We start from the raw sequence: 111,027 nt of genomic DNA on the forward strand, positions 1-111,027 counted from the left end.
TGAACCAGCTCGGCGGCTTGGGGGCGGTGAGGGCCGCGGTCATCGTCTCGAGCCACTGCGGGAAGGACTCGAAGTCCGGCATGGCATCCTCGGGGTTGTGCCACGCACCGGTCGCGAGCACGCGGGCGCGCGGCTGGTCCTGGTGGTGGTAGTAGATGGGGTACTCACCATTCGGACCCGGCTTGCTCACGTCGAAGCACCACACGGCCTCGCCGCCCGCCTCCGCGAAGCCGACCAGGTGGTTGGTGGAGAGGTCCACGCCCTCCTCGATGGAGACGCCCTCCGGCAGGTGGACCAGGTCCTCGTTCGCGCTGGCGATGTCCTCCGCGTCGTAGAGCCAGAAGCCCACGTCCAGGCCGTCCGCCTGGAGGTTGCGCTCCGCGATGCACAGTCCCAGTGCGAGCGCCTCGCGATAGCTGGGGGGCGGCGTCCAGCGCAGGGTCCCGAAGTGCGGCTTCACGACCTTCACCAGCTCGTCGGCCGAGATGGGCTCGGAGAGGGTCAGCTCCAGCAGCTTCGACTGCTTCAACGCCTCGATGGACTGGGAGACCTGTTTCATGCGCGCGGACGCTAGCCCGCGACCCGCGCGAAACCAACGACGTCCGGCCTGGGCGCCGCGTGACGTCGGGCGCGGGACATCACGGCTCCAGGCGCGCGTGAATCATCGCTTCGCCGGCTGTGCGAGCCACGTGTCGATGCGTTCACGCAAGGGCTGTGGGGCGCCATCCAAGATGGCCAGCTGCTTCGCCTCGGTGGCGAGCCGCGCCGCGCGAGCGCGGTCCCTGCCCGACTCCCAGAGGGCCCGCGCGAGCATGAAGCGCGCATCCGTGCGCTGACCCGGCAGAGGGCGCGCATGCTCCCAGCCCGCGACGGCGCGCTCCAGGGGCGCGATGGCCTCCGCGGGGCGATGGAGCAACAGGTAGACGCTCCCCAGGTCCAGGAGGGACGCGGTCCACCGCTCGTCGGCGTCGTCCGGCAACGCCAGCTGGAGGTCGACGGCCCGTTGGAAGAAGGGCAGCACCTCCTCATGGCGCTGCTGTCGCATGAGCGCGCGCCCGAGCAGCCGCAGGGTGGAGATGAGGATGGGGTGCTGGGGCCCGAAGAGCTCCTCGCGGATGGCGAGCAGCTGGCGGAAGTGCTCCTCGGACAGCCGGTAGTCGCCTTGCTGGAGGCGGAGCACCCCGAGGTTGCCGTGGATGACGGCCGCGCCGTGGCTCTTGGGGCCGTCCGTCTTCTCGGCGATGGCCAGGGCGCGCGCGTAGATGGGGAGCGCGTCCCGGAAGCGCTCCCGCACCACGAGCGTCGAGCCCAGGTCGTTGAGCGCGTCGTAGACGCGGGGGTGCTCCGGGCCCAGCGTGCGCTCCAGGATGGCCAGGGCCTCGCGGACCGTCTGCTCCGCCAGGTCCAAGTCGCGCGCGTCCTGCTCCGCGTTCGCGCGCTGGGGCACGAAGGCGCCGTCCCGCAGCACGGGGACGAGCGCCAGCCGCACGCGAGCCACCTCGGGGTGCTCGTCGCCGAGGGTCCGTCGGGTGATGTCCACCGCGCGCTCCAGTGTCACCCGGGCCTGGGCCAGCCGGGCGTCGCGCCACTGGCTGACGCCGAGCTCCAGGAGGACGTCCGCCACCTCGAGGCCGTTGGCGCCGAAGGCCTGCTCCGCCAGCAGCAGGGCCTGCTCCTGTTGGGCCGCGGCCTCGGGGTAGTGCCGCTGCATGCGCAGCAGGGTCCCCGAGTAGGTGAGGAGCTGGATGCGCGCCAGGAGGTGTCCGTCCCCCAGGCGCTCCAGCGCCGCGGCGGCGCGGTCCTTCCATCGCGCGGCCAGCTCGTACTCGTCCAGGCCGATGCAGGACACACGGACCAGGAGTATCCATGCGCGGGTCGCCACGGCGTCCTGGCGCGTGGCCTCCGCGGCGTCCAGGGCCTCGAAGAGCGCGCGCTCGGCGCCTCGCCAGTGGCCGGCGCCCTCGCGCAGCTCGCCGAGGAGCAGCGAGAGCTCCGCGAGCGCGGGTCGATGCCCGGCCTCCTTCGCGACGCGCGCCGCCGGCTCCACGAGCGTGAGGCCCTCCTCGTAGCGACCGGTGGCGAGGAGCGCTCGGCCCCGGGCCAGGGCCGACCGGTGCGCCGGGGCTCCCTCGTCCGCCGTCTCGTGGGGTGCGCCTGGGGCGTGTTGTCCGGCGCAGGCCGTGACAGGCGCCAGTCCCGTCGCCGCGCGGTGGGCCTCGTCCACCGTCCTCGCGTTCGCCTGGGACAGGAGCGTGGTGAGCGCGGAGACCTCCGCGAGCCGGTTGTCGAGGCAGCGCATGCGCCACCCCAGCACCGCCTCGGTCGGCGCCTCGCGGACCTGGGAGGCCCGACAGGTGTCGGTGCGCATCCGCTCCCAGGCGGAGGTATAGGCGTCCAGCTCGCGGCGGACGCGCTCCCAGGCCACCTGGGCGTAGGGCCTGCCGGTGGCCGTGAAGGCGGCCTGGATGCTGGCCTGCTGCGCCGGGCCCCAGACGTGGGTGAGCTCCTCCTTCGCGCCGTCGCAGGCCCGGCGGGAGTGGAGGACATGGGTGAGGCCCACGGCCAGGGCCAGCAGCGCCCCGCCCCCCGCGACCCACAGTCCGCGTCGTCGACGCGCGGTGGGGTCCTGCCCCAGGGCGTCCAGCAGCGCGGTGAGGGTGGGGAAGCGCTCCGAGGGCGTGTCGGCGAGCCCGCGCGACAGCACGCGGCGCGGCCATGTGGGGACGCGCGAGCCCGAAGGGAGGGGCGCGAGCTGTCTGGCGCCGGGCGGCGCTCCGCCCGTGAAGGGCTGGACGCCGTAGAGGGCCTCGTGGAGCGCGACGCAGAAGGAGAACTGGTCGGCCGCCGGACTCGTGAGTGAGGCGTCCTGGAGCACCTCCGGCGCGGCGTACGAGCACCGGAGCGGCGCCTTGCGCTTCGACAGGCCGAAGCCGGTCACGTGGACGCGTCCCTCCGCGCTGACGCGCAGTTGGTCGGGTCCGAAGCCTCCGTGCGCGATGCCCACCGCGTGCGCCGCCGCGAGCCCTCGCCCCGCGTCGATGAAGACGTCGAGCACCTGTCGCGACGTGCGCGGCGAAGCCGACAGCCAGCCGGCGAGGGTCTGGGGCTCCACCCGCTCCATGGCGAGGAAGACATGGGGCCCGAACGTGCCCACGTCGTAGATGGCCACGACATTGGGATGGGAGACGCGGGCCCGCGCCTGGGCCTCACGCAGCAGGAGGGCGCGCTCCTCGTGCTCGGCGTCGGTGCCTGGCGCGCTGCTGGTGCGCAAGAGCTCCAGCGCGACGCGGCGCTCCAGCTCCGGGTCGTAGGCGTCGTACACGACGCTCACGGCGCTGGCGGACAACACCTCGACCAGCAGATAGCGGCCGACCGTGGCGCCCTTCGCGGGAGCCCAATCCTCGGAAGGCGCGAGGGCGGAGTCGGGATGCCTCTCACCGAGAGGTGGAGGCGATGCAATCCAGTACAGCGGGTCACCATCGTGTGACATCACCAGGGCATGCCGTCCCAGCTTCAGCGTCTCTTCGAGCCCCGTGACAGGCGCGTAGAAGACGCGCTCGCTCCGGGGGGGCGCGAGGACACCCTCGGCGCTCAGCACGTATTCAGGGAACACGTCCTTCATCTCCACTGGGGCGTGGAGGAGGAGCACCACGTACGCGTCGCGCCGGAGGCCGGCCAGGATGTCGGAAGGCTGGAGGTCATCGCTTGTCGCGACGACGGGAGCCCGGGTCTGTTGATAGGTGCCCGTGCGCGGGTCGAAGTCGAAGATGGCGAGCGCCGCGGGCCGCAACGAGGGCAGGGTGCTCGTCAAGAACCGCTCGACGGCGGTCCATCCAGGATGCCGCGAGTCGGCGGACAGGGCCCATTCCTGGTACGTCCGCTCGCCGTCCACTGGCCGCATGTGTTCCTTATGGGGCATGGGGCGAGGACCTCGCAAGCCGTGGTGAAGACAGCCCCGCGGGTTTCACCACGAGATATCGCCTGGACATGATTCCAATCGCTTGGCGAGACCTCCCACCAGAGGAAGACCTGGATTATGTCTCGCGTCAGGTCAAACCCGGAGCGCACCCGTCGCTCCCGCCCGAGCTGAAGAGCCCGGACTCCTCGAAGGATTCGCCATGAAGCTCGCCTCCTTGTTCCCTGCTCCCCTGCCGACGGCGCCCAGCGTCGGGCTGCTGCTGCTTCGCCTCGTCGCCGGCATCGCGTTCATGTTCCACGGCTGGTCGAAGATCCAGAACCCCTTCGCCTGGATGGGTGCCGAGGCCCCCGTGCCGGGCATCCTCCAGGCGCTCGCCGCGCTCTCCGAGTTCGGCGGCGGGCTCGCCTGGGTGCTGGGCCTGCTCGTCCCCCTGGCGTCCCTGGGCCTCTTCTTCACCATGGCCGTCGCGACTCACGTGCACGCCGTGGTGAAGGGTGACCCGTTCGTCGGCCACGCCGGCAGCTATGAGCTGCCCCTGCTCTACCTGGTCATCGCGGTGGTGCTGATGACCGTGGGTCCCGGTCGCTTCGCCCTGGACACCTGGCTGCGCAAGAAGCTCGGCTGAGTCCGGGCAAGGCTCGGGGCGCTCGCATGCCAGGCGCCCCTCAACCGCCCCCCGCGCCGCTTCGCAGGAGCAGGGCGGCGCGCTTGATGGCGGCGCGGATGCGGACATAGGTGCCGCACCGGCAGACGTTGTCGCTCATCGCCGCGTCGATGTCCGCGTCGGACGGGTGGGCGTTCTTCTTCAGCAGCGCGACGGCGGCCATGATCTGCCCCGGCTGACAGAAGCCGCACTGGGCCACGTCCTCCGTCATCCAGGCCTGCTGCACCGGATGCAGCCCCTGTGCGCCCAGCCCCTCGATGGTCATCACCTCGCGGCCCTGCAGCGTGCCCACCGGATGGATGCACGGCCGGAACGCCTCGCCGTCCAGGTGGCTGGTGCACGCGCCGCACACGCCCACGCCGCAGCCATACTTCGGCCCCGTCACGCCCAGCACGTCGCGCAGGACCCACAGGAGCGACAGGTCCTCGGGCGCCTCCACCGACACCGTCTGACCATTGAGGATGAACTGATGGGCCGGCATGCTCAGACTCCCTCGTCGAGGATGGGGAAGCGGGTGGGCATGGTGCCCCGGGCCCGCGCAATCGCGTTCGTCAGCGCGGCCGCGGCGCTGGGGTAGCCCAGCTCACCCACGCCGCCCACGCGGTCATCCGAGCGCACCAGGTGCACCTGGATGTCGGCCGGGACGTGCTTCATGCGCATCCAGCGGTAGTCCGCATAGCTGCTCTCGCGCACCGCGCCCGCGTCGATGTGGATGCCCGCGCTCAGCGTGGTGGACATCGCGTCCACCGCCGCGCCCTGGAGCTGGGCCTCGATTCCCTTGGGGTTGATGGGCAGGCCCACGTCCGCGGCGATGACGATGCGCAGCACCCGCGGCGTCCCTCCGGTGACGTCCACCTCGATGAGGTGCGCGATGGCGCTCCCCCACTCTTCCAGCACGGCGACCCCCTGCGCCACCCCGGGCGGCAGCGCGCGCCCCCACTGCCCCTCCGCCACCACCTTGTTCAGCACCGCCTTGAGCCGGTTCGAGTCGAGCCGCTCGCGACGCAGCGTCACCGGGTCCACCTGGAGCTCTCGCGCCAGCTGGTCGACGAAGACCTCGTTCGACACGCCGACCTGGCTGGTGAACACCGAGCGGAAGGACGCGGTGGGAATCGGGATGGAGATGTCGCGCAGCTCGTGGCTCACCTGTCCGAACGAATAGGGGAGCTTCTGCGACAGCGCGAAGAACACCGCGCCGGTGACCTCCGGGAGCACTTCTCCGACCAGCGCGGTGACGACGTCGCCGAAGCCGTGCGGCACCTCCAGGGTGGGGATGGCGGCGCGGTGGTGCCAGCCCAGGATGCGCCCGCCCAGACCCAGGTGGGCGAGGATGCGGTGGTGGCTCGCGGGACGGAAGCGCCCGTGGCGCATGTCATCGTCCCGGCTCCACATCAGCTTCACAGGCTTGCCGATGGCCTTCGACACGAGCGCGGCCTCCACCGCCGCCTCGTTGAAGAACCTGCGGCCGAAGCCACCGCCCGCGCGCACGGTGTGCACCGTCACCTTCCACGGCGTCAAAGCCCAGCCGAGCGCCCGCGCCACCTCGCGCTGGGCATGCTTCGGGTCCTGCGTCCCCACCCAGACCTCCGCCAGTCCGCCCTGCACGCGCGCCACGCAGCTCTGCGTCTCCATGGGGGCGTGCGCCAGGTAGGGGAAGTCGAATCTCCCCTCCAGCGTGCGCGTCGTGAACAACGGCGGCAGGGGCCGCGCGCCGATGCCGTCGCGCAAGCGCGTGCGGATGTCCGCGTCGGACAGCGCGCTGGCGGGGCCGGGCGTCCAGGTGATGCGCAGCGCCGCGCGGGCCGCGAGCGCCTGTCCGAAGGTCCGGGCCACCACCGCCACGCCGGTGCCCAGCGAGACCACGTCCACCACGCCGCCCATGGCCCGCGCCGCCGCGTCGTCGACGGTGCGGACGGTGCCGCGCAGCGTGGGAGGTCTCGCCACCACCGTGGGGAGCGCCTCGGGGAGGTCGAGGTCCAGGGCGTGCCGGGTCGCCCCCGTGACGATGTCCCGCGCGTCGATGCGCCCGGTGGGCTGGCCCACCAGCGTGTACTGGCTCACCGGCTTGGGCTGCGTGGAGACCAGCGGCAGCACCACGCGAGCGGCATCCTGCGCCAGCTCGCCATAGCCGGCGCGTCGACCATCGGGCGCGCTCACCACGCCCCGCGCGGTGGTGAGCGTGGGCGCCAGGACCCGCCAGCGCAGCGCCGCCGCCGTGACGAGCCGGGCCCGCGCGTCCGCCGCCGCGGCGCGAAGCGGCCCGGACAGGAGGCGCATCGTGGTGGACATGCCCGTGAGCTGGGTGAACCAGCGCGAGTCCGCGTCCTCGTGGAGGATGGAGACCGCGTCGAGCGCGACGTCGAGCTCCTCCGCGACGAGCATGGCCACGGCGGTGGTGATGCCCTGGCCCATCTCCGTGCGTGGAAGGGTGGTGGTGACGCGTCCGTCCTCCTGGAGCGTCAGGTAGAGGTTCATCGTCGCCGCCGCCGTCTCCTCGGGCTGCGCGGCCTGGGCCGTGGGCACATCGAGCCCCAGCCGGGCCGCAATCATCAACGTGGGAGAAGCGACGACCCACGTCAGGAAGCGACGGCGGTCCAATCCTTCGGAAACGGGAGCGTCTGACCCGAGCGTGTCCGCCATGGCCAAAGCATGGCACACCGAGCATGTGAGCCCAATGGCCTGCCAGGTCGCTCCATCAGCCGTTGGACACGTGTGTCGTTCAATGAGGACAGAGCATTCTCCTGTCCACGGCGTGGCTTGTTGGCAGATGCCTTATTGGCGAATCACGTCCTGGATGAAGCGGCTCAGCGCATCGGCCATCTTCGCGTGTGTGGCGGCGGACGGATGCCAGTCCTCGGCGACTCCGTCCACGGACGGATTCTGCACGGCCATGACATGGCGGTGGACGCGCGTGTCGCCCTGTTGATGGCGCTCCGCGACCAGCTCGGTGAGCCAGTCGCCCACGTGGACGGAGGTCACCTGGCCGCCCTGCTCGTGCTGCTTGTAGCCATCCGTCATGCTGCCCAGCGTACACACGAGGTGTGCTCGCGGATGCAGCGTGCGCAGGCGCGTGAGGAACGTCCGATAGGCGGACTTGAAGGCCGCTTCATCCGGGAGGAACACGTCGGTGCCGTGACCGGCGAGGGTGTCGTTGCTCCCGGCGTTGATGACAATCACGTGCGGTGATTCACCGGAGGAATCCCAGGGCGCGCTGTGGCCGGGGACCGCGAGCTCGTAGAGGGCGGGGACCAGTCCCGTCGTCGACAGGTCCAGGTTGCGGTACACGCCGTGCCCCGAGTGGCAGATGAGCGAGGCCTCCGCGCCCAGCTTCCGGGCCGTGAGCCATGCGTAGGCTCGCGTGGGGTTCTCGTTCTTGGAGGTGAAGGTCGGCGCCCGCCAGGAAGGGGAGGGCGGGATGATGGCAACCTCGGAGCCGTAGCCGCAGGTGATGGAGTCTCCGACGAACTCCATCCGCAGCGCCGCGCGGGGCGGCGGCTCCCGGAGCTCTCCGTGGACCTCGAGCGCCTCGAGCGTGGTGACGCCCACGGAGGTCTCGGTGCGCTTGAGGACCTCCACCGTGTGGAGCCCCAGCGGGAGCCCGGTGGCGAGCGGATAGGTGGCCGCGCCGCTCTTCACCTCCAGCTTCTGGGGCGCGCCCCCGTCGACGATGACGTCGAAGTAGTTGGTCTTCGTGTCGCCGCCTGGCCCTGCGTCGTCGAGGCGCATGCGCAGGGCATCGCCCCAGAACCGCACGCGAATCGTCACGCCGGGATGGGAGAAGACCACGCGAGTCCCGGAGCGGTACGCGCGTCCGATGACCTGCACCCGCGAGTCGGAGGCGGGGATACCGAGCCATGAGGGCGTCTGGGCAGGGGCTTCCACGAAGGGCGCGGACTCCGATGAGACGAGGTGCGCGGCGTTGTCGTTCGGAGTCTGCGAGGACGACCGGCACGCGGTCATCGACATCGTGAGTCCGAGCCCGAGGGCCGGCAGGCCGCGTGAGTGTCCTCGGGGCTTCGGGGGGCGGGTGGGGGGCTTCATGGCTTCCTCCGAGAGTCCATCTTGCGCCGTGGGGCCGTGGAGGGTCGGGAGGTCTTGAACAACAGTGTCCAGCGCTCGCCATCGAAGAGGGAGGCGCCTCGGTGGCTCGCGCTCAGCATCCTCGTGCCATCCGGGCTGAGTCCGATGCGACCGGAGCACCTCGCCACGTCCGCCTTCATCCTCGGGTCCACCTCGCGCACGGGTCGCAGCCGTCCTTGCTGGGTCTTCACCCAAAGGCCCTCATGGGTCCCGCAGTAGAGCGCACCCGCGAACCACGCGCTGTCGCTGAACTCCGACAGGGGCAGCCCTCCCTCCTGGAGTCGCTTCCACTGCTTCCCCCGGCCGACCCAGAGAGCGCCCCGGTGGCCGGTGAGGTAGACGTTCCCATCACCGGCGCAGCACACCGTGTGCACCAGCGTGTCCTTGGCAAAGGGCAACTTCGTCCAGTCCTTCCCGTCGAAGTGCCAGACATCACCGAAGCCGCCCACGGCGTACAGGTCGTCGGAGGCGAAGCCATCCAGGTCGTTGAAGCCCGTGCTCCATCCCGCCTGCTTGTCCGTCGCGCGAGGGAAGGGCGCGCCCTTCGCGCTCGCCGCGAGCGGCACCCAGCGTTGCGCGCCCTGGCGGCGGAGGATTTCGCGGGCATCGGTGAGCGCGTAGACGTGGCGGCCCACGCGCTTGAGGTTCCTGACGTGGCCCTCGTGGTGCTTCAGGCGAGGTTTCCATGGCAGCGGGGGCGCATCCTGGGTGGGCGTGCCCCGGCCTGGACACCGGTAGAGCCGCCCGGCGGGGTCGACCGCGAGCAGCTCGAGTGAGGGAGAGATGGCCACCGCGCTGCGCACCGGACCGAGATTGAGCGCGTCCACATGGGAGAACCGCCGCGCGGCGGGCGCGTCCAGGTCGCAGCAGAGAAAGCGCGTGTCGGGGTCGAGGCTGAAGCCCGCCTCGCCTTCATCCAGGACGAGGGTGAAGTGGAGTCGCCCCGCATGGGAGATGGCGCAGTCATGGATGACGTAGCCGCGCAGGTGCCGGCTCCACGTCCTCGCGTCGAAGAGCATGTGCCGGCCGATTCTGCCTCGCCGCCCCTCCCGGGACGAGGCCGGGTCCATGGGGACGCGCCACCGGTCGACACGGTCCGCCCTGGGGGAGGGGGCGCGCTTCGTGCGCGGGCGCATTGAATAGCGCTCGCTCCCCGCCGTATAGGCGGATGCCCGTTTCATTCCTGGGCCTGGAAGGAACCGATACATCATGGGTGTGCGCTGGATGCTGGGCTGGACTCTTCCGTTGGTTGCCCTCGGCTACGCCGAGGCGTCGTCCCAAGCCGTGGTGACCCCGAGCACCCAGGGGGCCCCCGCGCCGGCGGCCCCCAAGCGCGTGGAGCTCTCCTATCAGGACCCGAGCTGCAACCCGGCGGAGGCGCAGCAGTGCCTGTGCGTGGGCAGCGTGGGCTCGGCGGAGTCCGCGCTGCGCGAGCTCGGGCTGGATGCGCAGGTGCTCCGCACGACGGGCGTGCCCTGCATCCGGGGCGACTTCGACCAGGACGGCGCGCCGGACTACGCGTTCCCGGGCAAGGGCTTCTCGTGCAATGGCTCGGTGCCCGTGCGCGTCCTCTTCACGAGCAAGGGGCTCGTGCGTGAGGTCCAGTCACTGCCCCGCGAGGTGAGCTGCCTCCAGCTCTACCTCCCGAACAAGAAGCCCGGCCGCCATGGCGTGCCCGCGACGAGCCGGGATGCGCTCGTGGACTGGGGCGAGGGCAACGCCACCTGGTTCTATCGCTATGATGGCAAGCGCTGGGACGCCACCCGCCACCTGTCCGAGTCGCACTGACCCGGGGTCCTCGCCTGCCTCAGGGCGGCACGCAGACGTTCAGCACCATCGTCGCCGCCTGGGCGTCCACGCTGCTGAAGGCGAGGTCGGGCAGGCCGTCCGCGTTCCAGTCCGCGATGAGCCCGTCGCGGGCGGTGCGTCCCCAGCCGGGCAGGGGACCCAGGGCGAAGGTGTTGGGCGTGGTCTGCATCACCACGCGTGCGCCGAACGGCTCGAAGGAGAAGGTGTCCGTGAGGCCGTCGGCGTTGAAGTCCGCCGTGAGGATGCCATTGCCCGCGCGGATGCCCAGGCTGTGCTTGGGCGTCAGCGTGGGCTGACGGGCCGAATCATAGGTGAGCAGTCCCACCTCGCCCCGGTCGATGAGCAGGCCGACGGTGCCCTGGCCTTCCAGGTCCGCGCGACCCATGGCGCGGTGCGTGTACTCGCCGGTGAAGGTCGTCTGTCCGGTGAACGTGCCGTCGCCATTGCCCCAGACGACGTACACCTCGCCCTTGTCGATGTTGGGGTTGCCCGGACGCAGGAGCGCCAGGTCCATGTGGCCATCCCGGTCCAGGTCGGCGGAGACCAGGGTGTGCACCTCGTAGTTGGCCGTCACGTCCACGGTGAGGCGGGGCGCGAACTTCCCGCTGCCCTGGTTGAGCCACACGCCGAGCTGGATTTTCGAGGGGGTGAACCGCTCCGTCGTCACCAGGTCGAAGCGGCCATCCTCGTTGAGGTCCACCGCGATGAGCTCCGCCTGCGTCCAGTCCTCGTCGTAGCGCTCCGCGGGCGCGAAGCCTCCGCCCGGCAGGCGCTTGAAGACGACGAGCTGGGGCAGCACGCCCGTGGACGGCGTCAGCGACGTGGTGAGGGCGGCCAGGTCCTCGCGCCCGTCACCGTCCAGGTCCACGGAGACCAGGTCCTGCACCCCGGCGGTGACCTTCTTTCCCGCGGGAGGCACGAACACGGGTGACAGCACGGCGGTGCTCCGCTCCGGGCTGCCCGACAGCGACATGAAGATGGCGTTCTTCTCGTTGCTCCCGGCGGCCAGGTCGGCGAAGCCGTCCGCGTTGAAGTCGCCGCTGGCGAGCCCGCCCGGGGCGCCCTCGAGCTGGAGGCTCTCCATCAGGGAGCTCGTGCCCCAGAGCATCTGGACGGACATGTAGCCGGTGAGCGCCACGTCCGTGAAGCCATCGCCGTCGAAGTCACCCGCGGCGGGCGCGTAGTGCTCGCCGTTGTAGCCGAGGCTGCGCGGCGTGGAGAAGGGCATGGGACCGGCGCTGCCCGGCAGGAGGTTGAGCTGCCCGCCCGGGGCGCTGGTCCAGAACAGGTCCTGGCGGCCATCCCCGTTCATGTCGGCCAGCAGGGGCGACCGGACCGTCGAGCCGAACGGACGGGCGAAGGGCATCTCGGACGCGAGCGCCAGCGTCCCACCCGAGGGGCTGAAGACGCGGACCTTCTCGGGGTGGAGCAGGGCCAGGTCGTCCACGGCGCCGTCGTGGTCGAAGTCACCCGCCACCAGGTTTCCGTAGCAACTGGTGCACGGAGCGTAGACGGGGACCCGGAACGAGCCGGTGCCCGTGCCGTTGACCTGCACGATGCGGTTGTTGGCGCTGTCGAGCCGGGCGTAGTCCAGGTTCCCGTCCCCGTTGAAGTCGGCCACCACGGGGCAGTCGTACGTGTCGGAGGAGATGACGGTGGTGGGGGCGAAGAAGGTGCCGTCCCCCTTGCCGCGATAGAGCAGCGTCCGTCCCAGGTGGACATGGGCGAAGAGGTCCAGCTTCCCGTCGCGGTCGAAGTCCCGGGCGGTGAGGCAGTTGAAGCTGGTGGTGACGTTGGTGCCCAGCGGCGTCGACAGGGGCGCCTGGAAGGTGCCCGTGCCCTGGCCGAGGTAGACGGTGAAGCCGCCCGTCCTGTCATCGCTGTCGGTGCCCAGGATGGCGGCGACATCCAGCTTCCCGTCACCATTGAAGTCCGCCACCACGGGGGGCTCCGAGCTGAGGACGTTGCCGGCGCTGGCGGAGTTGGCCAGCCGCGTGAAGCCGCGCCCGGGCCCGCTGGCGAGCACGGTGATGTCGAACAGGTTGCCCACCAGGACGTCCTGGCGTGAGTCCCCGTTGAAGTCGCCGGCGCCCATGAAGTCTCCCCCGGTGGGGTAGGCGAACTGGGACACGGGCGCGAAGGACGGCGTCGCGCACGCCAGGGGCACGACGTGGCGGTGGAATGCCGGCGCGGAGGGGCGTCCGTCACCCGCGCTGTTCCGGGCCTTCACCTGGAACAGGTAGGTGGTGCCGGTGGTCAGCCCGGGCACCGTGGCCACGCGGGCGCTCGCCGGGACGGTGACGGAGCCGCCGCCGGGTGTGGCGGTGACGACGTACCCGGTGACGGGGTCCGTGGCGGGCGCGGAGGCCGGGTTCCAGCGCACGACGGCGCCCGCGGAGGTGGAGTGCACGCGCACGTCGGTGGGCGCGCGCGGCTGGGCGCGCAGCTGGATGGGCGCGGAGGTGGTGGCCGGGCCAGCGCCCACGCTGTTCGAAGCGGTCAGCGTGAAGGTGTAGGTGGCGCCGGGCGTGAGCGTGGAGAGGCGGGCCACGGTGGGCGAGGCTGGGAAGCTCTGGTCCACGCCCGCGGGGGTGGAGACGAGCCGGTAGCTGGTGACGGGTCGGCCACCGTCGTTGGCGGGCGGCTGCCAGTCCAGCTCGAGCTGCCCCGCGTGGTAGACGCCGGTGAGCTGGACGGGAGCCGATGGCGGCGAGGGGAGCGTCACGGAGGGGGTGGTGGCGGTGGCGCCCGTGCCCGACGAGTTCTGCGCGGCCACGCTGAAGCTGTACGTGGCGCCGTCGGCGAGGCCCGTCAGGTAGAGGCTGGTCGCCGTCGAGGACGCCTGCTGGGACACGCCCGTGGGGTGCGTGGTGACGACGTAGCCCGAAATCGCGGCGCCACCGTTGTTCGTGGGCGCGGTCCACCGCACCTCCGCCGCGCGGATGTAGGGCGTCACCGTGACGTTCTGGGGCGCGCTCGGCAGGGCGGCGACGCGGACCGACGAGCTGGTGTTGGGCGTGGAGGTCCCCACCGCGGTGGTGACCACCAGCGTGAAGGTGTAGCTCTGGCCGTTGGTGAGGCCGGTGACGAGCGCGGACCGCTCGGTCGTGTGGATGACCTGCCCACCCGGCGCGACGGTGACGGTGTAGCCCTGGATGGGCTGGCCGCCGTCCGACGGCAGGCTCCACTCCAGCTCCACCTTCTGGTCCGCGCCCTTCAAGCGGGTCCAGGTCGGCGTGGCCGGCAAGGAGAAGGTGCGCACGGCGGCGGACTGGGTGGAGGTCTGCCGGGTGCCATCCGCGTAGATGGCGGTGACGGTGAAGCGGTACTGCGTGCCATTGGCCAGGCCGGTGACGACCGCCGTTCGGGCGGCGGCGCCCGCGCTGACCTTGAGGCTGGAGGGCGTGGCGGCGACCTCGAACGAGGACAGCGCGCTGCCCGTGGTCGACGGGGTGTAGCTCCAGGCGACGGTCATCTCGCGGATGCCCGGCGTCGCCGTCACCCCGGTGGGCGCGGTCAGTGTCTCGGTGCCCGCGTCACTCCGGCCCGCGTCGGGCGTGCCGGCATCCTCGCGGCCCGCGTCCGGATTCCCAGCGTCCGGAGTCCCAGCGTCCGGAGCTCCCGCATCCGGAGTGCCTGCATCCGGAGTCCCGGAGTCCGCCTCACCCGCGTCGGTCTCGTCGGGCTTGCCCGCGTCGGCGGTGCCCGCGTCGGTCAGGAGGGAGTCGCCGGGGGCCTCGGAGGAGGACTTTCCTCCACAGCCCACGGCTCCGAAGCCGACGAAAATCGTCGTGGTCAGCAGGAGGATGAATGCTCGCATGATGCCTGACTCTCCAGGGCGGGGGCGCCCAAGGGCGTTGTCCTCCTCAACGTCTCGTCCGGGAGAATGTCGCGACGAATCGGGTGCACGGGCGGCGAGCACCCACCGTCACGGTGACGGTCGGCTCCACGGGCCACGCGCGCGCCCCTCGTCCCGATTCCGCGCCACGTGGAGGGGGGCGCACCGTGGGTCGGGCCACTGTGCGCACCCGCTGCACATCCCGGTGGATGACGCGGTGGGCCGAAGTGCCGCGAACGACACGACGGTGTCCCCTCCAGGGAGGAGTCCTTGTGGGGGGTGGGATGTCCGCTCGTCTGGTTCTTGAAAAAAGCAAGCGTGCTTGCTTTTTTAGAAGGGCGGGATGCAGACTCGGGTCTCATCGGTAGGAGGGTGTGCTGGACGCCCGTTGGGTGCGCGCGCCGCGCCGGGGTGGCGCCCTCCCTTCGTCGACCCTTCTCTGGCTTTCGAGCCACCGAGGCAGCGCATGCACGAGACCCAGGAACACCGCGCCATCCGTCAGACGGTCCGCAAGTTCGTCGAGCAGGAGCTCAACCCCCACGTGGACGCGTGGGAGGACGCGGAGCTGTTCCCGGCGCGGGAGGTGTTCAAGAAGCTGGGGGAATTGGGGCTGCTGGGCATCACCAAGCCCACGGAGTTCGGCGGGCTGGGGCTGGACGCCTCGTTCTCGGTCGCCTTCGCGGAGGAGCTGGGGCACTGCACCTGCGGCGCGCTGCCCATGGCCATCGGCGTCGTCACGGACATGGCCACGCCCGCGCTCGCCCGCTTCGGAAGTGACGAGCTGCGACGGGAGTTCCTCGCGCCCACGCTCGCCGGGGAGCGCGTGTGCTCCATCGCGGTGAGCGAGGCCGGCGCCGGCTCCGACGTGGCGAGCGTGACGACCACCGCGCGCCGTGACGGCGACGACTACGTCATCACGGGCGGCAAGATGTGGATCACGAATGGCATGCAGGCGGACTGGGTCTGCCTGCTCGCCAACACGGGGGACGGCCCGGCGCACGCGAACAAGTCGCTCATCATCGTCCCCATGGACCGGCCCGGCATCACCCGCGCGAAGATTCGCAAGCTCGGCATGTGGGCGTCCGACACCGCGCAGCTCTTCTTCGACGGCGTGCGCGTCCCGGTGCGAAACCGCATCGGCGACGAGGGGCGCGGCTTCGCCATGCAGATGCAGCAGTTCCAGGAGGAGCGCCTCTTCGTGGCGGCGAGCACCCTGGTGACGTTCGACCGGCTCATCGCGCAGACGGCCGAGTACGCGCGGGAGCGCAAGGCCTTCGGCCAGTCGATTCTCGACAACCAGTCCGTGCACTTCCGGCTCGCGGAGCTGCAGACGGAGGTGGAGGCGCTCCGCGCGCTCATCTACCGCACCGTCGCCCTCTACATCGAGAACAAGGACGACCCGCAGGTGGTGAAGCTCGCCTCCATGTGCAAGCTCAAGTCGGGGCGGCTCGCCCGGGAGCTGGTCGACGGCTGCCTCCAATACTGGGGCGGCATGGGCTTCACCTGGGACAACCCGCTGGCGCGCGCGCACCGTGACTTGCGCCTGGGGTCCATCGGCGGCGGCGCCGACGAGGTGATGCTCGGCATCATCAGCAAGGCCATGGGCACCCTGCCTCGCAAGTCGCGAGGCTGAGGTGCATGACGGGGGGGACCACTCGCGCGCCCGAGTCGGGCGGGAAGGAGCACACGATGGGACAGACCCCGGAAGCCGTCTACAAGCACATCAGCCGCGTCTCGCTGGGAGACATCCTCCGCCGCTCGGCGCTCCGGTGGCCGGAGCGCACGGCGCTCATCGACGGTGAGCTGGAGCTTTCCTACGCGGAGCTGGACCGGCGGGCCAACGCGTTCGCCCACCACCTGCTCGGCGAAGGACTCTCCCCGGGCGCGCGGGTGGCCATGCTCTGCGGCAACTCCGCGCAGATGGTCACCGCCTTCTTCGGAATCTACAAGGCGGGCCTGGTCTGGGTGCCCATCAACACGGGCCTCTCCGTGGAGGCCATCGGCTACATCCTCGAGCACGCCGAGGTGTCGCGGGTGGTCATCGACCTGGAGCTGCTCGCGAAGCCGGAGCTGCGCGCGATGCTCGACGCGCGGGGCCTGGGCCTCATCGTCTGTGTCCCCGAGGGACAGGCCGCGCCCGGAGGCGGCACCGTCGCCTTCCTCGACACGCTGAAGGGCCAGCACGGCACGCCGCCGGCGGTGGACATCGAGAGCACGCAGCTGGCGCAGATCATGTACACCAGCGGCACCACCGGTCAGCAGAAGGGCGTGATGCACTCGCACGCGTCCATCCACTCGGCGCTCAGCGGGAACCTGTTCGAGCTGGAGCTGCGTCCCAGCGACGTGACGGTGTGCGTGCTGCCGATGTTCCACTGCGCGCAGCACGCCGTCTCCGTGTCGTTCCTCATGGCGGGCGCCACCGTCATCGTGCGGCGGGTGTTCGAGCCCGGCGCCATGCTCGCCACCATCGAGCGGCGCGGCGTCACCTTCCTGTTGGGCCTGCCCATCATGTACGGCGCCATGCTGGCGCACCCGGCGCGTCCGACGACGAAGCTGTCCAGCCTGCGCATGTGTCTGTACGTCATGGCGCCCATGGCGCGCACGCTGCTCGTGGAGCTCCTGGAGAAGTTCTGTCCGGGCGGGTTCGCGCTCGCGTCGGGGCAGACGGAGATGTACCCGGCCACCACCATGTTCAAGCCCGAGCAGCAGCTCAAGCGGTTCGGCTCGTACTGGGGGGACTCGGTGGTGACGAACGAGACGGCCATCATGGATGACGAGGGCCGGCTGCTCGGCCGCGGCGAGGTGGGCGAAATCGTCCACCGCGGGCCGAACGTGATGCTCGGCTACTACAAGGACCCGGAGGCCACCGAGCGCGCGCGGGCGTTCGGCTGGCACCACACCGGCGACCTCGGCATGTTCGACGCCGACGGCCAGCTGCTCTTCGTGGACCGCAAGAAGGACATGATCAAGACCGGTGGAGAGAACGTCCCGTCCATCAAGGTCGAGGAGGTCCTCCTGCGCCACCCCGCCGTCCTGCAGGTGGCGGTGGTGGGCCTGCCGCACCCGCGCTGGGCGGAGGCCGTCACCGGCTTCGTCGTGCTCAAGCCCGGCGCCTCGGCCACGGCGCCGGACCTCATCACCCACTGCAAGCAGCACCTCGGCGGCTTCGAGGTGCCCAAGTCCGTCGTCCTGCTGGAGGCCATGCCGCAGACGTCCACCGGCAAGGCCCAGAAGTTCGTGCTCCGTCAGCAGCACGAGCGGCACTACCAGGACGACGCGGCGTAGCGGCACCCAGGCCTCGGACAGGGGCCTCCTCTCCCCGCTGTCTCCCCACGCAAACGTCGCCGCGGCGCACTCCGGGCCGCGGCGACGAAGGGAGTCACATGGACGGCCGGATGTGGCCCGGAGAGGAGACACACGTGCAGACGCGGACGCAGGACCCGACGGGGTGGGTGGAGCTTCTGGACCAGGAGGCGAGGGCGCTGGTGGCGGCGCTGGACGCGCACCCGGACGCGCGGCGGCTCTTCGACGGCACGCTCGACGAGGCGGGCTACATCCACTACCTCGTCCAGACGTACCACTACGCGCGCTGGAGCACGCCGATGCTGGGCGACGCCGGGCGCAGGCTGCGGCGGCTGGGCACGCACCCCTGGCTGGCGGAGCTGCTGCTGCGCAAGGCGGACGAGGAGCGCGGCCACGAGAAGTGGCTCCTGTCGGACCTGAAGAACCTGGGCGTCGGGGCGGAGCGCGTCGAGCGCGCGGTGAGGACGCCCGCGGTGGAGGCGTACACCGGCTGGAACTTCTTCACGTCCCGCTCGGGTGTGCCGACGGCGGTGCTGGGGACGGCGTACGTCCTGGAGTACCTCTCCCAGACGCGCGCGAGCGGCGCGGTGGAGCGCCTCATCGCCGTGGACGCCATCCCCCATATCCGCAAGGCGGTGACGTTCCTGCGCAGCCACGGCGCGCTGGACGAGGGCCACGTGGCGGAGATGAACACGGTGCTGCGCGAACTGACGGACCCCGAGGAGCAGGCCGCCGTGGTCCTCTCCGCGCGCGCCACGCGCAGCATCTACCCGGGCATCTTCCGGGAGGGCTGAAGCGGGCCTCTACCTCCGGGGAGGTAGAGACACCTTGCGCCTGGACGGCGATCCTCCGCCCTCAACCGTGGCATTCGAACCGGAGGCGACTTCATGCGCTACATCACCCAGATACGACTCGAGGGGGGCACGCTCCACGAGCACATCACCCGCCTGCGCTGGGTCGAGGCGACCCACGCGGGAGAGTGCAGCCGCGCGGAGCTGGTGCTGTGGGTCCAGAGGGGCGGGGAGGCGCGGGTGCGCAACCGCCCCATGGACGTGAAGGTGGAGGTGGTCGAGGCGACGCCTCCGTACCTGCGCACGAAGGCGAACGGCATCTCCACCGACAACCTGCTCGCGCTCCCGCGCTTCTAGGCACGGGCGGCTCAGAGGGGCCGGTTGAGGTGGGAGGCCTGGTAGAGGAAGTCCGCGCGGTTGTCGACCTTCAGCCGGCCGAAGATGTCACGCACGTGCGTCTTCACCGTGTCCTCGGAGAGCCCGAGGTGCTCGGCGATCTGCTCGTTGGACCAGTTGCGCAGGATGCCCTGGGCGATGTCGACCTGCCGGTTCGTGAGCTGCAGGCGCATGTTCTGCGGGAGGGGAATCGACATGGGGACCTCGTTCATGGACAGGGCCCACTGGGCGGGGCCCTCGGGCTGGGGCAGTTCGATGAAGCGCACGACCAGGTACGTCTCGCCGCGCAGCGACACGAGCGGGTTGTGCTTGAGCCGCTCGTCCGGGGACATGCGCGTCAGGGCCTGCAGTCGCTCCAGCAACATGCCCGGGATGCCCGATGCGTGGAGGTCGGAGGGCGCGAACCACGTGTCCAGGAGCACCCTGGCGCGCTCCGAGCGCAGGAGCTCGCGGCTCGGCGGCAGCACCACCAGGAAGCCCGCGTCCGGCCGGTTGTAGAGCTCCTCCAGGAGCCGCGCGCCGCTCCGGGCCGCCTGCATGTCGCGGCAGTTGCGGATCGCGTTGGTGAGGTGGGGTGTGAGGCTCGTGAGGAGCGCGGCTTCGTGCTCGGAGAACTCCACCCGGCGGTCCCGGTACAGGGTGAAGGCGCCGAGCAGGGTCTCCTTGGCGGGCAGCAGCACGGCCATGACGTGCTCCAGCCTGAGGTCCAGCTCCTGGCTGCGCCGGTACAGCGCGCTGGCTTCCAGCGCCCTGCGCGGCAGCATCTGCGTGTCCCGGAGCACCACGTTGGGCTGCGCGAAGATGGGCGCACGCACGAAGTCCGAGTCGGCCCACCGGGGGTACTCGTCCAGCAACGTCAGCCGGTGGCCGGGGACCAGCCACTGGAAGTCGAGGGGCGGCCCCGGCGTCATCACGCACAGGCCCATGTGGTCCGCGGGGGTGAGCTCGAGCAGCGGGGCCCGCGTCGCCTCCAGGACCAGCGGCAGGGACAGGGAGCTGTGGAGGGCGGTGATGATTCTCTCCCTCAGTTCGAGTTCCTTCGACGTGAAGTGCATCGCCGTGAACGTCCTCGGGTTCGTGCTGCGCCTGGCTTCTTGAATAGGCGCGCGCCCGAGGGCTGTCGCTCACCCCTGGGGGGTAGGCCCCGGGCTTGACGGGTGGCCCCTGGCGAATGGTGTCGATGCCGCACAGCGGCATCCGTGCGCGTCACGCGGGGCTGCCTCCTGGTGTGACGTTGGAGTACAACCGGGCTGGTGGGGCGCTCGAGCGCAAGCCCCCTCCGACGTGAGCCCCGCGCGCAAGGACCTCAAGACATGAAAGCAACCCGGTGGTTCGGACTCACTTCCCTGTGTCTGATGATGGCCTCGAACGCCCTGGCCCAGGACGCGGCTCCCGCCGCGGCCCCTGCCGCCGAGGCTCCCGCCGCCGCGCCGGCCGCGAAGGCCCCCGCCGCCGCTCCGGCGACCGGTCCCACGGGCCGGTGGACGACCATCGATGACGAGACGAAGAAGCCCAAGTCCGTCATCGTCATCACCGAGCAGGACGGCAAGCTGTTCGGCAAGATTGAGAAGCTCTTCCGCGAGCCGACCGAGGACCAGAACCCCGTCTGCGACAAGTGCCAGGGTTCGCTCAAGGACCAGCCCATCATCGGGATGACCATCCTCCAGAACCTGAAGAAGGACGACGACGAGTGGACGGGCGGCACCATCCTCGACCCGGCCAACGGCAAGACCTACAAGTGCAAGGTCGCCGTCGAGGACGGTGGCAAGAAGCTGAAGGTGCGCGGCTACATCGGCATGTCCCTGCTGGGCCGCACCCAGCACTGGGTCCGCGCCACGGAGTAGTGGAGTTCGCCTGATGAGCCCGGCGGCGGGCTCCCCATCCGTGGGGAGCCCCCGCCATCCCTTCTTCCCATGGAGACCTGACGCAATGACCCGGAAACTCGCCATCAACGGCTTCGGCCGCATCGGCCGCTGCATCGTCCGCGCGATGTTCGAGCGAGGCATCAAGGACCTGGAGCTCGTCGCGCTCAATGACCTGACGGACGCCGCGACGCTCGCGCACCTGTACAACTACGACACCGTCCATGGTCGGGCCACGCACCGGGCCGAGGCGCGGGACGGCAAGCTCGTCATCGAGGGCCGTGAGATTCGCGTCGTCGCGGAGAAGGACCCGGGCAAGCTCCCCTGGAAGGAGCTGGGCGTGGACATCGTGCTGGAGTGCACGGGCCTGTTCACCGACAAGGAGAAGGCCGTCGCGCACCTGTCCGCCGGGGCTCGCAAGGTCATCATCGGCGCGCCGGCCAAGGGCCACGACGCGACCATCGTCCTGGGCGTGAACACGCAGGACTACGACGCCGCGAAGCACCACGTCATCTCGTGCGGCTCGTGCACGACGAACTGCCTGGCGCCGGTGGCGAAGGTGCTGCTGGACGGCTTCGGGCTGGAGCGCGGCCTGATGACGACGACGCACTCGTACACCAATGACCAGGCGCTGCTCGACGTGCCGCACCGCAAGGGCGACCTGCGCCGGGCGCGCGCCGCCGCGCAGAACATCATCCCCGCGTCCTCCGGCGCCGCCAAGGCGCTGAGCGAGGTCATCCCGTCCCTCAAGGGCAAGTTCGATGGTCAGGCGATGCGCGTGCCGACGATGGACGTCTCGCTCGTGGACCTCACCTTCGAGAGCACCCGGCCGCTCACCAAGGACTCGATTCACGCCGCGATGAAGGCGGCGAGCGAGGGGCCGATGGCGAACATCCTCGGCTACACCGAGGAGCAGCTGGTCTCCAGCGACTACCTGGGGGATGCGCGCTCCTCCATCTTCGACGCCACGCTCACCCAGGTGCTGGGCGAGCGCTTCGCCAAGGTCTTCGCCTGGTACGACAACGAGTGGGGCTTCTCGAACCGGATGATCGAGCTCTCCCAGCTCGTGGCCTCCAAGCTCTGACAGGAGCCGGACCATGAAGGACGCGAAGCGGCCGTATGTCATCTGCCACATGGTCTCATCGCTCGACGGGCGCATCGTCACGAAGGGGTGGAAGCTGCCACCCCGGGCGATGGCCGAGTACGAGCGCACGGCGGAGACCTACGCCGCGGACGCGTGGATGATTGGCCGCATCTCCATGGAGCCCTACGCCGGCAAGGCGAAGGTGCCCGTGCGCAAGGCGGGCGCGCCGATTCCCCGCGAGGACTTCATCGCGCGGCGCGACGCGGAGTCCTACGCCATCGTGCTGGACCCGTCCGGGAAGCTCACGTGGAGGTCGGGCTCCATCGACGAGGAGCACGTCATCACCCTCCTCACCGAGCAGGTCTCCGACGACTACCTGGCGTTCCTCCAGGCCAAGGGCGTCTCGTACCTGTTCGGCGGCAAGGACTCGCTGGACCTGAAGAAGCTGCTCGCGAAGCTCCGGAAGGTGTTCGGCATCCGCAAGCTCCTGCTGGAGGGGGGCGGGAAGATCAACGGCACCTTCCTGGCCGCGGACCTCATCGACGAGCTGAGCATCCTGGTGGCGCCCATCGCGGATGGCGGCGTGGGCACGCCCTCGCTGTTCGACGTGGAGGGGAAGCGGGGGCGCGCGCGGCACCTGAAGCGGGTCTCCGTCGAGAAGCGCGCGGGGGACTTGCTCTGGCTGCGCTACAAGCCGAAGCGCTGAGCGCGAGGCCCGGGCACTCCTGCTACGGTCCCCGGCGCCTCGCCTCCCCGAGTCCCCGGAGTACCGCACCATGACCGACCGGCTCATGTCCCTGGCCCACAACCCGTTCACCCGTGGGCTCGTGAAGGCCCTGGGCCTGCCCCAGCCCACGCGGCTGGCGCGGGCCGAAGGGGGCTGGGCGGCGCAGCCCTTCGCGAACCGCGTCGTGGTGCTGGGCACGGCCCCGGGTGGCTTCGCCGCACAGGGCGCGCAGGCCGCGTTCACGAGCGGCGGCGCCCGGGTGCTGGATGGTCCTCCCTCGGACGCCTCCCAGCGCGTGGACGCGGTCCTCTTCGACGCCACGGGCCTGGGCGGGCCCCAGGACACGCGCGCCCTCTACGACTTCTTCCACCCGCTGCTCCCCCGGCTCGCGCGCAACGCGCGGGTGCTGGTGCTGGCGGCGGTGCCGGACGAGGCGCCGAGCCCCGCGGCCTCCGCGGCGGCGCGTGGCGTGGAGGGCTTCGTGCGCAGCCTGGGCAAGGAGGTGGGCCGCCAGGGTGTCACCGCGAACGTCGCCTACGTGGCGCGCGGCGCCGAGGCGCGGCTGGCCGGCCCGGTGCGCTTCTTCTGCGACGTGGGGAGCACCTATGTGTCGGGCCAGGCGCTCCACCTCTCCGGCGACGTGCGCGCGGCGTCGGCCGTGCCGCTGCACGCGGCGTTGAGCGGCAAGGTGGCCCTGGTGACGGGCGCGGCGCGTGGCATCGGCGCGGCGACGGCGGAGCGGCTGGCCCAGGAGGGCGCGCGCGTGGTGTGCCTGGATGTGCCCGCGCTCGGGGACGCGCTGAAGCAGACCGCCGCGCGCGTGGGCGGTGAGGCGCTCCTGTTGGATGTCACCTCTCCGGATGCGCCCGTGACGCTGGTGGCCGCGCTGAGGGCGGGCTCGGGCGGGGTGGACATCGTCGTGCACAACGCGGGCATCACCCGCGACCGCACGCTCGCGAAGATGACGCCCGAGCAGTGGGAGCAGGTGCTCACCGTCAACCTCGCGGCCATCGTGGCGATCGACGAGGCGCTGCTCGGCACCGGCGCGCTGCGCGACGAGGGACGGCTGGTGTACCTGTCCTCCATCAGCGGGGTGTCCGGCAACTTCGGCCAGACCAACTACGCGACGAGCAAGGCCGCGCTCATCGGCTACGTGGCCGCGCTCGCGCCCCGGCTCGCCGCGCGGGGCATCTGCGCCAACGCCGTGGCCCCGGGCTTCATCGAGACCGCCATGGTGGCGAAGATGCCGCTGATGACGCGCGAGGTGGGCCGCCGGCTCAACTCCCTCTCCCAGGGCGGACAGCCGCGCGACGTCGCGGAGCTCGTCACCTTCCTGTCGAGCCCGGGCGCCCACGGCGTGACGGGCAACACGGTGCGCGTCTGCGGCCAGGGGCTCATCGGCGCCTGAGGGCGGGGCCTACTTCCGGGCGGGCTTGCGGCGCGCCGGGGCCGCCTCCAGCCCGGTCATCATCGCCTCCAGGCCCAGCTCGAACTCCTCCTCCACGTCGTGGCTGTCCAGCACGCGCGCGATTTCGTGGACGCGGGGGAAGTCCTTCTCGCTCAGCTGCTGATAGGCGGGATGTGATTGCGCGTCGTCGGGCTGGGGCGCGTAGCTGGAGAGCGAGTGGCCCACGACGAAGGCCATCAACACCTGGAGCGCGCTGAGCGCCTCGTCCGGACTGAAGCCCGCGGTGCGCAGCGTGTCGAGCACCGCCTCCACGTGGGCGATGGCCCCGGGCGTGACGGCGGCGCGCGTCGCGAACAGCGGCAGCGTGTTCGGGTGCGTGCGCAGGGCCTTGCGCAGCGCCTGGGCCCGCTCCCTCAACGCCACCTGCCAGGTCCCCCCGCGCTTGGCGGAGGGCACCTCGGCGAGCACCGTCTCGAAGAGACCGTCGAGGATGGCCGCCTTGTTGGGGACGTGGTTGTAGAGCGACATCGCCTCCACGCCCAGCGCCTGACCCAGCCGACGCATGGAGATGGCCTCCAGCCCCTCGCGGTCGACGATGTCGAGCGCCGCGCTGAGGATCCGCTCCCTCGAAAGGGGTTCTCGTTTGTGCGTCTGCTTCATGTCGGCTTGACGTGCTTACACCATAAGCTTACTAAGTAAGTCAATCATGGTCATTCGAGAGCGAGCAGCGGAGGCGGTGGTTGCATCTGTCGACAGGGCGGCCGTGGAGGCCGAGGCGCGGTTGCTCCGGTGGGTGGAGCGCCTGGCCATCCCTCGTCACTTCGTCGTGAACGCGCGCAACAACGCCTGGGTCCGGGACGTGCTGGCGGAGGCGTTCGAGCGGCTGGGGCTCGACGTGCACCTCCAGGGGCGCTACGGGAACGTGGTGGCGCTTCCCCGGAGCGCGAAGGGGCGCACGGTGACCTTCGTGGCGGCCCACTACGACAGCGTCCCGGACTGTCCCGGCGCGGACGACAACGCGAGCGGGCTGGCGGTGATGCTCGAGTGCGCCAGGGCGCTGGCGCTCCGCGGTGCGGGGGAGGGCGTGGGCTTCCTCGCGTTCAACGCGGAGGAGGACGGGTTCCTGGGCAGCGGCGACTTCGTCACCCAGGGCGTCCCCGCGCTGCCGTGCGGGCTGGGGACGACGCACGTGTTGGAGATGGTCGGCTTTCGCGAGCGCTCGGGCGTGGCGCAGCAACTGCCGCTGCCGTGGGTGCCCAAGGGCTTGCGGTCCCCGGACTTCCTCGGGCTGCTCGCGAAGGGGCGCTCCAATGGCGCGGTGGACCGGGCCCTCGGCTCGGACGCGGCGGCGGGGCTGCGGTTGATGGGCGCGAAGACGTGGGGACCGCTCTACCGGTTGCTGCCCGACCTGGCCCGCAGCGACCACGTCCCGTTCTGGCTGGCCGACCGCCCGGCGGTGCTCTGGACCGATACGGCGAACTTCCGCAATCCCCACTACCACCGCGCCACGGACACGCCCGACACGCTGGATTCCTCGTTCATGCGCGAGGTGTCCGAGCTGCTCGTCGCCGTCGTCACCGCCGAATCGGCCGCCTGAGCGCAGGGCCTCCGTGGCTTGACAGGCCTCCGGAAATCGTTATTTTGAAAGTCGTCAAACAATCGAAAGGTCCTGATGCGGACGCAGGAGGTCTTCAAGGCGATTTCGGATCCGACGCGGCGCAAGGTGCTCAAGCTCCTGCAGGGGGGCTCGAAGAGCGCGGGCGAGCTCGCGGAGGCGTTCGACATCACGAAGGGCTCGCTCTCGCATCACTTCAACGTGTTGAAGGCGGCGGACCTGGTGCGCAGCGAGCGACGGGGACAGCAGATCGTCTACTCCCTCAACACGACGGTGTTCGAGGACGTGGCGGCGCTGTTGATGGACCTCTTCAAGGTCGAGAAGAAGAACGGGGAGCCGTGATGCGAATCAGCCGCGCGAACGCAGTGGGTCTGGGGCTCGTCATCGTGTCGTTCGCGCTGGCGGTGGTGTTCTACGAGCGACTGCCGGACTCCATCCCCACGCACTGGAACGCGAAGGGCGTGGCGGATGGCTACACGGCGAAGCCCTGGGGCCCCTTCATGCAGCCGCTGGTGATGGCGGGCGTGTACCTGGTGATGCTCGCGCTGCCGCGCATCTCACCCCGGGGCTATCGGATGGAGCGGTTCCAGTCCGTCTACGAGTTCGTCATGGCGATGCTGCTCGCGTTCCTGTTCATGGTGAACGGGCTGGTGCTGCTCGCGGGGCTGGGCGTGGACGTGCCCATGGCGCGCGCGCTCCACGCGGGAACGGGCCTGCTCTTCATGACGCTGGGCAACTTCATGGGGAAGGTCACCAAGAACTTCTTCTTCGGCATCCGCACGCCCTGGACGCTCGCGAACGACGAGGTCTGGCTGCGCACGCACCGGTTGGGCGGGAAGCTCTTCGTGCTCGCGGGCCTCGCGCTCGTGCTCACGGGGTTGATGGGGTACGGGCCGGACTTCGTGATGGTGCTCGTGGGCGTGGTGGTCGTGATTCCAGTCATCTACTCGTACGTCATCTCCCGCCGCCTCGAGCGCGGCTCGACGGATGACGAAGGCACCCAGCGGCCTCTGTGAGGGGAGGGAACATGCGTCGCGTTCTTCGAGGTTCGATTCTCACCACCTGGATGGTGTTTGGCGGCTGCGCAAGCTCGTCGTCGTCCCAGGCGCCCCTGGTGGCGGCCCCTGTCATGCGGGACCAGGCCCCCGTGCGGGCCGCGCCGTCGACCGCCGTGTCCGCCGCGCCGTATGTCGAGGCCTCGGCCTTCCAGAGCGAGGAGGTGTCGGTGGGGAAGGCGCCCTGGGAGCTGAAGGGGACGCTGACGGTGCCCTCGGGCAAGGGGCCCTTCCCGGGCATCATCCTGGTCCATGGCTCCGGTCCCCATGACCGGGACGAGACGGCGGGGCCCAACAAGCCGTTCAAGGACCTGGCCGAGGGGCTCTCCTCGCGAGGCATCGCGGTCCTGCGCTACGACAAGCGGACGAAGGTGTACGCGCGGCAGTCCGCGGCGGGCATCTCGATGGATGACGAGGTCGTCGTGGACGCCGTCGCCGCCGTGGAGGCCCTCAAGGCCCTCGCGGACATCGACCCGAGGCGCATCTTCGTGGTGGGGCACAGCCTGGGTGCGCTCCTGGCGCCGGAGATAGCGGTCCGCGCGGCCCCCGTCTCGGGCGCAGTCCTGCTGGCGCCGCCGGGGCGCGCGCCGTGGGACATCCTCCTCGCGCAGCTGCGCTACCTCGAGCAGCCCCCGGAGCTCATCGCCGGCATCGAGAAGGACGTGGAGCTGCTGAAGGCGGGGACGCTCGGCGACAAGAAGCTGCTGGGCGCTCCCGCCGCCTACTGGCGGGACTGGGCCTCACGGGACGGTGTCGCGATGGCCCGGAAGCTCGCGCGGCCCCCGCTCATCCTTCGCGGCGAGCGCGACTACCAGGTCACCGAGGAGGACCTCGCCGTCTGGAAGAAGGGGCTGCCCCAGGCCGAGGTGGTGACGATTCCTGGGAGCAACCACCTGTTCATCCAGGGCACCGGCAAGCCTGGCCCCGCCGAATACCAGACGCCGGGGCACGTGGATGCCCGGGTGGTCGACAGGCTCTCGGCGTTCATCTCGGGCCCTTGACTTTAAATCTATATAGGTAGATTTAAGGGGCATGCCCCGAACCCGCGCCCTGTCGAATCACGCCCGCGTCGTGCTCGCCGCGCTGTTGGAGGCCGGCGAGCGCTGGTCGCACGGGTATGAGCTGTGCCGTCTCGCGGACGTGAAGTCGGGCACGCTCTATCCGCTGCTGATTCGCCTCGAGGCCCAGGGGTACCTGGAGGCCGAGTGGCAGCAGCCGGCGGAGGGCGGACGGCCTCCGAGGCACGCCTATCGGCTGACCCGGAGTGGGGTCCAGCTCGCGCGCGACAATCCGCCGGAAGGCAAGGTGGCTCGCCGTGGCCTCCGCGAGGCGACGTCATGAGCATCCGGTTCCAGCGACGCGTGGCGGAGCTGCTGTGCCGGGCCCTGCGGTTCCTGCTGCCGCCGCACCAGCGCGACTGGGCGTGGGCCATCCAGGCGGAGCTCGCGGAGATTCCCGATGACACCCAGGCGCTGAGGTTCGCGCTGGAGAGCTTCCGCGGGCTGGCGCCGCGAGCCCTCGGCCTGCTCCTGCTGCAACCCTTCCTCTCCTTGATGAGCGCGGAGGTGCGTGCGTCGCGCGCGGACCGCGGCTTCGGCGTGGCGCGCGGTCCGGGGCCCGTTGGCGTGCTCTGCGCGGTCGGCGCGGTCACCCTGGGGCTCGTCTACATGACGCTCGCGGGGGCGCCTGTCCGCTACCTCGGCAGCAACGTGGGCGCGCTCGTCATCGGGTGGGTCCTGCTGTCCCTCCTCCGCCGCATCCCGGAGTCGGTCGAGCGCGGGGCCGGAGCGCTGATTCTCTGTCTCTCGGCACTGTTGCTCGCGACCTCGCTCCTCGGCCTCCGGGTCGAGGGGGCCTGTCGCTGGGTCGGGCTCGGCGGTGTGGTCGTCCAGCCGAGCCTCGTGCTCCTGCCGCTCATGCTCGTCGGCTACTCCCGGACGCGCACTCCGCTCGGGACGATGGGAATCGTCGTCGCCGCGCTGGCCATGGCGCTCCAGCCGGACCGCGCGATGGCGGCCATGATGGCCACGGCGATGGTGGCCGTCACGGCGACGCGCGCGTCCCGGCTGACGTGCCTGGCCTTCGCGGCCAGCCTCCTGGCGTTCGTGGTGACGCTGCTGCGCCCCGATACGCTCCCCGCCACCCCCTTCGTCGACCAGGTCCTCCATTCCTCCTTCGCGGCCCATGCCCTCGCCGGGGGCGCTGTCGTGGCTGGCCTGGCCCTGTTGCTCGTCCCAGCGCTGCGCCTCAGGGCGTGTGAGCCGCACCTCCGCCCGGCCTGCCTCACCTTCGGGGCCGCCTGGCTCGCGGTGATGCTCGCCGCCGCGCTCGGCAACCATCCGACTCCGGTCGTGGGCTATGGCGGCAGCGCGATCCTCGGTTACCTCCTGAGCCTCTGGCTCCTGCCCGGGCCCCTGAGGCAGGGGGACATCTCGACGAGCGGCTCGCCCGGGGAGCCGCCGACGCCGCGCGACCTCCACTCGAAGGTCGCGCTGGCCTAGCCGGGCTCGGCGGGGCCGCACGCGTCGGTCGTCACGGCACCTCTCCCATCGGATACCTCAACCATGCCCATGCCTCGCCCTGGACGGCGGGTTCGATACCTGCTGCCCGTCGTCTTGCTCTCCATCGTGTCCTGGTTCGCGTGGACGGAACTCACGCGCAGCCGCGGCGACCAGAAGGCCTCGTTCCCGCCCGCGAGTCAGGTGTGCGATTCGGAAGGTCCACTTCGTTACTGCATCAACACCGCCGCGGCGGGCACCAATGGTGACGTCGTCTACCATCACCACGGACGCAAGCTCGATGAGACGCTCTGGAACGACGACACCTACTTCACCGGCATGCTGCAGGCGCGCTGGCACGCCGCGGGAGTCCTGCCGCCCACCGTCGTCACCGTCTCCTACGGTCCGACGTGGCTGCTGACGCCGAAGGGAAAGCAGGAGGACAGCGGGCTGCTCGAGGACTTCATGTCACGGCTGCCCGCGCTCGAAGCCAAGGTGGGTCGCCCCCGGCGGCGGATGCTGCTGGGAGAGTCGATGGGCGGCCTCAATGTCCTCGTCGCGGGCCTCTCGCATCCGACGCGGTTCGCGAAGGTCGCGGCGCTCTGCCCGGGCGTCTATCTCGACTCGCCGTTCTCCTCCCTCGGAACCCTCCGGGCCTCGATGGAGCGCACCGGGGCCAATCCGAAGATCGTCTTCGGCGTCTGGCTGCTGGCGCGCAGGTACGTGGCCGACGAAGCCGAGTGGCGCCGCGTCTCGCCCCTGGAGTTGATCTCCCAGGCGGGGCCCGGCACGCCGGAGCTCTATCTCTCCTGCGGTCTCTACGATGCCTACGGCAACTACGAAGGCACCGAGCGCCTGGCCCAGCTCGCCCGCCAGCGCGGCGTCAAGACCGAGTGGCACCCGCTCTATGGTGGCCACTGCGCATCGGACGTGTCGTCGCTGGCCGACTTCCTCGTGAACTGACCGGGCGGTTCATCCGGACGTCGTCGAATTGAGTCGGTGCTGCTCCGGCTCACCCGGCTGGAGCAGGTGGATGCGCGTGCCCCCCGCGCCGACCCCGAGGCCCGGCTTCAACACCTGCTGGGTGTCGTAGTGCCCGCCGTTCTGCCTGCGGAACGGAATGGGCGCGTCCGTGAACAATCCGTCCAGCCGAGCCTTGTAGGCCTCCTCCACGGACGGCCATTCCTCGGGCGTGAGGCGGTCGGACATGTAGAGGCTGAACGGCGGGAGCGCCTCCATGCCGGGGTAGTAGATGACGCCGTGCTGGATGGGGAAGAGCAGATCATCGAGCGCGCCATTCACGCCGCGCTCCGTGTAGTGCGGGGCCCGTCCGCCAATCGTGACGGAGAGCATCGCGCGGCGTCCGGTGAGGGTGCCCTCGCCGTAGCGGTCTCCCCAGCGCTCGCCGCCGTGGACGCCCACGCCATAGGCGAAGCCGTAGGCGAAGACCCGGTCGACCCAGCCCTTCAGGATGGCCGGCATCGAGAACCACCACAGCGGGAACTGGAAGATGATGGCCTGGGCCCAGAGCAGCTTCTGCTGCTCGGCCACCACGTCCGCGCGCTGCGTGCCGCCCGCGAAGGCGGCCTTCGAGGCCCGGGCATAGGCCAGCCGCTCTCCCTCGGGGTGCGCCAGGAAGTCGCCCGCGTCGGCGGTGGCCTTCCAGCCCATCGCGTACAGGTCCGAGACCCGCACCGTGTGCCCGAGCCCGGTGAGGTGGCTCACCGCCAGGTTCTTCAGCGCGCCGTTGAGCGAGCGGGGCTCGGGGTGCGCGTAGACGATGAGGACGTTCATGGGAGGCTCACCACGACCTTGCCCAGGTGCTGCGCGCTGGCCAGGTGCTCCCAGGCGGCGCGGGCCTCCTCGAAGGGGAACACGCGGTCGATGACGGGCTTGATGCGGTTGTGCTCCAGGGCCGCGACGAAGCGCTCGAACATGGAGACCGAGCCCACGTAGACGCCGTGCACCGTCTGCCGCCGCTGGAACACCGCGCCCAGGTTGACCTCGCCCCGGGCTCCGGTGAGCACGCCGAGCATGCTCATGGAGCCGCCGTAGCGCAGCGCCGCGGAGGACTGGTCGAAGGTGGCCTGTCCGCCCACGTCGACCACCAGGTCCACGCCCCGGCCGCCGGTGAGCGCCTTGGCCCGCTCGCCCCACTTCGCGTCGGCGCGGTAGTCGATGACCTCCTCCGCGCCCAATTCGCGCAGCCGCACCGCCTTGTCCGCGCTGCTCGACGTCATCAGCACCCGCGCGCCCGCGGCCTTCGCCAGCTGCAGCGCGAACACGGACACGCCGCCCGAGCCCTGGAGCAGCACCGTCTCACCCGGCCGGAGCGAGGTGACCTCGAACAGCGCCTGCCACGCGGTGAGCCCGGCGCAGGGGAGGGTGGCCGCCTCCTCGAACGAGTACCCCTTCGGGATGCGCACCCAGGCGTGCTCGGGGAGCACCACCTCCTCGCGCAGCATGCCGTCGGCGAGCGAGCCGCCGAGCGCGCTGGCGTGATGCGCGTCGCTCAGCTCCCCGTCCACCCAGTGGGGGAAGAAGTTGGCCATCACCGGGTCGCCCACCTTCCAGCGGGTGACGGCCGAGCCCACCTCCAGCACCTCGCCAGCGCCGTCGGAGACGGGCACGCGAGGGGAGGAGAGGTTCTTCTCCGCCCCCCGGGTGATGAGCAGGTCGCGGTAGTTGAGCGACACCGCCCTGACGCGGACCTTCACCTCGTGCGAGCCCACGCTCTGCGACGGGCGCTCGGCCCGCGTGAGTGCATCGACCCCCGGTCTCGGCTGCAGTTCCCATGTCTTCATGGTGCAGACGTACGTTTCGGGTTATTTCTCCGCAAGTACGCACAAGTTTGGCCAGTACGCACAAAAAGGGAACCATGGCTCGCAAGCGCGACGATGATTCGAAGACGAACTGCGCGGTGGAGGCCGCCCTCGGCGTCATCGGTGGGCGCTGGAAGGGCGTGGTGCTGTACTGGTTGCTCAAGGGCACGCATCGCTTCGGGGAGCTGCGCAAGCGGCTGCCGAACTGCAGCCAGCGCATGCTCACGCTCCAGCTTCGCGAGCTGGAGGAGGACGGGCTCGTCAAGCGCACCGTCTACCCGGAGGTGCCGCCCCGCGTGGAGTACGAGCTCACCCCGTTCGGCCGCTCGCTGGAGCCGGTGCTCCTGGGCCTGCGCGACTGGGGAGACCGGTACAAGCGCCGCTTGCAGCGCGCGGCGTGAGGTCAGGGTGACGGACTCAGAGGTCGCCTCCCGGAGGCGCGACGAACGGGACACCGCACGCGGGGCAGGCCCGGGCACTCGCGGCGCCTCCCAGGTACTCTACGGCTTCGCCAGCGAGTGGCCGGTGGGGTCGAACAGGCCCATCGCCCGCGCCAGGGCCAGCCGTGACAGCTGCACGTTGAGCGCCTCGGCCACGGAGGAGAGCTGCGCGCTGGCGAGTGTCGCGTTGACGTCCGTCACCTGGAGGTACGTCGAGGCGCCGGCATCGAAGCTCTCCTTCGCCAGGCGCGCGCTCTCCACGGCCAGCTTCACCCGCTCCTCGGCCGTGGCGAGGTTGACCTCGGCGGTCTCCAGCTCGCCGCGCGCCTTGCGCACCTGGTCGCGAATCTGCTCCTCCGCGCCCCGCAGGTCGGCGTTGGCCTCGGCAATCTTGCCCGAGGACTCGCGCAGGTTGGCCTCGCGCAGCCCGCCGTCGAACAGGTTCCAGGACAGGGCCAGGCCCGCGGTCCACGTGGTCGTCTGTCCCGTGAGGCCCGCCGTGTTCGTCGTTCTCGATGATGGCCGCCAGGACGCCCGTCTCGTCGTCCACCATCTTGGGAATCAGGTGGGTCGCCGCCTCGCCGAGGTCGAGCAGGGTCGCCATGTCGATGCGCTGCCCCGAGGGGGACCGGCCGTTCTGCTCCATGCGACAGTGGATGTAGGCGCGGACCTGTTCCACGGGCGTCCTCGCGTCGCGCAGCCTGCTCCGCAGCTCGGCCAGGCTCCGCGCGAACTCCTGCTGGGCGCAGGCCTCGAAGAGGGCTTCCTTGTTCTCGAAGTGCAGGTAGATGCTGCCCTTGCCCACCCCGGCGCGTTTGGCGATGTCCTCGACCGAGGCCTTCTTGAAGCCGTAGCGGCCGAAGACCTCTCCGGCGGCGTTGAGGATGGCGGTGCGTGGGTCGGAACGCATTGACTGGATTTGCAATCCGGTCATTCAGTCAGCGCAAGTCCTGGGCTCATGTCCTGGCGGTCGCCTGCTCTACGAAAGAACGACTAGACGACCGGTCTACTGGTCGTTAGCCATGGGCGCATGAGCGCGAGCGGGGCCTCCCAGGACGTCCGGCGACACATCCTCGAGGCGGCGCATCCGCTGCTGGTGAGCAAGGGCTTCACGGCGGTGGGGCTGGCCGAGGTGCTGGCGGCGGCGAAGGTGCCCAAGGGCTCGTTCTATTACTACTTCGGCTCCAAGGAGGCGTTCGGCCAGGCGGTGCTGGACGCGTACTTCGCCGACTACCAGTCGCGGATGGATGCGCTGCTGGCGGCGCCGGGCTCTTCCGTACAGCGGCTGATGGCGTACTTCCAGGACTGGTTCGCGTCGCAGACGGACGAATCGGCGGTGAGCCGCTGTCTCGTCGTGAAGCTCGGCGCGGAGGTCTGTGATTTGTCGGAGAGCATGCGCGCGGCGTTGGAGCGCGGCACGCAGGGCATCATCGACCGGTTGGAGCGCTGTCTCGATGCGGGCCGCGAGGACGGCTCGCTGACGACGACGGAGCACTCGCGGGCGTTGGCGCTCGCGCTGTACCAGACGTGGCTCGGCGCCGGGCTGCTCGCGAAGATTTCCCGCGACCGCGCCCCGCTGGACACGGCGATGGCCGACACGCGGCGTCGGTTGGGCATCTCGTAGGTCCCTACACCCCAGGAGTCCGCAGCCATGAGTCAGAGCGATGTCCGCAACCGTCGAGTCGTCCTCGCAGCGCGTCCGCGTGGGCTTCCGACGTCCACCCACTTCCGCATCGAGGAGACAGCCGTGCCGACGCCGGGCGAAGGGCAGGTGCTGCTGCGCACCCTGTCCCTGTCGCTCGACCCGTACATGCGCCCGATGATGAATGAAGTCCCTCCGGCGTATGCCGATGCTTCGGTCGCGGTGGGGGCGCCGATGGTGGGCGGCACCGTCAATCGCGTCGTCGCCTCGCGCAATCCCAGCTTCCGCGTCGGGGACCTGGTGCTCGGCAACGCGGGCTGGCAGGACTACGCGCTGTCGGATGGGCAGGACCTGGTGGCGCTCGGTGAGATGCAGCAGCCGTCGCTGGCGCTCGGGGTGCTCGGCATGCCCGGGTTCACCGCGCATGTGGGGCTGCTCGACATCGGGGAGCCGAAGGCGGGGGAGACGGTGGTGGTGGCCGCGGCGACGGGGGCGGTGGGCGCGGTGGTGGGGCAGGTCGCGAAGCTGAAGGGCGCGCGGGTGGTGGGCATCGCGGGCGGGGCGGACAAGTGCCGCTACGCCGTGGAGGTGCTGGGCTTCGACGTGTGCCTGGACCGGCGCGAGCCGAAGCTGGCCGAGCGTCTGGCCGCCGCCTGCCCGCGCGGCATCGACGTCTACTTCGAGAACGTGGGCGGTGAGGTGTTCGAGGCGGTGGTGCCGCTGCTCAACCACCACGCGCGCGTGCCGTTGTGCGGGACCATCGCCAGCTACAACGAGGACGCGCCGCCACCCGGTCCGAACCTGCTGCCGAAGGTGATGTCCGTCTTCCAGACGAAGCGCGTCCGCGCGCAGGGCTTCATCATCCTCGACCACTATGGCGCCCGCTACGACGCCTTCCGCCGGGACATGGACGCGTGGGTGGCCGAGGGCCGCGTGAAGCTGCTCGAGGACACCGTGGACGGGTTGGAGAACGCCCCGGGGGCGTTCATCGGGATGCTCCAGGGGAAGAACGTCGGCAAGCTCGTGGTGCGCGTCAGCGAGGGATGAGCTTGACGGGGAAGACGTAGCGGCTGTCCTCGGGGACCCGAGCGCCCCGGTCCCGCGGTTCGCCGACGATGCGGGTCCATTCGTCGGCCTGGTGCCTGCCTCCGAACGACGACGTCCCATGAAGATTCCAGGGCCGGAGATATTCCGGGCAGGGCCCGGAGTCCGGGTCCGCCGAGTGGTATCAGGGATGCATCAGTAATTCCATGCCGTGCAGTCGGTCGTGGTGCGCGTGACGAACTCGGCGAGGGTGCGCAGGTTCCGGACGAAGGTGCTCGTGTCGAGGTAGTCGCCGGGGGTGGCGCCGCTGCGAGGTCCACCCGGGCTGTAGGTCGTGAGCCACTTCTCGTTGTTGACGGCGGCGTCGACGGCCTGCGCCGTGTCGTAGCGCAGCTGCTGGCACGTGCGCTTCATCACGGTGGTGTCGGTCGCCAGCCGGGTGTACTCGGCGCGGAGGGCGGCCAGCTGCGAGGGGACCTCCCAGGCGTAGTTCTGGTAGGTGGGCGCCGCCGAGGAGAAGCGGACCGGATAGCCACCGGCCTTCACGGTGTAGAAGCCGATGTTCGACGGGGCCGTGTCATCGAGCTCGATGTAGCGGTGGATGAGCGTGTCGTTGGCGAAGTCGACCGTCTCCAGGTAGGCGAGGGCGGTGGCGACGGCATCGCGGTTCGCGGGGACGCTGGGGTCGAGCTGGTAGAGGCGGAGCAGGGCCCACATGACGTCCTGGCTCTCCTGGCCGGCGATGGCGGGGGCCTCCCAGCTGCGCGCCCAGCGGGGCTGCATCTGGCCGTCGTACTGCTGTGCCCACGCGGGCTGGGGCGGGGGCATCTGCGCCCGGCGCAGGAAGTCGCCGAAGGCGGCGCGCATGGACTGATACGTCGCGGCCCGGGCCGGGTAGACCTCCTGGGCCCAGTACAGCATCTCGACGAAGGCGGTCGCGAGGTTGTCGTTCAGCGTCGGGTCATCCCAGTACTCGGTGGTGTACGCATTCGCGTGGCACTGGGCCAGGCCGCAGGAGGTCCCGATGGACGGAGGGTAGCTCGCCACCAGCGCGGGCCGGGCGGCGACGGGGGCGGAGAACCCCTGGGGAAAGCCGCCGTGGGTGGGGTACTGCGAGGTCTCCATCCGCGCGCGGGCGTACGCCGAGGCGCTGGAGATGTCCGCGTTGGCGAACCCGAGCAGCTGGTCCACGCGCATCATCGCGATGAGGGCGTTCTGGGTGACCTGGTCGTCGTAGGCCGTGGTGGAGCAGCCGCCGCAGCCACAGCTCGCCGTGGTGTTGAGGTAGCATGCCCGCAGCGTCGGCGTCGGCTTGAAGTCCGCGTAGAGGCGCCAGCCTCCCGACTTCACCTGTCCGTGACGCAGCGCCATCGCCGTGTCCAGCGCGTAGGTCTTGAGCGCGGGGGTGGCGGGGTCCGCGAGGGCGGCCTCGACGAAGGCGATGGCGACGTCGGACGTGCCGGGGGACTGAATCATGATCTGCTCTTCGTCGAGCTGGATGTCCCCCCAGCGCTCGCTCAGGTTGCTGGCGTTGTGGTGCCACGCGTAGCCGCCGTGCCGCGCGACGTTGTCGTGGAAGTACTTCGCCGCGTTGCGCATGCGCCCGAGCGCCTTCGCGCGCAGCGGCGTCACGGCGGCCTGGGGCGCCTCGCCCGTCTGGGGTTCACCGTCCGGCGGGCCCTCCGTCGGAGCGCAGGCGAACAGCGAGAGGAGCGGGAGGAGCAGGAGGCTGGCGTGGTTTCTCATGGGGCGTGCTTACAGCCTCTGACAGGGGACGGGGTAGTGGCTGGGGGCGGCCGCACCCGAGGATGAGGAAGCGGACATGGACCTCGACCCTGTGGTCATCGCGGGCTCGACGCGCTTGTGAGGATTGGCGCCGGCGCGGCAATCGCAATCATGAAGCTGGGTCTGGCGTGACGCTCCCTGTTGGGGTGGATGTTTGCATTTGAGGTGAAAAGAGGGTGTGCCAGAGGGCGCCCCGTGAGGAGTCATTGACAGACGACTGTGTGAGTGGTTTGCGGCGCTCGACGGCAATCCTTGGTTTGTCCATTCAATGACCAGGCGCAAGAAGGGCGCTTCGTCTGGTCAGGGGCGCCTTCGACCTCGGGCTAGGGGAATGATGACTTCGGCGGGGTGTGTGGGACGGCGTCGAGCATCTCGCTGAGGCTTCTGTCCTCGGGGTCATACACCATCGTCGCGGGTTGTTATGGCAGCACGAGCTGCAGCGGAGTGGTCTCGTTCAGATACTGAGCCTGGGATGTGAGCAGCGGCCGGGAGGCGCTCTTGGGTGTTGGCGCCTCCTGGCGCCGGGATTCCAGTCACAATCGATTGCTAAAGACACACGCTCATGAGTCGTGCCCTGTTGCGTCATCGAGACAGGGCGCACCGGGCGTCCGGACCGACCCGGGGTCTTTCCCGTGGGAAGAAGATAGAGTTCCGCCCATGGACAGGGTCGCCCTCTTCTTCTGGCTGTGGGTGCTGTTCCTCGCGGTCAACGTGATGTGGGCGTTGGCGCAGGCGGTGGTGGCGAGCGCCCTCGGGGCTCGGCCCCTCGTGGTTCGCATCGGCTATGGGCCCCAGTTGGTGGCGTGGCGCATGGCGGGCATCGGCTGGAGCCTGCATCCCATCACCCTGGGCAGCTCCGCGTCGTTCGTGCCAGAGGCCGAGGAGGGCTCCACGGAGCCACTCAGGAGCCGGCTGCTCAAGCTGCCACCCCCGCTGCATGCACTGGCCCTGGCGGTGCCCTGGTACGTGCAGATTGGCGTCGCCATGGCGTGCCTGGGGCCCGCGGAGGGCTTCCATCAATTCACCGAGGGCTTCCCCGCCGTGTTCAACCTCTCCGCGCTGCCGGGCCGCGTGGAGCGCTTCGTCGGCCTGCTCCGTGAAGGAGAGCTGGTCCGGGCCTGGGGCATCATGAGCGCGCGGATGGCGTCCCTGAACCTGCTCCCCATCCCCTCCCTGGCGGGCGGCTACCTGATGCTCCTGCCCTGGCGTGACAAATCGCCGACGCCGACGTGGGTCCGGCCGATCGCCGCCGTCCTGCTCGCCCTCTCGCTCCTCTGGGCCGTGTGGGTCGCGTCCCTCTTCGTCAGGGCCATCCTCTAGACGCCTGTCGCCAGAAGCCAGGTCCTGCTCGCCGCGAATCCGCCCCGAGCCGTTCAGGACCTCGTCCAGCAGTGCGTCAGGCGCGACGCACGGGTGAGCCCCTCATCCGTCGTCCCCGCCGCCCGTCACCGACGTGCTTCGACGAGGACGTCACGCCCCGGAGTCACTCATGGCCTTTGACATCCTCTTCGACATGGAGACGAGCGACCCCGACGACGCGCTCACCCTCTGCCTGCTGGCCACGCACCCCGCCGTCACCCTGCGGGCGGTGACCGTGACGCCGGGCACGCTCGCCCAGGTGGGAATGGTGAGGCACCTGCTCGCGCGGGCTGGCCGGGGAGACGTGCCCGTGGGCGCGCGCAATCCGGAATCACAGAAGGAGAGCCTCTCCGCCTTCCACACGAAGTGGCTGGGACCGCTGGCTCCCGCCGCGCCGGATGCCCTGGCGCACGAGGTGCTGGCTCGCACGCTCAGGCGGTATCCCCAGGCGACGCTGTTGACGGGCGCACCGCTCCAGAACCTGCGGCTGCTCCTGGAGCACCACCCGGACGTCCACCTGCACCGGTGGGTGGCGCAGGGCGGCTTCGCGGGCGACAACGTGGTCCCTCCGGAGCACCGGCTGCCCAAGTTCGCGGGCCTGCGCACCTGCCCGACCTTCAACTTCAACGGAGACCCCAAGGGCGCGCTGCTGGCCCTGTCCTCGGACCGGGTGGGTCGCCGAGAGCTGGTGTCCAAGAACGTCACCCATGGCGTGGCCTACGACGGCGCCTTCCACGAGCGCATGAAGCCCCACGCCTCCGCGACGCCCGGGCTTACGCTCATCTTCGAAGCCATGGAGCGCTACCTGGCGCAGCGGCCCGAAGGCAAGCTCCTGCACGACCCCCTCGCCGCGTGCGCGGCCATCGACCCCGGAATCGTCACCTGGGCACAGGTGGAGGTGGTGCGCGAGCGCGGGGAGTGGGGCTCCGAGCTGGCACAAGGCACCCGGACCTTCATCTCGGTGGCCATGGACCCCGAGCGCTTCTTCCGGACCTTCGTGGGACTCGACCAGCCGCCCGCTCCACGCTGAAGCCCCGTGCCATTCGTTGTCACCTTCGGACCTCTCGGCCACGGCCGAGAGGTCCCATGCGTCTGCCGCGGTGAAGGCTCAGCAGGTCTTCCTGATGAGCGCCTGACAATGCTTGATGGCCTGGGCGATGGTGCAGCCGGTGGCCGTGCAATGCGGCCGCCCCGTATCCGGGTGCCGGCAATAGTTGAGCACCACCCAGCAGGCGAGACTGTCCTCGTCCACACTCACGTTGGCGGCATCGACATCCGGCGCCTCCTCCCCGGGCTCGGCCGACCGCTGCTCGATGACCAGCTCGCGGCCATCCTCCATGGTCATCACCTGTCCGGTCTCCGGCAGGTTCGCCTCCTCGGTGCCACAGCCGACGAGCGACAGTGTTGCCAGGAACATTCCCAGGAGCAGCTTCTTCATGGTCATGCCTTTCTTTGGACGTGAGACGCCAGCGGGCGCCGCCGGACTCTCGGATAAATCCAGCACTCCATGTCTAAGGCACGAAATAGATGAACACAAACGCGTCGGCCCGAACGGCGGGCATCAGACAATCGGGCTGTGGCATTCTGGTGAGATGTGCCGGGGAACTCGGGCGGGGCCCCGCTGTCTGCGGGGGCTACCTGCGGGGAGGCGATGTCTGTGTTTCGCGAGGTCTCACTGCTTGCGCGTGGCCACGGCGAGCGCCGTGGGAATCAGCTCGCGCATCAGGGCCACGAACTTGCGCAGCCTCGCGGGATGGAACCGCGCGGCGGGGTAGAGCAGGTACATGGGCAGGGCGGAGGCCTGCCACTCCGGCACCAGGTGGACGAGCCGGCCCTTCACGATGTCCTCGTGCAGCACCCACGCCGAGGCCACGCAGATGCCGAGCCCCTTCAGCGCCGCGCTCCGGAGCGCATAGAGACTGTCGGTGCTCAGGCGCGGCTGGAAGACGATGGGCTGGGCCTCACCCGTGGCCACGTGGGTCAATGACAGCTCGTTGCGATAGAAGGTGCGCAGCGACAGCCAGGGCAGTCGCGCCAGCTCGTCGGGGTGGGTGGGCCGGGAGCGCCCCGTCAGCACCGAGGGCGCGGCGGCGACGATGCGCGGCACCTCCGCCACGCGGATGGCCACCACGCTGGGGTCCTTCACCTCGCCGACGTGAATCGCGCAGTCGATGCCGTCCGCGATGAAGTCCACCGCGCGGTCGTGCAGCAGCCACTCGACGCTGACGCGCGGGTGCCGGTGCAGGTACTCCGTCAGCGGCTCCACCAGGAGCTGCTGGCCGAAGGCGTGGGGGACGACGACGCGCAGCGTGCCCTCCGGCTCGTCGCTCGCGCCGCGCAGGTCGGCCTCGAACATCTCCCAGTTGGCGAGCAGCTCCTTCGCCCGCTCGTAGCAGCGCGCGCCGTCCTCGGTGAGCTTCATCGCGTGGGTGGAGCGCTGCAGCAGCCGCAGGCCGAGCGAGCGCTCCAGCGCCTGGAGGCGACGGCTCACCGTGGGCTGCGTGGTGCCGAGCTGCGCGGCGGCCGAGGACAGGCTCCCGGCGTCGACGATGCGCAGGAAGGTCTGCATCAGCTCGAGCCGGTCGGCGGTGGTGGGCGGCGGCTTCGGGAGGGCACGCGGCCGAGCGGACTTGGGGGGGCGGGGCATGGCGTTATACGTGGAGCGTATATCCGCTGTGCGGACCCCGCTACTACCGTGGACCGCCGCTCTGGGACACCTTCACCTCGACTCGCAGCAACCCAGGTGAACGTCATGTCCTTCATTCGCGCTGTACATGAACCCGCCGGAAGAGGCGCGCTGCCCTCGGACGAGGCCCGCGCGCCTCGGCTCACCCTGGTGGGCCCCGGAGACTCGGGCTCGATGTCGAGGGGGCTGCGCCTGCTTTTGGCGGCGAGCGCCGGGTTCTCGGTGGCCTCGCTCTACTACAGCCAGCCGATGCTGGGGGTGATGGGCTCCTCCATCGGCGCCTCGGACACGGTGGTGGGACTCTTGCCCACGCTCACCCAGCTGGGCTACGCGCTGGGCATCCTGCTGCTGACGCCGCTGGGGGACCGCTTCGACCGGCGCCGCATCATCCTCATCAAGGTCGGCCTGCTCGCGGTGGCGCTGCTGCTCAGCGGCCTGGCGCCCGCCATCGGTCCGCTGCTGGTGGTGAGCTTCGTGGTGGGGCTCACGGCGACGGTGGCGCAGGACATCGTGCCCGCCGCGGCCACCCTGGCTCCCGAGAAGGAGCGCGGAGGTGTCGTCGGGACGGTGATGACGGGCCTGCTGCTCGGCATCCTGCTCTCGCGCGTCGTCAGCGGCGTGGTGGCCGAGCAGCTCGGCTGGCGCGCCATGTACCTGATGGCCGCGGGCAGCGTGGTGGTGATTGGCGCGGTGGTGTGGCGCGGGCTGCCGGCCTTCCGTCCGACGAGCACGCTGTCCTACGGCGCGCTGCTCGGCTCGCTCGTGGGCCTGTGGCGCAAGCACGGGGCGCTGCGCCGGGCCGCGCTGGCCCAGGGGCTGCTCTCGGTGGGCTTCAGCGCGTTCTGGTCCACGCTCGCGGTGATGCTGCATGGCGCGCCGTTCCACCTGGGCAGCGCGGCGGCGGGCGCCTTCGGCCTGGCGGGCGCGGCGGGGGCCCTGGGCGCGCCCATCGCCGGGCGCGTGTCGGACCGCTTCGGGCCCGAGCTCGTCACGCGGCTGGGCGCGGGGCTGACGGCGGTGGCGTTCGCCGCGATGTTCGCCTCACCGTGGCTCCAGCCGGATGCGCGGCTGTGGTTGTTCGGCGCCAGCGCGATTGGCTTCGACCTGGGCGTGCAGATGACGCTGGTGGCGCATCAGACGATGGTGTTCGGCATCGACCCCGCCGCGCGCAGCCGGCTCAACGCGGTGCTGTTCGTCTGCGTGTTCATCGGCATGTCGCTGGGCGCGGTGAGCGGCAGCCTCGTGCTGGCCGGGTGGGGCTGGGGCGCGGTGACGTTGCTTGCGACCGTGTCCGCGCTGGCGGCCCTGGTGGTGCGCCTGTGGTCGGCGGCTCGCTGAGTCCCAGAAAGGCGCCCTCGGCTACCAGGTGCCGAGGGTGCCAATCACGTTGCCCGTCTTCGCGTCGAAGACATCCAGCCACATCCAGTGGGGCACGTAGAGCCGGTCCCCCTGCTTGCGAAAGCTGGTGACGAGCGAGCCGTCCTTGGAGCGGGGGATGGGCACGTCCCAGACGACGGCCCCCGTCCTCACGTCCCGGCGGACCAGGTGCATGCCGCCGGCCCTCAGCCGGTAGGCCACGAAGAGGGCGTCCTCGGAGATATCGAGGGCCTCCGGCGTGGTCTCCAAGACCTGCTCGATGTCCATGTCGGCGATGGCGCCGTGCCACAGGGGCTCCTTCGCGCCCTTCTCGAACACCGCCGCCATGGGGACGCGCGTCCCCGGGTTCCGGGCGCCCAGCACCACGTCGAGCCCATGCGCCGTGTAGCGATATTGCCCTCGGAAGCCCGGGATGGGCGGGGCCTTGAGGGCGAGCGAGCACGGCAGATGGGTCTTCCGGTGGATGGCGGGGGAGCAGTCGTAGCGGCCGCGCTCGGGGGGCTGACAGTTGGGCGGAGTCTGGGAGGCGGGGCGCGCGGTCGCCGTCGTCGTGTCGAGCAGGATGTTCTGCTGGTCCATCACCGAGACCCACACGGAGGAGGTGTCCCCCTGGGGGATGCAGAGCTTGTCGGGCTTGTCTGACAGCGCCACGCGCCCCACCACCTTGCCAGTGGCCAGCTCCAGCAGGCTCACCGCCATGGCCTCCCGTCGCACCAGCCGAGGTCCCTGCCGGATGTAGCGCTCGCGGGAGGCGAGGTCCGTGGGGGCCGCGCCTTCGATGGGCACCTCCCAGAGGGGCTCGAGCGTCTTCCCGTCGAAGGCGGCCGTGGAATAGCGGTCGAACGACGTGCCGCGACGAATGGTCCCGATGATGTCGTCCGTGCCGTCCCCGTTGACGTCCGTCACCGTGGGGGTGTTGTCCATGTCCCACGCGAACCTCGGCTTCGGGGGCGGCGCGGGCGGCACCTGCGCGGTGGGGGGCGGTGGGGGTGGCTCGGCGCGCGCGGGCGGGGGCGTGTAGGAGTCGCTCGAGGACGCCATGGCGAAGAAGCCCGCCGCGGAGCCCAGCAGCATGACGGCAATCCCCGCGCCCAGGACGAGCGGCAACCTGTTGGGCCCCGTCGCTGACGGAGCTTGATAGAGCGGACGCGGAGCCTGCTCTCCCCGCGTATCGATGGACGCGTTGCAGTAGTGACAGGTGTACAACACCTGCTCGGCGACCAGGGTGAACGGCGCGTTGCACCGAGGGCAGCGTGGCGATGTGGGACGAGCGCGAGCCATTCCTTCTTCCTACCATTCCACCCCCCATGCGCCCACCCCGGCCACCTGGAAGGCGTCAGCGTGGCTCGGTAGCGTGAGGCCCATGCCCCCAGCCCATGCCCTCGTGTCCTCCGTCCTGGCGCTGTTCTCCTCGGATGTCTTCTCGCCGCACGCGGACCGCTGTGTCGCGCCCGAGCCTGCGGCCGCGCTGCGCGTGGCCAGCTTCACGCCCTCGGATTGCTCCCTGGCGCAGACCGTGCCCGGGCCGCTGTGGCAGCCCACCACGGTGCGGCGCATCCCGGTGGTGGTGCACCTCATCTCGGATGCGGCGTGCGCGAACGGCAACATCTCGGACGCGCTGGTGCACAGTCAAATCACGGTCCTCAATGAGGACTTCCGCGCGCTGACAGGGACGCCGGGGGCCGCGGGCGTGGACAGCAAGCTGGAGTTCTTCCTCGCCACCGAGGACCCCGCGGGCAACCCGACGACGGGCATCCAGCGCTATTGCAACACGACCTGGTACCAGGACCAGGGCAGCTACTGGAACACCATTGCGTGGGACCCGACGCGCTACCTGAACCTCTACACGAACAGCGCGGGCGGCTCGCGCGGGTATGTGCCGTTCCTCCCCGCGGACCCCTCGGGCGCGGTGGGGCAGCCGCAGGACCGGGTGGTCATCAACTGGCTGGCCTTCGGCCGCGTGGGGCCCGTGGTGCCGTATCACCAGGGGAGGACCGTCACGCACGAGGTGGGCCACTACCTGGGCCTGTTCCACACGTACTACGAGGGCTGTGGCATCGCCACGGCGCCGGCTTGCTACACCACGGGCGACCGCATCTGTGACACGGCGCCCAACGTCACGTCCCACAAGGGCTGCCCCGTGGGGCTCACCAGCTGTGGGGGCGCGCCCGTCCCGGTGCAGAACTACATGGAGCTGACGGATGACGCGTGCATGACGGGCTTCACCGCGGAGCAGGTGCAGCGCATGCGGTGCACCCTGGCCTCGTACCGCTCCACGCTGGCGCAATAGGGTTGTGGTATCCCGGCGTGGCATGAACGACACCTCGCCAGCACCCGGCTCCCTGCTCATCACGGCCTTCAACGGACTCGTCGCGGCGTATGAGCGCGCCAGCGGCGACACGGTGTGGACCTTCGCCGTGCCCGGCAAGTCGGTGCCGGGCGTGCGGCCCCGGCCGACGTACGCGGAGCTGCGCGAGGGGCGCGTGTTCGTGTTCTCCGGCGGGGCCGAGGGGACGTTCACGAAGAGGGGCTTCCTGGAGGTCCACGCGCTCGACGCCGGGAGCGGGCGCCTGCTCTGGGCCCAGCGCGTGGACTCCGAGCAGTCGTCGACGTTCGCCGGCGGAACGATGCTCGTCGAGCAGGGGCAGGTCATCGTCTCGCACCGGGAGACCCTGACGGCGTTCGACGCGGACTCCGGCGAGCCCCAGTGGAGCCGCGTCAGCGAGCATGGCGGCGGCGGGCTGCATTCGCCCCTGCTGCAGCTGGTCGTCGAGGGCGCGCGGGGGCGGCTCTTGACCTGAGCCCCCGGCGCTTTCGACCTGGCTACTTCTTCAGCTCGACCACCGGCGCGAAGCCGCCGTAGATCATCCGCGCGCCGTCGAACGGCATCGGGTTCTTCTCCGGGCTCATGTCGGGGTCTTCCATCATCTTCGCCATGCCGGCGTCGCGCGTGGCCTTGTCGGGCCACTCGACCCAGGAGAAGACCACCGTCTCGTCATCCTTGGCCTGCACGGCCCGGCGGAAGTCGGTGAGCTTGCCGCTCGGCACGTCGTCCCCCCAACACTCGAGCACGCGCAGGGCCCCGTACTTCATGAAGACGGGGTCGCCCTTGCGGGCGTGGTCGATGAACTTCTCCTTGTTCGCGGTCGGCACGGCGATGACGAAACCATCGATGTAGGACATGGGAGCTCCTCCAGGTGCGAGAGGGTGCCGAAAAGGCGCCTTCAAATCGGCGACGAATATCCGCTGGGAAGATCGACACGGACCCCCAATCACGTCCAGCCCGGAATTTTCCTCGTCAGGGGCTCTCCGGGCGTTGACGTGTCCGCGCCGTCCATGACGTGTCAGCGCCCTGCGTCGTCCGCCCGAGGCGGCTGAAGCCTGACACGTCAATGCCTGCCCCCGCCGCGCCGCAAGTCCTTGAAGGCAGACGAAAGGCAGTCGTGAAATTGGTGGTGCAGGGATTGCACTGGAATTCCCTGAAATAGGGCGCGGTGCCCCATCCCCTGAGAGGCAGACATGTCGCGAGTGAATCCACCCCCGATGGACCCGGGAATGGACGACGGGCTCCAGCTCGACGTCGCCATCATCGGTGCGGGCGTCTCCGGGCTCTACACGGGCTGGCGGCTGCTCGTCGGCGACCTCGCGGAGGGCGGCACGCGCCCATCCTCGGTGCACGTCTTCGAATTGAGCGAGCGATTGGGCGGCCGCATCGAGTCGGTCTTCCTGCCCGGCGTCTCCCTGGCGGCGGAGATTGGCGGCATGCGCTATCTGCAATCGCATGTCATCGTCAACTCGCTCATCTCGGAGGTCTTCTCCCAGGAGCTGACGCCCCAGGACTTCCCCCTGGGCGACGACAAGAACCACTACCGCTACCTGCGCGGCCAGCGCTTCAAGGCCGACGAGTGGGCGAACGCCCAGGCGGACCGCCGCACGTTCAAGACGCGCTACTTCCTGCCCGACGACGTGGTGGGCTTCGACTCGGACCAGCTCTTCAACAAGGTCATCTACGACGTCCTCATGGCAGACCCCTGGTTCCAGGAGCGCTACGCGAACCAGGTGAAGTTCACCCCTCCCTACGACTACTCCTTCGAGCTCACCGCCCGGGACTGGGACGACATCAAACCCAACCTGACCTACCGCAAGCCGGGGCCCTACCAGGGCAAGAAGGTCAATGATCTGGGCTTCTGGAACCTCCTCAAGGACCAGGTGGGCCAGGAGGCCTACGAGTTCCTGGCCGTGGCCGGCGGCTACTACTCCAACACCATCAACTGGAACGCCGCGGAGGCCTTTCCGTACCTCGTGGGCGACTTCTCCCTGGCGAGCGTGGAATACCAGACGCTGAACGGCGGCTATGACCAGCTGGGCAACACGCTCGCCCAGCGCTTCGTCGCCCAGGACCCGAGCGGCAAGCGCGCCCACCTCTGGGGACAGAACGGCCTGACGGCGCTCACCGCCGCGCCGGAGGGCAGCCCGTACCGGTATGTCCTCACCCTGAACAACGTCCAGAGCGGCAAGTCGTGGACGGTGTATGCCAATGCCGTGGTGCTCGCGATGCCCCGCCGCGCGCTGGAGCTGATTGGCGCGGACCGGTTCTTCACCAGGCCCCAGGTGAGCGCGCAGGTGCGCAAGAACCTGGACGCCGTCATCTCCGAGCCGTCCTTCAAGCTGCTGATGGGCTTCGAGTCCCCCTGGTGGAACCAGGAGTTCCAGGCCGTGGCGGGCGAGTCCATCACCGACCTGCCCATGCGGCAGTGCTACTACTTCGGCACCGACCCTGTGAACAGCCACTCCATCCTGCTCGCCAGCTACAACGACATGCGGACCACGCCCTTCTGGTCCGCGCTGATGGACTCGCCCCACCAGCGGCTCGAGCGCTTCAAGCCCCGGCCCACGGCCCTGGCCTCACGCGAGGCGCTGGCCCAGGTGGAGGACCTGCAGGCCCCGGCGGTGATGGTGGCGGAGGCCGTGAGCCAGCTCCAGGAGCTGCACGGGCCCGCGAACCCCGTCCCCCAGCCGTACGTCTCCTACTTCCGCAACTGGACGGAGGACCCCTATGGCGGCGGCTATCACGCGTGGCGCGCCGGGGTGAGCGTGCGGGACGTGATGCCCTTCATGCGCCGGCCGGACCCGGACGAGCACCTCCACATCTGCGGCGAGGCCTACTCGGACCAGCAGGGCTGGGTGGAGGGCGCCTTCTGCGAGGCGGAGAAGATGCTCCAGGCGCACTTCGGGCTCGCGTGGCCCGCCTGGTTGGACAGCCAGTACTACCTCGGCTGGTAACGACAGACACCCTCCTTCGAAACGAAAGCAGACGAAGACATGGACTCCTATGACGTGGTCGTCGTGGGCGCGGGCGCCATCGGTCTGTCCGCGGCCTGGTGGTGCTCGAAGGCCGGCAAGAAGGTCCTGCTGTTGGACCAGTTCGACTTCGACAACGACTTCTTCTCCTCGAAGGGCGAGTCGCGCTTCTTCCGGGTGATGTACTCGGACCCGCACCTGTCCCTGCTCGCGCAGTCCGCCTATCCGCTCTGGCGGGAGCTGGAGTCGGACAGCGGCCTGAACGGCATCCTCAACGACACCTCGCTCCTGTTCTTCGGCCCGCCCAGCGGCGTGGACACGCCCGAAGGGGACTTGAAGGACTCCGAGGCCGTCCTGGAGGAGCAGGGCCTGCCCTTCCAGCGCCTCACCGCGGCGGACTTCCCGGAGCGCTTTTCCGTGCTCCAGGGCCTGAGCGACGACGTGGTGGGCCTGGTGCAGCCCCAGGCGGGTGTCATCGCGGCGGACCGGGCGCTCCGCGCGCTCGCCGACCAGTGCCGCGAGCGGGGCGTGGACATGATTCCGCGCCGGACGGTCAGCCGCATCCAGGACGCGCCCGGCCAGGTCACCGTCACCACCGCGCAGGGGACGTACACCGGCAAGAAGCTCATCCTGGTGCCGTCCGCGTGGACCAACGGCGTGCTCGACAGCCTGAACATCCAGCTCGCGCTCGAAATCTGGAGCATGACGTATGCCTATTTCGAGGTGTCCCCGTCCCAGTACACGTATCCGCTCTGGTTCTACTTCGGCGCGCCGAAGTTCCCCGGGGACGACACGACGACGTACTACGGGCTGCCGCCGCTGTTGACGCCCGGCCGCATCAAGGTGGGCACCGACTTCACCTTCCTGAAGTCCCCGCTGCCGCCCACCTCGCCGCCCCAGGCGGACCCGCGCATGGTGGACCTGCTCAACACCTTCATGCGCGAGCACTTCCGGGGGCTGCAGTCCCTGGCGGTGGACCCGGTGGGCTGTCTCTACACGATGACGCCCGACCTGAACTTCGTGCTGGATGTCCTCCCCGGGCACCCGGACGTGCTGCTGTTCACCGGTGACACGGGGCAGGCGTTCAAGTTCGCGCCGCTGCTCGGCCGAATCCTGTCGGAGCTCGCGCTCACGGGCGTCACCCGCACCAACATCCAGCCCTTCTCCATCCAGCGGCCCGGAATCCTCCGGCCCCGCTGAGCACTCCACCCCGAAAGCACCCAGAGGTCGTCATGGCAGATACCGAGAACACCGCCAATGTCTTGATTGTCGTGGACGCGGAGAACCTCTACCTGGACTACCAGGGGAAGTTCAGCACGGACTCCAACCACCCCGTGGACCTGGGGGAGCCCACCCCGTACGTCTACATGTTCATCCGCTACGACGAGATGCTGTCGGGGCAGGCCACGGATGACCTGAACATCGTCGTCAACACCAACAACAACATCCGGTGGCGAATCACCTCGCTGACGGGCAACACGCGCTTCAGCGTCGCGCTCAACGGGTGTGACATCCTCCGGGGAGAGGGCTGCATCACGCCGCCCTTCCTCATCGAGCCCACGGTGACGGTGCCCCTGCCGTCGGTGCACGGCACCCAGGTCACGGTGGACTCGAAGCAGACGTACAAGGATGCCTACTTCCAGGCGACGGCGGTGAACCCGACGACGACGCCCGTGGTCTACACCTTCACGTTCGCCCTGGCGAACAACGACGGGAACATCCTGAGCTACTTCTCCTGGGACCCGAAGATCACCATCACCGCCTGACGCGCGGCGCGCGGGTGGATGTCTGGATTTGTCTCGACTCGAACTGGAAGGAACAGGTGCGTCATGGCGCAGGATGATGGCTTCATCGATGTTCTCACCGTGGTGGATGTGGACAAGGTGCTGAAGGTGCATGGCCCCAATGGCTCCGCGGACGAGCCGGGGGTGCCCATCTCGGACTGTGTGTACATGCTGGTGCGCAAGGACGACGCGGTGGGCATGGAGGCGATTCCCGAGCTGACCGTCGCCGCGAAGACCAGCGACACGCTGCGCTGGCGGATGGCGTCGCTGACGCTCAACACCCAGTACTCGGCGGTGCTCTACAAGATGCGCGTCTCCGGCAATGCCCAGTGCATCTCTCCGCCCCAGCCCCTGGTGTCCCATATCAAGGTGCCGGTCCCCGAGGTCGCGGGGGGACAGGTGGATGGCTACAACACCCAGCCCTACGTGGACTTCTATTTCCAGTCCACCGCGCTGCAGCCCACCGCGTCGCTGACGGACCAGAAGGTGACCTACCAGCTCTACGTCCAGGTGACGGACAACCAGGGCAACAAGGTGGGGACGTACTCGTGGGACCCGTACATCACCATCACCACCTGAGCCACGCCGCTCGACACACAGGAGATTCGTCATGAGTGACAAGATTCCCCCGCGCGTCACGGCCGCGCTCCCGGGCAGCGGCTGTCCGTTCCACCGGGGCACCGGGGCGGCCATGTTGTCCAAGGCGCCGTCCGGCAACCTGGTGCGCCCCCACGGCGTCGTGGGCCCGGCTGTCTCCAGCAAGTCCGCGCAATCCCTCACCGGCGACAACGGCCCCGTCGTCTCCGACTTCTTCCGCATGTTCCCGGACCTGCGTCCCTCCGTCTTCAACGTGGAGGACCTCCGCGCCCTCACGCTGCCGGGCGGGCCCATGGACGATGACCGGCTGGGCCCGAGCGTGCCGCAGGACAACCCCACCATCCCCGCGGGCTACACGTTCCTGGGCCAGTTCCTGGACCATGACCTGACGTTCGACGTGTTCTCGGACATCAACAGCCGGGGCACCCAGCCGAACCAGACGCGGGACGCCATCACCCCGACGTTGGACCTGGGCAACATCTACGGCCGGGGGCCGGTGCAGGACGCCTTCCTGTTCGACGCGAAGGACGGCGCCACGCTGCTGTTCGGGCGGCAGGACAACCCGGACGGGGACGTGCTGCGCAACGTCCAGGGCACGGCCATCATCGGAGACCCGCGCAACGACGACAACATGTTCGTCAATCAGCTGCACCTGGCCTTCATCAAGTTCCACAACCAGGTGGTCAAGGACCTGTCGGGCTCGTTCTCCGGGGGCGCGCTCTTCACCGAGGCCTCGAAGCGGGTGCGCTGGCACTACCAATGGATTGTCTACCATGACTTCGTGCGCCGCTTCGTCGGCGACGAGCTCTACGGCAAGCTGGTGAACCAGGGGCCGCAGTACTTCCCGCCCAACCTCCAGCAGATTCCCATCGAGTTCTCCGCCGCCGCCTACCGCATGGGGCACGCGACGATTCGGGAGACGTACACCGTCAACTCGAGCTACTCGAACGTGCAGATCTTCGACCTGCACCAGCCCGGGACGTTCCTCAGCCCCGAGAAGCGCGTGGACTGGAAGAACTTCTTCAACCTGGGCTCCGGCGTCACCCCGCAGGGCGCCAAGCTGTTCGACACGTACCTGGCCTCGGAGCTGTTGAACCTGCCGGAGGCCCTCATCCCGGGCTTCGACCATCCGCAGTATCAGGGCAAGCCGGACCCGCTGTACCTGTCGCTCGCGGGGCGCAACCTGCTGCGCCAGAACGAGTTCACCCTGCCGGCCGGCCAGACGGTCGCCGACGCGCTGGGGACGACCCGCTACGCCAACTCGCAGCTCGGCCTGCCGCAGGGGTGGGGGAGCACGGTGGCGCCGCTCTGGTACTACATCCTCAAGGAGGCGAACCTCGCCAACCAGGGTCGCTTCCTCGGGCCGGTGGGCGGACGCATCGTCGGGGAGACGTTCTTCAGCGTCCTGCTCAACGACCCCACGTCCTTCCTCCAGAACAAGGGCTGGAAGCCCACCTACGGCTCGGGCGGGGACTTCACCATCGCGGACCTGCTGCGCATCGCGGACGCGTACAAGAAGTCCTGAGCCGCGCTGCTCAAGGCGGGCCGCATGGGACCTCGTGTTCCGTCCCATGCGGCCCGGAGTGTCCCCGGAGGCACACGGGATGTGTATCGATTTGTAGATGCAATCAAGTTGCTATATTGCGGGTGACTCCGTTATGGGAGTCTCCATGCTTGAAGCGAGGAACCTGTCCAAGCGCTACGGCGCGCATCTGGCGCTCGAGGGGCTGGACCTGTCCATCCAGGCGGGTGAGGTGTTCTGCCTGCTGGGGGCGAACGGCGCGGGCAAGACGACGACGCTGAACCTCTTCCTGGGCTTCATCGAGCCCACGGGCGGGGAGGCGCGCGTCGCGGGGCTGGAGGTGCGTCACCACGAGGCCCAGGTGCGCGGGCTGCTCGCCTACGTGCCGGAGCTGGTGATGCTCTACCCCCGGCTGACGGGGCGGGAGAACCTGGCCTACTTCAACACGCTGGCGGGACGGCCGGCGCTGTCCACGCTGGAGTCCACGGACTGGCTCGCCCGCGCGGGGCTGCAGCCGGAGGCGATGGACGTGCCCGTGGGGCGCTATTCCAAGGGCATGCGGCAGAAGGTGGGCATCGCCATCGCGCTGGCCAAGGGGGCGAAGGCGTTGCTCCTGGACGAGCCGACGTCGGGCCTGGACCCGCTGGCCTCCAACGAGCTGTCGGAGCTGCTCCTGCGCTTGAGCGGCGAGGGGATGGCGGTGCTGATGGCGACGCATGACCTGTTCCGCGCGAAGGAGTCCGGCACGCGCGTGGGCATCATGAAGTCGGGCCGGCTGGTGGAGACGCGCGCCACGCGGGAATTGGGGCACGCGGAGCTGGAGCAGCTGTACCTGACGCACATGCGGGGCTGAGGACGCACGAATGATTCGGGCCATCGCACGCAAGGAATGGGTGGAGCTGTCGCGGGACGGGCGCTTCCGGACCGCGGGGATGTTGGTGGGGCTGCTGGCCGTCGTGGGGCTGGCGATGGGCGCGCTGCACGTGCGCGAGTCGCGCGCCGAGCGCGAGGCGGGCGCGCGGCTGACGCGTCAGCACTGGCTGGAGCAGGGGGAGAAGAACCCCCACTCGGCGGCGCACTACGGCGTCTGGGCCTTCAAGCCCGAGTCCGTCCTGGCCGCGTTCGACCGGGGCGTGGAGCCGTACCTGGGCGTGGCCGTCTACCTGGAGGCGCACAAGCGCAACCTCACCCAGCACCGCCCCGCGACGGACGCCACCGCCGTGGCCCGCTTCGGAGAGCTCACCGGCGCCGGAGTGCTCCAGCTCCTCCTGCCGCTGCTCATCATCCTGTTGACCTACTCCGCCTTCACGGCCGAGCGGGAGCAGGGCACCCTCCGCCTGTTGTTGAGCACCGGCGTGCGGCGTCACCAGCTCGTGCTGGGCAAGGCGCTGGGCGTGGGGCTGGCGCTGGCGGCGCTGCTGGTGCCGCTCGTCGTCGTGGGGCTGGGCCTGGTGGTGGGGCTGGGCGGGGGCCTGGATGTCTCGTGGGGAGACCTGCTGGGGCGCCTGTCGGTGTTGTCGCTGGGGTATGGGCTGTACCTGGCGGGCTTCGTGTTCCTGGGGCTGGCGGTGAGCGCGTGGGCGCGCACGTCGCGCGGCGCGCTGGTGGTGCTGCTGGCGGTGTGGATGCTCAACGCGCTGCTGGTGCCCCGGCTCGCGGCGGACGCGGCCCGGACGTGGGCGCCGGTGCCGACGGCGCAGGACTTCGCGCGCAGGCTCGCGGAGGACTACGAGAAGGGGCTGAGCGGGCATGACTCGGCGGACGCGCGGCAGGTGGCGCTGGAGCGCGAGACGCTGGCTCGCTACGGGGTGGACTCGGTGGAGGCGCTCCCCGTGAACTTCCGGGGCATCGCGCTCCAGGCGGGTGAGGAGTACAGCAGCAAGGTGGCGGCGGTGCGCTTCGGGGAGCTGCGGGAGCGCTATGCGTCCCAGGAGCGGCTGCACCGCGCCTTCGCGCCGCTGTCGCCCATGCTCGCGCTCCGGCAGGTGTCCGCGTCGCTCGCGCGCACGGACCTGTCCGCGCACCTGCGCTTCACCGAGCAGGCGGAGGACTACCGGCAGGCGCTGGTGAAGCGGATGAACGATGACGTCGCGTTCCGCTCGAAGCACGGCGACGCCAACTACAAGGCGGATGCGTCCTTGTGGCGGCAGGTGCCGGAGCTGCGCCTGGAGGCGGAGCGACTGACGGATGCGCTTTCGTCCCAGGTTCCGGGGCTCTTATTGCTCGGGCTCTGGTTGTCGTGGACCACGGCGTTCGCCCTGCGCGCCGGCGCACGCCTGAGCGCGCTGTGAGGCACGAGCCCATGAACATGTCCCTGCTCCGACACGAGTGGTTCCTGCTTCGCAAGGACCGGATGCTCCTCTTCGCCGCCGCGCTCCTGCTCGGGCTGATGGCGTTGGGCCTCTACAACGGCTGGCGCTTCACCCAGGACCTGCGCGCCCATCAACAAGCGCTGCTCACCCAGGAGGCCCTGCGACGCGACCAGCTCGCGGCCCAGGCCGAGGCGCTGCGTCAGGGGCAGGGGACCGCGCCCCCCGCCTGGAAGAGCCCCACGATGCCGGTGCCGGTGGGCAACTTCCTCGTCCAGCCCGAGGCGCTCCTGCCTCCGGGGCCGCTGAGCGTCTTCACGGTGGGCCAGATGGACCTGCTGCCGTCGTCCTACCAGGTGTCACTGCAGGGCCGCCTCACGGACTTCGCGCGCGAGACGCTGGAGCACCCGGCGCACCTGGCCACCGGGACGCTGGATGTGTCGTTCGTGCTGCTCTACCTGCTGCCCTTGTTCGCGCTCGCGTTCTCGTTCGACCTGGTGTCCCGTGAGCGCGAGGACGGCACGCTCCGGTTGGTGCTGGTGCAGGCCACGGGGCTTCGGGGCTGGGCGCTGCGCAGGCTCGCCGTTCGCGCGGCGGTACTCCTGAGCCTGTGTGTGCTCGCGGGCCTCGCGGGGCATGTGCTGACGGGAGGAGGTGGCGGGCTGCCGAGGCTCCTGGGGTGGCTGGCGTTGGTGGTGGGCTATGGGGCGTTCTGGTTCTGTCTGGCGCTGGCGGTGAACGCGCGGGCCCTGAGCTCCGCCACCAATGCGCTGGTGCTGGTGGGCGTGTGGTTGTTGCTCGTGGTGGTGGTGCCCGCCGCGGCGCAGCTCGGCGTGAGCGCGCTGTATCCGGTGCCCTCGCGCGTGGCGTTGGTGGGGGCGACCCGCGACGCCTCGCTGGATGCGCAGCGGCGGGGAAGCGAAGTGCTGTCCGCCTACTTCGAGGACCATCCGGAGCTGGCGCCGAAGGGGACCCGGACGGAGGGCTACTGGCCCACCGCGCTGGCGGTGCAGGACGAGGCGGCCCGGGCCACCGCCCCCGTGGTCGCGGCCTTCCAGTCGCAGTTGGACGCGCAGCAGTCCGCGCTGGAGCTGCTGCGCTTCGTGTCCCCCGCGCTGGCCTTCCAGCAGGCGCTCCAGGACGTGGCGGGGACCGGTGGAGCACGGCACGCGCACTTCCTGCGGCAGGTGGACCGCTTCCACGCCTCGTGGCGCGAGGCCCTGTTGCCGCGAGTCTTCGCGGGCGACACGCTGGGCGCGGCGGACCATGCGCGACTGCCGCGCTTCGCCTATGTCGAGCAGCCCGGTGCCGACGTCGTCCCGCGGGTGGCCCTGGGGTTCCTCGCGCTCGCGTGGCCCACGTTGCTGGCCCTGGGGTTGGGGCTGCTGTGGCTGGGCCGTCCCCGGTTGTCGTGAGCGAAGGGGCGCTTCAGCGTCGCGCCTTGTGCTGGCCCGCGTTGGTGGCGTCCGCGCGCAGGCACATCACCGAGTAGAGGTTCATCGTGTAGAGGTTGTTCTCCGGCGCCAGGTCGGAGGCCTTTTGGAACAGGGCCGTGGCGCGCTCGTAGTCCCGGTGGTGGTTCAGCAGAATCATCCCCAGGCGGTTGTAGAGCGGCGCGGGGTGGGGGAGCAGGCCGATGCCTCGCTCCAGCAGCTCGATGGCCTCCGCCCACCGTCCCGCCTGCTCCAGCCGGATGACGCGCTGGAGGACATCCTCGTTGGCGTCTTCGACGAAGGGCTTGGGCACCGCGCGTCCGGCCTGCGTCGCCTGTGGGACGGGCGGAGGCGTCGGCTCGGCCGGGACGGAGGCCGCGCGGGCTGTCGGCGCGGGGGGCTCGTAGAGCCGGGTGACGCCCCGCTCGCCCAGCGATGCGAAGAGCGCGCGCAGCTCCACCTCCGCGAGCTGGGTGATGAGCGACAGGTCCGACAGCGACGTTTGCCCGTCGACGAGGGAGAGCACATACGCCTCGAAGGGGCTGAGCCGCAGGTTCGTCACGCTCAGGCCACCCACCAGGAACGGCCGGGCCTGTGAGCCCTCCTGGGCCGCGTCGAACGGCGCCACCCGCGTGGTCTCCGACTGCGGAGCGCGCGGGGTGCCCGAGGTGCCCTGTCGCTCGGGCTGCGTCAGGAGCGCGCGGACGAGGGAGACGTTGTCGCGGGGCGGCAGGTCCTCGACGTGGCGCACCAGCAGCAGCTCACAGCGGGGGCACTGGAAGTCCTTGGGGAGCGTGGGCGCGCCGCAGTGGGGGCAGGCCTCGTCCTCCGGCGGGTGCTCGAAGGCGTCCGCCACCGCGTAGTAGTGCTTGCGGATGGCCGCGCGGATGGACCTGCGCACCGCGATGAAGGGCAGCACCTGCGTGACGCCCACGGTGCGGACAATCTCCTCCAGCGCGCGCTGGCGCTGCGGCTCCGCGATGGCCACGTAGAGAACGCCTTGCGCCAGTCGCAGGGGCATGAAGTCGAAGCCCTCCGCCAGGCGCACGGGGACCTTCTCCAGCAGGGCGGGGTCCACCTTCGCCAGGCTCAGCTTCTCGGTGGAGACGAAGCGCGTCGAGAGCGTCTGCGCCAGCAGCCTCAGCACCGGCGTCTCGTCCACGCCCAGCCGCACCAGGCATTCACCCAGCTTCTGGCCCGTCTCCTGTTGATGCGCGAGCGCTCGCGACAACAGCTCCGGCGTCAACACGCCTTCCAGCACCAGCCGCTCGCCGAGTCTCCGCGTCATGCGGCGGATTCAAGGACGGCATCCCTCGTCCCGTCCACCTCGGAGAAGGTCTTGTCGTCGGACCGCCGGGGGAGGCGGCCTTCCTGAATCGTGACTCAGGTCTCACCCGAGAGGCTTCCTATGATTCCGCGCGCTTATGGGCCGCGGACCGGGAGGCACCTGGGCGGGGCCGAGGGGACTCGCCTCCAAGGGGCGTCGTCCACCGCCGGAATCGAGGCGCTCACCGATGCCGGGCGGCGCTTCGCAGATGTGCGGCACATGGGGGAGCGGGTTCCGGAATCCTCCGCGCATGCGACCTTCCCGTTCCCTCCTGCTGTGGGTGGCCCTCGTCTCGTGGGGTCTGGTGGTTCCCGTTGCCCGCGCCCAACCGGTGCGAGAGACGCGGGCCCAGCGTCACGCCCGCATCGATGCGCTCTTCGCCACCTGGCGTGGCAAGGCGTCGCCCGGTTGTGGCGTGGGCGTCTCGCGCGACGGCGTGCGCGACTACGTGAAGGGCCATGGCCTGGCGAACCTGGAGTTCGGTGTGCCGCTCACGCCTCGCTCCTCGTTCAACCTGGCGTCCATCACCAAGCAGTTCGTCGCGTTCTCCATCGGCTTGTTGGCGCAGGAGGGGAAGCTGTCGCTGGATGATGATGTGCGCAAGCACGTGCCGGAGCTGCCCGACCACGGCAGGCGCATCACCGTCGCGCACCTGATGCACCACCTCAACGGGCTGCGCGAACAGGGCCAGCTGCTCTCCCTGGCGGGATGGCGCGGCGAGGACCTGTACACCGAGGAGGATGTCCTCTGGGTCCAGTCGCGGCAGCGCGGGGTGAACTTCGCTGCGGGCGAGGAGGTTCTCTATGGCAATGCCGCGTACTCGCTGCTGGGCATCATCGTGCGGCGCGTGTCCGGCAAGTCGCTGCGGGCGTTCGCCGACGAGCGCATCTTCAAGCCGCTCGGCATGGTGGACACCTCGTTCCGGGATGACCTGGCGCCGCCCATCCCCCAGCGCGTGACAGGGTACATGCCCCGCGCGGAAGGGGGGTGGCGGTTGAGCTCGGCGGACCTCGGGTACAACGGCACGAGCGCGGTGTACTCGTCGGTGAACGACCTGCTGACGTGGCAGCAGAACCTGCTCGATGGCCGCCTGGGTGGGACGGCGCTGCGGGACCTGCTCCAGACCTCGGGTCGATTGAACGACGGCCGGGAGACGGGCTACGGCGGCGGGCTGCGGCTGGGGGCGTATCGGGGCCTGCGCACGGTGACCCATGATGGGTACGTGGCGGGCTTCCGCACGGAGAGCATCCTCTTCCCCGAGCAGAAGCTGGCCATCACCGTGTTGTGCAACGACGGGAAGATCGACCCGACGGTGCTCGCGCGGAAGGTGGCCGAGGTGTACCTGGGCAACCTCCTGAAGGACACGACTCCGCCCGCCGTGGTGGTGCCCGCGGAGGAGCTGGCGGCGCTGGCCGGCAACTACTGGAGCCCCCAGACGGACGAGGTGGTGCGGCTGGAGGTGAAGGACGGCGCGCTGCGCGAGGTGGGCGCCACCGCGGCGCTGACTCCCATCGGCCAGGGGGCGTTCCGGCCGGCCGAGCCGACGCCCGGGGTCTGGCGCTTCAACGCGTCGGCGGCGCCGGGTGCGACCGCGCTGGGCATCCAGGACTTCTGGCCGACGACGCGAGAGTTCGTCCGGGTGCGCGAGCCGATGCCCACGGTGGGCGAGCTGGAGGCCCTGGTCGGGCAGTACCGCAGCGACGAGGTGGACATGACGTACACGGTGCGGCTCGTCGACGGGAAGCTGGCGCTGAGCTGGTTCCGTCGCGACGACCTCCTGCTCGAGCCCGTGGGGGGCAACCGCTTCGTGAGCTCGTTCGGCGCGGTGTCCTTCACGAAGGGGTCGTCAGGTGGCGTCGATGGCATGTTGGTGAGCAGCCGGCGCCTACGTCGCTTCCGTGCCGAACGCGTGTCGCGGGGCGCTCCTGTGCCCTCCGCGGGCACCAGCGCTCCCGGTCCTCGCTGACGCGTCGCGCGGGCATGTATTTGATTGCATGGGAATCGTACAGCGCGCTGCTGGCTTCCCCGGGAAATGCACAGCCGACGATGACCAGGATTCACCAGGGCTTCGTATCTCTCTCGGCGACCTCCGCCGATGTTCCTTCCAGGAGAGAGAGAATGTTTGGAGCCGTGCGAATTTCCAAGCTCGTGACATCCCTTGCAGCCGCCATCGTCGCACTGGTCTCGGCCCCCGCCCTCGCGGGGATTGTCTTCTTCGACACGACGGCCGCCGACAGAAGCGCGGGGGGATATCCCATCACGAATCGTAACGACGTGGGCTGGGCCTACGCGAACCGCAGCGCCGAGCGGGTGTGTGCCAACTATGGCTATGCGCGAGGCATGTATACCGGAGAGCAGTCGGGTGAGCTGATGGGCATCCATTGCTTCACCTCCGACATGGTGACCTGGCAGGACCTCCCTGGCTCGGATGCGAGGGCGTGGGCTCTGTGGCAGGGCAGCTCCACCTCGCTCGATTCGCAGGCGGCGTACAACGCGGGCGCCATCGCCGACAGGGAGTGTGGCTCTGTCTACAACACGGGGTTCTTCACGGGCTTCCAGAACACGTCGGCGGACCTGATGGGATTGGTCTGCATCCCGAGCACCCACGTGGCGCCTCGCGGAGTCGACACCGATGACCCCCGGTTTCCGTTCCTCAGCGGCATGAACCCGCCGTTCACCTCGTGGTGGCAGTTGCGCTCGTCCGTCAACCGGGTCTGCCAGTACTTCGGCTACACCACGGGCACGATGAACCTCTACGCCAACACGGGGGTCCCGTTCGTGCTGAACCTCGGACTCCAGTGCATCTATTGAGTCGAGAGGACCTCCTCGGCTCGGATTGAAGTCGCGGAGGGGCCCGTGCGTGAACTGGCCCTCCCTGACTTCGTCCTTTCTCCTGCTCGCGGATGCGGGCGGGGGAAGAGGCTACAGGCGCGTGGGAGCCCAGATGGCGCTGTGGGGCTCCGGCGCGTCCGCGGCGACCTCCGCGGTGTAGAAGTAGGCGGCGACCGCGGCGCGACCTCGTCCCTCGGGACAGTCCAGTGGGGTGGGGTGGCCGTGCCAGTGGTCATCGCCATGGGCCATGACCACCAGCCGGTCGAGCACCGGTGAGATTCGCGTCTCGCATCGCGTGAGGTCGGCGTTCCATAGCTCCAGGTCGCCGCCCCAGGCAGGCTGCCAGTCCGGGTTCAGGTAGTAGAGGACGGTCAGTCGACGGGTGAGGGCTCGGAAGCGGTCGCGGTTGAAGTCGGCGTGCAACGCCAGGTGTCCGCCGCGCAGCGTGAGGTGCAGGCCGGCGCCCCGGAAGTGCGGGTCCGGGATGAGCCCCTGCACGCCGGTGACGGTCTCCAGGAAGTCGATGAACGACATGCCGGAGAACTCCGAGAGCAGGTGCCGGAGCGGGCCGGGGACGTCCTCGAACGCCTTGCGTTGGAGTTGTCCCAGGCGGGCCGCCTGCTCCACGTGGTCCCTGCGCTTCCACTGCGCGTCGTTCGCCCCCGGGAAGACCGAAGCCAGCTCGGACGCCAACCGCGTTCCGAGGAAGCCGTCGATGACGACGTGGGGATGGGGCTTCGCGACGCCGTAGCGGTCGCGATGGGCCAGCGCCACCGCCCGCAGCGCCGTGCGGTCGAGAAAGAAGCTCGGCCCCCTGAGCGGGCCTTCTTCGAGGGTTGCGACTGTCACCCGTCCTCCTCCGCCCGAGCAGGTCGGGCACGGCGCATCCCTACATCGCCGCCTCGCGAAATCCCACGCCGGCGGCACGCTCCTTCCTTCAACGCTCGACGCGTCGCCAGCGCCTGCCTGTGTGGCTCCCGGTGCGGTTGGGGAGCGAATTCCTGGAGATTTTGAACGCGTTCAATTATGAACCTGTTCAATATGTCCCTGAGGGAGCGAGCCAAGAGCGAGAAGTGGGAGCGCATCCGGGCAGCGGCGAAGCGGCTGTTCGCGGAGCGTGGCTATGAGGGGACGACCGTGCGCGCCATCGCCGAGGCGGCGGGCGTCGCGACGGGCACGGTGCTGGTGTACGGCGAGACGAAGGACGCGCTGCTGCACGAGCTGTGGCGCGCGGAGGCGATGCCGCTCGTGGAGCGGGCGGTGACGTCGCTGCCGGGGGAGGGGCTTTTCGTGGACCGGTGCATGCACCTGTTCTCGCCGCTGTTGACCCACTACGCGTCGCAGCCGGAGCTGGCGCGGGTGGTGGTGAAGGAGCTGCCATGGCTCACGGGCGCCGCCGAGGAACTGCATCGCCCGGCGCTGGCGAGGCTGGTGGGGGCGCTGGCATCGGTCGTGTCCGACGCGAAGTCGCGAGGTGAGCTGCGAGCGGAGGTGGACGGCGAGCGGGCGGCGGAGCTGGTCTTCGGCGTCTATTACGCGGCGGTGATGCGGATGCTCGTGCCGATGGCGGGCTCCACGGTGGCCACGGCGCGAACACGCCTGCGGCGTGATTTGGAGATGCTGCTCGTGGGGTTGGGTTCGAGGAGGTCATCGTGAAGGTCCTCGTGGTGGGTGGAGGAATCGGTGGGCTCGCGCTGGGGGCCGCGTTGGCGAGGCGGGGTGTGGTGGCGGAGCTCGTCGAGCGGCGGCCCTCCTATGGGGACGAGGGGGCGGGCATCGTGCTCGGTCCGAACGTGATGGCCGTGATGAAGGGGCTCGCGCTGCATGAGGCCGTCCTCGCCGTCGGGCATCCGGTGGGACTGGCGCGCATCACGGATGCATCGGGGCGTGTGCTCCAGCAGACGCCGTACTCCGTGCCGGGGCTGTCGCTACCTGCGACCACGCTTCATCGGAACAAGCTGCTCCAGGTCCTGCGCTCCGTGTCCCCCGCGCCTCGCCTGGGTGTGACGGTGGTGGGCTTGCGAAGTGGGGTGGATGGCGTGGACGTCGAGTTCTCCGATGGAACAGGGGGACGCTACGACGTCGTGGTCGGCGCCGATGGAATCCGTTCCCTCGTGAGGGAGCACGTGTGTGGTGCCGAGGTGCACCCTCGCTACTCCGGTTACTCGTGCTGGCGCGGCGTGGTGGAGGGGCACTTCGAGGACGCGGTGGTGGAGATGTGGGGCACGGGCAGGCGCGTGGGTGTGGTGCCGCTGGGCGAGCGGAAGTCCTATGTCTTCCTCACGCTCAATGCCCCGCGTCGCGCGCCGGCTCCGTGGAGGGACCTGTCCGGCTTCCAGGCGTTGTATGCAGGCTTCGCGGACCCGGCCCGCTCGGCGTTGGCGGCCTTCGGTGGGCTCGACGGGTTGCTTCACAACGACATCGAGGATTGTTCGGCGCCGCGGTGGTGGAAGCCTCGCGTCGTGTTGCTCGGTGACGCGGCCCACGCGGTGACGCCGAACCTGGGGCAGGGCGCGGGGCTGGCCATCGAGGACGCCGCGGCGCTCGCGCAGCTCCTGGTGACGATGGGCCCTACGGACGAGGCGCTGGCCCGGTATGAGCAGCTCCGTCGTCCGCGTGCGGAGCGGATTCGCGACCGCTCGTGGATGATCGGGCGTGTTGCCCAATGGGAGAACGGCCTTGCGCGAAGTGTGCGCGACACGCTGATGCGGTGGACGCCGGAGTCGGTGGCCCGCTCGGAGCTCGAGAAGGTCGTTCGCGACATGCCCGGTGTTCCCGTGGGGTGAGGTGGAGTTGCACCGAAGCCTCCGTACCCGCCGGACTCCCGGCGCTGACGGCCGACGACGTCAGAACAGCGGGCGCCCCTCGGCCAGCCGCCGGCGCACGTCCCGCAGCTGACGGCGCAGCGGCGCCTCGCGTACTGCGGCGGGGGCCAGACGCATGAAACCCGCCAGCCGTCGGTTGAACTTCTTGAATGCCCGGACGTCGGCCTCCGTCCACGGTAGCTGCATCAGCGTGCGGAACTCCGGCCCCAGGTAGCCCGCGACCAGTCGCTGCCGAAGCCGCAGGACGGGCGCGGGGATGCGGCGGCCGAGGTACTCGAGTCGCACGATCCGGCAGAGGTAGTCGCGCGTGCGCTCGTCCATCGTGAGCCCCGAGATCTCCGCCTGCCAGTACGCCTCGAAGTCGTCGCGGGTCGGCGGCCACGATTCGGGCGGCATCTGCAGGGTCGTGCCGAACACGCTCCCCTGCTGGTAGAACCGCTCCCGGAACTCGCCCTGAAGCGGGCCGTGCACGCGCTGGTACGCGTCCTCCGCGCCGACGTACAGGCACGCCGTCACCCAGCGCTGGTGCGCGGGGTCGAACGCGTTGTAGCCGACTGGATGCCCGGGCTCGGAGCGGACGCGCGCGTGGGAGACGTTCGTCGCCCGGCGTATCGCGGCGCGCTCCTCCGCTCCGCCGAGCATCGTCACCGCGATGTACGCCAGCGTGGTGCGGGCCCGTCGCTTCGGGTTCTTGAAGAGGTTGCCCTCTTCGACCTTGCTCTCCATGACGCCGTAGGCGACGGCCGGCCGGGAGAGCTGCATGATCACGTTCGCCGTGCCGGCGGCGAGGATGAACCAGTTGGCCGCTTGTCGAAGTGCGTCGTTCTCCATGGCGTCCAGTTGCTGCCGTAGCTGCGTCTTCGTGGTCGAGCCTTCGGCCTCATCGCTCATGGTCATGAACGCACCTGGGTTCAGGGGGGAACCGCGATTCACAAGTCACGGCGCACGGGTCAGTCGCTGTTCGGCTCCACGAGCGTAGCCACGAACCGCGCGGTGCGCTTATTGGCAATTGGATGCAGTTCGGTCGCGCTCAGCCGGGTCATGGTCGCGAAGGCCGACGTGTCCGCCCAAGCTTGGCGGATCAGCCCCGCGAACTCGGTCGACGGCACGCGCAACCGGATGCCGTACACGAGCGCGAACTCTTCGATGACCGAGCCGACGCGATCCACCATGCCGCCTGCCACGCCAGAGAGGCCTCGGTCAGCCACAGGTCGCCCAATGAGAACGGCCTCGCGCGGAGCGTGCGCGACACGCAGATGCGGTGGACGACGGAGTCGGTGGCCCGCGCGGAGTTCGAGAAGGTTGTTCGCGACATGCCCGGTGTCCTCGTGGGTGAGGCGGCTGCATTTCGGCGACCAGTCGTTTGCCGAGCAGTATCCTCGAACCACACGGCGCCGGCTCGCGCCTACCCCTACTCATTCCATCGGAGACATTCGTGGGAATTCACTTCAAGAAAGTCGAAGGCAGCTCGGTCATCGTCCATATCGATGAAGGGTCGCACCCCACGATGGCCAGGGCCGTGAAGGTCGTCTCCGACAGGCTCGGTATCCCCGAAGTAGAGCTGACGGCCTCAACCGCATTCGGCGCCGCCAACTTCGCCGTCACCCTGCGTCCCGGCGCCGACCATCCGACCATCTATGTATTCGAACTTGAACTTGAAGGTCTGAAGAGTGAACTCGAAAGCAAGAACGAGGGCACGTAGACCATTCTGGTGGCTGGCCGACTTCGCGTACCGGCAGCAGCTTCCCCTCTCGTTCCAGTGATGTTGGCGCAGTCGCACCCGTGGGGTGAGGCCGTCGATCCTCCGGCCCCACTCCACGAGCGTTGGGACTTGCCTCTCAGCAGCCCAGGTTGCCGCCAGGGCTCACGCCGAGCAGGTTGGCGATGTCCTGATACTTCTGGATGCGGCTCTGCACCTGCCCCGGGTTTCCACCGTTGCACTCCAACGCTCCATTGATGGTGCGGATGGTCTCACCGAAGCCGGCCCCGTTCACCATGGCGCTATGTGGGGTCATGGTTCCGGCACCCGTCTGGGTGGTCCAGAACCAGAAGGCGGAGCGCCACGAGGCGTTCGCGTCCTGGGCCAGCAGGTCGGGGTTCGTGTGCAGGGGCAGGTTCAGCGCCGCTCCGGCGGCGCAGTAGTTGCCGTTCCAGGACAACTGGATGGGCCCACGTCCGTAGTACTGCTTGCCTGCGACGCAGTTGCACCCCGGCGGGCCCCAGGTCCCACAGTAGGGGCCACGGGCGATCTCCTCGATGTAGACATAGTTCCCGGTCTCGTGCGCCGTGTTGGCGAAGAAGGCCGCCACCTCGCGCTTGCGCGTCTCCAGCGAGCCTGTATTGGCGAAGGCCGGGAAGGTGCTCGCGGCGGCGATGAGGCTGCTGTAGGTGTAGAAGGGGTTCCGGTTCGGGAACATGGCGTTGAACGTGGACTCGCTCAGGATGGCCGCCAGCCCCGTGCCGCCGCCTCCATCGACACGGTCGAACGTCCAGCGCTGGTTCGTTCGCTGCTCGTAGGGGTACTGCACCAGCTCCGTGCCGTTGGCCGTATTGCCCCAGTACACGTCGATGGCCATGTCCGTGTGGCGGGCGCGGATGCTGAACTCACTGCCCACCTCCTTCACGAAGCGGAACTGCTGGTTCGTTCCACCTCCGTAGCTCCACTGGTGGACGAGCGCGTTCGCCGCGACGCTGGCCTCCTTGATGTCGAGCGCCTTGTTGCTGTTCACGTTGATGATGCTGAAGTAGCCGCCGGACGTCGGCGTGACGACGAAGCGCTGTGCATTGGTTCCATTGCAATCCCATTGCTGCACCTTGGCGCCGTCCGCCGTGCTCGACGAGGCGACGTCGATGCACTTGTTGGTCATCACCGAGCGGATGACGTAGGTGCCCGCGGTGATGGTGTCGACGATGGCGGCGCTCTCCACCTGGCCCACCGGGTCGAGGTCCGCGGACGCTGGCTCGGCGCGCTCACAGCCTCCCAGAACGCTCAGGCCCCCACAGATTCCCAGCAACGCCAGACTGCGTGAAGCAAGATGGCCAGACATGATGGTGCTCCTTGTGGTCGACGGTTTCTCGGGCGCTCCACGCCAAGGGAGAGCGGAGGCGCTGGCTCCGGATGGCCGGGCCGCCAACATCATGCATAGAGCAGTAAAACATGATTAAGCTAATTAAGCCGATGGGCGGGGAGCGTTGACCAGCAGACGCGCTGTGGCGGCGCAGGTCGACTGATGAGCAATGCAAATGTCCTGGGGTCGCAAGCCACTTCGTGAGCGTTCACCGCTTCCTGCTGCAGCCGCGCGATGAGGTCACCGGGCACGAGATGGCTTCCATGCCATGGCGCCCAGTCCGGCCTGTCGATGTCGCCTTCGGCGTCGCGCGCCCGGAAGTCCGGTGGAGATGGAGACCTCGAGAACCCGAGACGTCGAGGAGGTGGCCGTGTCCTCCGAGGGCGGCTTCGAGACCTCGTGGGTCCTCCTTGTCCGAAACGCCCGGTGAAAATTCCGCGCGGCGCGACGCGACAATCCGCGCCCGGGTCCGTTCGAGGGTGACGGAAGCAAGTGTCACCTGATTGCAAATTCCAGCGGCTTCGCGGCCCTCACCGCGAGGCCCTGACTCGATTCGAGGACCCCTGTGAAAAGTCTTCAACGCATCTTCCTGCTCGCGGGAGCGCTGCTCCTGTGGAGCGGCTGCAGTGGTGAGTCACGCGATTCGGACCCGGATTCCACCGACGGCCGCTCGCAGAAGCTGGTGGACGGGGTCCTCACCCCGGGCACCCCCATCCCCTTCATCGCGGCTCCCGCGGGCGGGCAGCGGCTCTACACCCTGGACGTCCCGGCCCACCAGAGCGCGGTGACCTTCGCCACGACGGGAGGACCCGGCAACCTGGACATGAAGGTGGGCTTCGGCGCCGCGCCGACGGCCACCACGGGTGATTGCACGTCCGCGGGAGCCGACAGCGTGGAGCGCTGCACCGTGTCCGGCCGAGATGTCGCCGGGACCTGGTACGTGTTGCTCACCGCCACGAGCTCCTTCTCCAACGTGACGCTCACGGCCACCGTCTCCGCCTACGGCACGGGCACCAGCCCCGTGCGCGCGCTCACCAGCGGCCAGGCCGTGACGGCCGTGTCCGGCGTCGTGGGCGACTGGCTCATGTACTCGCTCCAGGTGCCCGCGGGACAGACGCGGCTGAGCGTGGCGCTCTCGGAAGGCACGGGCAACGCGGACCTCTACCTCCGGCATGGCTCCACGCCCGACCTCGCGACGTTCAACTGCCGCTCCAACACCTCCGGCAACACGGAGTCCTGCGAGGTGTCAGCCCCCCAGGCAGGGACCTGGTACGTCATGCTGCGCGGCTACACGGGCTTCAGCGGCGCGAAGCTCGTGGGCACGGTGGTGCCTCCCGTGACGGCGCTCATCAATGGCCAGCCGGTGACGAACCTCTCGGCGGCCAAGGACGCCATGCTCTTCTTCACGCTGGAGGTGCCCGCGCAGCAAGCCTCCCTGAAGGTCACGCTCTCGGGAGGCACCGGCGACGCGGACCTCTACGTCAAGCGGGGCGGGAACCCCTCGACGACCAGCTATGACTGCCGCTCATGGGCCACCGGCAACACGGAGACGTGCACGGTGACGGCCCCGGTGGCGGGGACGTACCACGTCATGGTGCGGGCCTACGCGGCGTTCAGTGTCGTCACGCTGCTCGCGCAGTCGGTGAGCCTGGAGCTGGCCGTTCCGCTGGTGAACGGTCAGGAGGTGTCCCGCCTCGACAGCGAAGCGGGCGGGCCGTTCCTGTTCCGACTGGACGTCCCGGAGTCCGTCGCCACGCTCTATTTCGAGGTGCCGTCCCTCTTCTTCGGCTCCTTCCTGATGACGGTGAAGTACGGCAGCCCGCCCGAGGGCACCGACTACGACTGCAGCCGGTCGAGCACCGGGAGCCGCTGCACCTTCGAGGAGCCTCGCGCCGGTGCCTGGTATGTCCGGGTGGCTCCGGAGTACCCGTATCGCAAGTTCGAGTACCTCTCGGTCCTGGGCCGCTACAAGGGCGTGGTCAGCAACACGGCGCTCACGAACCTCCAACCGGTGACGGGCGTGGGCGGCCACAGTGATGACCGCCTCTACTACACGCTGGAGGTCCCACCGGGCCAGGCGCGGCTGGCCATCTGGGCGCAGGGTGGGACGGGCTCGGGCTACGTGTCGGCGCGACGTGGCAGCCGGCCCGTGCACGACGGCGGCTATGCCTGCCGGAAGTCCCTGCCGGGCTCGTGTGTCATCGACGCGCCGGCGGCGGGCACGTGGCACTTCTGGGTGGAGCCGGGCGGCTACGGCGACTTCGCGGGCCACACGCTCACGGCCGGCTACACCAGCGTCGTGCCCGTCTCCACCGGAGAGCTGGTGCTCGACCAGCCCTCGGCACCGTTCTCCGGCATGCCGCTGGAGGACCGGCTGTTCACCCTCCAGGTGCCGCCCCACCAGGTGAAGCTCGAGTTCGCCCTGAGCAGCCCCACCCTGGACGTCATGGTGGATGCCCAGCCGGGCAGCCCGCCCCCCGCGACGGGCACCACGGGGTGCTTCATGCTCACGCCCTGTGTCATCGAGCGTCCCGCGGGTGGCACCTGGTACGTGCGCGTCCGCTCGCGCGCGGCCTTCACGGACCGCACGCTCACCGCGAAGGTGACCGCGCCGCTCCCCCTGTTCAACGGCGTCACCGTGAACGGCATCGCCGAGACCTTCCAAGGGACCTACTACCGCTTTGACGTACCGCCTGGGCGCACCGGCCTGACCTTCGTCACGCAGGGCTACAGCCAGGCGGACGCGAGCCTCTACGTCAAGCGCGGCGCCCTGCCGACGAACACGGACTACGACTGCGCCTCCACCCAGTCGTACTCGTCCTACGAGCGGTGTGACTACTTCGACCCCCAGGAGGGCCCCTGGTTCGTGCTCGTGCGCGTCACCAGCATGTGGCCGCCTCCGGGCTCGGGCTCCAACGCCTCCCTCGTGGCGAGGCACTCGGAGACGGGGCCCATCTCCTCCGTCGTCGCGGACACCGCGACGCCCGTGCCGTCCTCGGCGAACGTCTTCCGGACCTACCGCCTGGAGCTCCCCGAGGGCCTGCCCTATCTCCTGGTGGAGATGCTGGGCCGCCAGTACCACGACTCCGTCGGGCCGGAGCTCTGGATCCAGCACGGGGCCTATCCGACCGAGTTCTCCTACAAGTGCAAGGCCTGGCGCTCCTGTGACATCCCCACCCCCGCGGGAGGCGTCTGGTACATCACCCTGTCTGGCAGTACCGCGTTCAACGGCGCCATGCGCATCACCACGACGAACCGGGAGGCGCGCGCGCTGGTCAACGGCATGTGGGAACAGCCCGTCCAGAACGTCCCCGTGTCCACCATGACCGTCTATCGGCTGGAGGTCCCTCCGGGCGCGAGCCACCTGAACTTCAACCTGAAGGGCGAGGGCACGCTCACCAGCGACGCGAACCTCTACGTGCGCTACGGCGCTCCGCCGACCACCTACAGCTACGACTGCGCGTCGAGGAACGCGATGGGCAGCGAGGAGAACTGTGACTTCGTCCAGCCTCGCGCCGGCACGTGGTACGTGGGGCACTGGACGCAGACGGTGACGAACCTGTCGTCCATGGCGCGCCTGTCGGGGACCTACTCGATGACGCAGGCGGAGGGGATTGCCTCGCTGGCGTCCCACGTCGCGCTCACCGGCCTGACGGCGGAGGGCGGCTCGCAGCAGGTGTGGCGGATGGAGGTTCCTCCGGGCCAGGGCCTCTTGTGGTTCGGCACGGGGAACGGCGTGGGCAACCCGACCCTCAAGGTGAAGTTTGGAGGTCGGCCGGTGGGCAGCGTGAGCGTGGACTGCACCGGCTCCACCACCACCCACGGACGGGTGTGTGTCATCCCCAACCCGAGCGCGGGGACGTGGTTCGTGTCGCTCACGGGGACGGCGCGGTATCGCGGCCTGTCGCTCACCGGCGGCATGCTCGCCGCGCAGACGGTGACGGCGCTCACCAACGGCGTGCCCCTGCCCAACCTCGTCATCAAGCCGGGCCAGCCCCAGTTCTTCACGCTGGAGGTGCCGGCGGGGGAGACGGAGCTGCTCTTCGAGGTGTCCGGCCAGCAGACGGCGACGACGGGCGACCTGGCGGTCTTCCTCGCGAAGGACGCGCTGCCGACGACGGCGAGCACGCGCTGCGCGGAGCCCACCGCGGGCACCGTGCGGTGTCAGGTGTCGGCGCCCGCTGCGGGCACCTGGTACGCGCTGGTGAGGTCCACCTCGGCGACCTTCACCTCGGCGCGCGTCGTGGGCTTCCATGCCCAGCAGGTGGACGCCGTGTCGCTGGTGCGCAGCGGCACCTATACGAAGGGGCTCACCGCCTCGTCCGCGCTCGCGAGGACCTTCAAGGTCATGGTTCCCCCGGGCATGGACCACCTCGCGGTGGAGGCGGCGGGCATGGACACGGGCTCTCCCTCGGGCGCGATGAAGGTCGCGGCGCGCAAGGACAGCCCGCCGACGGCCACGGAGTACGGCTGCATGTCGTCGGACTTCCGCAGCTACAACTCCTGCTGGGTCTTGGACCCCGAGCCGGGCGTCTGGTACGTCACCATGACTCCCTCCGGTGCCTATCGCGACCTGGCGATGTTCGTGGAAGCGCTGTAGCGCGCTCCGGCGCACGCGGGGGGGGCGCGAGATGCGCGGCGCCCCCCGCCGTTCGTCCGCGCCCTGGACGTCGGCTTCAAACGTTGAGCCGTCCGACTATCGCCCCCGGGGCTTCCTGGCGCGGTGTTGCTCCAGGCGTCGGCCGATTCCCTCCAGCATGAAGTCGAGGCTGTTCTGGAACTCGGCCTCGACATCGAGGGTCCGCATGCGCGTCAGCGTCTGCGCCACACCCGGGTAGTCCTTGGCTGGGAGCGCGAGGGCGGCGGCGTGGAAGCGCTGGAGGGGAGGGGGCGCATCCTCCTGCCTCGCGGCCCACTGCTCCTGGCGACGGATGGTGCCCGCGAGCCAGGAGAAGAACGTGTTGTGCAGGTCCCCCGCCTCGTGCCACGGCACGCCCGCCTCGTGCAGCTTCGTGACGGTTCTGTCCAGGACGACCAGCGCCCCGTGCACGGCGGGCCCTTCCTCCAGGAGGAAGTCCATCACCCCGCGATGCTCCAGCCCCAGCGCGCGCACCCGCGTCGCCACTTCACGCAGCCAGTCCAGCGGCGCGAGGCTGGCGTCGGGGAGCACGAGCTGCTCGAAGATGTGCTCCACCACGTGGGCCACCAGCGCGTCGCGGTCTCCGACGTGGTGGTAGAAGGCCATGGGCGTCGCGCCGAGCCTGTCCGCCAGCGCGCGCATCGAGAGGTTTCGCAGCCCGTTCTCCCGCACGAGCTTCGCGGCCGTCTCGATGACGAGCGGACCGGACAGCCGGGGAGGCCGCCCTCTCGGTTTGGGGGTCTTCACTCCCGCGAACGTAGTCGGCTTCCAGGGGCGCGCAACCGGCTTCTGGGCCTCGTGTCGTCAGCGCGTGACAGTCGTCCCAGGTGCACGCCCCGCGCCCAGGTCCCAGTGCTCCTCCAGCCGCGCGTGTTCGGCGAGGAGCGCCGACATCCCGCCGACCCGTTCGAGCACCGCGTCGCGGGCCCGCAGCACCTGGCGTCGGACACCGGACACCTCCGTCCCCAGGAGGACGCCTCGGTGCTTCACGAGCTTTCCGCGCACCATCACCGACTCGACATTTCCCGCATGCGCCTGCATCACGATGGCGTCTCGCGGTGCGCCCAGCGGGCTCAGGTTCAGCGAGTCCGCCGAGAGCACGACCAGGTCCGCCTGCTTCCCGGGGCGCAGTGAGCCCGTGACGGCCCCCAGGCCGATGGCGTCCGCCGCGTCCTGCGTCACCATGCGGAGCAGCTGGCGGGCCTTCAGGTCCAGGCGTCGAGGCAGTCCCGCGAGCGCGTTCGCGCGGCCCCGCTCCGACTGGAGCGCGAGCCGCATCGCCGTGAACAGCTCACCCCCGTTGCTCGCCACGACGTCACAGCCCAGCGTGGTCCTCACCCCCGCGCGCAGGGCGCGCCCGACGATGGGGAACCCCATGCCCATCTGAAGCTCCGACTCCGGCGTCGCGCTGATGGAGCCGCCGCTGTTCGCGATGCGCGCCAGGTCCTCGTCCCCGCTGAACGTGCAGTGCACGAAGAGGAGGTCCGGACCGAGCAGCCCCTCACGCGCCAGCTGTTCGACCTCGCTCGGCCCGGTGACGGGCCACGCCGAGCAATGCAGGCTGATGGGGACCCCCAGCGCGCGCGCCGTGTGCACCTCCGCGCGGCTCTGCTCCCAGGGCACCTGCATCTCGGTGAGCGCGATGCCCAGGCGCACGCGACTGGAGTCCGAGGACAGGGGGCCCGCTCGCAGTCGGCGCGCGTCCGCGAAGCGATGTTCGGGGGAGGGGAAGGCCGGGCTTGGCGTGGGGCCCGGCGCGAAGCCGTAGGCGAAGAGGGCCTGGATGCCGGAGTCCTGGAGCCCCTGGAGCGCCGCGTCCGCGTGCTCCGGCGAGCTGATGCAGTGCGAGTAGTCGACCAGCGTGGTGATGCCCGCGTCGAGCGCCTCGAGCGCCCCCGCGAGCGTCCCCGCATGGAGGTCCTCGGGGCGGAACACCGGGGAGAGCTTCACGCGGACCGCGGCGAGGTAGTCCATCACCGTCCAGTCCGCGCCCAGCCCACGCAGCGGTGTCTGCCAGGTGTGTCGATGCGTGTCGATGAGTCCCGGCATCACCAGCTTCCCGGTGAGCGGCAGCACCCGACATCCCTCCGTGCTCAAGCCGCGCCCCATCGCCACGATGAGGCCGTCCTCGATGAGCAGGTCACCGCACGGGAGGTCTTCGTGCTCGGGGTCTCCCGTCACCACCGTCGCCCCCTGGAGAAGCCAGCGCTCCGCCATGTGTCTCTCTCCCGGGCCACGTCGTCGGCCCCATGACGCGTTTTCAGGATGATTTGTATAGGCCGTATATAAAGTCAACGTGAGGCCCCTGCCGTGAGGGCCGCGCCGCGCAACTGGACTTCGGGACGTTGCGCGGGTGCCTGCTGCCTCCCACCCTCCGCGCGCCGGTTCGTCGAAACCTCTTCGACGTCAGACCGAGGAGGCCGACATGGCGCAGGACGATGTGAACGGCTCGACATCCGTGTTGCCGCGCAGGGCGGTGTTGCAGGGGCTTGGCGCCGCGGGTGTCGGGGTGGCCGTGACGGGAGGCCCCTCGACGGCCCAGGCCGCCGTGCCCGCGCAGGTCTCTCGTGGGCCCACGGCCGCGCCGGTGCCGGCCTGCGGCGAAATCACCGCAGAGGGCGTGACGCGCGCGCTGGCGGTGCTCGAGGACATCATCAAGAAGGACAAGGCGGCCACCACCGTCCCGGGCATCGCGGTCGCCGTGGTGTACGACGGCGTCGTCCGCTACCTGAAGGGAATCGGGGAGAAGCAGGCGGGAGTCGTGGGTGACGTCGACCCGGACACCGTCTTCCAGCTGGCCTCCGTCTCCAAGCCCCTGAGCTCCACGGTGATTGCCGCCGCCCTGACGCGGCAGCTGTCCAAGGGGCAGGGCTGGAACGACACGCTCCAGTCGCTGCGCCCCGGCTTCACCCTCGCGGACCCGTGGGTGGGCCAGCACGTCACCGTCGCCGACATGTTCTCGCATCGCAGCGGCCTGCCGGACCATGCGGGAGATCTGCTCGAGGACCTCGGCTACACCGGCGAGCAGATCATCTCGAAGCTCGCGCTGTATCCCCTGTCCCGCTTCCGCGACACGTATGCCTATACGAACTATGGGCTCACGGCCGGCGCGGTGGCGTTCGCGGCGTCCACGGGGCGCTCGTGGGGAGACCTGGCGCGCGAGGTGCTCTTCGCTCCCTTGGGGATGACCAGCGCGAACTATTCCTTCGCGGAGCTGCAGGCGAGCAAGAACCGCGCGGCGCTGCACACGCTGGTGAACGGTCGGTGGACGCCGGACCTGGGCGCGAACAATGACGGCCAGGCGCCCGCGGGGGGCGCCAACGCGTCCGTGCGAGACCTGGCCCGGTGGCTGACGATGCTGCTCGCGGGCGGCGTCGTCCCGGGCCTCCAGGGGCCGTTGGTGGACACCGCGGGGCTGCAAGCCATCTGGCGTCCGCAGAGCGTCACGCATGGGCCCGAGGAGCTCGGAGGCCGCAGCGGCTTCTACGGCCTGGGCTGGAACGTCGACTACGAGAACACCGGGGAGCTGCGGCTGAGCCACTCGGGGGCCTTCGGGCGTGGCGCCGCGACGAGCATCCTCCTGTATCCGTCGAAGAAGCTGGGCATCGCGGTGCTGACGAACACGGACCCTCGGGGACTGCCGGAGGCCATCGCCGCCGAGTTCGTGGACATCGTCCGCTACAACGCCTCGACGCGGAACTGGCTCGCCTACCTGGGGCCCATCGTGTCCGAGCCCGTCACCGAGGACCAGACGAAGTACTCGCGGCCCGCGGTGAACCCGACGCCGCCGCGAAACCTGGGCGCCTACGTCGGCACGTATCCGAACCGCGTCTACGGCGACCTCACCGTGTCGCTCCAGCAGGGCATGCTGTCCTTCACGGTGGGGCCCGCGGGCAAGCGCTTCCCGCTCATGCACTACAGCGGGGACGAGTTCTTCTTCCAGACCACGGGAGAGAACGCGTCCGGGTTCTCCGGCGCCATCTTCACCTTCGCGCGCAACCGGGCCGCCTCGCTGACCATCAACGCGTGGAATCGCGACAAGCTGGGCGTGTTCACCCGCCGGCAGGCATGACGCGGAGGGCAGGCGGGCGGGCCCGTTGGCTGCACGCCGGTGCCCGTTGGCTGCACCCGCTCGGAGGCGGCCGGGTTCGGGCGTAGACTCCGACGCCGCGTGGCGCATGCGCAGCTCGACGCCCTGCGCGCCGACACCCGCTCCCCTTGACGTTCTAGGGGAGCGGAGCTATCTACCCCTAGACATTCTAGGGGACACGATGCAGACCGAGCTGCTGCAGGGCACGTTGGACATGCTCATCCTCAAGACGCTGACCGGCGGGCCCATGCATGGCTACGCGGTGGCGAGCTGGCTCCAGCGCACGACGGATGACGCGCTGCGGGTGGAGGAGGGCTCGCTGTACCCGGCGTTGCACCGCATGACGAAGCGGGGCTGGGTGAAGGCGGACTGGGGTGTGTCCGAGAACAACCGCCGCGCGAAGTTCTACACGCTGACGGCGGAGGGCCGCAGGCAGCTCGCGCAGGAGGCCTCCTCCTGGGAGCGGATGACCGAGGCCGTGTCGAAGGTGCTCCAGGCCCGGCCCGTGATGCAGGGCGCCTGAGGAAAGGACCGCGTCCCATGCGCTGGATGAAGGACCGCTATCACGCGCTGCGCGCGCTCGTGCGTCGCGGGCAGCTGGAGGACGACGTGGCGGAGGAGCTGGAGTTCCACCTCGCCATGCGCACCGAGGAGTACGTGGCCCGGGGAATGACCCCCGAGGCGGCGCGCGCGGAGGCGCTCGCGCGCTTCGGTGATGTGAAGACCTACCGCGAGGAGACCCACGTGATTGACGAGCGCATGGCACGACAGACGCGCCGCACGGAGCTCTGGGACATGGTGGCGCGCGAGACGCGCCAGGCGCTGCGCTCGCTGGCGCGCAGCCCGTCCTTCGCGGTGATGGCGGTGCTCACCCTCGCGCTCGGGTTGGGGGCGACGACGGCGCTGTTCTCCGTGGTGGACGCGGTGGTGCTGCGCCCGCTGCCGTACGCGGACCCGGAGCGGCTGGTGTGGCTGGACAGCCCGGTGCCGAGGCTCGCGCCGGAGGCCCGGTGGGACCTGTCCGTGGCCGGCTACCACCACTTCCAGAAGGAGGCCCGCGGCTTCGCGTCCCTGGGGGCGCTCGACACGTCCAACGGCAGCCTCGCCGCCGAGGAGGGCGCGCTGCGCGTGGACGTGGCGCTGGTGTCGGCCAGCCTGATGGACGTGCTGCGCGCGCGGCCCGCGCTCGGCCGCATCATCACCCCGGACGTGGATGTGCCCGGCGCGCCCCGCACCGTGGTGCTCGGCTACGACTTCTGGGTGCGGCAGTACGGCGCGGACCCGAAGGTGCTGGGCACGTCGATACGGCTGGATGACGAGCCCACGGAGGTCATCGGCGTCATGGCGCCGGGCCTCCACCTCCCGGATGACACCGTGGACCTCTGGCGGCCGCTGCAGCTGGACCCGACGAGCCCGCCGGAGAACTCGCACTGGGTCCGGGCCGCGGGCCGGCTGAAGGACGGCGTCACGCTGGAGCAGGCTCGGGCCGAGCTCGCCACGCTGACCACGCGCCTGCCGGAGCTCTTCCCGCTCGCGTACACCGAGAGCTTCATGCGGGACACGGGCTTCACCACCCGGGTGTCGCCCCTGGCCCGGCACGTGGTCGGGGACGCGGACCGCGTGTTGTGGATCCTCCTGGGCTCGGTGGCGCTGGTGCTGCTCATCGCGTGCGCCAATGTCGCCAACCTCTTCCTCGTGCGCTCGGAGGCGCGCTCCAGGGAGCTGGCGGTGCGCACCGCGCTGGGCGCCGGCCGGCGGGACCTGGCCTGGCATGCGCTCACGGAGAGCCTGCTGTTGTGTGGCGTCGCCGCCGGGCTGGGGCTCGTGCTCGCGCACGGGGCGCTGAGCCTGCTGGTCTCGATGGAGCCCTCGGGGCTTCCGCGTCTGCGGGAGATTGGCCTGGACTGGCGCGGCGGGGTGTTCGCCGGAGGGCTGGCGCTGCTGGCGGGCGTCGTCTTCGGGCTCTTCCCGCTGCTCGGGGGGGACAAGGCGCTGGCGCGGCTGCGCGAGTCGGGTCGGGGGCTGACGTCCTCGCGCCGCAGCCAGGCCGTGCGCGGAGGGATGGTGGTGGGGCAGGTGGGGCTGGCGGTGGTGCTGCTGGCCGCCGCGGGGTTGATGCTGCGCAGCTACTGGACGCTGCACCGGGTGGACCCGGGGCTGGACTCGCGCGACGTGCTCACGTTCGACATCGTGCTGCCTCGCACGCGCTACACGGGCTACGACGAGGTGAACCGCTTCTACGGTGAGCTGCTGTCGCGCATCGAGGCGCTGCCCGGGGTGAAGAGCGCCAGCCTGTCCACGCACCTGCCGCTGGGCCGCTTCGGAGGCTGCGCCGCCCTGGCCGTCGAGGGGATGTCCCAGGAGCCCTCCAAGATGCCCTGCGTCACCACGCCCGGCGTGGCGCCCGGGTACTTCAAGGCCCTGGGCATCCCGCTGGTGCAGGGGCGTGAGCTGACGTGGGATGACCTGGAGCAGAAGTCGGATGGGGTGGTGGTGACGCAGGCGCTCGCCGAGCGGCTCTGGCCGGGGCAGGACCCGCTGGGCAAGGGCATCCGGGGCAACGGCTTCGGTCCGCCGTTCTACAAGGTCGTCGGCGTGACGGGGCCGCTGCGGGCCCACGGGTTGGACCAGGCGCCGTCGGAGGCGGTGTTCTTCCCGCTCGCGCCGGCCGCGGACCTGCCGCTGTGGGGGCCGCGCCGCTCGCCCGCCGTGGTGGTGCGCACGGCCACCTCCCGCCCGGAGTCGCTGACGCCCGAAATCCGGCGCATCCTGGCGCAGATGGACGGCACGGTGCCGCTGGCCAACGCGCAGACGATGGACCGCGTGCTGGCGAAGTCGCCGTCGGTGGCGCGGGCGTCCTTCACCCTGTTCCTGCTCGGCATCGCCGGGGGGATGGCGCTGCTCTTGAGCGCGGTGGGGCTCTACGGCGTCATCGCCTTCATCGTGGGCCAGCGGCGCGGGGAGATGGGCATCCGGCTGGCATTGGGAGCCCGCGCGGCGCAGGTGGCGGGCATGGTGGTGCTCCAGTCGCTGCGCTTCACGGGGCTGGGCATCGTGCTCGGGCTCTTGGGGGCGCTGTTGATGGGGCAGGTGCTGGGGGCGCTGCTCTTCGAGGTGAGCGCCACGGACCCGCTGGTGCTGGCGGCGGTGTGCGCGCTGCTCGCCGCCCTGGCGGTGGTGGCGAGCTTCGGGCCCGCGCGCCGTGCCGCGCGCGTGGACCCGGCCGAGGTGCTGCGCTCGGAGTAGCCTCCCGCTACTTCACTTCGATGAAGGCCACGGGCGCGCCGCCGTTGGACCAGGACAGCGCCTGGTCGCAGGTGAAGGCCCACTGGGCCGCGGCCCAGACGGGATAGAGGCCCGGCTGGGTGGGCGCGGTGAGCGAGAAGGTGCTGTTCGTGGCGCTCGTCGTGCCCATGCCATTGTAGATGCACGTCTTGGAGCCCTGGTCGATTCCGAAGACCAGCTGGGCCCAGCAGCCGGGGCAGCCGCCCGACCCCGGGTCGAGCTTGTAGTCGGTGGTGATGTCGACGCGAGCCCCCGGGAAGACGTTGATCTTGTGCGAGCTGTTCCCGTTCAGCCGGAGGTTGTTGACCCTGCCCCAGCTCCACTCCCACGGGTCGGCGTAGACGCCGATGAGCCCGAAGGCCGGTCCGCTCACCGCCGCCCCGAGCGCCGCGGCGCAGTCCGGCGCGCGCGTGTGATTGCCGTGCACCTTGTGGATGCCCGGGGTCGTGGGCGCGATGAGCTCCACGTCAGCGTGGCTCTGCACGGGACCGACGCCATCGAAGGCGCACGCGCCGGTGCCATCCTGCACCCCGAACACGAGCTGGTTGTTGCACCCGATGCACGGGTCCGCCCCCACGAAGTAGTCCGTGGACAGGGAGAAGGGCTTGCCCGGCGCCACCGCCACGGTGCGATGCCCCGACCCCAGGGACACGTCCGTCACGTTCGCGAACGGGGGCCAGTCGAAGGAGGTGGTGGGGGGGATGACCACGGCGCTCGCCGACTCGCCCAGCGTGGCCTCCGACTCCATTCCAGGCGGCGGTGCCGCCTCGCAGCCCACGAGCCCCAACCCCACCACGAGACTCCAGCTCCACAGCCTCGACGTGTTCAAGGACATACGTCCTCCGGGATGTGGTGCTTCGTCGACGGGGCCTGTTCCCCGTGCGCGAGCACCACACCTGGACGACGCGGGCCTGGGTTGTTTGTTATTTCGCGCGCGCCGTCAGAGCCGATAGCCGCCGGTGACCTCGATGCGCTGGCCGGTGACCCAGCCCGTCTCCGGCGCGAGCAGCATGGCGATGACACCCGCGACGTCCTCGGGCTGTCCCAGGCGCCCCATGGGCGTCTGTTCGATGACGGTCTTCTGGAGGGCGGGGTCCTTCATGACGCCGCCGCCGAAGTCGGTGACGATGCCTCCGGGCGCGACGGCATTCACCGCGATGCGCCGCGCGCCCAGCTCGACGGCGAGCGACCGGGTGAGCACCTCGAGGGCGCCCTTGGCCGCCGAGTAGACCGAGAGCCCCGGGAGGGCGTAGCGGGCCAGCCCCGTCGACACGTTGACGATGCGCCCACCGTCGGCGAGCAGGGGCAAGAGCTTCTGCGTCAGGAAGAAGGGGCCCTTGAAGTGCACCGCGAGGAGCTCGTCGAACAGGGCCTCGCTCGTCTCGACGAAGGGCGCGTAGCCGCCGACGCCCGCGTTGTGGACCAGGGACTCGAAGCGCTCGCGGCCCCACGTCTGCTTCAGGGCCTCGCGCACCTGGGACACGAAGGCGTCGAAGGTGTCCGTCCTGCCGACCTCCAGCCGCAGGGCGACGGCCTTGCGCCCCCGGGCCCGGATGGCCTGGACGACCTCGTCCGCCTCCTTGTTCCCCGAGCGGTAGGTGACGATGACGTCGCTGCCTCGCTCGGCGAGCGCCAGCGCGGCGCTCCGGCCCAGGCCCCGGCTGGAGCCGGTGATGAGGGCGATGGGGACCTGCCTGGTGGCTTCGGACATGGGCGTATTCCTCTCTCGTGCCGCGTGATTGCTGGCCTGAGTTGTAAATACGTCCCGTCCCGGGAACTATAGACCTTTTCCCCCTCTACGGACGTCTTCGTTCCCTAGGAACCTGGAGGTAACCATGCCCATCGTGAAGGAGCTCCCGCTGGTGCCCGCGGAGCGCGCGCTGAAGGTGATTGGCGGGCGCTGGAAGATCTTCGTCCTCTACTTCCTCTTCGAGGGACCCAAGCGGCTGTCGGAGCTGCGACGGGTGATTCCGGGCGTGAGCCAGAAGGTGCTGGTGCAGCAGCTGCGCGAGATGGAGCTGCACGGCGTCGTCGCGCGCGAGGTGTTCGCGGAGGTGCCGCCGCGCGTCGTGTACACGGCCACCGCGCTGGGGCTCAGCCTGCGGCCCATCGTGGGCGCGCTGTGTGATTGGGGCAAGCACCACGCCGCCGAGCTGCGCGCCCTCGACGAGCCGGCGCCGACGGGCGCGTCATCGAGGCGACGGGCACCCGCGACGCGAGCGGGTACCGCCGCCCGCCCGGCCGTCAGTAGTAGTCGCGCAGGGTGAGCCTGCGCTGCTCGCCGCCCTTCACCGTGAGGACCACCGTCTGGCCGCTGGCGCGATACCGCCAGCTGGACCGCGCCTGGTTCGACGCGTCGGGGCCGAGCGGCTTGCCGTCGATGGCGACAATCTCCTCGCCCACCTTCCAGCCCGCGGCCTCCGCGGGGCTCCCGGGCGCGACCAGCTTCACCTCGAGCCGGCCCTCCGAGGAGGGGAGCACGAGCAGGCCGGACCGGTCCTTGCGGAAGGGCTGACGCAGCGCCCGCGCGTCGGGCACGAGCATCAGCGTGTCCGTCTGGTAGTCGGTGAGCATCCGGAAGCGCGCGAGGACGCCCAGGCCCAGGTTGCCGAGCAGCCGGTCCGAGGTGGAGATGCTGTTGCCGGCGTCGTCGAACACCGTGGGCACGTTTTCCAGCGTGACGCCCGCCAGCTCGATGTGCTTCAGCGTCGCCACGTCGCGCTCCCTCAGGCCGCCCACGGCGCCGGACAACGTCTTGGAGCTGGGCCGTCCCTCCAGCAGCCGGGCCTCCTCCCAGTACGCGGGGAAGAGCGAGAGCGCGCCGCCGTTGCCCACGTCGAACAGCACGGGGATGGCGGGCCGGCCCTCGATGGAGAGCTGCACCGCGCGCTGCCCGCCCGCGGACTCCACCAGCGGCAGCCGCACCGCCTTCGCGGGCGGCTTGAAGTGGGCGCGGTCGTGGAAGGCGACGCGCCGGTTCGGGAAGTCCACGTCCACCACGAGCTGATGGAAGGCCTCCTTGCCCAGGATGACGGGCAGCGGGTGTCCCAGCATCCGCGCGACGGGGGCCAGGTCGATGACCGCCACCGTCAACCCCGTCAGCCTGAGGTTGCCCATCCCGATGTCCACGCCCGACGCGAACTGCGCCTGCGCCTGTCCGCCGCTGCCCACCGCCGCGACCTGGCCCTCCGTCTTCAGCCCCAGCGTGCGGGCGTAGGCCGCGTCCACCACCGTCATCTCCGCGCCGCTGTCGAGCAGCACCTGCGTCGGCTTGCCGTTCACCCTGGCCGGGATGAAGACGCGGTTGTCGTCGAAGAACTCGAACGGGAGGAAGCCCGTGGTGTGGCGGCCGTTCGTGAAGCGCGCCTTGCGCACGTCCTGGGGACGCTCGAACACCGCGGGCGCGATGGGCACGTTCAGCTCCAGCGTCTCCACCACCGTGCGCGAGTCGGAGTCCGGGTTGTCGGTGAGCTCCTCCTCCAGGAAGGGCATGCGCACGCCCTCCACCTGCCGCCAGTCCCCCAGGCGCACGAAGCGCGTGACGTTGTTCTCGCGGATGCGCAGGCCGTGGAGCGCTCCAGTGGCGTCGTCGAGGAACAGGTCATAGAGGTCCTCGTCGCCGAAGGTGACGCGCACCACCTTCCAGGCGCGGCCATCCCGCGTCTCATCGGCGCGGGGCTCGAGCTTCGCGCCGTCGCCCCCTCGCAGCGCGGTCCCCAGCTCCAACGCCAGCTGGTGCCGCGCGTCGCGGGCGTCGGTGGGCGAGGCATCCTCCACCTGACCGCTGGCGTTGAGCTTCCAGCCGCCCTCGGGCGTGAAGGCCATCGAGTGGCGCACCACCCCGAAGTCCTCGTCGTGGCGGACGCGTCCGTCGCGATGGCTCCAGGACTCCATCGTCCCCTGGAGCCCGGAGGTCGAGGTCTTCCCTCGGACATGGAGGCTCTCCAGGCGCGTGAAGGCGTCCCCACCGCGCCACGCGAGGTGACGCGCGATGAGCGTCCGCGTCGCGTCCGCGGGGGCGGTGAGAGGGAGGAGCACGAGGGCCAACAGGAGCGGGAGCAGGGGTCTCATGGGGTGTTTCCGCGCTTGGGGGTGGAGGGCTGGCCCACGAGCTGCCGCAGTCCGGGCGGGCTCGAGCCGACGAGGGAGAAGGCGCGTGACAGCCGGGCGCGCGTGGCCTGGGGCGCGCTCAGGCGCACCTCCGCGGACAGCCCGCTGTGTTGCAGACAGGAGAGGTAGCCGCTGTCGCTCCAGATGGCCTGCTTGACGCCGGCGCCGTCGGGGGTGAGCAGCGCGACCAGGAACTCGCGTGCGTCGACCACGAGCGTGAGCTGCGCGCCCGGCCAGCGCTCGCGCACGAACTCCGCGTTGGAGGACAGCACGCAGTCGAAGGCCACCTTGGGCGTCTCGTCGTAGACGAGCCCCGCGATGGCCACGTCGCGCGCGCTCGCCTCCGTGAGGGCGGGGACGAGCGCGGTGAAGGGGGGAGGGAAGAGGTCGAAGAGCACCTGCTCGGTGGCCGAGGCAATCATCGCCCGCGCGCGCTCCATCACCTGCGCGGTGCTCTTCAGGTGGTAGATGCGGTCGTCCTGCGCGGGGGCGTGCAGCTTGCGCAGCGCGCTCGCCGCCTCGCTCCTGCGCGTCTCGAAGCCCCGCTGCAGCGCGGCGAGCACCTCGTCCGGAGGCACGGGACGAAACGAGCGCGGCTCGCCTTCCTCCACCAGCACCGCCCCCTTGTGCTCCAGCGACGCGAGCGCCTGGTAGATGCTCGGCGGCGCCTTCCCCAGCGCCTGCGCCAGGCGGTAGCCCGTGGCCGGCGCCCCCTTCAGCAGCTCGCAGTACACCCGCGCCTCGACCTCGGTGAACCCGAGCGCCACCAGCCCTTCATCCGCGTTCATGGGGCTGTTATTACTCGAAGATAATAATAGTCAAGCCGATGAAGCGGCCCGGGGTGCTCGCCTGCCTTCCCGGGGGAGGACTTTCGCGTTCCGGGGCGCCTGCTTAGGGAGGTCCGAGGGCCCCGCGCGAAGCCGTGCCCCGGACTCCCCGCTGTGCTAATCCGTCCTGGCGGTACAGCGACGTCCCTCACCTCCCTCGGGAAGACACTTCATGGCCGGCAGCAGTCTGATTGCGCTCATCGACGACATCGCGACCATCCTGGATGACGTCTCCATCCTGACGAAGGTGGCGGCGAAGAAGACGGCAGGCGTGCTCGGAGACGACCTGGCGCTCAACGCCCAGCAGGTGACGGGCGTGAACGCGGACCGCGAGCTGCCGGTGGTGTGGGCGGTGGCGAAGGGCTCGCTGGTCAACAAGGCCATCCTGGTGCCGGCGGCGCTGGCCATCAGCGCGCTGGCGCCGTGGCTGGTGACGCCGCTGCTCATGGTGGGCGGCGCCTACCTGTGCTTCGAGGGCTTCGAGAAGATCGCCCACAAGTTCCTGCACGGCGCGGAGGACGAGGCGCACAAGGCGGAGCTGCGCGAGGCGCTGGCGAACCCGGCCGTGGACCTGGTGGCGCTGGAGAAGGACAAGATCAAGGGCGCGGTGCGCACCGACTTCATCCTCTCCGCCGAAATCATCGCGATCACCCTGGGCACCGTGGCCGCGGCGACCTTCGCGACCCGCGTCTCGGTGCTGGTGGGCATCGCGCTCATCATGACGGTGGGCGTGTACGGGCTGGTGGCCGGCATCGTGAAGCTGGACGACGCGGGGCTCTACCTCAGCCGTCAAGCCAGCGGCTTCCAGCGCGGCCTGGGCGCGGGCATCCTCCGCGCGGCGCCGATGCTGATGAAGTTCCTCTCCGTGGCGGGCACGGCGGCCATGTTCCTGGTGGGCGGCGGCATCCTCGTGCACGGCGTCTCCACCCTGCACCACATGGAAGAGTCGTTCACGGCCTGGGCCTCGTCGGCGCCCGGCGTGGGCAGCATCCTGGGCGGCCTGGCCCCCATGCTGCTCAACGGCGCGGTGGGTCTGGCCGCGGGCGGCGTGCTGGTGCTCCTGCTCACGCTGGGCCAGAAGCTGGTGAAGAAGAAGTAGCGGCGCGCGAAGCCCGGGTGGTTGCGTCACCCGTGCGAAGTCGGGTGAGCTGCGCGCAGGTCGCAAGCTCCACCCCGAGGTCGGGAGGATGTCCCGATGACGCGCGCGCTGCTCCAGCGAATCTCCCTGTGGTCCCTGGCCCTCCTGTGTCTCACGGGGGCGGCGCCGCCCGGTGCCGCCACCGCCGACACGACCGAGGCCCTGCGCGCGGAGCGTCGGGTGCGGCTGGTGAAGCTGTGGGGCGATGTCCGCTTCCGGCACCCCTGGGCCTTCTCCATGCCCGCCGAGTGGGACGCGGCCTTCCTCGCCGCGCTCCCCAAGGTGGAGGCCGCGAGGGACGCGCGCGAATACGCCGCCGCCGTGCAGGGGATGCTCGCGGTGCTCGGTGATCCAGCGACGCTGGTGGAGCCCGAGACGCCCGTCGTCCGGAAGGAGCCCGCGCCGGCCCTGCGTCCGCTCAAGAGCTGGGAGAAGGACGTCCTGGTGCTGGACCTGCGCAACCTCCTGGGGCCGGAGGCGTTCGCGACCTTCCGTGAGCTGAGCACCACGCTCGACGCGGAGGCCGCCCGCGCGCGCGCGGTGGTTCTGGACCTCCGCATGCGCGGGCTCGAGCGCTATGGCGCCTCGTGGGTGGCGTCGCGGCTGCTGCCGCACTTCATCGAAGGCGAGCTGAGCGTGCCGGGGCTTCGCGAAGTGGCCCACGCGGGGCTGCGCGCGCAGGATGGCACGGACGGCACCTACCACACCGAGCTCGTCGCCTCCGCCAGTGAGCTGCTTGTGGGCACCCCGGGACGCAAGCCCGCGCGGCTCGTGTTCCTGGTCGATGAGGACTCCGCGCTCGATGTCGCCATCCTGGCCCTGCGCGCCCAGGGAAAGGCGCTCCTGGTGGCCGAGGGGCCGCTGAGCATCGCGTCCCTGAATCACCAGCTCCCCGTGCCGTTGGGCGAGGGCTTCCAGGCGCTGGTGAGCCTGGATGAGCCGGTGTTGCCGCTCGAGGCGGACGTGAAGCGGCCCGCGCGCGCGACGACGACGGGGCCCGACGAGGGGCTGCGGCAGGCGCTCGCGCTGGCGAACCGGCCTCCCAAGGCGGCGGCGGTGGCACTGTCTTCCAGGCCCGTCCCCGCCTGGCGCCCCGAGCCGGCGTATCCGGACGCGCTCCAGCCCTCGCGGGAGCTGCGGCTGCTCGCGGGGGCCAAGTTCTGGAGCGTGGTTCAATTCTTCTTTCCCTACCACTCGCTGCTGAGCCGTCCCTGGGAGGCGCGGCTGCCCGGGCTGCTCCAGAAGCTGGAGGCCGCGAAGGATGCGCAGGCGTATGCGCTGACGTTGGTCGAGGCGGCCACGTGGCTCGAGGACGGGCACGCCCAGATGCGAGGCCACCCCGAGCTGGAGCGCTTCTATGGCGCCTCGTTGCCCATCTGGCTCACCGACCTCGACGGAAAGGCCGTGGTGCTGGAGGTGTTCGTCCCGGAGGCCGTGCCGGGCCTGGCCGTGGGGGATGTCATCGAGACCTTCAATGGCGAGCCCTTCGAGGCGAGGGTCCGTCGCGTCACGCCCTACGTGGCGGCGTCGACGCCGCAGATGCTGCGGGACTTCCGCCTGCGCCGCGCGGCGTCGGCGCCGGACGGCACCGTGTCCACGCTGGGCGTGCGCGGTCCCCAGGGCTTGCGGGAGGTGAAGGGCACGCATCGGCGCGGGATTCCACCCCAGGCGCAGGTGGGGAGCCCCTGGCGGATGTTGGAGGGCAACATCGGCTTCGTGGACCTGGGGCTGCTGGAGGAGCAGCAGGTCCCCGCGATGTTCGAGGCGCTGAAGGACACGCGCGGCATCGTGTTCGACCTGCGGGACTATCCGCGCGGCACGATGTGGGCGCTCGGGCCGTACCTCGACGTGAAGGGCTCGCGTCCGTATGCCGTGTATGAGCGCCCGCTGGTGCGGGGCCTGCGTTCGAGCCAGCTGAAGTCCAGTGACGCCGTGCCGGCGCGCCCGGGCCCGAAGTACCGGGGCCGCACGGTGACGCTCATCGACGCGCGCGCCATCAGCCAGGCCGAGCACATGGGGCTCCTGCTGGCGGCCACCACGGACACCGTCTTCGTGGGCAGCCCCACCACGGGGACGGACGGAGACGTCACCCGGGCGCTGCTGCCCGGAGGGGTGGTCTTCTACTTCACCGGGCAGGCGGTGCTGCACGGCGACGGGCGGCAGCTCCAGAAGAAGGGACTGGAGCCGCACGTGAAGGTGCGGCCCACGCTCGCGGGGCTGCAGGCGGGCCGCGACGAGCTGCTCGAGCGCGCGCTCCAGGTGCTGCGCGAGGAGCCCGCGCCGAAGGCCGCCACCCGGAGGGAGTGAGGGCGGCGGCGCGTGGCTACTGCTGCAAGTAGCCGGAGGCCTGGATGAAGGCCTTCACCGCGGCGACGTCGCCGTAGTCGAGCTGAATCATCTCCCGGAGGGCCGCGCGCTTGTCGGCGGCCCGCGCGTGGTAGCCCCGGGCAATCTCGTAGCCCACGTAGTAGCCGAGGTCCGACACGCCGAAGGTGTTGGTGGGCGCGTTGTAGAGCCAGTCCGTCAGGGACGCGCCGTCCATCTGCGCGACGAAGTGCTCGCGGATGGCGTCCGCGTGCGCGGGGCCGTAGCGGTACATCTCCAGCGGGGGGCGCTTGCCGGTGACCTGCTCGGCGACGAACTCGGCCACGCCCTCGTAGACGACGCGCGAGGCGAGCACGTCCGCCATGTCTCGCTGCTGCGTGTGCACGTACTCGTGGACGTTGTTCTGGCCGTTGTTGTCGATGGGGCGCGTGGCGAAGAAGGCGCCCAGGCGGGTCTTCATCGGCTCGGGGAACTCGGACACGTCCACCGACTCGTCCGTGAGCGCAATCTCCGCGCCGATGAGCACCTTGTCGCCGAGCGTCGTGCCGCCGGTGCGCATGGCGCCGATGGCGTAGGTGATGGTGGCGGGCCGCAGCTCGGGATACAGCTTCCGCAAGGTGGCCAGGTCCTGCTCCAACGACGCGGCCGCGCTCCGGGCCCGCGCCGTCAGCGGGCGGACGGAGGCCCAGTACCTGGGATAGCGGGTGATGACGTCCGCGTAGGACTGGGCCGTGTAGTCACGCGCCTGCATCAGGGCGTGCAGCCCGGGGCTCCCCGGGTCGATGTAGAGGCGCTGGAGGAGGGCGGCGCGCTCGGCGACATCCGGGGTCGCCACCGCGGCGTCGTGGGCCACCCAGAAGCGCTCGATGTCCTCCGTCACCACGGCGGTGGACGCGGCGACGGTCGGGGATGCGAGGGACGTCTCGGGGGGCTTCAACGTGGGGGCGCACCCCATGAGGAGGGCCGCCAGTACCGCTGTTCTCCACTGCATTCGGTGCTCCAGGAATCCCCCCAAGGTGATGTCCCTATACCCGGGCCGCCCTGTCTCCGCATTCGCGCACCGCGCTGTCGATGCGAATCGTGACGGCTGTGTCGGGAGTTCCGTGGTCTTCTGCCCCGAGAACCTGGAGGCGACACGTTGGTGAGCAAGCGACTGAGGGGCCTGAGTCTGTGTGCGTGGGGGGTCTGCCTCGCCTGTGGTGACTCGACGTCGGAGGACGCCTGTGATGGCCCGCCGCCGGGCGGTGCCTCGGCTATCGAGTGCAGGGCCGGGTGCGGCTACCAGTGTGGACAGCAGTGCGCGGATGTCTGCGCTGCGGGAGGTTGTTGGTCCTGCTCGGCGGGGACGTGGAGGAACCAGCCCATCGACTGCGTCCCCACGTGCCCCTGATGGGCACGGCCGCCACGGACGCTTCACGGAGAGGGAAGCTGAAGCCCAGCGCGAGGAGCACGCCCATCGCGAGCCCCAGCAAGAGGCCCAGGCTCAACCGGGCGAAGCCTCCGCCCGCGCTCAGGGCGCCGCCCAGCGTTCCGCCGACGGTGGATGCAACCCACAACAGGCTCAGCATGTCCCACAGGCTCACCATGAATGACCTCGGCGCTGCGAATCATGGCCCCTGACCCGGGTCTGATTCAGCGCGCGGTGTGAGTGAAGCGGGATGCGCTGTGCAGGGAAGGGGGGCGGCGTGCCCTCCGCCTCACAGTCCCTGTGCCATGCGGTGCACGCCTCGCACCTGTCCTCCTCGGGGCGCGCATGGGCATATGGCTTGCTCAGCGGGCCGTCCATGGCTGGCCGGGGCTCTTCGAACAGGGACGGAATGATGCTTCATGTGCATGCGCGCGGCTTCGTGGCCACGCTGCTGGTGGGATTGCTCGGGGTGTGCGCGGGTTGTGGCTCCAGCGGTGGAGGCGAGGGGCCTCCGCCGAAGCCGGAGCCCGAGGTGACGGTGCCGGGCGCGCCGACGGAGGTCCAGGCGCAGGCCGGTGTCCGCTCCGCGCAGGTGAGCTGGAAGGCGCCCGCCTCGAACGGTGGCGGCGCCATCGTGAAGTACACGGTGACGGGCACCGGCGGCGTCACCACCACGACGACCGGCGCCACGACCGCGCTGGTGGCCGGGCTCGCCGACAACACGAGCTACACCTTCCACGTCCGCGCCACCAACGCCGCCGGTGACGGGCCGGAGTCGGGCTCCTCGACCCCCGTGACGACGCTGGCCCTGCCGGGCGCCCCACGCATCCTCGAGGTCTTCCCCGGGAACTCGACGCTCCAGGTGAGCTGGGCGCCGCCCGACTCGGATGGAGGCGCGAGGGTGCAGTCGTATGTCGTCGAGCTCCTCGATGCCGCCACCCCGCGCTCCGAGGCGACGCTGAGCACCAGCGTGCTGCTCACCGGGCTGACGCCGGAGACGGAGTACCAGGTCGTCGTCCGCGCGGTGACCGCGGTGGGGAAGGGGCCGCCCTCGGCGCCTCGGCTGTCGAAGACCCGGTGTGACAACGTCGGCTGGACGAAGCTCCCCCAGGTCGCCGTGGAGGCGGAGCTCCGGGGACTGGTCGCGGGGGACTTCGACAAGGACGGGAAGCCGGACCTCGCCGGGACCCGGATGACCGAGAGGACGGTGGCGAGCTACCTCGGACAGGGCGAGGGGCGCGTGCGCAAGCAGGGAGAGTTCGGCGTCGGCGCGGACCCGCAGCAGGTACTCACCGGCGACTTCAACAACGACTCGCTGCTGGACGTGGCGGTGCTCAACACGCGCAGCCAGACGGTGAGCGTGCTGCCCGGGCTCGGCAACGGCGACTTCGGCGAGGGACGCAGCACGCTCACCGGCGCGGGGCCGTGGGCGATGACGACCGCGGACTTCGACGGTGATGGGAACCTGGATGTCTTCACCGTCAATACGAGCCTCTCGACGGGCAGCTCGACGCTGAGCTGGATGAGGGGGAATGGGTTCGGCGCGCTCACCCGGCAGGACTTCAACCTCCCCTTCGCCGCGCTCACCGTCACCACGGCGGACTTCGACGGGGACGGACACCTGGATGTGGCGCTCCCCGCGTCGCTCGTCTCCGACGTCTACGTCTACTTCGGCTCGGGAGACGGCAACTCGTTCCGCTCGGGCGCTCGCTACTCCGCCCAGAACCAGCCCAGGCACGTGGCGGCCGCTGACTTCAATCACGATGGCCGGGCGGACCTGTTGGTGACGAGCAAGGGAGATTCCTTCAACGAACCCGAGGTGAGCGTGGGGCTGGGCCGAGGCAACGGCACGTTCGATGCCGCGAAGCGCTTCCCCGTGCTGGGTGAAGTGGGCGCGCTGCTCGTGGCGGACTTCGACCAGGACGGTCACCTGGATGTCGCGGTGACGCACGACGAGTCGAAGACGGTCAGCTTCCTGCGCGGCCTGGGAGATGGCTCGTTCGCGGCGAGGAGGGATGTGGTGCTGGACGCCATGCCGCGCGGGCTCGCGGCCGGGAACTTCAGCGGCGGTGACCGGCTGGAGGTGATGGTGAGCCAGGTGGGCTCGACGTCCCTCACGCTGCTGTCGACGACCTGCCTGCCGTGACACGACGCCTCGCTCCGGTACCGCGTGTGTCGGAGCGGGGAGCGCGGCTTCAGCCCATGTGGCTGCCTTCCCCTTTCCTCCTCGACCCCGTCGAGCTGCGTGGCGCCGTCCCGGAGACCGAGGCGCCCAAGCTCCGCGCGTTGCTCGACTGCCGCGCATCGCCCTGGGCTCTCGGCCCCGGCGAGGCCACCGCGAAGTGGCGGTGGCACCCGCGTAGGGGGCTCGCCATGACGGCCCTGTCACGAAAGGACGGGCCCTGCTCCGCGCCTCCAGAGGGAGCGGCCCCTGCGCCCGATCTTGCAATGAAGCCCCGGCTCATTGGCCAAGGGGGTTCCCATGCGATGGATTCGCGCGTTGACACTGGGTGGTTTGACGTGGGTGGTCGGCTGTACCGAGAGCAAGGTCGCGGATGACCTGGACATCGTCCTGAAGGGGCGCCTGGTCGACGAGGCGGGCGCGGCGTTGCCCGAGGCGATGTTGAAGGTCTACCGCAGCGACAACTCGTCGTGTGCGTTCGCGGGCTTCACGGCGAGCTGGAAGTCGGTGAAGGCCCGCGCGGATGGCACGTTCGAGCTGGACCTGTTGGGAGCGGACACGCGCAACGGGAGCATCGCGCGCTGCTTCGTCCTCCGCTCGCCGGCGCAGCGTGAGGGTCGGAGCGTCTCCGCCGCGTTCCTCGTGCAGGAGTCGGAGGTGCAGCTGCCCGTGCTGCAGGAGTGGACCGGCACGATGACGGCCACCGAGGAGGCGGGAGGGGTGAGCGTGGGCTTCCGCTCCCTGCGCGCGACGCACGGGCTGGAGAGCGATGGGCATGTGTTGTCCGTGCGCCCCTCGCTGCGTGAGGCCTGGCGGGTGACGGATGCCGTGTCGCCCGTGCGCCTGAGCGACTACGTCCTCGAGGACGCGGCGGGGCTCGAGGCGTTCGTCAGCGTCGAGCGTGACGCGAAGGCGGGCTCGGAGTCGGTGAGCCTCACCTATGTCAGCGATGAGCGGGCCCTGCCTCGCCGGGCGCTCGTCCCCGTGAGCCGTGGCGCGACGTGCACGTACCTGAACGCGGAGACGCCGTGCCGCCTCACGAACGGAGAGCTGGATGGGCTCGTGCTCTTCCAGACGGGCGTCCAGGAGGTCGTGGTGCAGCTGGCCAGGCCCGTGGTGCCACGCAAGGCGGTGCTGCGCAACTTCGAGGTGTCCGGCGCCGTGAACGAGCTGGTGCTGGAGGGCAGCGCCGACGGCACGCAGTGGGTGCCCCTGGCCAACCTGCTCGAGGGCACGGGCGCGCGGCCCTTCGTGGAGGTGGACCTGACCGGCACGACGGCCGTGTCCCAGGTCCGGGTGAAGGCGGTCCCGCGCGAGACGACGGGGCAGCTGCGCTCGCTGGGGCAGCTCTCCCTCTTCGAGTAGCGACGGCTTCACGAGAGAGGGCGCACCGGTCGCGGGAGAGGCCCGGTGCGCCCGCGAGCTGGGTGTCAATACAGGCCGCGCTGCGTGAAGAACCACCGCCGTGCCATCAGGTCGCTCGTGCCGACGGCGCGGCGGGGAGGCTCGAGAGGATGCTCAGCGCCTCGGGGCCGCCGAAGACGGACGCCGGCACGCCGAGGACGCCCTGCTCCAGCAGTTCCTCGAACGAGCACTGTGACGTGGCGAAGTATCCGATGCAGCGCGAGGCCCGCAGCTCGGGTCTGCGGGTGGTGAGCGCGTCCAGTGCGCGCGCATGCTCGACGAGACGTGCTCGGACCTCGGTGGGACGCGCTGCGTGCTCGGTGAGCGCGGCGTAGCCGATGCGCAGCTTGCGCTCGTCCTTCGGCAGCGGCGCGAAGGCGGCGCGCATGTCCTCGCGCCACCGCGATGGCGTGATGCACAGCCCCGCGTGGTCCGGGATGAGCCAGCCCTTCGACAGCGAGACGAGGACGAACGCGAGCTCCTCTTGCATGAGCCGCAGGACCCACGGCGCCGGAGGTGTCGCGTACGCGGAGTCGATGAGCAGCACCCGCTCCCCCGGCTCGGCGCGGACCCACGCCTCCACCTGCTCGGCCTCCTCGCGTCCGAGCTCGCGTCCCCAGGGCTTGAGCGGCTCGCACAGCAGGAGCGCGTCGCAGTCTTGGAGCGCGGGCAGGCCCTCGCGCGAGGCGTAGCGAACGACCTGAACACCTGCTTCGTCGGCGAGCTGCAGGTACACCGGGTACACGTCCTCGGGGACGCCGAGGCGCGCCCGCCGGGACGCGAGCCAGCCGAACAGCGCGCGCAGGGAGCGCCGCACCCCGTGGCTGACCTGCGTTCGCGCCTTGAGCCCCGCGTCGAGCCCCAGGTGCGCGAGATAGCGCTCGGCGAGGTGACACCGGTAGGGCGACTCCGCGTGGGTCGAAGGCGCGATGGGCGCGAAGCCAGGCCCGAGGCTCCGGTAGACGTTGAGCTCCGCCAGGTCGATGAGCCCGGGCCGCTTCGCGCGCCACGAGTCCCGCAGCGCGAGGAAGTCCTCGTGTCTCATCCGCGCAGCTCCGAGGCGGGGTCCTCGAGCGAGGCGAGGCAGGTCCCATCGCTCATGAGGTTCCACGAGCGGACCTTCCGGTGCGTGCGCTCCCAGCCGACGGACGGCTCCGTGTACGCCGCCACGCGCAGCACCCGCCCCGCGACTTCTCCCTCGAACACGGGGCTTCCCCACGGGAGCGCGTCGACCTGCGTGAAGCCTCCGACCTCCATGGCGTGGAGCACGAGCGCGAGCGGCACCTGATGCGCCGCGCAGTACTGGTTCGCGGCGCTCGGCGCCCATGCGTTCTCGGAGAGGCTGGAGACGTAGAGCTCCTTGAAGCAGACCTCGTGGAACCCGTCGCGCGCGCTGCGCTCCAGGTAGGCGAGGACCTTGGGGACGTCATCCACGCCGCCCCGTTGGAGGACGCAGATGGCGCGGCTGCGCAGCCCGAAGGCCCGCGCGAGCGAACCCGAGTCCACCGACAGGCCCATGATGCGCGCGTCGTCCTCGCGCGTGACGCCGTGGCGACTGATGGCCAGCGTGGTGAGGCCCTCGTCGCGCAAGGCGTGCAGCTGCCCCGCATCCAGGCGCGCGCCGTTGGTGATGAGGAGCGTCTTCGGGAACCGCTCGGCGAGGCCGCGCACCAGCGAGCGCAGCGGGCCGGGGGCCATCAAGGTGGGCTCGCCTCCACCGGTGATGACGGCGCGCTCCGCCCCTCGGGTGCGGGCGAGGTCCGCCCAGTGCAGCTGATGTTCGAGCGAGGCGCTGCGCTGCCGCGCCAGGTCGGAGCCGCTGGCCTTCGAGAAGCAGAACGCGCACTTCGCCTGACAGGCCTTCGCCACGGGCAGCACGGAGAAGGAGCGGGGGCGGCAGTCCTCCCACGGCGCGAGCCCCGTGTCGTCCAACTGGAAGGCCTGCGCGGTGACCTCCTCGTGGAGGGTGGGGCGCAGCGTCCCGTCGTCCTCGACCCACGCGACGCCGCTCAAGGGGACCTCGGGCGAGGGCCACCGCCAGCCGATTCCCGTGCCCGTGGTGTTGTTGGGGCGCATCGCCCGCTCACCCGACGTGGGCAGCCGGGCGCGCAGCGCGACGACGCGGTCCTTCGCGCGGCCGAGCTTCGCGACGAGCCGCCGCGCCTTCGCGAGCCCCGGCGTCCATGGCTCATCCTCCCTCAACATGTAGAACGCGTCGGGGAAGGTCGACTCGGCGATGGACGCTTTCGAGTACCGCATGCGGTAGCGATCGAATCCGCGCAGCCAGTTCGAGAGCGGAATGAAGGCGACGAAGGCGGTGTCCATGACGTCGTCACTCTCTCAAGCTCCAGGCTTCGTGTCAAATCGACACAAAGTTCGGGCGGGGAGGGGAGCGCCTGGTGGGTTGCCTTGAGTGTTCGGGTGGGGACCTCTACGGTGGGCCGATGAGAACGGTGGGTGACTGGAAGACGCGGCTGCGGGCCGCGCTCAAGGATGCGCTGAGGGACAGGAACGCGGCGGCGGTGGCGGTGCTGCGAGAGACGCTGGCCGCGCTCGACAACGCCGAGGCGGCGGACCTGAGCGTCGCCCCCAAGGCCGTCACGGGGGTCGTCGCGGGGGGCGTGGAGGGGCTGGGCAGCGGAGACGTGCCGCGTCGGCTCCTGTCACCGGAGGCGGTGGATGGCCTCCTCCAGAAGGAGCTCCAGGAGCGGCGGGAGGCGGAGGCCCTCTACGTCAAGCTGGGCAAGCACGAGGAGGCGCGGACGTTGCGCGCCCAGGTGGAGCTGCTCCTCGCGCTTCGGGCGGAGCCCTCGGGCGACTGACCTTCGTCAGCGCGCGCCATCCAGGAGCGCCGCGAGCGCTTCCGGTTGGGATGCGAACGGCGAGTGAGGGGACTCCAGGGCGAGTTCTCCGATGTTCATCCGACTCTCCTGGGGGCCACGCCAGCCCCTGACACCCGTGGCAAGGTCAAGCGCTCCTGTTAACGGGCAGCGGGGCTTCGCGCCGGGGCCGGGGAGATTGCACCGGTCGCGTCCCCGTGTTTCGTTGGGTCCCGACGCCCAGGAGGTCTCCCTCGTGCTGCAGCTCCGCCCCGGCTGTGAGTGTTGTGACCGTGACCTGCCGCCCGACGCGACGGACGCGTTCATCTGCACCTTCGAATGCACGTTCTGCGCGAACTGCGTGTCGGAGCGCTTGAAGGGTATCTGCCCCAACTGCGGCGGTGACCTCACGCCGAGGCCGCGCCGGCCCGCCAGCAAGCTCGCCCGGTTCCCCGCGTCCACGGAGCGAGTGTTCAAGCCGCAAGGCTGCGCTCCGCGCTGAGACGCGGGAATCGCGGGTGACGCTGGCCGAGGATGGGCCGGACGCCGTGGTGGCGCGCCTGGGCCTTCCCGCCCGGGCTCGCGTGGCGGCGACCCACGTCAGCGCGACTTCGGCTTCCAGCGCTCGACCATCAGGTCGATGAGGCGCCGCACCTTGGCGGGCAGGTGGGTCTTGCTCGGGTAGAGCGCGGTGATGCGCACGGTGCCCGTCTCGACGGAGGGCAGCAGCGCCCGCAGACGCCCTCGCGAGAGGTCCGCGTCGACGAGGAAGCCAGGGAGGAACGCGACGCCCATCCCGGCGACCGCCGCGTCACGCAGCGCCTCGCCGCTGTCGAGCCGGAGGCGGCTGCGTCCCTCCACGTGGACCCACGAGCCGCCCTGCTCACGCAGGCGCCAGCGCTGCCTGCGCGCGCGGCTGCTGAAGAACAGGCAGTCATGGGCCGCGAGCTCCGCCAGCGTCCGGGGCTCTCCACGCGCGGCCAGGTAGGCGGGTGAGGCGCAGAGGATGGCGGGGTACTCGGCCACGAGCCGGGAGACCAGGCGCGTATCCGTATGGGTCGCCTGGATGCGCACGGCCAGGTCGTAGCCCTCCTCGATGACGTCCGCGACGCGGTCGCTGAAGCTCACCTCCGCCTGCACCTCGGGCCACATCCGCAGGTAGTCCCGCAGCACCGGGAGCACCAGCAGCCTGCCGAACGCGTCCGGCACGGTGAGGCGCAGGACGCCTCGCGGAGTCCCCGTGTGCTGTCCGACGCTGGCCTCCGCTTCCTCCAGCGCGGCGAGGACCTGCTGGCAGTGCTCATGGAAGACGCGGCCATCGTCGGTGAGGCTCACATGGCGCGTGGTGCGGTGGAGCAGGCGCACGCCGAGCCGCGACTCCAGCCGGGCCAGCGCCTTGCCCGCGGCCGAGCGCGTCAGTCCGATGGCCCGCCCTCCCGCGACGAAGCTGCCCGCGTCCACGACGGACATGAAGGCGAGGATTTCGTCGAGGTTGGCACGCTTCATGGGCCCCACGATTGTAGCGGCCTCATCGCTGGAGTGGGGAACGCTGTTCGTCAATCCCAGCGATATAGGGTCATGACATCGCCAACCCCAGGAGAACCGCCATGCCCGTCACGCTGCTCAACCCCGATGGAATGATGAAGCCCGAACTCTACCATCAGGTGTCCATCTCCACGGGCTCCCGGCAGGTCCACATCGCCGGTCAGGTCGCCTACGACGCGGAGGGAAAGCTCGTCGCGCGAGGAGACCTGGCGGGGCAGGTGGCGCAGTCGCTGCGCAACGTCGGCCTCGCGCTCGCGGCGGCCGGAGCCTCGTTCAGCGACGTGGTCCGCTTGAGGTTCTACGTGGTCGGCTGGAAGCCCGAGCAACTGCCCCAGTTCGGCGCGGGTGTTCAGCAGGTCGCGCAGGAGCTGAAGTTCGTCCCCGCGCCGGCCTCGTTGATTGGCGTCAGCGTGCTCTTCGAGCCGGACATCCTCGTGGAGGTCGAAGCCACCGCCGTCCTGCCCTGAGCCACCGCCGCGGCAAGGCTCCGTGTCCCTCGCGTTGGGAGCACGGAGCCTTCGTGGGAGGCCGCGACTACGAGCGCCGCGCCGCGCGCCCCCGGGGAGCTTCCGGCTTTCCGCCTCCGACCTTCGCGCCCGAGGCCCCGCCGACATACGCCGCCAGGTGCTGCCCGGTCAGCGTGGCCTTCGCGGAGACGAGGTCCGCCGGCGGCCCCTGGAACACGATGGTCCCGCCGTCGTGCCCCGCGCCCGGACCCAGGTCGATGATCCAATCCGCGTGCGCCATGACGGCCTGGTGGTGCTCGATGACGATGACGGACTTGCCCGAGTCGACCAGCCGGTCCAGCAGCCCGAGCAGGTTCTCCACGTCGGCCAGGTGCAGGCCCGTGGTCGGCTCGTCGAGCACGTAGACTCCGCCCTCCTCACCCATGTGCGTCGCGAGCTTCAGCCGCTGCCGCTCGCCGCCCGACAGCGTGGTGAGGGGCTGGCCGAGCCGCAGGTAGCCCAGCCCGACGTCGTTCATCCGCTTCAGGATTTCATGCGCGGCCGGCGTGCGCGCCTCCTTGGAGCCGAAGAAGGTCGCCGCGTCCTTGACGGGCAGGTCGAGCACCTCGGCGATGTTGAGCGCGCCCAGCCGGTACTCCAGCACCGCCGCCTGGAAGCGCTTGCCCTCACACTCCTCGCACAGCGTGCTGACCCCCGCCATCATCGCCAGGTCCGTGTAGATGACCCCGGCGCCGTTGCACGTGGGGCAGGCGCCCTCCGAGTTCGCGCTGAACAGCGTGGGCTTCACGCCGTTGGCCTTGGCGAAGGCCTTGCGGATCGGCTCCAGCAGCCCCGTGTACGTCGCCGGGTTGCTGCGCCGCGAGCCACGAATCGCGCTCTGGTCCACCGTCACCACGCCCTCACGCCCCGACACCGAGCCGTGGATCAGCGAGCTCTTCCCGGAGCCCGCCACGCCCGTCACCACCACCAGCACGCCCAGCGGGATGTCCACGTCCACGCCCCGCAGGTTGTGCGCCTTCGCCCCGCGCACCTTCAGCGCCCCCGACGGCTTTCGCACCGAGGGCTTCAACGACGCGCGGTAGCCCAGGTGCCGTCCGGTGAGCGTGTCGCTGGCGCGCAGCCCGTCGACGGTGCCCTCGAATACCACCGCGCCACCGGCGGTGCCCGCGCCCGGGCCGATGTCCACGACGTGGTCCGCGATCTCGATGACCTCCGGCTTGTGCTCGACCACCAGCACGGTGTTGCCCTTGTCGCGCAGGCGCAGCAGCAAGTCATTCATCCGCTGGATGTCGTGCGGATGCAGCCCGACGGTCGGCTCGTCGAACACGTACGTCACGTCGGTGAGCGACGAGCCCAGGTGGCGAATCATCTGGATGCGCTGGGACTCGCCGCCCGACAGCGTCCCCGACGGACGGTCCAGGCTGAGATAGCCCAGGCCAATTTCCACGAACGAGTCGAGCGTCTGGCGCAGCGTGGCCAGCAGCGGCGCGACGGAGGGCTCGTTCAGCCCGCGCACCCACTCGGCCAGGTCACTCACCTGCATCGAGCAGGCCTCGGCGATGTTGATGCCCTTCACCTTGGAGGACCGGGCGGCCGCGTTGAGCCGGGTGCCTGCGCACTCGGGGCAGGGCGTGAAGGTCACCGCGCGCTCCACGAAGGCGCGGATGTGCGGCTGCATCGCCTCCTTGTCCTTGGACAGGAACGACTTCTGGATGCGGGGCACCAGGCCCTCGTAGGTGAGGTTCATGCTCTCGAACTTCACCTTGGTGGGCTCCTTGTAGAGGAAGTCCTCCAGCTCCTTCTTCGTGTACTTGCGGATGGGCTTGTCCGGGTCCAGGAAGCCCGAGTTCGCGTAGATGCGCACCTGCCACCCGTCGGCGTTGTAGCCGGGGATGGTGAGCGCGCCTTCATTGAGCGACTTGCTGTCGTCGTAGAGCTGGCCCAGGTCGATGTCCGTCACCGAGCCCATGCCCTCGCACCGGGGACACATGCCGCCGGAGATGGTGACCACGCGCTCCTCGACCTGGCCCTCGCCCTTGTCGACCGTTATCTGCCCCGACGCGCGCGCCGACGGGATGTTGAAGGAGAACGCGTTGGAGGAGCCGATGTGCGGCTTGCCCAGGCGGCTGAACAACACCCGCAGCCTTGCGTTGGCGTCCGTCGCGGTGCCGACGGTGGAGCGGGAGTTGGCGCCCATGCGCTCCTGGTCGACGATGATGGCCGTCGTCAGGCCCTCCAGCACGTCCACCTCGGGCCGGCCCAGGGACGGCATGAAGCCCTGGACGAACGCGCTGTAGGTCTCGTTGATCATCCGCTGGGACTCGGCCGCGATGGTGCCGAAGACCAGCGACGACTTGCCCGAGCCGGAGACGCCGGTGAACACCGTCAGCCGGCGCTTGGGGAGCTCGACGCTCACGTCCTTGAGGTTGTTCTCCCTGGCGCCCCGGACGCGGATGAGGTCGTGGCGGTCCGCGGGATGCGCGGGAGTGGAGTGCTTGGGCTCGGTCATGACAGGGGTACCAACGGCGAACGGGTGGGGTGTGGGGACGACGGGGGCGGGCTTGCTCAGCCCGCGTTGCCGCGCAGGGGGAAGGCCTGGCTGATGCGGATGAGGTTGCCGGCGGGGTCTCTCACGGCGCAGTCGCGCACGCCCCAGGGCTGGTTCGTGGGCTCCTGCACCACGTCCGCGCCCGAGGCGCGCAGCGTCTCGAAGGTCTCCGCGAGGTTGGCGCTGCTGAACAGGGCGCCGCCCAGCGTGCCCTTGGCGAGCAGGCGCGCGATGGCGTCACCGTCCTCCTTCGTGCGGCCGGCGTGCGGCTGGCTCAGGACGATCTGGATGTCCGGCTGCGCGGGAGGCGAGAGGGTGAGCCACCGGAGCCCCTCGTGGGAGACGTCGCCGATGAGCTTCAGGCCCAGCAGGTCGCGGTAGAACGGCAGCGCCTTGTCCGGGTCGTCGACAATCAGGTGAACGGTGGTGAGCTTGAGGGTCATGACTCCACTGTGGGTCAACGGGTGGGAAGGTGCTTCTCGAATCCTGCTCGGCGGGGGCGCGTCCGCTCCTTCTGGATGCAGGCGGGCAGCACCTGGTCCTCGGTGTGCTGCTTCGCGCGGTAGTCGGACGGCGGCATGCCCACCAGTCGGGTGAAGCTCGCGCTGAACGAGCCCAGGGATGAGCAGCCCACCGCCATGCACACGTCGGTGACGCTCTGGTCCCCGCGCCGCAGGAGCGCCATGGCGCGCTCGATGCGGCGGGTCATCAGGTAGCCGTAGGGGCTCTCGCCGTATTCCTTCCGGAAGCGGCGCGAGAAGTGGGCGGGGGACATGGCGGCCACCCGGGCCACCGACTCCACCGTGAGGGGACTGTCGAACTCCCGGTCCATCAGGTCTCGGGCGCGCCGCAGCCGCGCGAGCTCCGCGAGCTCGCACGCCAGGTCATCTGGGGTGGCCATGGCGCCGGAGGCTACGTCGCGAGCCGGGCATCCCGAAGCCAAAACCCCCCGATGTCCTGACAAGGTCCTGTCATATTTCCAGTACATGCCTTGACGGTTATATGAATCCATGGGTATATATGCGGCATGGAATCCTCGTTCGGAATCATCGCGGAGCCCAACCGGAGGAGCATCCTCAGCCTGCTGGCCGCGTCGGAGTGCTCCGTCGGCGAAATCGAGCGGGAGCTGCGGATGTCCCAGCCCTCGGTGTCCAAGCACCTGCGGGTGCTGCGCGAGGCGGGCTTCGTGGAGTCCCGGGTCGAGGCCCAGCGACGTGTCTACCGGCTGCGGCCCGAGCCGCTCATGGAGGTCGACGAGTGGCTTGCGCCCTTCCGTCGCTTCTGGACGGCCCATGTCGACGCGCTCGAGCGCCATCTGGACCGGATGGAGCAGACCTCCAGCAAAGGAAAGAAGCGATGACTCACCGTGCGAAGTACACCCCCGGCCGCGCGGCCGGGGCCCACATCAAGAAGGACGCGGAGCGCTGGACGCTCGTCCTCGTGCGTGACCTGCGCCACCCGCCCGTGAAGGTCTGGGAGGCGCTCACGGACCCCGAGCAGCTGCGGGAGTGGGCGCCGTTCGACTCGGACCGGAACCTGGGCGCGGTGGGCTCCGCGATGCTCACCACGGTGGGCGCGCCCAAGCCGCTCGTCGCCGAGACGCAGGTGAAGCGGGCCGAGGCGCCGAAGCTGCTCGAGTACAGCTGGGGTGGGAACGATGTCCGCTGGGAGCTGGAGCCGCGCGAGAGCGGCGGCACGAGGCTGACGCTCTGGCACAACATCCACCAGGGCTTCATCGCGATGGGCGCGGCGGGCTGGCACATCTGCTTCGACGTGTTGGATGGACTCCTGGCGGGCGAGCCGCTGGGGCGCCTGGTCGGCCCGGAGGCGATGCGGTTCGAGGGCTGGCAGCGGCTGCATGCCGAGTACGCCGAGCAGTTCGGCGTCGTGACCCCTGGACACACTTCTTCCCCGAGGAACTGAAGATGACGCGCTCGAAGAGAATCACCATCGGCTTCTGGGTTGTCACCGTGCTGTTCTGCTTGCAGATCGGCTTCACCGCCTACGCGCAGCTGAGCCTGCCGCAGGTGGCGGCGGCGTTCACCCACCTGGGCTTCCCCGACTACTTCCGGGAGGGGTTGTCGTGGGCGAAGTTCCTCGGGGTGGTGCTGCTGCTCGCGCCCGTGCCGGCGCGGCTGAAGGAGTGGGCCTACGCGGGGTTCGCCATCAACCTGGCCTCCGCGTTCATCGCGCACCGCGCGGTGGGGGACGGCCCCGAGGCGTGGGGTTGGGTGGTGGGGACCAGCGTGCTCTGGGGGCTGTCGTACTTCTTCTGGCGTCGCCTGCAGGCGGCTCCGGTTCCGGCCGCGGCGCCGGTGCTGGCCGGAGGTCACTCATGAAGAAGGGGGAGGGGCAGGCGAGCGGGGAGGCCGCGTCGAGGCTCATCGACCAGCGCATCCTCGACCTGGGGGACTGGCGGGGAGAGGCCCTGGCCCGGATGCGGAAGCTGATCCTGGAGGCCGTCCCGGAGATGACCGAGGAGTGGAAGTGGGGCACGCCGGTGTGGTCCCACAATGGGATTGTCACGACGGGGGAGGCGTACACGAAGGTCGCGAAGCTCACCTTCATCAAGGGCGCCCGCGTCCCCGACCCGACGGGCATCTTCAACTCCAGCCTGGAGGGCAACGCGCGCCGGGCCATCGACATCCGTGAGGGGGAGAAGGTCGACGCGAGTGCGTTCAAGGCGCTGGTGAAGGCGGCCGCGGCCCTGAACAGTGCGCCGAAGAAGAAGGCCACGCCGGTGGCGAAGAAGGCGGTGGCGGCGAAGAAGGTCCCGGCGGCGCGGAAGCAGAGCGCCGTGAAGAAGGCCGCGAAGCCGAGCGGTGCGAAGGCGAAGAAGCGATAGGGTTCGGGGCGTGATGGCGCCCCACCCCCGTCATCCAGGAGTGCGCGACATGGTTGGCAAGACGGCCGCGAAGGCCGCGGCGAAGAAGGCCACTGCGAAGAAGGCCACTGCGAAGAAGGCCCAGGCCAAGAAGACCGCCGAGAAGAAGACCACGGCGAAGAAGCCAGCGGCGAAGAAGGCCACGGAGCGCAAGGCGACCTCGGCACCGGCCAAGGCGCCAGTCCTCCTCTCCGGAGGCAATCCGCAGATCGCGAAGGGGTACGGGGAGGCCCCCATCCAGGCCTACATCGCGGCCATGCCGGGCTGGAAGCGAGAGGTCGGCGCGCGACTCGACGCGCTCATCTCTCGCGCCGTCCCGGGAGTGTCCAAGGCGGTGAAGTGGAACTCGCCGATGTATGGCATCGAGGGCCAGGGGATGTTCCTCGGCATCCACTGCTTCGCGAAGTACATCAAGGTGGCCTTCTTCCGGGGCACGGCGCTGAAGCCCATGCCTCCGGGCGAGTCGAAGAGCCAGGACACCCGCTACCTCGACATCCGCGAGGACGACGCGCTCGACGAGGCCCGCTTCGTGTCCTGGGTGAAGCAGGCCAGCCAGCTCCCCGGCGAACGGATGTGAGCTGTCGCGGTGGTAGAGTCGCCTCCCATGAAGCGGCTCCTCCCCGTCTGCCTCATGGTCCTCGTGGGTTGTGCCACCACGAAAGCACGTCCCCCCGAGCACGCGGCGTTCATCCAGAACGACTACGCCGCGGCGCTCGCCCAGGCCCGGGCCGCGCGCAAGCCGCTCTTCATCGACTTCGGCGCGGTGTGGTGTCCGCCGTGCCGGACCATGGAGGCGCAGGTCTTCGCCGCGCCCGGCTTCATCGAGAAGGCGAAGGACTACGTCCTGCTCGCGGTGGATGTGGATGACCCCATCAACGAGCCGCTCCTCGAGCGCTTCCCGGTGGACAACCTGCCCACGCTGCTGGTGCTCGACTCCGAGACGGAGACGCCCGCGCTGCGCTGGATGGGCGGCGCCGGGCTGGAGGACGTGCTGGCGTTGCTCGACGATGCCCGGCGCGCATTGAGTGCCCAGGTGTCGGGGCCGGAATTGCTGCTGCTCGAAGGAGACCGCGCCCATGCCAGGCGGGAGCACGAACTGGCGGCGCGCAAGTACCAGGAGGCGGTGGCGCAAGGCTCCAAGCAGTGGAGCCGTCGTGCGAGGGCCGTGGAGTCCGCGCTCAACGCGCTGTGGAACGCCGAGGCCTTCCAGGCGTGCGCGGAGTACGCGGTGAAAGAGGTCCCGAGTCTCGACGAAGCGCGCAGGGCGGGCGCCGCGAGCACCGCCTACGCCTGCGCGAGGTACGCGGACGAGCCCAAGCCCTGGGCCGCGCCGGCCATGAGGGCGCTGGAGGTCTACTTCGAGAAGGCCTTCGAGCAGCTGCGCGAGCGCGACGCGAAGGGGCAGACGTGGCTCTACGGCTCCATGGCGGACCTGCTCGAGGAGCGCGGCGACAAGGAGGGGGCCCGGAAGCTGTCCGAGGAGTACTACGCGAAGGTGCTCGCGTATCGCGCCGAGGAGACCACGGCGCGGGGGCGGGCGGCGTGGGACCCTCCGCTCTACAGCGCCGCGGAGTCGAGCGGGCACCTGGCGGACACCCTCGCGCTCTTCGTCCAGACGGAGCGCGAGCTGCCCGACGACTCCTCCGCCAGCGCGCGGGTGGCCGCGAACCTCCGGGAGCTCGGTCGCTACGACGAGGCGCTCGCCGCGACGGACCGCGCGCTGAAGAGGGCACAGGGAGGGCGACGGCTGGCGGTATGGCTGAGCCGGGCGCGGACGCTGGAGCGTGCCGGCCGGAAGGACGAGGCGCGCAAGGACCTGGAGACGGCGCTCGCGGAAGCGGAGCGGCTGCCCAGGATGCAGCGGGAGTTCTCCCAGTACGCGGTGGACGCCGTGAAGGCCGCGCTGTCCGCGCTCGATGCCGGGAAGTAGTGCCTGCGCACTCGCGAGGCGTTCCAGCTCGGCACGGCTTGTATCGATGAGGCCGGCTGTCGCGGCCTTCCGTGTCGACGCTCGAGGTTGGCAAGGCGCGCCCCTTTGTCCGCGGGCGCTCCCACGGGGCACGACGTGTATGGATGTGAGCGCCCGTCGCGGCCTTTTGTGTCCGCGCTCGACGCAAGGAAGTCGCCCCCGTGCGCCGCCGGTCCGTGCGCGCCACGTCGATGCAGGGTGTGCCGGCATGTCATGGCCGTCTTCTCGAGACGTAGGGCCACGGACGCTGGTGATGTTTGTAGGGGCGAGTCACACGCACTTCTGAACAGCGCCCTGACGAGGGACGCCCACGCCGACCCGAGACATGCTCGCGGGTCGGCGCGGATGCCTGGAACTCAGCGGACCTCGAACTCGTAGATGCGTGCCGCCGGCGAGAAGTCCTGGGTGGGCAGCGTCACATGGAGCCGGATGTAGCGCGCGGACGTGGCGGTGATGGGGTGGGTGGAGACGTTGGCGGTGTTGGCGCTCACCGTGACGACGGTGTTCCACGTCGTCCCATTGGTCGAAGTCTGGATGGTGAACGCCTGGGTGTTCCAGGTCGCCGTCTCACCGCCTGCCCCCGCGTGCTTCACGGTGAAGCTGCTGACCGTCTGGGCCGAGCCCAGGTCGACATCCATCCACGCCGGTGACGTCAGTGAGCAGAACTTGTCGGTGGTTCCACCCGAGACACTCCCGTTGACCGCCTTGGCCGCCGTCTCGTTGCTGTTGCAGGGCGTGGTGCTGCTGGTGGGCTTGTTCAGCGCCAGGTTGATGAAGCCCGTGCCCACGGAGACCGTCTGGGTCCTGCTGTGGCTCGCCCCGCCGTTGTCCGTGACCGTCAGCGTGACGTTGTAGTTGCCGCCACTCGCATACGTGCGCGCGGGGTTCGTCGCCGTGGACGTGGTGCCGTCGCCGAAGCTCCAACTGCGCGAGACGATGCTGCCATCGGCGTCCGTGGACGCGTCGCTGAACGTCGCCGTGAGCCCGCTGAGGGTGACGCCGAAGTTCGCCACCGGAGGCGTGTTGCCGCTGACCGCGGTGTTGATGGCCGCCGCGTACTGCGCGCTCGTCCCCTGCGCCGAGCACCGCTGGATGTCGTCATACAGCCACATGAAGCCGCCCGGGATGCCGGCATTGGCCTTCCATTGGGTCATCTTGGTCTGCACCGAAGCCGGGCTGTCACCCGACGCGCAGTTGGTGCCGTGCCGCGACCACAGGCCCGGGGACACCGTCATCCCCATGGCCGTGTTCCAGCTCGCCGGGTTGTTGCCCGCGCCGCCGTCGTAGACCTGGAGATAGATGCGGTCCACCGCGCTCCCCAGGTTGTTCCGGAGGTTGCGCCAGAATGTCTGCTGCGTGTACGGCACGAAGGCGATCTTGTAGCCCAGGCCGATCAGCATCTGCCCGAAGGTCGTCGTCGGAGCGAGGTCATACGCGCTCTCGTCGTCGAAGTTCACCGCGTCCGCGCCGGTGATGGTCTTCAGCACCTGGAAGTTGCGGTACAGGATGCTGTTGCTCCCGGTGCCGCAGACCAGCGTGGTGCCGCAGCCGGCGGCGGTGCCGTTGACCAGCCTCGCCATGCGCTCGAAGTCCGGGACGCTCCAGGCGCCGATGGACACCTCGATGCGATTGACCGACGTGGGCGCCCGCTTGAGCGTGGCCAGCCGCGTGGGCCACGCCGCGTCGCCGATGTACGCGCCATTCCGGACCACGGGGATGTCGTTGTAGACGAGGTCCCCGTTGTCCTCGATGTGGAAGCTCCACAGAATCACCGTGGTGAACCCCGACGCGCGCAGGTCATCCATCACCGCGGTGCCCCCGGAGTAGAAAGGTCCTCCACCATAGACAGCCGAGTGTGCCTGGGCGGCGGGGGCCAGGAGCACGCCCCAGAGCGTGGCGAGTGTGAAGAACAGACGGCTGGATACAGTCGACGGATTCGATTTCGACATGGAACAATCCTCGGCATGGGAATGACGCGATGGACTGCGATGCGTGTCTGGGTCTGAGAGGCATTGCGCCCGCCCACACCCTCACGTGCTCCAGATCGCCGGCGTCGGCGACGGCCCAACTTGAGAGGGGTGGGTTCACGCTGTCAATTCAACGTCGAGGATGTCTGGCGATGGTTCGCTGGCGCACGGCGTGAGTCCGATGCCCCGGTCTTTTTCCTCGTTGGCGGTTCCTGGTGAGCCCTGGTAGGGTTCTCTGCGGGGCGGCTTTGGGTGTGCTTCCTTCTCACTCCTATGAGGTAGCTCATCCGCTCTCCGCCCCGCCTTTCCCCTCTCTCAGGGAGTCACCATGGGCGCCCCTTCGCTCCAACTCACGGGCGATTCCGCCGCGCTGTTGCTCTGGACCACGGGGCTCGTCTTTCCTCCCACGGGCCTGCCCGCCGGCGGTGACACGAAGGCACGCGAGGAGGCCCTGGTCGCGCTGGATGCGGACCTGGCGGGTGTCGGCTACGTGCTCGCGGGGGACCTCCGGGACGCGCTGCTCGCGCTCCCCGACGAGCCCCTGGCCGCGTCTGGCCGCTTCCTCTACGAGAACTGCGCGGCGACGGTGGGCAAGGACCGCCCCTTCGTCCCGCTGTTCCGCAACTTCCCCCACAGCGTCCCGCGCGACACGCAGGCGCTGTTCGTCCAGCGCGTGCTGTCGTGGCTGTACCAGAACCCCGAGCAGCCGTGCATCCACTGCGGCACCCTGGGCTCGGTGCGCGCGCTGTCGCCGTGCGCCCACCTCGTCTGTGAGAAGTGCTTCGACGGCAAGGACTACTCCGCCTGTCCCATCTGCCGTCGACGTCTGTCGCCGACGGACCCCTTCCTGCAGCCCAAGGAACTCAAGGGCGCTTCGCGGACCGTCTACTCCATCCGTCGGAGCCAGTTGACGCGGTTGTCCCTGGGCACGGACCCCGAGGCCACCGCGAGCGGACTGATGCGACGGCTGGCATCGCGGTCCACGGTGCTCAACCCTCGCGACCTGGAGATCCTCAAGCGGCTCGTGTCCGCCTTCGGGCCCCGGGTGCTGGGCTGGCTGCCCCGGCGCATCCCGGTGAAGGAGACCCTGGCGCTCATCGTGGGGCACCTCCTCCGGGCCCCCCGGACGGCGGGGGACGTGCTGGCCGGCGCCGCGGCGCACGTGAAGACCGCCACGGATGTGCTCCGCGTGCTGGTGGCCTGGGCGGGTGGCAACCCCGACCTCTCCGTCAAGGTGCCCTTGAAGAGCCCGCCGCGTCAGGTGCGGCGCGCCGTCCTCCGGATGATGGAGGGCTTCTCCCTGCTGAACGTCACCGAGGACGTCGGGCGCAACCCGGGCCTGTGGAAGGCCTTTGGCGGGCTGCTGCACGTCTTTGAGGAGTGGCGGCGTCATCCCAAGGTCTCGCTCGCGTTCGCCGTGCTGCGCGGGACGGTGCTCTCCGAGCAGACGCCGTTCGGCGCGACGCTGCTGGGCCTCACGCGCGAGCATCCCGAGTCCTTCCAGACGCGGGACGTCGAGGGCGGCGTCGTGGTGGAGTTCCGCTCCTGGACCTCGCGCGTCGAGGAGGCGCTGCGCGCGAGGGCGCTTCCGGGCGCGCTGACGCTGCTCCGGCAGCGGCCCGGTGAGCTGCTGCGCAGGTTGGACCATGTGAGCCGGCTCTCGGTGGCGCTCGCGGGCTCCGCGTCGCTGGCGCCGGAGCTGCTCGCGACGCTCGATGCCGTGCTGCCCCGGTCTCCGCCCGCGTTGCTGCTCGCCGCCTCGGCGCACCTGCGCAAGCGGCACCAGCCGTTCGCCCGGCGCATCTTCTTCCCGAAGGGTGAGGCCACTCACGCCTGGGGCATGGAGGACCGTCGTCCGTTGCTCCCCGGGGATGTGATTGGCCAGCTGGTGGCGCTGCTGGAGCGGGAGCTGCTGCGACGGGCGGAGGCCCTGCCGTCCTTCCCCCAGGCGGTCATCGACGAGGCGCTCGGAGACCTCCTGGTGCCAATGGCGGAAAAGACGGCCTCGAAGGCGTTGGTGGCGGTGCCTCGCGGCAGCCTGCTGCCGATTCCGGAGGGGAAGGTCCTGCGCTTCTTCGTCCACTGGACGGAGCCCCAGAACACGTACGTCGACCTGGACCTGTCGGTGGCGCTCTACGACAAGAACTGGTGGCTGGTGGACCGGTGTGACTACACGAACCTGCGGCTGGAGGACGACGCCGCGGTGCATTCGGGGGATGTCACGTCGGGCTCTCCGCCGCTGGGAGGCGCCGAGTTCCTGGACGTGCACATGGAGCGCCTGCTCGCCCAGGGCGTGCGCTACGCCATCCCCGTGGTCTTCTCCTTCAACAGCGTCTCGTTCGACCGGATGGAGGACGCGTTCGCGGGCTTCATGGTCCGGGACGAGGTGGAGGGGGAACACTTCGACGCGCGCACGGTGGAGCAGCGCTTCGACTTGCAGGGGAGCGCGCAGATTTCGGTGCCGCTCGTCATCGACCTCGTCGAGAAGCAGCTTCGCTGGGTGGACGTGAAGGTCCCTCCCGAGGACGGCTTCCAGAGCGTGGCCCGCTCCCGGGGGGGACTCGCACACCTGGGCAAGGACACCCTGGCCTACTTCGGCACCGGCGCCCGGCCCACGCTGTGGGAGCTGGCGACCCTGCACGCCGCAGCGCGCAGCCGCACCGTGCACGTCCGGCGTCGGGATGGCTCCGTGTCCGTCCTGAAGCGGGCGGAGGACGAGGACACCGCTTCCTTCCTTCGCAGGCTGCGAGGCCTGGAGGCGGACTCCACCGCGCGGAGCTTCACGCCCGGCAAGGCGCCCACGTTCTTCGCGGGGCTGACGGATGTGCCCGCGCTCTCTCAGGGCAGCGAGGGGTATGCCCTGCGCTTCCTGCACACCTCCGCGGAGGAGGTCACCCGGCTGGGCGCGGGCGACCTGGTCTCCGTGCTGAAGAAGGCGTAGCGGCGCCGCCTCAGAAGGTTGGCAGGTCGTTGGCGAGATGGGATGACAATCCCCCGTCGACGACCAGCGTGGTGCCGTTGATGTAGCCCCCGGAGGGGCCCGCGACGAAGGCCACCAGTCGGGCCACCTCGTCGGGCGTGGCGAACCTCCCGGCGGGAATCCTGCGCAGCAGCTCCTCGCGGAGCGCGGGCGGCGCCTTCGCCAGCATCTCCGTGTCGATGTAGCCGGGGCAGATGGCGTTGCAGGTGATGCCGTGCGCGCCCCACTCGGCGCCGATGGACCTGGAGTAGCCCACGAGCGCGTGCTTGGTGGCCGCGTAGGTGGAGGAGAGCGCCCCGCCGAAGAGGCCGAGGGAGGAGGCGATGTTGACGATTCTGCCGAACCTCGCCGCCTTCATGCGCGGCAGGGCCCAGCGGCAGAGCTGGTGGACGGCGTCCACATTCACCCCGAAGAGCTGCTCCCACTCGCTCCGCGAGACCTCGTCGGCGCGGTGGAAGGGCCCGCCGAAGCCCGCGTTGTTCACGAGGACTCCTGGCACTCCCACGGTGGACTCCAGCCTCGCGAGCGTCGCGTCCAGCGCGGCCTCGTTCGCCAGGTCGCACGCGAAGGACCACGCCTGGGCTCCCGAGGCGCGCAGCTTCGCCTCCTGTCGGGCCAGGGCCTCCTCGTCCCGCGCGAGGAGGACGACGCGCAGCCCCTGCCCGGCGAGCACCTCCGCGATGGCCGCGCCGATTCCCCGGCTGGCCCCCGTGACGAGCGCCAGGTCCGCGTTCGAGGGCGACGTCATCACAGGACTCCCTTCGAGGGGACCAGGCGCAGCTCGTCCACGCGGATGTGCAAGGGCTTGCGGGCAATCTCCCAGATGGACTCGGCCACGTCGTCCACGGACAACATGTCGGCGGGGCTGAACTCCGGACGCGTCTTCCAGAAGGCCGTGTACACGGCTCCCAGCGACAGCAGCGTGGCCCGGATGGCGTGGTCCTTTCCCTCCGCGTTCAGCACGCCCGTCAGCCCACGGAGGCCATGCTTGGAGGCGGCGTAGGCGCCATTCATGGGCAGGGTGAGGTGGTCGCTCACCGAGCCGATGTGGACGATGCGCCCTCCGCCATGCGCCTTCATCCGCTTGAACGCCTCGCGCGCGCACAGGAAGGCACCCGTCAGGTTCACGTCCAGGCTCTTCCGCCAGTCGGCGAGCGAGGTCTCCTCGATGGGCGTGAAGGCCCCGAAGCCCGAGCAGTTGACCAGCAGATGAAGGGCCCCGTTGGCGGACGCCTTGTCGAACAGCGACCTCACGGAGGCCTCATCGGTGACGTCCACCCGCATCGAGTCGGATGACTCCCGCGTCACGTCCTCCGAGGCGCAGATGACGTGCAGTCCCTCCGCCCTCAGCCTGTGGATGACGGCGGCGCCGATGTTGCCCGTTCCGCCGACGACGATTGCATTCCGAGCGCTCATGCCGGCAGGCATACAGGCGGTCGTGGTCCGAGACCAGGGCCTTGCGTGAGGGATTGTCCTGGCGCGCGGGGGCACCGTCCGGGCGATTGGCGCGATCGGATTGGTCGCGCGCCAGGGGGCCCGTTACGCTTCTCCGATGAGCGGAGACCTCGTCCACCTCGCGCCCGACGTGGGCGTGCGTCTTGCCCGGCTCGGCGCGAACGTGGCCCACGCCACCGCCGCCGCGCGCGTGCCCGCTGGGGGCGCGATGAGCACCGCGCAGTTCTTCCACTTCTGGGAGGTGCTCGGGGAGTCGTCTCCGGCGGACATCGGGTTGCGCCTCGCGCGTGAGACGCAGGTGCACGAGTACGACATCTCCTCGCTGGCCGCGTTGCACTCACCGGACCTGGGCACGGCCCTGGGCAAGATTGCCCGCTACAAGCGGCTGTGCGGCCCGAAGGACATGTCCGTCGACACCCAGGGCGGCGAGGTCACCGTCCACACGACGTACCTGCACGCCTCCAGCCCCGCGCCCGCGCGCCTCGTCGATGCCTCGCTGGCCTCGTTGCTGGTGCTGCTGCAGCGCGGGAGCGGGTTGTCGCTGGCGCCCAAGCGCGTGGAGCTCCTCCGCGCCCGGGCGGACGAGCCGATGCTGATGCGCTTCTTCGGCTGCCCGCTGCGCTTCAAGGCGCGGCGCGACGCGCTCGTCTTCGACGCGAAGGTGCTCTCCACGCCCTTCGTCACCCACAATGCGAACCTGCTGCGGGTGTTGCTCCCCAGCCTCGACGAGCGACTCGCGCCCGTCGAGCAGGACTCGCTCGTCGAGCGGGTCCGGGCGGTGGTCGCCCGGCGCATGGCGGGGGAGCGGCCCAGCGTGGCGAAGGTGGCGCGGGAGCTGGCGCTCAGCGCCCGGACGCTCCAGCGCCGGTTGGAGGAGCACGGGTTGAGCTATCAGCAGGTGCTCGACGACGTCCGGCATCGCACGGCGCTGCGGCTCTTGCGCACCGGGCAGGTGGGCGTGGACGAGATTGCCTTCCTGCTCGGCTTCGAGGAGCTCAACTCCTTCACGCGGGCGTTCCGGGCCTGGGAGGGCACCACGCCGAACCGTTGGCGCGATTCGATGAGATAGTGGCGCGTCTGGATTTGAGGCGCGCGGGCTCGCGCCGCATCTTGAGCCCATGACCCAAGACACTTCGCAGGTGTGGTTCATCACGGGCAGCTCGCGTGGCCTGGGCCGCGCGCTCACCCTCGCCGTGCTCGCCGCCGGGCACCGCGTCGTCGCCACGGCGCGCAACCCCGAGTCGCTCGCGGACCTCGTTCGCGAGCACGGCGCGCGCATCCGACCGGTGGCCCTGGACGTCACCCAGCCCGAGCAGGCGGCGCGGGCGGTGCGCGAGGCGGTGGAGGCCTTCGGCCGCATCGACGTGCTGGTGAACAACGCGGGCTACGCCAACATCGACTCGGCGGAGGACCTGTCGCTCGACGACTTCCGCGCGCAGATGGACACCAACTTCTACGGCGTGGTGCACGTGACGCGGGCGGTGCTGCCGGTGATGCGCGCGCAGCGCCAGGGGCGCATCCTCCAAATCAGCTCGATTGGCGGGCGGCGTGGCGGCACACCGGGCCTGAGCGCCTATCAGGCCGCGAAGTTCGCGGTCGCGGGCTTCAGCGAGGTGGTGATGAACGAGGTGGCGCCGCTCGGCATCCAGGTGACCATCGTGGAGCCGGGTGGCTTCGCCACGGACTGGGCGGGCGCGTCGATGACGATTCATCCCTCGAAGCCCGACTACCAGGCCACGGTGGGGGCGCTCAACGCGAGCGTGAGGGCCAACCCCGGCGGGGC

97 protein-coding genes and 1 pseudogene (2 of these 98 only partly in view) are annotated in these 111,027 nt (G+C 70.1%); 59 read left to right on the forward strand and 39 right to left on the reverse strand.

Annotated elements, in window-relative coordinates:
- Both AC6JA9_RS10500 and AC6JA9_RS10505 read right to left on the reverse strand, forming a co-directional pair.
- Positions 1-559, reverse strand: the 5' portion of a protein-coding gene (locus AC6JA9_RS10500; RefSeq protein ID WP_497959608.1) for an SMI1/KNR4 family protein. Its footprint begins 53 nt before the window's first position; only the first 559 of its 612 coding nucleotides appear in the window; its start codon is at positions 557-559; the stop codon falls past the left edge of the window.
- Between the two features lie 102 nt (positions 560-661).
- A complete protein-coding gene (locus tag AC6JA9_RS10505; RefSeq protein WP_497959609.1) occupies positions 662-3,901 on the reverse strand; it encodes a tetratricopeptide repeat protein in 3,240 nt (1,079 codons plus the stop codon).
- Positions 3,902-4,118: 217 nt separating this feature from the next.
- Between AC6JA9_RS10505 and AC6JA9_RS10510 the strand changes: the two genes are divergently transcribed.
- Positions 4,119-4,544 (forward strand): DoxX family protein, encoded by a 426-nt coding sequence (locus AC6JA9_RS10510; RefSeq protein WP_141331658.1) that lies wholly within the window; start codon positions 4,119-4,121, stop codon positions 4,542-4,544.
- 40 nt (positions 4,545-4,584) lie between these two features.
- Here AC6JA9_RS10510 and AC6JA9_RS10515 read toward each other — a convergent pair whose 3' ends face one another.
- The 4 genes from AC6JA9_RS10515 to AC6JA9_RS10530 all read right to left on the reverse strand — a co-directional run bounded on the left by AC6JA9_RS10515 (position 4,585) and on the right by AC6JA9_RS10530 (position 9,682).
- The gene (locus AC6JA9_RS10515) at positions 4,585-5,064 is read right to left on the reverse strand and encodes a (2Fe-2S)-binding protein (protein ID WP_223752053.1); all 480 of its coding nucleotides are present in this window, start codon (positions 5,062-5,064) and stop codon (positions 4,585-4,587) included.
- A gap of 2 nt (positions 5,065-5,066) precedes the next feature.
- The gene (locus AC6JA9_RS10520; RefSeq protein WP_370640447.1) at positions 5,067-7,223 is read right to left on the reverse strand and encodes a xanthine dehydrogenase family protein molybdopterin-binding subunit; all 2,157 of its coding nucleotides are present in this window, start codon (positions 7,221-7,223) and stop codon (positions 5,067-5,069) included.
- Positions 7,224-7,355: 132 nt separating this feature from the next.
- Entirely contained in the window at positions 7,356-8,465 is a 1,110-nt protein-coding gene (locus tag AC6JA9_RS10525; protein ID WP_223752051.1) for an SGNH/GDSL hydrolase family protein, read from the reverse strand.
- Between the two features lie 155 nt (positions 8,466-8,620).
- On the reverse strand, positions 8,621-9,682 hold the full coding sequence (locus AC6JA9_RS10530; RefSeq protein WP_223752050.1) for a hypothetical protein: 1,062 nt from the start codon (positions 9,680-9,682) through the stop codon (positions 8,621-8,623).
- A gap of 190 nt (positions 9,683-9,872) precedes the next feature.
- On the opposite strand from AC6JA9_RS10530, the gene AC6JA9_RS10535 reads away from it, so the two are divergent.
- Positions 9,873-10,451 (forward strand): hypothetical protein, encoded by a 579-nt coding sequence (locus AC6JA9_RS10535; protein WP_223785436.1) that lies wholly within the window; start codon positions 9,873-9,875, stop codon positions 10,449-10,451.
- A gap of 19 nt (positions 10,452-10,470) precedes the next feature.
- On the opposite strand, the gene AC6JA9_RS10540 is transcribed toward AC6JA9_RS10535, so the two are convergent.
- The gene (locus AC6JA9_RS10540) at positions 10,471-14,292 is read right to left on the reverse strand and encodes an FG-GAP-like repeat-containing protein (protein WP_497959610.1); all 3,822 of its coding nucleotides are present in this window, start codon (positions 14,290-14,292) and stop codon (positions 10,471-10,473) included.
- Positions 14,293-14,776: 484 nt separating this feature from the next.
- On the opposite strand from AC6JA9_RS10540, the gene AC6JA9_RS10545 reads away from it, so the two are divergent.
- The 4 genes from AC6JA9_RS10545 to AC6JA9_RS10560 all read left to right on the forward strand — a co-directional run bounded on the left by AC6JA9_RS10545 (position 14,777) and on the right by AC6JA9_RS10560 (position 18,761).
- A complete protein-coding gene (locus AC6JA9_RS10545) occupies positions 14,777-15,943 on the forward strand; it encodes an acyl-CoA dehydrogenase family protein (protein WP_141332262.1) in 1,167 nt (388 codons plus the stop codon).
- A 56-nt stretch (positions 15,944-15,999) separates the two neighbouring features.
- A complete protein-coding gene (locus AC6JA9_RS10550) occupies positions 16,000-17,595 on the forward strand; it encodes an AMP-binding protein (protein ID WP_223752047.1) in 1,596 nt (531 codons plus the stop codon).
- Positions 17,596-17,705: 110 nt separating this feature from the next.
- On the forward strand, positions 17,706-18,407 hold the full coding sequence (locus AC6JA9_RS10555) for an iron-containing redox enzyme family protein (protein ID WP_255653884.1): 702 nt from the start codon (positions 17,706-17,708) through the stop codon (positions 18,405-18,407).
- 93 nt (positions 18,408-18,500) lie between these two features.
- Entirely contained in the window at positions 18,501-18,761 is a 261-nt protein-coding gene (locus tag AC6JA9_RS10560) for a DUF3892 domain-containing protein (protein ID WP_497959611.1), read from the forward strand.
- Positions 18,762-18,772: 11 nt separating this feature from the next.
- Here the strand turns inward: AC6JA9_RS10560 and AC6JA9_RS10565 are convergent, their stop codons facing one another.
- On the reverse strand, positions 18,773-19,855 hold the full coding sequence (locus AC6JA9_RS10565) for a LuxR C-terminal-related transcriptional regulator (RefSeq protein ID WP_223752045.1): 1,083 nt from the start codon (positions 19,853-19,855) through the stop codon (positions 18,773-18,775).
- A gap of 258 nt (positions 19,856-20,113) precedes the next feature.
- Between AC6JA9_RS10565 and AC6JA9_RS10570 the strand changes: the two genes are divergently transcribed.
- The 4 genes from AC6JA9_RS10570 to AC6JA9_RS10585 all read left to right on the forward strand — a co-directional run bounded on the left by AC6JA9_RS10570 (position 20,114) and on the right by AC6JA9_RS10585 (position 23,881).
- Positions 20,114-20,644 (forward strand): DUF2147 domain-containing protein, encoded by a 531-nt coding sequence (locus AC6JA9_RS10570; RefSeq protein WP_141332257.1) that lies wholly within the window; start codon positions 20,114-20,116, stop codon positions 20,642-20,644.
- A gap of 85 nt (positions 20,645-20,729) precedes the next feature.
- Positions 20,730-21,746 carry a type I glyceraldehyde-3-phosphate dehydrogenase gene (gap, locus tag AC6JA9_RS10575; protein ID WP_223752044.1) on the forward strand — a complete coding sequence of 339 codons (1,017 nt, stop codon included), beginning with the start codon at positions 20,730-20,732 and terminating at the stop codon, positions 21,744-21,746.
- 13 nt (positions 21,747-21,759) lie between these two features.
- Entirely contained in the window at positions 21,760-22,452 is a 693-nt protein-coding gene (locus tag AC6JA9_RS10580; RefSeq protein ID WP_223752043.1) for a RibD family protein, read from the forward strand.
- A 70-nt stretch (positions 22,453-22,522) separates the two neighbouring features.
- Entirely contained in the window at positions 22,523-23,881 is a 1,359-nt protein-coding gene (locus AC6JA9_RS10585) for a 3-oxoacyl-ACP reductase (RefSeq protein ID WP_473571457.1), read from the forward strand.
- A gap of 9 nt (positions 23,882-23,890) precedes the next feature.
- On the opposite strand, the gene AC6JA9_RS10590 is transcribed toward AC6JA9_RS10585, so the two are convergent.
- Positions 23,891-24,541: a TetR/AcrR family transcriptional regulator C-terminal domain-containing protein gene (locus AC6JA9_RS10590; protein ID WP_223752041.1), complete on the reverse strand. Its 651-nt coding sequence runs from the start codon at positions 24,539-24,541 to the stop codon at positions 23,891-23,893.
- A 46-nt stretch (positions 24,542-24,587) separates the two neighbouring features.
- Here AC6JA9_RS10590 and AC6JA9_RS10595 point away from each other — a divergent pair, with 46 nt between their 5' ends.
- From AC6JA9_RS10595 to AC6JA9_RS10625, 7 genes are all read left to right on the forward strand, one after another.
- Complete coding sequence (locus AC6JA9_RS10595) at positions 24,588-25,478, forward strand: M28 family peptidase (RefSeq protein ID WP_223785440.1); 891 nt, start codon at positions 24,588-24,590, stop codon at positions 25,476-25,478.
- A 75-nt stretch (positions 25,479-25,553) separates the two neighbouring features.
- Positions 25,554-25,838 carry an autorepressor SdpR family transcription factor gene (locus AC6JA9_RS10600; RefSeq protein WP_046711902.1) on the forward strand — a complete coding sequence of 95 codons (285 nt, stop codon included), beginning with the start codon at positions 25,554-25,556 and terminating at the stop codon, positions 25,836-25,838.
- A complete protein-coding gene (locus tag AC6JA9_RS10605; RefSeq protein WP_223752039.1) occupies positions 25,838-26,512 on the forward strand; it encodes an SdpI family protein in 675 nt (224 codons plus the stop codon). Before AC6JA9_RS10600 ends, AC6JA9_RS10605 begins: the two co-directional genes overlap by 1 nt.
- 11 nt (positions 26,513-26,523) lie before the next feature.
- On the forward strand, positions 26,524-27,552 hold the full coding sequence (locus AC6JA9_RS10610) for an alpha/beta hydrolase family protein (protein WP_497959612.1): 1,029 nt from the start codon (positions 26,524-26,526) through the stop codon (positions 27,550-27,552).
- A 31-nt stretch (positions 27,553-27,583) separates the two neighbouring features.
- A complete protein-coding gene (locus tag AC6JA9_RS10615; protein WP_426747614.1) occupies positions 27,584-27,892 on the forward strand; it encodes a PadR family transcriptional regulator in 309 nt (102 codons plus the stop codon).
- Positions 27,889-29,052 carry a hypothetical protein gene (locus tag AC6JA9_RS10620; protein ID WP_223752036.1) on the forward strand — a complete coding sequence of 388 codons (1,164 nt, stop codon included), beginning with the start codon at positions 27,889-27,891 and terminating at the stop codon, positions 29,050-29,052. Before AC6JA9_RS10615 ends, AC6JA9_RS10620 begins: the two co-directional genes overlap by 4 nt.
- 63 nt (positions 29,053-29,115) lie before the next feature.
- On the forward strand, positions 29,116-30,012 hold the full coding sequence (locus AC6JA9_RS10625) for an alpha/beta hydrolase-fold protein (protein WP_223752035.1): 897 nt from the start codon (positions 29,116-29,118) through the stop codon (positions 30,010-30,012).
- A gap of 9 nt (positions 30,013-30,021) precedes the next feature.
- Here the strand turns inward: AC6JA9_RS10625 and AC6JA9_RS10630 are convergent, their stop codons facing one another.
- Together AC6JA9_RS10630 and AC6JA9_RS10635 are read right to left on the reverse strand one after the other, a co-directional pair.
- On the reverse strand, positions 30,022-30,843 hold the full coding sequence (locus AC6JA9_RS10630) for an NAD(P)H-dependent oxidoreductase (RefSeq protein WP_497959613.1): 822 nt from the start codon (positions 30,841-30,843) through the stop codon (positions 30,022-30,024).
- On the reverse strand, positions 30,840-31,853 hold the full coding sequence (locus AC6JA9_RS10635; protein ID WP_497959614.1) for a zinc-dependent alcohol dehydrogenase family protein: 1,014 nt from the start codon (positions 31,851-31,853) through the stop codon (positions 30,840-30,842). The genes AC6JA9_RS10630 and AC6JA9_RS10635 overlap by 4 nt, the downstream gene beginning before the upstream one ends.
- A gap of 74 nt (positions 31,854-31,927) precedes the next feature.
- On the opposite strand from AC6JA9_RS10635, the gene AC6JA9_RS10640 reads away from it, so the two are divergent.
- The gene (locus AC6JA9_RS10640) at positions 31,928-32,272 is read left to right on the forward strand and encodes a winged helix-turn-helix transcriptional regulator (RefSeq protein ID WP_046711907.1); all 345 of its coding nucleotides are present in this window, start codon (positions 31,928-31,930) and stop codon (positions 32,270-32,272) included.
- 99 nt (positions 32,273-32,371) lie between these two features.
- Here the strand turns inward: AC6JA9_RS10640 and AC6JA9_RS10645 are convergent, their stop codons facing one another.
- Together AC6JA9_RS10645 and AC6JA9_RS10650 are read right to left on the reverse strand one after the other, a co-directional pair.
- Positions 32,372-32,770 (reverse strand): TolC family protein, encoded by a 399-nt coding sequence (locus tag AC6JA9_RS10645; RefSeq protein ID WP_223785516.1) that lies wholly within the window; start codon positions 32,768-32,770, stop codon positions 32,372-32,374.
- A 346-nt stretch (positions 32,771-33,116) separates the two neighbouring features.
- Positions 33,117-33,245 (reverse strand): annotated as a pseudogene (locus AC6JA9_RS10650) (TetR family transcriptional regulator); the annotation flags it as partial.
- Between the two features lie 96 nt (positions 33,246-33,341).
- Between AC6JA9_RS10650 and AC6JA9_RS10655 the strand changes: the two are divergent.
- Both AC6JA9_RS10655 and curA read left to right on the forward strand, forming a co-directional pair.
- Positions 33,342-33,935: a TetR/AcrR family transcriptional regulator gene (locus AC6JA9_RS10655; RefSeq protein ID WP_223752032.1), complete on the forward strand. Its 594-nt coding sequence runs from the start codon at positions 33,342-33,344 to the stop codon at positions 33,933-33,935.
- A 27-nt stretch (positions 33,936-33,962) separates the two neighbouring features.
- On the forward strand, positions 33,963-35,000 hold the full coding sequence (curA, locus tag AC6JA9_RS10660; RefSeq protein ID WP_408891340.1) for an NADPH-dependent curcumin/dihydrocurcumin reductase: 1,038 nt from the start codon (positions 33,963-33,965) through the stop codon (positions 34,998-35,000).
- 192 nt (positions 35,001-35,192) lie between these two features.
- On the opposite strand, the gene AC6JA9_RS10665 is transcribed toward curA, so the two are convergent.
- Positions 35,193-36,743 (reverse strand): pectate lyase, encoded by a 1,551-nt coding sequence (locus AC6JA9_RS10665; RefSeq protein ID WP_223752030.1) that lies wholly within the window; start codon positions 36,741-36,743, stop codon positions 35,193-35,195.
- A 696-nt stretch (positions 36,744-37,439) separates the two neighbouring features.
- On the opposite strand from AC6JA9_RS10665, the gene AC6JA9_RS10670 reads away from it, so the two are divergent.
- Complete coding sequence (locus tag AC6JA9_RS10670; RefSeq protein WP_223750212.1) at positions 37,440-38,102, forward strand: hypothetical protein; 663 nt, start codon at positions 37,440-37,442, stop codon at positions 38,100-38,102.
- Between the two features lie 169 nt (positions 38,103-38,271).
- The gene (locus tag AC6JA9_RS10675) at positions 38,272-39,171 is read left to right on the forward strand and encodes a nucleoside hydrolase (RefSeq protein ID WP_223785448.1); all 900 of its coding nucleotides are present in this window, start codon (positions 38,272-38,274) and stop codon (positions 39,169-39,171) included.
- 78 nt (positions 39,172-39,249) lie between these two features.
- Here AC6JA9_RS10675 and AC6JA9_RS10680 read toward each other — a convergent pair whose 3' ends face one another.
- Positions 39,250-39,579: a hypothetical protein gene (locus AC6JA9_RS10680; RefSeq protein ID WP_408891337.1), complete on the reverse strand. Its 330-nt coding sequence runs from the start codon at positions 39,577-39,579 to the stop codon at positions 39,250-39,252.
- Positions 39,580-39,813: 234 nt separating this feature from the next.
- Complete coding sequence (locus AC6JA9_RS10685; protein WP_223750215.1) at positions 39,814-40,788, reverse strand: LysR family transcriptional regulator; 975 nt, start codon at positions 40,786-40,788, stop codon at positions 39,814-39,816.
- Between the two features lie 105 nt (positions 40,789-40,893).
- Between AC6JA9_RS10685 and AC6JA9_RS10690 the strand changes: the two genes are divergently transcribed.
- Positions 40,894-42,165, forward strand: coding sequence for an MFS transporter (locus AC6JA9_RS10690; protein ID WP_497959615.1), 1,272 nt, complete (start codon positions 40,894-40,896; stop codon positions 42,163-42,165).
- Between the two features lie 21 nt (positions 42,166-42,186).
- On the opposite strand, the gene AC6JA9_RS10695 is transcribed toward AC6JA9_RS10690, so the two are convergent.
- Complete coding sequence (locus AC6JA9_RS10695; RefSeq protein WP_497959616.1) at positions 42,187-43,485, reverse strand: hypothetical protein; 1,299 nt, start codon at positions 43,483-43,485, stop codon at positions 42,187-42,189.
- An 82-nt stretch (positions 43,486-43,567) separates the two neighbouring features.
- Here AC6JA9_RS10695 and AC6JA9_RS10700 point away from each other — a divergent pair, with 82 nt between their 5' ends.
- Together AC6JA9_RS10700 and AC6JA9_RS10705 are read left to right on the forward strand one after the other, a co-directional pair.
- Complete coding sequence (locus tag AC6JA9_RS10700; RefSeq protein WP_497959617.1) at positions 43,568-44,494, forward strand: zinc metalloprotease; 927 nt, start codon at positions 43,568-43,570, stop codon at positions 44,492-44,494.
- A 22-nt stretch (positions 44,495-44,516) separates the two neighbouring features.
- Positions 44,517-45,005 (forward strand): outer membrane protein assembly factor BamB family protein, encoded by a 489-nt coding sequence (locus AC6JA9_RS10705; RefSeq protein ID WP_497959618.1) that lies wholly within the window; start codon positions 44,517-44,519, stop codon positions 45,003-45,005.
- 22 nt (positions 45,006-45,027) lie between these two features.
- On the opposite strand, the gene AC6JA9_RS10710 is transcribed toward AC6JA9_RS10705, so the two are convergent.
- Positions 45,028-45,387, reverse strand: coding sequence for a DUF1428 domain-containing protein (locus AC6JA9_RS10710; RefSeq protein WP_223750220.1), 360 nt, complete (start codon positions 45,385-45,387; stop codon positions 45,028-45,030).
- A 336-nt stretch (positions 45,388-45,723) separates the two neighbouring features.
- Between AC6JA9_RS10710 and AC6JA9_RS10715 the strand changes: the two genes are divergently transcribed.
- The 8 genes from AC6JA9_RS10715 (at position 45,724) to AC6JA9_RS10750 (ending at position 55,132) form a co-directional block, all read left to right on the forward strand.
- Positions 45,724-47,487 (forward strand): flavin monoamine oxidase family protein, encoded by a 1,764-nt coding sequence (locus AC6JA9_RS10715; RefSeq protein WP_497959619.1) that lies wholly within the window; start codon positions 45,724-45,726, stop codon positions 47,485-47,487.
- 39 nt (positions 47,488-47,526) lie between these two features.
- Positions 47,527-48,705: an FAD-dependent oxidoreductase gene (locus AC6JA9_RS10720; RefSeq protein ID WP_223785456.1), complete on the forward strand. Its 1,179-nt coding sequence runs from the start codon at positions 47,527-47,529 to the stop codon at positions 48,703-48,705.
- Between the two features lie 32 nt (positions 48,706-48,737).
- Positions 48,738-49,271, forward strand: coding sequence for an AidA/PixA family protein (locus AC6JA9_RS10725; RefSeq protein ID WP_223750223.1), 534 nt, complete (start codon positions 48,738-48,740; stop codon positions 49,269-49,271).
- 63 nt (positions 49,272-49,334) lie between these two features.
- Positions 49,335-49,868: an AidA/PixA family protein gene (locus AC6JA9_RS10730; protein WP_223750224.1), complete on the forward strand. Its 534-nt coding sequence runs from the start codon at positions 49,335-49,337 to the stop codon at positions 49,866-49,868.
- 31 nt (positions 49,869-49,899) lie between these two features.
- On the forward strand, positions 49,900-51,411 hold the full coding sequence (locus AC6JA9_RS10735) for a peroxidase family protein (protein WP_223750225.1): 1,512 nt from the start codon (positions 49,900-49,902) through the stop codon (positions 51,409-51,411).
- Positions 51,412-51,556: 145 nt separating this feature from the next.
- Positions 51,557-52,261, forward strand: a complete 705-nt coding sequence (locus AC6JA9_RS10740; protein WP_408891332.1) for an ABC transporter ATP-binding protein — start codon at positions 51,557-51,559, stop codon at positions 52,259-52,261.
- 10 nt (positions 52,262-52,271) lie between these two features.
- Positions 52,272-53,699 carry a DUF3526 domain-containing protein gene (locus tag AC6JA9_RS10745; protein WP_408891331.1) on the forward strand — a complete coding sequence of 476 codons (1,428 nt, stop codon included), beginning with the start codon at positions 52,272-52,274 and terminating at the stop codon, positions 53,697-53,699.
- Positions 53,700-53,716: 17 nt separating this feature from the next.
- Positions 53,717-55,132: a DUF3526 domain-containing protein gene (locus tag AC6JA9_RS10750; protein WP_408891330.1), complete on the forward strand. Its 1,416-nt coding sequence runs from the start codon at positions 53,717-53,719 to the stop codon at positions 55,130-55,132.
- 13 nt (positions 55,133-55,145) lie between these two features.
- Here the strand turns inward: AC6JA9_RS10750 and AC6JA9_RS10755 are convergent, their stop codons facing one another.
- Positions 55,146-56,438 (reverse strand): GspE/PulE/PilB domain-containing protein, encoded by a 1,293-nt coding sequence (locus AC6JA9_RS10755; protein WP_223785461.1) that lies wholly within the window; start codon positions 56,436-56,438, stop codon positions 55,146-55,148.
- A 289-nt stretch (positions 56,439-56,727) separates the two neighbouring features.
- Here AC6JA9_RS10755 and AC6JA9_RS10760 point away from each other — a divergent pair, with 289 nt between their 5' ends.
- On the forward strand, positions 56,728-58,443 hold the full coding sequence (locus tag AC6JA9_RS10760) for a serine hydrolase domain-containing protein (protein WP_497959620.1): 1,716 nt from the start codon (positions 56,728-56,730) through the stop codon (positions 58,441-58,443).
- 182 nt (positions 58,444-58,625) lie between these two features.
- Positions 58,626-59,288, forward strand: a complete 663-nt coding sequence (locus AC6JA9_RS10765) for a hypothetical protein (RefSeq protein WP_223785463.1) — start codon at positions 58,626-58,628, stop codon at positions 59,286-59,288.
- Positions 59,289-59,399: 111 nt separating this feature from the next.
- Here the strand turns inward: AC6JA9_RS10765 and AC6JA9_RS10770 are convergent, their stop codons facing one another.
- The gene (locus AC6JA9_RS10770; RefSeq protein WP_223785464.1) at positions 59,400-60,158 is read right to left on the reverse strand and encodes a 2OG-Fe(II) oxygenase; all 759 of its coding nucleotides are present in this window, start codon (positions 60,156-60,158) and stop codon (positions 59,400-59,402) included.
- A gap of 177 nt (positions 60,159-60,335) precedes the next feature.
- Between AC6JA9_RS10770 and AC6JA9_RS10775 the strand changes: the two genes are divergently transcribed.
- Entirely contained in the window at positions 60,336-60,965 is a 630-nt protein-coding gene (locus AC6JA9_RS10775) for a TetR/AcrR family transcriptional regulator (protein WP_223750233.1), read from the forward strand.
- Positions 60,962-62,095, forward strand: coding sequence for an FAD-dependent monooxygenase (locus AC6JA9_RS10780; RefSeq protein WP_223750234.1), 1,134 nt, complete (start codon positions 60,962-60,964; stop codon positions 62,093-62,095). The genes AC6JA9_RS10775 and AC6JA9_RS10780 overlap by 4 nt, the downstream gene beginning before the upstream one ends.
- Before the next feature lie 60 nt (positions 62,096-62,155).
- Here the strand turns inward: AC6JA9_RS10780 and AC6JA9_RS10785 are convergent, their stop codons facing one another.
- Both AC6JA9_RS10785 and AC6JA9_RS10790 read right to left on the reverse strand, forming a co-directional pair.
- Complete coding sequence (locus AC6JA9_RS10785; protein ID WP_223785465.1) at positions 62,156-63,025, reverse strand: oxygenase MpaB family protein; 870 nt, start codon at positions 63,023-63,025, stop codon at positions 62,156-62,158.
- A gap of 59 nt (positions 63,026-63,084) precedes the next feature.
- Positions 63,085-63,318: a hypothetical protein gene (locus AC6JA9_RS10790; protein WP_497959621.1), complete on the reverse strand. Its 234-nt coding sequence runs from the start codon at positions 63,316-63,318 to the stop codon at positions 63,085-63,087.
- 251 nt (positions 63,319-63,569) lie between these two features.
- On the opposite strand from AC6JA9_RS10790, the gene AC6JA9_RS10795 reads away from it, so the two are divergent.
- Positions 63,570-63,836, forward strand: coding sequence for a hypothetical protein (locus tag AC6JA9_RS10795; RefSeq protein WP_223750237.1), 267 nt, complete (start codon positions 63,570-63,572; stop codon positions 63,834-63,836).
- A gap of 136 nt (positions 63,837-63,972) precedes the next feature.
- On the opposite strand, the gene AC6JA9_RS10800 is transcribed toward AC6JA9_RS10795, so the two are convergent.
- Entirely contained in the window at positions 63,973-65,181 is a 1,209-nt protein-coding gene (locus AC6JA9_RS10800) for a glycoside hydrolase family 19 protein (protein WP_473571049.1), read from the reverse strand.
- A 586-nt stretch (positions 65,182-65,767) separates the two neighbouring features.
- Between AC6JA9_RS10800 and AC6JA9_RS10805 the strand changes: the two genes are divergently transcribed.
- Positions 65,768-69,802, forward strand: coding sequence for a PPC domain-containing protein (locus AC6JA9_RS10805; protein ID WP_223785467.1), 4,035 nt, complete (start codon positions 65,768-65,770; stop codon positions 69,800-69,802).
- 96 nt (positions 69,803-69,898) lie between these two features.
- On the opposite strand, the gene AC6JA9_RS10810 is transcribed toward AC6JA9_RS10805, so the two are convergent.
- Both AC6JA9_RS10810 and AC6JA9_RS10815 read right to left on the reverse strand, forming a co-directional pair.
- The gene (locus AC6JA9_RS10810; protein WP_223785468.1) at positions 69,899-70,588 is read right to left on the reverse strand and encodes a TetR/AcrR family transcriptional regulator; all 690 of its coding nucleotides are present in this window, start codon (positions 70,586-70,588) and stop codon (positions 69,899-69,901) included.
- A gap of 57 nt (positions 70,589-70,645) precedes the next feature.
- Entirely contained in the window at positions 70,646-72,058 is a 1,413-nt protein-coding gene (locus AC6JA9_RS10815; protein WP_497959622.1) for an amidohydrolase family protein, read from the reverse strand.
- Between the two features lie 208 nt (positions 72,059-72,266).
- Here AC6JA9_RS10815 and AC6JA9_RS10820 point away from each other — a divergent pair, with 208 nt between their 5' ends.
- The 3 genes from AC6JA9_RS10820 to AC6JA9_RS10830 all read left to right on the forward strand — a co-directional run bounded on the left by AC6JA9_RS10820 (position 72,267) and on the right by AC6JA9_RS10830 (position 77,177).
- Positions 72,267-73,913: a serine hydrolase gene (locus tag AC6JA9_RS10820; protein ID WP_497959623.1), complete on the forward strand. Its 1,647-nt coding sequence runs from the start codon at positions 72,267-72,269 to the stop codon at positions 73,911-73,913.
- A gap of 199 nt (positions 73,914-74,112) precedes the next feature.
- Complete coding sequence (locus AC6JA9_RS10825) at positions 74,113-74,454, forward strand: PadR family transcriptional regulator (RefSeq protein ID WP_223785471.1); 342 nt, start codon at positions 74,113-74,115, stop codon at positions 74,452-74,454.
- 17 nt (positions 74,455-74,471) lie between these two features.
- On the forward strand, positions 74,472-77,177 hold the full coding sequence (locus tag AC6JA9_RS10830; RefSeq protein ID WP_497959624.1) for an ABC transporter permease: 2,706 nt from the start codon (positions 74,472-74,474) through the stop codon (positions 77,175-77,177).
- A 7-nt stretch (positions 77,178-77,184) separates the two neighbouring features.
- Here AC6JA9_RS10830 and AC6JA9_RS10835 read toward each other — a convergent pair whose 3' ends face one another.
- Together AC6JA9_RS10835 and AC6JA9_RS10840 are read right to left on the reverse strand one after the other, a co-directional pair.
- The gene (locus tag AC6JA9_RS10835; protein WP_497959625.1) at positions 77,185-78,051 is read right to left on the reverse strand and encodes a hypothetical protein; all 867 of its coding nucleotides are present in this window, start codon (positions 78,049-78,051) and stop codon (positions 77,185-77,187) included.
- A 105-nt stretch (positions 78,052-78,156) separates the two neighbouring features.
- Complete coding sequence (locus tag AC6JA9_RS10840) at positions 78,157-78,927, reverse strand: SDR family NAD(P)-dependent oxidoreductase (protein WP_223785474.1); 771 nt, start codon at positions 78,925-78,927, stop codon at positions 78,157-78,159.
- Between the two features lie 124 nt (positions 78,928-79,051).
- Here AC6JA9_RS10840 and AC6JA9_RS10845 point away from each other — a divergent pair, with 124 nt between their 5' ends.
- Positions 79,052-79,483, forward strand: a complete 432-nt coding sequence (locus AC6JA9_RS10845) for a winged helix-turn-helix transcriptional regulator (RefSeq protein ID WP_223750247.1) — start codon at positions 79,052-79,054, stop codon at positions 79,481-79,483.
- Here AC6JA9_RS10845 and AC6JA9_RS10850 read toward each other — a convergent pair.
- Both AC6JA9_RS10850 and AC6JA9_RS10855 read right to left on the reverse strand, forming a co-directional pair.
- Positions 79,461-81,287: a retropepsin-like aspartic protease gene (locus AC6JA9_RS10850; protein ID WP_497959626.1), complete on the reverse strand. Its 1,827-nt coding sequence runs from the start codon at positions 81,285-81,287 to the stop codon at positions 79,461-79,463. The two genes, AC6JA9_RS10845 and AC6JA9_RS10850, sit on opposite strands and share 23 nt — an antisense overlap.
- On the reverse strand, positions 81,284-82,114 hold the full coding sequence (locus AC6JA9_RS10855) for a TrmB family transcriptional regulator (RefSeq protein WP_223750249.1): 831 nt from the start codon (positions 82,112-82,114) through the stop codon (positions 81,284-81,286). The genes AC6JA9_RS10850 and AC6JA9_RS10855 overlap by 4 nt, the downstream gene beginning before the upstream one ends.
- A gap of 211 nt (positions 82,115-82,325) precedes the next feature.
- Here AC6JA9_RS10855 and AC6JA9_RS10860 point away from each other — a divergent pair, with 211 nt between their 5' ends.
- Positions 82,326-83,252, forward strand: a complete 927-nt coding sequence (locus tag AC6JA9_RS10860) for a DUF808 domain-containing protein (RefSeq protein ID WP_223750250.1) — start codon at positions 82,326-82,328, stop codon at positions 83,250-83,252.
- A 96-nt stretch (positions 83,253-83,348) separates the two neighbouring features.
- The gene (locus tag AC6JA9_RS10865) at positions 83,349-85,598 is read left to right on the forward strand and encodes a S41 family peptidase (RefSeq protein WP_497959627.1); all 2,250 of its coding nucleotides are present in this window, start codon (positions 83,349-83,351) and stop codon (positions 85,596-85,598) included.
- 16 nt (positions 85,599-85,614) lie between these two features.
- Here AC6JA9_RS10865 and AC6JA9_RS10870 read toward each other — a convergent pair whose 3' ends face one another.
- A complete protein-coding gene (locus tag AC6JA9_RS10870) occupies positions 85,615-86,607 on the reverse strand; it encodes a DUF2268 domain-containing putative Zn-dependent protease (RefSeq protein WP_223750252.1) in 993 nt (330 codons plus the stop codon).
- Between the two features lie 826 nt (positions 86,608-87,433).
- Between AC6JA9_RS10870 and AC6JA9_RS10875 the strand changes: the two genes are divergently transcribed.
- The gene (locus AC6JA9_RS10875; RefSeq protein ID WP_223750253.1) at positions 87,434-89,170 is read left to right on the forward strand and encodes an FG-GAP-like repeat-containing protein; all 1,737 of its coding nucleotides are present in this window, start codon (positions 87,434-87,436) and stop codon (positions 89,168-89,170) included.
- Between the two features lie 336 nt (positions 89,171-89,506).
- Positions 89,507-90,571, forward strand: a complete 1,065-nt coding sequence (locus tag AC6JA9_RS10880; protein ID WP_223750254.1) for a hypothetical protein — start codon at positions 89,507-89,509, stop codon at positions 90,569-90,571.
- Positions 90,572-90,677: 106 nt separating this feature from the next.
- Here the strand turns inward: AC6JA9_RS10880 and AC6JA9_RS10885 are convergent, their stop codons facing one another.
- Positions 90,678-91,655, reverse strand: coding sequence for a PLP-dependent aminotransferase family protein (locus AC6JA9_RS10885; RefSeq protein ID WP_497959628.1), 978 nt, complete (start codon positions 91,653-91,655; stop codon positions 90,678-90,680).
- The gene (locus AC6JA9_RS10890) at positions 91,652-92,935 is read right to left on the reverse strand and encodes a radical SAM protein (protein ID WP_497959629.1); all 1,284 of its coding nucleotides are present in this window, start codon (positions 92,933-92,935) and stop codon (positions 91,652-91,654) included. The genes AC6JA9_RS10885 and AC6JA9_RS10890 overlap by 4 nt, the downstream gene beginning before the upstream one ends.
- A 119-nt stretch (positions 92,936-93,054) precedes the next feature.
- Here AC6JA9_RS10890 and AC6JA9_RS10895 point away from each other — a divergent pair, with 119 nt between their 5' ends.
- Complete coding sequence (locus tag AC6JA9_RS10895; RefSeq protein WP_426747572.1) at positions 93,055-93,432, forward strand: GatB/YqeY domain-containing protein; 378 nt, start codon at positions 93,055-93,057, stop codon at positions 93,430-93,432.
- A gap of 253 nt (positions 93,433-93,685) precedes the next feature.
- Positions 93,686-93,931: a DUF1272 domain-containing protein gene (locus AC6JA9_RS10900; RefSeq protein WP_141324990.1), complete on the forward strand. Its 246-nt coding sequence runs from the start codon at positions 93,686-93,688 to the stop codon at positions 93,929-93,931.
- A 98-nt stretch (positions 93,932-94,029) separates the two neighbouring features.
- On the opposite strand, the gene AC6JA9_RS10905 is transcribed toward AC6JA9_RS10900, so the two are convergent.
- Positions 94,030-94,935 carry a LysR family transcriptional regulator gene (locus AC6JA9_RS10905; protein ID WP_497959630.1) on the reverse strand — a complete coding sequence of 302 codons (906 nt, stop codon included), beginning with the start codon at positions 94,933-94,935 and terminating at the stop codon, positions 94,030-94,032.
- 101 nt (positions 94,936-95,036) lie between these two features.
- On the opposite strand from AC6JA9_RS10905, the gene AC6JA9_RS10910 reads away from it, so the two are divergent.
- Positions 95,037-95,441, forward strand: a complete 405-nt coding sequence (locus tag AC6JA9_RS10910; protein WP_141324986.1) for a RidA family protein — start codon at positions 95,037-95,039, stop codon at positions 95,439-95,441.
- A 67-nt stretch (positions 95,442-95,508) separates the two neighbouring features.
- Here AC6JA9_RS10910 and AC6JA9_RS10915 read toward each other — a convergent pair whose 3' ends face one another.
- Genes AC6JA9_RS10915 through AC6JA9_RS10925 form a run of 3 tightly spaced genes read right to left on the reverse strand, consistent with a single transcriptional unit; the run spans position 95,509 to position 98,890 of the window.
- Positions 95,509-97,950, reverse strand: coding sequence for an ATP-binding cassette domain-containing protein (locus AC6JA9_RS10915; RefSeq protein ID WP_141324984.1), 2,442 nt, complete (start codon positions 97,948-97,950; stop codon positions 95,509-95,511).
- A gap of 56 nt (positions 97,951-98,006) precedes the next feature.
- On the reverse strand, positions 98,007-98,432 hold the full coding sequence (locus tag AC6JA9_RS10920; RefSeq protein WP_497959631.1) for a VOC family protein: 426 nt from the start codon (positions 98,430-98,432) through the stop codon (positions 98,007-98,009).
- 14 nt (positions 98,433-98,446) lie between these two features.
- A complete protein-coding gene (locus tag AC6JA9_RS10925) occupies positions 98,447-98,890 on the reverse strand; it encodes a helix-turn-helix transcriptional regulator (protein ID WP_497959632.1) in 444 nt (147 codons plus the stop codon).
- A gap of 126 nt (positions 98,891-99,016) precedes the next feature.
- Between AC6JA9_RS10925 and AC6JA9_RS10930 the strand changes: the two genes are divergently transcribed.
- Genes AC6JA9_RS10930 through AC6JA9_RS10955 form a run of 6 tightly spaced genes read left to right on the forward strand, consistent with a single transcriptional unit; the run spans position 99,017 to position 102,803 of the window.
- Complete coding sequence (locus AC6JA9_RS10930) at positions 99,017-99,349, forward strand: ArsR/SmtB family transcription factor (protein ID WP_046711976.1); 333 nt, start codon at positions 99,017-99,019, stop codon at positions 99,347-99,349.
- Positions 99,346-99,912, forward strand: coding sequence for an SRPBCC family protein (locus tag AC6JA9_RS10935; RefSeq protein ID WP_141323005.1), 567 nt, complete (start codon positions 99,346-99,348; stop codon positions 99,910-99,912). Before AC6JA9_RS10930 ends, AC6JA9_RS10935 begins: the two co-directional genes overlap by 4 nt.
- A 2-nt stretch (positions 99,913-99,914) precedes the next feature.
- Positions 99,915-100,328, forward strand: a complete 414-nt coding sequence (locus tag AC6JA9_RS10940) for a DoxX family protein (RefSeq protein WP_497959633.1) — start codon at positions 99,915-99,917, stop codon at positions 100,326-100,328.
- The gene (locus AC6JA9_RS10945; protein ID WP_497959634.1) at positions 100,325-100,834 is read left to right on the forward strand and encodes a DUF1801 domain-containing protein; all 510 of its coding nucleotides are present in this window, start codon (positions 100,325-100,327) and stop codon (positions 100,832-100,834) included. Before AC6JA9_RS10940 ends, AC6JA9_RS10945 begins: the two co-directional genes overlap by 4 nt.
- Positions 100,835-100,883: 49 nt before the next feature.
- A complete protein-coding gene (locus AC6JA9_RS10950; protein ID WP_426747569.1) occupies positions 100,884-101,450 on the forward strand; it encodes a DUF1801 domain-containing protein in 567 nt (188 codons plus the stop codon).
- Positions 101,451-101,477: 27 nt separating this feature from the next.
- Positions 101,478-102,803 carry a thioredoxin family protein gene (locus AC6JA9_RS10955; RefSeq protein ID WP_497959635.1) on the forward strand — a complete coding sequence of 442 codons (1,326 nt, stop codon included), beginning with the start codon at positions 101,478-101,480 and terminating at the stop codon, positions 102,801-102,803.
- 395 nt (positions 102,804-103,198) lie between these two features.
- On the opposite strand, the gene AC6JA9_RS10960 is transcribed toward AC6JA9_RS10955, so the two are convergent.
- Entirely contained in the window at positions 103,199-104,791 is a 1,593-nt protein-coding gene (locus tag AC6JA9_RS10960; protein ID WP_223750263.1) for a PKD domain-containing protein, read from the reverse strand.
- A 346-nt stretch (positions 104,792-105,137) separates the two neighbouring features.
- Here AC6JA9_RS10960 and AC6JA9_RS10965 point away from each other — a divergent pair, with 346 nt between their 5' ends.
- Positions 105,138-107,750: an MXAN_6230/SCO0854 family RING domain-containing protein gene (locus tag AC6JA9_RS10965; protein WP_497959636.1), complete on the forward strand. Its 2,613-nt coding sequence runs from the start codon at positions 105,138-105,140 to the stop codon at positions 107,748-107,750.
- A gap of 10 nt (positions 107,751-107,760) precedes the next feature.
- On the opposite strand, the gene AC6JA9_RS10970 is transcribed toward AC6JA9_RS10965, so the two are convergent.
- Both AC6JA9_RS10970 and AC6JA9_RS10975 read right to left on the reverse strand, forming a co-directional pair.
- On the reverse strand, positions 107,761-108,537 hold the full coding sequence (locus AC6JA9_RS10970; RefSeq protein WP_463751194.1) for an SDR family NAD(P)-dependent oxidoreductase: 777 nt from the start codon (positions 108,535-108,537) through the stop codon (positions 107,761-107,763).
- Positions 108,537-109,205, reverse strand: a complete 669-nt coding sequence (locus AC6JA9_RS10975) for an SDR family oxidoreductase (protein WP_497959637.1) — start codon at positions 109,203-109,205, stop codon at positions 108,537-108,539. The genes AC6JA9_RS10970 and AC6JA9_RS10975 overlap by 1 nt, the downstream gene beginning before the upstream one ends.
- A gap of 136 nt (positions 109,206-109,341) precedes the next feature.
- Between AC6JA9_RS10975 and AC6JA9_RS10980 the strand changes: the two genes are divergently transcribed.
- Entirely contained in the window at positions 109,342-110,313 is a 972-nt protein-coding gene (locus AC6JA9_RS10980) for an AraC family transcriptional regulator (protein WP_223750267.1), read from the forward strand.
- Between the two features lie 49 nt (positions 110,314-110,362).
- Positions 110,363-111,027, forward strand: partial view of an SDR family NAD(P)-dependent oxidoreductase gene (locus AC6JA9_RS10985; RefSeq protein WP_497959638.1) — the 5' portion only. The gene runs 238 nt beyond the window's last position; the window shows 665 of its 903 coding nt (coding positions 1-665); its start codon is at positions 110,363-110,365; its stop codon lies beyond the right edge, outside the window.

The organism is Myxococcus sp. MH1 (assembly GCF_059738865.1).

Excerpts from the sequence above, each read along its gene's own strand:
- AC6JA9_RS10870 (WP_223750252.1), bottom strand. The coding sequence starts at position 86,607 with ATGCAGTGGAGAACAGCGGTACTGGCGGCCCTCCTCATGGGGTGCGCC.
- AC6JA9_RS10695 (WP_497959616.1), bottom strand. The coding sequence starts at position 43,485 with ATGGCTCGCGCTCGTCCCACATCGCCACGCTGCCCTCGGTGCAACGCG.
- AC6JA9_RS10880 (WP_223750254.1), top strand. The coding sequence starts at position 89,507 with ATGCGATGGATTCGCGCGTTGACACTGGGTGGTTTGACGTGGGTGGTC.
- AC6JA9_RS10815 (WP_497959622.1), bottom strand. The coding sequence starts at position 72,058 with ATGGCGGAGCGCTGGCTTCTCCAGGGGGCGACGGTGGTGACGGGAGAC.
- AC6JA9_RS10565 (WP_223752045.1), bottom strand. The coding sequence starts at position 19,855 with ATGCACTTCACGTCGAAGGAACTCGAACTGAGGGAGAGAATCATCACC.
- AC6JA9_RS10725 (WP_223750223.1), top strand. The coding sequence starts at position 48,738 with ATGGCAGATACCGAGAACACCGCCAATGTCTTGATTGTCGTGGACGCG.
- AC6JA9_RS10710 (WP_223750220.1), bottom strand. The coding sequence starts at position 45,387 with ATGTCCTACATCGATGGTTTCGTCATCGCCGTGCCGACCGCGAACAAG.
- AC6JA9_RS10915 (WP_141324984.1), bottom strand. The coding sequence starts at position 97,950 with ATGACCGAGCCCAAGCACTCCACTCCCGCGCATCCCGCGGACCGCCAC.
- AC6JA9_RS10705 (WP_497959618.1), top strand. The coding sequence starts at position 44,517 with ATGAACGACACCTCGCCAGCACCCGGCTCCCTGCTCATCACGGCCTTC.
- AC6JA9_RS10625 (WP_223752035.1), top strand. The coding sequence starts at position 29,116 with ATGCCCATGCCTCGCCCTGGACGGCGGGTTCGATACCTGCTGCCCGTC.
- AC6JA9_RS10735 (WP_223750225.1), top strand. The coding sequence starts at position 49,900 with ATGAGTGACAAGATTCCCCCGCGCGTCACGGCCGCGCTCCCGGGCAGC.
- AC6JA9_RS10895 (WP_426747572.1), top strand. The coding sequence starts at position 93,055 with ATGAGAACGGTGGGTGACTGGAAGACGCGGCTGCGGGCCGCGCTCAAG.
- AC6JA9_RS10840 (WP_223785474.1), bottom strand. The coding sequence starts at position 78,927 with ATGTCCGAAGCCACCAGGCAGGTCCCCATCGCCCTCATCACCGGCTCC.
- AC6JA9_RS10845 (WP_223750247.1), top strand. The coding sequence starts at position 79,052 with ATGCCCATCGTGAAGGAGCTCCCGCTGGTGCCCGCGGAGCGCGCGCTG.
- AC6JA9_RS10550 (WP_223752047.1), top strand. The coding sequence starts at position 16,000 with ATGGGACAGACCCCGGAAGCCGTCTACAAGCACATCAGCCGCGTCTCG.
- AC6JA9_RS10670 (WP_223750212.1), top strand. The coding sequence starts at position 37,440 with ATGGACAGGGTCGCCCTCTTCTTCTGGCTGTGGGTGCTGTTCCTCGCG.
- AC6JA9_RS10865 (WP_497959627.1), top strand. The coding sequence starts at position 83,349 with ATGACGCGCGCGCTGCTCCAGCGAATCTCCCTGTGGTCCCTGGCCCTC.
- AC6JA9_RS10860 (WP_223750250.1), top strand. The coding sequence starts at position 82,326 with ATGGCCGGCAGCAGTCTGATTGCGCTCATCGACGACATCGCGACCATC.
- AC6JA9_RS10665 (WP_223752030.1), bottom strand. The coding sequence starts at position 36,743 with ATGAGAAACCACGCCAGCCTCCTGCTCCTCCCGCTCCTCTCGCTGTTC.
- AC6JA9_RS10745 (WP_408891331.1), top strand. The coding sequence starts at position 52,272 with ATGATTCGGGCCATCGCACGCAAGGAATGGGTGGAGCTGTCGCGGGAC.
- AC6JA9_RS10760 (WP_497959620.1), top strand. The coding sequence starts at position 56,728 with ATGCGACCTTCCCGTTCCCTCCTGCTGTGGGTGGCCCTCGTCTCGTGG.
- AC6JA9_RS10825 (WP_223785471.1), top strand. The coding sequence starts at position 74,113 with ATGCAGACCGAGCTGCTGCAGGGCACGTTGGACATGCTCATCCTCAAG.
- AC6JA9_RS10515 (WP_223752053.1), bottom strand. The coding sequence starts at position 5,064 with ATGCCGGCCCATCAGTTCATCCTCAATGGTCAGACGGTGTCGGTGGAG.
- AC6JA9_RS10605 (WP_223752039.1), top strand. The coding sequence starts at position 25,838 with ATGCGAATCAGCCGCGCGAACGCAGTGGGTCTGGGGCTCGTCATCGTG.
- AC6JA9_RS10920 (WP_497959631.1), bottom strand. The coding sequence starts at position 98,432 with ATGACCCTCAAGCTCACCACCGTTCACCTGATTGTCGACGACCCGGAC.
- AC6JA9_RS10855 (WP_223750249.1), bottom strand. The coding sequence starts at position 82,114 with ATGAACGCGGATGAAGGGCTGGTGGCGCTCGGGTTCACCGAGGTCGAG.
- gap (WP_223752044.1), top strand. The coding sequence starts at position 20,730 with ATGACCCGGAAACTCGCCATCAACGGCTTCGGCCGCATCGGCCGCTGC.
- AC6JA9_RS10540 (WP_497959610.1), bottom strand. The coding sequence starts at position 14,292 with ATGCGAGCATTCATCCTCCTGCTGACCACGACGATTTTCGTCGGCTTC.
- AC6JA9_RS10750 (WP_408891330.1), top strand. The coding sequence starts at position 53,717 with ATGTCCCTGCTCCGACACGAGTGGTTCCTGCTTCGCAAGGACCGGATG.
- AC6JA9_RS10700 (WP_497959617.1), top strand. The coding sequence starts at position 43,568 with ATGCCCCCAGCCCATGCCCTCGTGTCCTCCGTCCTGGCGCTGTTCTCC.
- AC6JA9_RS10945 (WP_497959634.1), top strand. The coding sequence starts at position 100,325 with ATGAAGAAGGGGGAGGGGCAGGCGAGCGGGGAGGCCGCGTCGAGGCTC.
- AC6JA9_RS10690 (WP_497959615.1), top strand. The coding sequence starts at position 40,894 with ATGTCCTTCATTCGCGCTGTACATGAACCCGCCGGAAGAGGCGCGCTG.
- AC6JA9_RS10680 (WP_408891337.1), bottom strand. The coding sequence starts at position 39,579 with ATGAAGAAGCTGCTCCTGGGAATGTTCCTGGCAACACTGTCGCTCGTC.
- AC6JA9_RS10980 (WP_223750267.1), top strand. The coding sequence starts at position 109,342 with ATGAGCGGAGACCTCGTCCACCTCGCGCCCGACGTGGGCGTGCGTCTT.
- AC6JA9_RS10640 (WP_046711907.1), top strand. The coding sequence starts at position 31,928 with ATGGCTCGCAAGCGCGACGATGATTCGAAGACGAACTGCGCGGTGGAG.
- AC6JA9_RS10785 (WP_223785465.1), bottom strand. The coding sequence starts at position 63,025 with ATGAGCGATGAGGCCGAAGGCTCGACCACGAAGACGCAGCTACGGCAG.
- AC6JA9_RS10775 (WP_223750233.1), top strand. The coding sequence starts at position 60,336 with ATGAACCTGTTCAATATGTCCCTGAGGGAGCGAGCCAAGAGCGAGAAG.
- AC6JA9_RS10520 (WP_370640447.1), bottom strand. The coding sequence starts at position 7,223 with ATGGCGGACACGCTCGGGTCAGACGCTCCCGTTTCCGAAGGATTGGAC.
- AC6JA9_RS10630 (WP_497959613.1), bottom strand. The coding sequence starts at position 30,843 with ATGAACGTCCTCATCGTCTACGCGCACCCCGAGCCCCGCTCGCTCAAC.
- AC6JA9_RS10595 (WP_223785440.1), top strand. The coding sequence starts at position 24,588 with ATGGTCATTCGAGAGCGAGCAGCGGAGGCGGTGGTTGCATCTGTCGAC.
- AC6JA9_RS10755 (WP_223785461.1), bottom strand. The coding sequence starts at position 56,438 with ATGACGCGGAGACTCGGCGAGCGGCTGGTGCTGGAAGGCGTGTTGACG.
- AC6JA9_RS10585 (WP_473571457.1), top strand. The coding sequence starts at position 22,523 with ATGACCGACCGGCTCATGTCCCTGGCCCACAACCCGTTCACCCGTGGG.
- AC6JA9_RS10530 (WP_223752050.1), bottom strand. The coding sequence starts at position 9,682 with ATGCTCTTCGACGCGAGGACGTGGAGCCGGCACCTGCGCGGCTACGTC.
- AC6JA9_RS10570 (WP_141332257.1), top strand. The coding sequence starts at position 20,114 with ATGAAAGCAACCCGGTGGTTCGGACTCACTTCCCTGTGTCTGATGATG.
- AC6JA9_RS10910 (WP_141324986.1), top strand. The coding sequence starts at position 95,037 with ATGCCCGTCACGCTGCTCAACCCCGATGGAATGATGAAGCCCGAACTC.
- AC6JA9_RS10635 (WP_497959614.1), bottom strand. The coding sequence starts at position 31,853 with ATGAAGACATGGGAACTGCAGCCGAGACCGGGGGTCGATGCACTCACG.
- AC6JA9_RS10925 (WP_497959632.1), bottom strand. The coding sequence starts at position 98,890 with ATGGCCACCCCAGATGACCTGGCGTGCGAGCTCGCGGAGCTCGCGCGG.
- AC6JA9_RS10510 (WP_141331658.1), top strand. The coding sequence starts at position 4,119 with ATGAAGCTCGCCTCCTTGTTCCCTGCTCCCCTGCCGACGGCGCCCAGC.
- AC6JA9_RS10940 (WP_497959633.1), top strand. The coding sequence starts at position 99,915 with ATGACGCGCTCGAAGAGAATCACCATCGGCTTCTGGGTTGTCACCGTG.
- AC6JA9_RS10905 (WP_497959630.1), bottom strand. The coding sequence starts at position 94,935 with ATGAAGCGTGCCAACCTCGACGAAATCCTCGCCTTCATGTCCGTCGTG.
- AC6JA9_RS10555 (WP_255653884.1), top strand. The coding sequence starts at position 17,706 with ATGTGGCCCGGAGAGGAGACACACGTGCAGACGCGGACGCAGGACCCG.
- AC6JA9_RS10875 (WP_223750253.1), top strand. The coding sequence starts at position 87,434 with ATGATGCTTCATGTGCATGCGCGCGGCTTCGTGGCCACGCTGCTGGTG.
- AC6JA9_RS10685 (WP_223750215.1), bottom strand. The coding sequence starts at position 40,788 with ATGCCCCGCCCCCCCAAGTCCGCTCGGCCGCGTGCCCTCCCGAAGCCG.
- AC6JA9_RS10535 (WP_223785436.1), top strand. The coding sequence starts at position 9,873 with ATGGGTGTGCGCTGGATGCTGGGCTGGACTCTTCCGTTGGTTGCCCTC.
- AC6JA9_RS10620 (WP_223752036.1), top strand. The coding sequence starts at position 27,889 with ATGAGCATCCGGTTCCAGCGACGCGTGGCGGAGCTGCTGTGCCGGGCC.
- AC6JA9_RS10560 (WP_497959611.1), top strand. The coding sequence starts at position 18,501 with ATGCGCTACATCACCCAGATACGACTCGAGGGGGGCACGCTCCACGAG.
- AC6JA9_RS10580 (WP_223752043.1), top strand. The coding sequence starts at position 21,760 with ATGAAGGACGCGAAGCGGCCGTATGTCATCTGCCACATGGTCTCATCG.
- AC6JA9_RS10935 (WP_141323005.1), top strand. The coding sequence starts at position 99,346 with ATGACTCACCGTGCGAAGTACACCCCCGGCCGCGCGGCCGGGGCCCAC.
- AC6JA9_RS10800 (WP_473571049.1), bottom strand. The coding sequence starts at position 65,181 with ATGTCTGGCCATCTTGCTTCACGCAGTCTGGCGTTGCTGGGAATCTGT.
- AC6JA9_RS10590 (WP_223752041.1), bottom strand. The coding sequence starts at position 24,541 with ATGAAGCAGACGCACAAACGAGAACCCCTTTCGAGGGAGCGGATCCTC.
- AC6JA9_RS10505 (WP_497959609.1), bottom strand. The coding sequence starts at position 3,901 with ATGCGGCCAGTGGACGGCGAGCGGACGTACCAGGAATGGGCCCTGTCC.
- AC6JA9_RS10600 (WP_046711902.1), top strand. The coding sequence starts at position 25,554 with ATGCGGACGCAGGAGGTCTTCAAGGCGATTTCGGATCCGACGCGGCGC.
- AC6JA9_RS10960 (WP_223750263.1), bottom strand. The coding sequence starts at position 104,791 with ATGTCGAAATCGAATCCGTCGACTGTATCCAGCCGTCTGTTCTTCACA.
- AC6JA9_RS10975 (WP_497959637.1), bottom strand. The coding sequence starts at position 109,205 with ATGAGCGCTCGGAATGCAATCGTCGTCGGCGGAACGGGCAACATCGGC.
- AC6JA9_RS10835 (WP_497959625.1), bottom strand. The coding sequence starts at position 78,051 with ATGTCCTTGAACACGTCGAGGCTGTGGAGCTGGAGTCTCGTGGTGGGG.
- AC6JA9_RS10950 (WP_426747569.1), top strand. The coding sequence starts at position 100,884 with ATGGTTGGCAAGACGGCCGCGAAGGCCGCGGCGAAGAAGGCCACTGCG.
- AC6JA9_RS10820 (WP_497959623.1), top strand. The coding sequence starts at position 72,267 with ATGGCGCAGGACGATGTGAACGGCTCGACATCCGTGTTGCCGCGCAGG.
- AC6JA9_RS10720 (WP_223785456.1), top strand. The coding sequence starts at position 47,527 with ATGGACTCCTATGACGTGGTCGTCGTGGGCGCGGGCGCCATCGGTCTG.
- curA (WP_408891340.1), top strand. The coding sequence starts at position 33,963 with ATGAGTCAGAGCGATGTCCGCAACCGTCGAGTCGTCCTCGCAGCGCGT.
- AC6JA9_RS10930 (WP_046711976.1), top strand. The coding sequence starts at position 99,017 with ATGGAATCCTCGTTCGGAATCATCGCGGAGCCCAACCGGAGGAGCATC.
- AC6JA9_RS10830 (WP_497959624.1), top strand. The coding sequence starts at position 74,472 with ATGCGCTGGATGAAGGACCGCTATCACGCGCTGCGCGCGCTCGTGCGT.
- AC6JA9_RS10715 (WP_497959619.1), top strand. The coding sequence starts at position 45,724 with ATGTCGCGAGTGAATCCACCCCCGATGGACCCGGGAATGGACGACGGG.
- AC6JA9_RS10730 (WP_223750224.1), top strand. The coding sequence starts at position 49,335 with ATGGCGCAGGATGATGGCTTCATCGATGTTCTCACCGTGGTGGATGTG.
- AC6JA9_RS10890 (WP_497959629.1), bottom strand. The coding sequence starts at position 92,935 with ATGGACACCGCCTTCGTCGCCTTCATTCCGCTCTCGAACTGGCTGCGC.
- AC6JA9_RS10610 (WP_497959612.1), top strand. The coding sequence starts at position 26,524 with ATGCGTCGCGTTCTTCGAGGTTCGATTCTCACCACCTGGATGGTGTTT.
- AC6JA9_RS10655 (WP_223752032.1), top strand. The coding sequence starts at position 33,342 with ATGAGCGCGAGCGGGGCCTCCCAGGACGTCCGGCGACACATCCTCGAG.
- AC6JA9_RS10885 (WP_497959628.1), bottom strand. The coding sequence starts at position 91,655 with ATGAGACACGAGGACTTCCTCGCGCTGCGGGACTCGTGGCGCGCGAAG.
- AC6JA9_RS10850 (WP_497959626.1), bottom strand. The coding sequence starts at position 81,287 with ATGAGACCCCTGCTCCCGCTCCTGTTGGCCCTCGTGCTCCTCCCTCTC.
- AC6JA9_RS10965 (WP_497959636.1), top strand. The coding sequence starts at position 105,138 with ATGGGCGCCCCTTCGCTCCAACTCACGGGCGATTCCGCCGCGCTGTTG.
- AC6JA9_RS10970 (WP_463751194.1), bottom strand. The coding sequence starts at position 108,537 with ATGACGTCGCCCTCGAACGCGGACCTGGCGCTCGTCACGGGGGCCAGC.
- AC6JA9_RS10675 (WP_223785448.1), top strand. The coding sequence starts at position 38,272 with ATGGCCTTTGACATCCTCTTCGACATGGAGACGAGCGACCCCGACGAC.
- AC6JA9_RS10955 (WP_497959635.1), top strand. The coding sequence starts at position 101,478 with ATGAAGCGGCTCCTCCCCGTCTGCCTCATGGTCCTCGTGGGTTGTGCC.
- AC6JA9_RS10740 (WP_408891332.1), top strand. The coding sequence starts at position 51,557 with ATGCTTGAAGCGAGGAACCTGTCCAAGCGCTACGGCGCGCATCTGGCG.
- AC6JA9_RS10545 (WP_141332262.1), top strand. The coding sequence starts at position 14,777 with ATGCACGAGACCCAGGAACACCGCGCCATCCGTCAGACGGTCCGCAAG.
- AC6JA9_RS10615 (WP_426747614.1), top strand. The coding sequence starts at position 27,584 with ATGCCCCGAACCCGCGCCCTGTCGAATCACGCCCGCGTCGTGCTCGCC.